Raw genomic sequence first — 111,948 nt, 5'->3', positions numbered from 1 at the left:
AAAGCATCCCGTCGCGCCCGGCACCCGCGCGGGCGACGTCGTCCGCAAACTGCGCAGCGACGACTTCGGCGAGGCCGGCGTGGCCGACTGGGACACCCGTGCCCTCCAGCAGCCGGCACCCACGACGGACGCACCTCCGGTGAAACCCGTGCTGCACCGCATCACCGGTGCGATCGGCGCCGTTGCGGTGGCATCGACGGCACTCGTCGTCGCCACCGAATGGGGCGCGCGCACGACCGGTCAGAAGCTGTTCGACGTCAGCCCGCTCGACCTCGGCGACAGCGCCGTCGTCGCGACGCTGGCCGTGCTCGGGTGGGACTTCATCTACTACTGAAACCACCGCTTCGACCACGAGGTGCGGTGGATGTGGGCGATGCACGAGGTGCATCACTCGAGCGAGCGCTACAACCTGTCGACCGCGCTACGGCAGCCTTGGGGCGAGACGATCACCCTCTAGGTGCCGTACAGCCTGCTCGCCCTGGTGGGCGTGCGCCCGAGCCACATCATGAACGCGCGCGCGATCAACCTGATCTACCAGTTCTGGATCCACACCGAGGCGGTGCGTTCGATCGGTCTGCTCGAACGGGTGCTCAACACCCCGTCGCACCACCGCGTGCACCACGGCACCAACAGCGAATACCTCGACCGCAACCACGGGAGCATCCTCATCGTCTGGGACAAGCTGTTCGGCACCTTCGAGGCCGAGAACGCGCAGCCCGTCTACGGACTCACCACCGACATCGACACCTTCAACCCGCTGCGCATCGCGAGCCACGAATGGGTCGAGATGTTCAAGGACGTCGCGAGCGCTGACACCTGGGGCGACCGTTGGTCGTACCTGCTGCGCGGGCCGGGCTGGGCCTACGACAAGCGCAAGGCGCGACTGGCTGCCTAGGTCACGAAGGTGGTTGCCTGCTGGTCGGATCCATCCGCAAGAGCTCAGGCCGCGGGGGTCTTCAGCAAGTCCTGCATCGTGCGGATCTCGGCGTTCTGAGCCTTGATGATCGAGTCGGCAAGGCTGCTGACCTCCGGGTTGTCGGTGGTCTTCTTGACGTCGGACGACATCGTGACCGCGCCTTGGTGGTGCTTGACCATCATCGTCAGCCACATCCGGTCGAACGCCGGGCCTGTCGCCTTGCCGAGCATGTCCATGTCCTGCTGCGACATCATTCCGGTCATGTCGCCCGTGCCGCTCATGCCGCTCATGCTGCTCATGTCGTGGCCCGAGTGATCGCCGCCGGTCGGCACGGTCGCGCCCCACGACTTCAGCCACCCGGTCATCGTGTTGATCTCGGGATCCTGTGCCTTCTTGATGGCGGCCGCGAGGCGGGTGACGTCGGCCGAGACGCCCTGCCGGTTGAGCGCCATGTCGGCCATCTGCACCGCCTGGCGGTGGTGCGGGATCATCTGCTGCGCGAACCTGATGTCACCTTGCCTGCCGGCTGCAGTCGCCGGTGACGCGGCCGAGGACATCATCGATCCGTGCCCCGCGGAGTGGCTGCTGTCGTCGCTTCCGCATGCTGTGAGCGTGAGTGCGAGCACGGCGGCGCCGGCGAGGGTGATCGTCGAAAGGTGTTTCATACCAACAAGACTCGTCCACCGATCTGACGTGCGGGTCGAGGTTCTATGGAGCTTTCATGGAGTTGGCAGGGTGATCCGAAAGCGTGCGCCCGTGCCGAACCCGTTGCTGTGCGCCGTGATCGACCCGCCGTGCGCGAGCACCACCGAACGACAGATCGCGAGGCCGATGCCCGCGCCTCCGTGGTCTCGGTCGCGCGCGGTGTCGGTGCGGTAGAACCGTTCGAAAACGTGCGCCAGGTGCTCCTCGCCGATGCCGTCGCCGTCGTCGGCCACCTCGATCGACACTGCCTGGGGCTCGGGTCGGACGGTGACCCGGATTCGTCCGCCGTCCGCTGTGTGTCGCTCCGCGTTGTCGAGCAGGTTCGTCAGCACCTGCTGCAGGCGTAGGCGATCGCCGCGTAGCGTCGTCCCGGACGGCGCGGACACGTCCAGCGTGAGGCCGCGCGCTCTGAGGTGGTCTTGGCGAGGGCCAGTGACCGAAGCGAGCAGCTCGGCGACGTCGATCGGGTTGCGTTCGAGGGTGATCGCGGATTCGTCCGCCCGCGAGATTGCGTTGATATCTCTCGTGAGCCGGTCGAGACGGGTCACCTGTTCGCGCAGCACGGCCGTGAGTTCGTGACCGCTCGTCACGTCGTCGTCGGCCGCGTCGAGGTAGACCTGAATCGTGGCGAGCGGTGTGCGTAACTCGTGGCCGAGATCGGAGAGCATCTGCTGGCGCACCTGCTCGGTGCTGGCGAGCTGGGCCGACATTCGATTGAACGCTGTGCCGACCGCAGCAAGCTCGCTCAGGCGGGTCGGCTTCGCGACCGTTGCCCCGTAGTGGCCGTCCGCGACACGCGTGGCGGCTGAGGCGAGGTCCTGCAGTGGGCCGGTCAGTCGTCGGCCGAGGACGACGGTGACCAGGCCGGCGGCAGCGATGGCTGCGAGGAGTGCGGCCCCCAAGGTGAGGAGCCCCGCGGACCGGAATGCCTCCTCGACGTGGTCGAAGGTGGACCCCGAGGTGTCGGATCCGGCGAGATGCAGATGTTCATGGAACAGGGGCGGGCCGATCACCGCGGCGGCCACCGTGGCGACGACCGCAGTGACACACAGGACAACGGCCTGAGCGATCAGCAGCCAGGTCACCAGGCTTCGAGATCGGCTGCCGACAGTCCTCATGATCCGCTGCCCGCTCGGTAACCGACGCCGCGCACCGTTTCGATGAAGCGTGGATTGGACGCGTCGTCGCCCAGCTTTCGACGCAGGTGCGCGATGTGGGTGTCGACGAGGTGCTCATCGCCCACCCAGTCCACGCCCCAGACGGCTTCGATGAGCGCTCGGCGGTCGAACGCACGTCGTGGTTGGCCCAAGAACGTTGCGAGCAAGTCAAATTCGGTGCGAGTGAGTTGGATCTGCGAGTCGGCGAGGCGTACCTCGCGCGCGTGAGTGTCGACGGTGAGGTCGCCCAGTCGCAGCGTTGCCGCGACTTGTGTGGATGCACCGCGCGGACGACGCAGGAGCACACCCACTCGTGCGACCAGTTCGCGGACGCTGAAAGGCTTGGTCATGTAGTCGTCGGCGCCCACCGAGAGGCCGATCAGGGTGTCGGTCTCGTCGTCCCGAGCGGTGACCATCAAGACCATGCAGTCCGAGAAGGTGCGCACCCGACGACATACCTCGACGCCGTCCAGGCCGGGCAGCCCGAGATCGAGAACGATGACATCGGGCACCCAGTCGCGCGCGGCCGAGACGGCGTCGGTGCCGGTGTGTTCCACGCGCACCCGATGCCCTGCGCGATCGAGGTAATTGGCGATCATGCCGGCCAGGGCCTTTTCGTCGTCAACGACGAGAACCCGCGTCCGGTGGTCATTCGGGGGCGCCTTCATCGGGCTAGTCTCGACCACGGTCGGGTCCGTGGGGGGAAGGACCGTGCCGAAGCGATCGACACGTCACACGATCTTCGTGAAATCTCCATGGTTCTCGGGAATAGTGTCGAGCGGTCGTTGGTTGCACGAGGCATGACCAAATACCCCCAGGGGGTATTATGCGAGAGGATGACATGAGTACGGAACCGCAGAACGCCGGCCATGAACACCACGGCGCCGTCAGTGCCGAGCAGTCGAGCCAAGAACACGCCGGTCACGCTGGGCATGCCGACCACGCTGGGCATGGCGGCCATGGCGGCCACGGCGGTCACGGCGGTCACGGCGGTCACGGCGGTCATGTCGCGATGTTCCGGAGGCTCTTCTGGGGCTCGCTCGTCGTTGCGATTCCCACCGTTCTCCTGTCGCGGATGTTCGCCGACCTCGTCGGCTACGACCTGCCGCACAACGTCCTGATCGACGCCGCCCCGCCGGTGCTCGGCACCGTCCTCTATGTGTGGTTCGGGCGGCCGTTCCTGACCGGTGCCGTCGGCGAGGTCAAGGCGCGTCAGCCCGGCATGATGCTGCTCGTCGCGCTGGCGATCACGGTCGCGTTCGTTGCGTCGTGGGGCGCGACTCTCGGGCTGCTGCCGCACCATCTCGACTTCTGGTGGGAGCTCGCGCTGCTGGTCGTGATCATGCTGCTGGGTCACTGGATCGAGATGCGGTCGCTGGCCCGCACGACGTCGGCTCTCGACTCGCTCGCGGCGTTGCTGCCCGACGAGGCCGAGCGTGTCGACGGCGACGAGATCTCCACCGTTTCGCCGTCCGACCTGCGGGCCGGCGACATCGTCGTCGTCCGCCCGGGCGGCAGCGTGCCGGCCGACGGACGCGTCGTGCAGGGTTCGGCGGCGATGGATGAAGCGATGATCACCGGTGAGTCGCGCACCGTGCGCCGCGAGGTCGGCGACGCGGTGGTGGCCGGCACGATCGCGACCGACTCCGGTCTGCGGGTCGAGGTGACGGCGACGGGCGACCAGACGACGCTCGCCGGCATCCAGAAGTTGGTGGCCGACGCGCAGGCGTCGGGTTCGCGCGCGCAGCGGCTGGCCGACACGGCTGCCGGATGGTTGTTCTGGTTCGCGCTCGGTTCGGCCCTGGTCACCTTCGTGGTGTGGGCCCTCGTCGGCCTGCCCGAAGACGGCGTCGTGCGCACGATCACCGTGCTCGTCATCGCCTGCCCGCACGCTCTCGGCCTGGCCATTCCGTTGGTGATCTCGATCGCCACCGAGCGCGCCGCGCGCGCCGGCGTGCTGGTGAAGGACCGCCTCGCGATGGAGTCGATGCGTTCGGTCGACACCGTCCTCTTCGACAAGACCGGCACGCTCACCAAGGGCCAGCCGACGGTCACCGCTGTGCAGCCCGCCGACTTGCAACCGCTCTCCGCCGACGACCTGTTGGCGCTGGCTGCGGCGGCCGAGGCCGACTCCGAACACCCACTCGCCCACGCGATCGTGCGGGCCGCCGAGCAGCACGAGCTCACCGTGCCGAAGGCCGACGGTTTCACCTCCCACCCCGCAGTCGGAGTGTCGGCGGACGTCGACGGACGCACCGTCCGCGTCGGTGGGCCGGCCCTGCTCGATCAGATCGGCGGCGACGAACTCGCCGTCGCGGACGACTGGCGCGAGGAGGGCGCGATCATCCTGCACGTCGTCGTCGACGGTGCGGTGGCCGGTGCGTTGCGCCTGGCCGACGAGATCCGCGAAGAGTCGCGCACCGCGGTGCAAGCGCTGCACGAGCGCAGTGTGCAGGTCGTCATGATCACCGGCGACGCCGAGGCGGTCGCGCACTCCGTGGGCGCCGAGCTCGGCATCGACCGAGTCTTCGCCGGCGTCCGCCCCGAGGACAAGGCGTCGAAGGTGGCCGAGTTGCAGGGCGAGGGACGGAAGGTCGCCATGGTCGGCGACGGCGTCAACGACGCGCCCGCACTGGCCACGGCCGACGTCGGCATCGCGATCGGTGCCGGCACCGACGTGGCGATCGGTTCGGCGGGCATCATCCTGGCGTCCGACGATCCGCGCTCGGTGCTGTCGGTGATCGAGCTGTCGCGTGCGACGTACCGCAAGAGCGTGCAGAACCTCGCGTGGGGCGCCGGTTACAACCTGGTCGCCGTGCCGCTCGCGGCCGGTGTGCTCGCGCCCATCGGTTTCGTGATGCCGATGTCGGTCGGGGCATTGCTGATGTCGGCCTCGACGGTCGTGGTCGCGCTCAACGCTCAGCTGCTGCGCAGGCTCGACCTGCGCCCCGGCTCGACGGCGCCCCAGAAGCACCAGCCGGAGGCGGCCGCGCGGCACTAGGTTGATCGGAGTCCGCACCCGCCCGGCTCGAGGAGTTCGCATGACCACCACCGCAGTCGTCACCGGAGCGTCGTCCGGGATGGGTCTGTTCGCCGCTGTCGAGTTGGCCAAGCGCGGCCTCGACGTCGTCGGCACGGTGCGTGACACCGCCCGCGCGAGCGCTCTGCTCGAGGCCGCCGACGAAGCCGGGGTGTCGGTGAGCATCGCCGAACTCGAGGTCACCGACCCCGCCGCGGGCGACCGCCTCGCGGCCATCGCCGCCGAACACGACGGCATCGACGTGCTGATCAACAACGCCGGACGCGGCTGCGTCGGCACCGCCGAAGACCTCACGATGGACGAGATCGAAGCCCAACTCGCGGTCAACTACCTCGGCCCGGTGCGCCTCACCAAGGCGGTGCTGCCCGCCATGCGCGAGCGCGGACAGGGGCGCATCCTCACCGTCACCAGCGTCGGCGGCGTGGTGGGTCAGCCGTTCGCCGACGCCTACTGCGGGGCGAAGTTCGCGGTCGAGGGCTTCATGCAGTCGCTCGCCGTCGTCGCCCGCGAGGTCGGCGTCTGGGTGAGCGTCGTCGAACCGGCCGCGGTCGCCAGCTCGTTCGTCGACAACGCCGCCCGCACCGCGAGCGAGGGGCCGTACGCCGCGCTGCTCGACGCCTACCTGGCCCGCACCAAGGTGTCGTTCGCCGCCGCACAGCAGGCCGCCGACGCCGGACGCGCCATCGCCGACGCCGCGACCTCCGACACCTACCGCTTCCGCTGGCAGACCTCCGAGGCCGCCGAACGGTTCGCCGGCATCTCGCTCGCCGACCTCGACGGCAGCCGCGTGCAGGGCGTGACCGCCGGGTGGATCGCACCGAGCGGCTCGGCCTGACACTCGGCACAAGCGATCAGCCCGCCAGCATTCCGCTGACCAGCGCCTGCCAGGTGAGGGTGCCGCACACGCCGTCCGCCGTGATGTTCGGGACGTCGGCGTGCACCGCCTGCTGGAAGGCCCGCACCGCGCTCTGCGTGAGTGGGCCGTACTGCCCGTCGACCGCGAGTTCGGTGGCCGGGTTGCCCGACAGGTTGCGGAAGTTGATCTCCACCTGCACTCCCTTGACGGCCGAGCCGCGGCTGCCCGACCGGCACGTGATGATCACGTGCGACCAGGTGATCGGGCCGACGATGCCGTCGACGGCGAGGCCGGCACCCTGCTGGAAGTGCCGCACCGCTGCGTCGGTCAGCGCACCGAACGAGCCGTCGGCGGTCAAGGTCGCACCGTGCGCGTTGAGCAGATGCTGCAGCGTCGGCACAGGATGACCGTTCGCGCCGCGGCGCAGCACGGGCCACGGCTGCAGGTTGCTCGCGACCACCGTCGTCGGCTGCCGCACCCACGCCTCGTGGGTGATGTTGACCATCGACGGGTGGTCGATGATGCCGATCGAGTTCTAGGTGAACAACGCGTACGCGGGTGCGTTCGGGTCGACACCTGCGGGCACGGCCACGTGCAACTGCGACGCGAGCCAACCGGTCGTGCCGTAGCCGAACAGCGACACGCAGTGGTCCTCGTTCGAGTCGGGCTGGAAGCCCGTGCCGAACCACCCGTTGCTGCCGCCGGTGGTCAGCCAGGCGGTGTCGAGCTGGTCGGCCGCGACACCGATCTTCACCGGGCCCTGGGTGATCGCGCCGCGCAGCGCTGACGCGTTCGTCCAGTCGACCGCGAGGTAAGCGCCGTCGTCGTAGACGGTGCTGCCGCGACGGAAACCGTCGTGCTGCATCCAGGTGAGTACGTCGGGCAGGTACGCACCCTCGAGCACACCGTGCGAGGTCGCCCAGCCGATCACCTCGGCGTCGGTGATGAAGATCTCCGGGTTGTGGCATGCCTTGGCGAACGCCTCCTCGGCGGTCACGCAGTCGCCGTGAACATCGTTGCCCCACATGGAAATCTGGGCCGGCACAGTGAGGAACTGCAGCGGCGCGGCCACCGGCGGCGCGAACGCCCGGGCGGCGGCGAGCACGTGCCGCGGGGTCGGGAGAGCACCGCGTCGGTGGGCGGGTGCGGCGGTCTGGTCGGACATCGTGAATCCCCTTTCGGTGCCTCGTGATCGAGGCACAACTGGCTCTTCGCCGTTGAGCGTGGGTGAGTAGGCGGCGCGCCGAGTGGGGTGCGGTGGGTGTGGGTCGAGGTCCTTGAGGATCAGAGGACTTCTACCTCCCTGACCGCAAGGACCTCGACATGGATGAGCCTACGTTCTGCTGCGGCGCTGCCGGCGGCTACTGCGACCGGTGTGACCTGCTCGTTGATCTGCCCGGGTTGCACGTGATCGGCGTTGAGCACGACACCGCCGGCCGGGTGGTCGTGACGGTCGAGTCAGCACCAGGACCGGTCGGGTTCCCGGCATGCGGGGTGGTCGCGATCGGGCACGGCCGGGACGTGGTGACCTTGGTCGACGCACCCTGTTTCGGGCGACCGGTCCGGGTGCGGTGGCGTAAGCGACGCTGGCGATGCCTGGAACCTTCCTGTCCCCGCACGGTGTTCGTCGAACAGGACGACCGGGTTGCGGCGCCACGGGCCAAGCTGACCACGCGTGCGTGTTGGTGGGCGATCGCTCAGATCCGACGTGAGCACGCCAGTGTCAACGGGATCCGCCGGCAGCTCGGCACCGGGTGGCGCACGGGGTGGCGCACCGTGTGGGAATCGATCCGGCCCCTGCTGCAAGCAGCTGCCGACGACCCGGCCCGATTCGACGGCGTCACGATCCTGGGTGTTGACGAGCATGTCTGGCACCACGTCAGCACCAAGCCAGTCGAGCACGGCGGCCGTGGCCCGAAAGAACTGACCGGGATGGTCGACCTGACCCCGGATGCCAACGGGCACAACCGAACTCGCCTGCTCGACCTCGTCCCGGGGCGGTCCGGGAAGGTGTACACCGACTGGCTCACCGACCGCGGCGAAGACTTTCGTGACCGAGTGCAGGTCGCGACGTTGGACCCGTTCCACGGGTACAAGAACGCGATCGATGATCGTCTCGAGGACGCCCGCGCGGTGCTGGACGCGTTCCACGTCGTCAAGCTCCCCACCCACATGGTCGATGAGGTCCGCCGCCGGGTTCAGCAGCAACTCCACGGGCACCGAGGCCGTCGTGACGACCCGTTGTACCGGATCCGGAACATCCTGCGCGCCGGGCAGGAGAACCTGACCGACCGGCAACGCGCACGTCTCGCCGCGGCGTTCACCGCGCACGAGGCGCACGTCGAGGTTGAACTCGCGTGGCAGTGCGCGCAGCAGGTCCGATCCGTGTACCACCAGCCCACGCACGCGGCCGGCCGCAAGATCGCCGAACAAGTACTGGACACCTTCACCACCTGCCCGATCGGTGAGGTCGCCCGCCTGGGCCGCACCCTCAAGCAGTGGCGTACCGAGTCCTCGGCTACTTCGACACCCATGGCGCGAGCAACGGCGGCACCGAAGCCATGAACGGGCTCATCGAACTCCACCGCCGTATCGCCCGCGGCTTCCGCAACCGGGACAACTACCGCCTGCGCATGCTCCTCATCGGCGGCGGGCTGAACCTATGACCCACGCTCAACGGCGAAGAGCCAGATTGGCTGGGCCGAGTGAGACGATGCAATTTGGTCAATCTTCAAGGCGTGTCATCGTCAGTCCTCGCTGCATCTCGACAGCTAAGAATGAAATTTTGGCCATTTCATTTCAGATTGCCCGGTTCGGGGCTCGATCTGCCCACGCCGGCTCGCTCGGGAGCGCGAGACCAGCGAGGCTGATCCGGTGTGCTTGACCCTCGGTCTCGATGACCAGCGGCTACCGCGGGATGCGCCTGCGCTTGGCTATTTCGTGCTGCGCAAGGTGGTGCTTGATGATCCGCAGGCAGCGCTGCTGATCGAAACCGACGGTTCTGATGGCCACTTCCACAACGCGCGCTTGCGGTGCCTGCAGGGCAACGCCGTTGAGTGACTTGAAGTCGTCATCTAGTTCGAAGTCCTGGACTGTGACCCGATACAGGCTCCCGCCACCCATCGGTGACTGCTCCGTCGGCCGCCACATCGAGGCGAAGGCCCACGCCCAGTCCCGCGTGGTCGTCAGGTATACGCGATCTGGCCGTTGTCCGATGCGCGTCATTCCGTCGCGGAGCGACTGTTGATGCAGCAGGCTCGGGATGCCTGTGACGGATGGCGGGAGGAGAAGGCCGCCGACGTCGCGTCCCGGTGCGCCCCCATGCCATAGGACTTGCCCACTCATCGGAAGATTGCGATCACGTTGACCGTGATCCCGGGCCCAGGAATCGTTGCGTCGTCCGTGCCGTCGGATGTCGCACGCTGCTCCTTGGCCATCTTGCGTCGTTCGGCCCGACTTAGCAGGTTGATGCCGGGGATGGTGATCATCGGATGGGATTCACCCTCCGGCCACTTCTTGATGACCTGGCCGACGACTACAGCGTCGCCCTCAAGTTCGTCGACAGCGACGCGAAGCTTGTCTGCATCCAGTTTGAAGACGAACGTCGCCTCGTTCTCATTCGTTTCACCCGTCGCGACCACGGATCCTCCGGCCCGTTCCGACAGAGCGCTCATCCCATCGAGGGCAGACCGTGTTTCGCCGTCGATCATGGTCCCGAAGGCGCTGGCTAGGTGAGCGATGCCGGCGAGTTCCCCAGCGTGCGCAATGGCACGCGCTGCACTCGGCACGTCCACGTAGCACTCCACCTCTACGAGGTCACGATTCGAAACGCTGCCGTAGGTCCCTCGGGTTTGAGAGTCAACCGTCTTCGCGGTCAGCTGCCCGATGAGGCGATTGAATCGCGATTCGGGTGTCTGCCGGCGTGTTCGGCTGATCTCCTCCGACGCTTCCCGCTTCCGAGACCCACCGGCTGTAGCTGGCCCGATCCGCACCCGTTACCGTCTTTGATGGGCCTTGAAGCAAGGCCCCTGGTCGCCGGCCCCGGCATGACTGATCACCCCTGTCGCTTGCATGATCCGGGAGGTGTTGTCACCGGGTGCTGGTGGCGCTGGTGGACCGCTGATAGGGACCGGGCCGCCCGAACGCCTGGGTAGGTCTCTTCGTAACGTGGATGTCGGCTTCCTGCGCCTGATCTGGTGACCAGCCGCTCGGACGCACGAGGAGGGGACCATGTCCCGACCTGACTACGCGGTGTACATCGGGCTCGATGTCGGCAAACAGGCGCACCACGCCTGCGCGCTGAACGTCGATGGCACACGGCTGCACGACAAACCGTTGCCCCAAGACGAGTCGTCGCTGCGTGGCCTGCTGACCGAACTCGGCACGCACGGTCGCCTGCTGGTCGTGGTCGATCAACCCGCAACGATCGGCGCGCTGCCCGTCGCGGTCGCCCGAGCCATGGGTATCGATGTGGCCTATCTGCCCGGGCTGGCGATGCGCCGTATCGCCGACCTGCACCCCGGCAACGCCAAGACCGACGCAAGGGACGCGTACGTCATCGCCGAAGCCGCCCGGTCGATGCCGCACGCCCTGCGACGGGTTGATGTCGGCGACGACACCCTGGCCGACCTGGAAGTCATCGTCGGCTTCGATGACGACCTGGCCGGGCAGGTCACCGCGCAAGCAAACCGGATCAGAGGCCTTCTGACACAAGTGAACCCAGCCCTCGAACGTGTCCTCGGCCCACGCATCCAACACCCGGCAGTCCTCGAACTCCTGACCCGCTTCGGTGGCCCGACCGGCCTGCGCGCGGCCGGCCGGCGACGTCTGCTCGCCGTCGCCAAACCCCGCGCGCCCCGCTCCTACCAACGCCTCGTCGACGACATCCAGACAGCGCTCACCGAGCAGACCGTCACCGTCCCTGGCACCCGAGCCGCCGAGCTGGTCCTGCCCAAACTCGCGACCGGACTGGCGCGCCTGCTGCACGACCGGGACGAGCTGGGAACCCAACTGGAGGACATGCTCGATGCCCACCCTCTTGCCGCGGTCCTGACCTCGATGCCCGGCATCGGCGTCAGGACCGGCGCACGGATCCTGCTCGAAGTCGGCGACGGTTCGAGCTTCCCCACCTCCGGCCACCTCGCCGCGTACGCCGGCCTCGCACCCGTCACCCGCCGATCCGGCACCTCGATCCGCGGTGAGCACCCCGCCCGAGGCGGCAACAAGCACCTCAAACGAGCGATGTTCCTCGCCGCGTTCGCCGCACTGCACGACCCGACCTCGCGGGCGTACTACGACCGCAAACGCGGCCAAGGCAAGAAGCACAACGCCGCCCTCATCTGCCTCGCCCGACGACGCTGCGACGTGCTGTACGCGATGCTTCGCGACGGAACCCTCTACCAACAGAAAACCCCAGCCGCCGCTTGACGAAGACCATAGGGACACCTCCCTCGGTGCCATGGATGCTCCCGCCGAGACTTCGTTCTTGCTCCTCGTCGTAGAGGCCGCCCTCGACCTGGGCGAGGTACTGGTCGACCAGTCGGCTGTCGAGGTATAGAAAGTCGCGCATCCCCATGGCTTTGTCCTCCGAGTCCTCCGGAGCCTCATTTCATCATGGCGAGCATGTATCCGCGGCGATCGTGATAGCGGGCTAGACCGCCGATGACGCTGTCGGTGCGGAGCCAGTACCACGGCTCCGCACCGTCGATGACCCCTGGCCCCAGCACGCGCGGGTGCTCCGGCAGGATGACCCCATAGTTCGGTTGTCTGGCACGAGGGGTCCCCGTTGAGCACGCTCGGAAGTTTCATTTGGTCGATCGCTGACCAGCTGCGGGGGCCGTATCGCCCGAACCAGTACGGCAACGTGATCCTTCCGCTGACGATCCTGCGGCGCCTCGACTGCATCCTCGAGCCGGACCGGGACACGGTGCGCGAGCTGGCGGCCAAGTTCGACAACCCGAACCGGCTCAAGATCGAGGTCAAGAAGGCCACCGGGCGATCGTTCTACAACACCTCGAACTACTCGTTCGCGAACCTGCTCAAGGATGCCGACGGCCTGGCGGACAACCTCAATGACTACATCGACCGGTTCTCCCCGGACGTCGACGTGTTCGAGTACTTCGACGTCAAGAAGGAGATCGTCGCGCTCGAGAAGGCGGAGCTGCTGCGCGAGGTCGTGAAGTCGTTCGCGGCGATCGACCTGCACCCGAGCTTGGTGTCCAACTCCGACATGGGTGACGCCTTCGAGTACATCATCCGCAAGTTCAACGAGGCCGCGAACGAGACCTCCGGAGACCACTACACGCCCCGCGACGCGATCAAGCTGCTCGTCGACCTGCTCTTCGCCGAGGAAGACGCCGGCCTGTCTGAGGCCGGTGCCGTGCGGACCCTCTACGACCCCACGGCGGGCACGGGCGGCATGCTCTCCCTGGCCCAGGAGCACCTGCTCCAGCAGAATCCCGACGCCCGGTTGAGCCTGTTCGGGCAGGAGTACAACCCGCAGTCGTACGCGATCTGCAAGTCGGACATGCTCGCCAAGGGCAACGACCCGAGCAACATCGCCTTCGGAAACACCCTCACCGACGATGCGTTCGTGAACCGTCAGTTCGACTTCTGCATGTCCAACCCGCCCTACGGCGTCGACTGGAAGCAGTACGCCAAGTCGATCAAGCAGGAGAAGGATTCCGCCGGACCGTACGGACGCTTCGCCCCGGGTCTGCCGGCGACCTCGGACGGGCAGATGCTCTTCCTGCTCCACCTTGCGCATAAGATGCGCGACCCGCAGGACGGCGGCGGTCGGGTCGGGATCGTCATGAACGGCTCCCCGCTGTTCAACGGCAGTGCAGGGTCGGGCCCGTCGGAGATCCGCCGGCACCTACTGGAGAACGACCTCGTCGAGGCGATCGTCGCGTTGCCGACCAACATGTTCTTCAACACGGGGATCGCGACGTACATCTGGATCCTCGACAACGCCAAGCAGCCGGAGCGTAAAGGCACCGTCCAGCTCATCGATGGCACGTCCTACTGGACGAAGATGCGCAAGAGCCTCGGCTCGAAGAATCGTGAGATCAGTGATGAGGATCGCGCCAAGGTCGTCAAGCTCTACGCCGACTTCGATGACGCGGACCCCGCCCAGTCGAAGGTGCTCCGCAATGACGAGTTCGGCTACTGGACCATCACCGTTGAGCGCCCCTTGTTGGACGACAATGGCGAGCCGGTCGTCGATCGCAAGGGCAAGCCGAAGCCCGATAGTAAGAAGCGCGACACCGAGAACGTGCCCTTCGCCTACGGCGGATCCACAGCGGGTCGCCTCGGCAAGAACGAAGTCATCCAAGTCTACTTTGACGCCGAGGTCGCACCGCACGTCCCCGACGCGTGGATCGACCACACCAAGACCAAGGTCGGCTACGAGATCCCCTTCACCCGCCACTTCTACAAGTACGTGCCGCCCCGGCCACTCGCCGAGATCGACGCCGACCTGGAGAAGCAAGTTGCCAAGATCCTCGGACTCCTGCGCGAGGTGGAGGCGTGATCCACCATCCATGGCAGCGAACCCGTTTGAAGTATGTCGTTGAAGTCAACGCGGCAGTGCTCCCAGAGTCCACTGACGAGGAGTTTGAGTTCGCGTACATAGACATCGGCAACGTGAGCCAAGGATCCATGAACCTCGAGGGGCGGCCCTTGTTGAAGTTCGGTGACGCTCCCACGCGTGCGCGCCGTCTTGCCAACGAGGTGGTCTTCGAGGCGGAGATCTGCGCGCACTTGGAGGCGAACGGGTGGTTGTACGCGAAGAACGATGCCGGCTACGACCGTGAGCGGGCGTTGTTCCCGGCCGACCTGTTCACCTGGCTGGAGGAGACGCAGCCGGTCGCCTACGCGAAGGCGTTGAAGGCTGCGGGGTCGCAGGCGAAGTTCCTCGATGTGCTCGTCGCGGCGTTGGACAAGCCGTTGGAGCACGGTGGCGGGATGTTGAACATCCTGCGCAGCGGGGTCCAGTACATCGGTGGTGGCCGGTTGAAGATGGCGCAGTTCCGTCCGGAGACTTCCCTGAACGCGACCACGGTCGAGCAGTACGCAGCGATGCGGGTGCGGGTGATGCGGCAGGTGCACTTCTCGACGGCCGACCAGCGCAGCATCGACTTGGTGTTCTTCGTCAACGGGCTGCCGGTCGCGACGGTGGAGCTGAAGACCGACTTCACGCAGTCGCTGGACGAGGCGGTCAACCAGTACAAGAAGAGCCGCAACCCGATGACCAACGGGCGGATGGAGCCGCTGCTGTCGTTCGGGCACCGAGCGTTGGTGCACTTCGCGGTCTCGAACGATCTGGCCGCGATGACAACGAAGCTCGAGGGCGACAAGACCCATTTCCTCCCGTTCAACGTCGGTTACGAGGAGGGCGCAGGCAACCCGCCCGCCGCGGATGGGAAGTCGGCGACGGCGTATCTGTGGGAGCGGGTGTGGGAGAAGCACGCCTGGTTGAACATCATCGGCCGGTTGATGATCGTGGAGACTAAGGAGGAGTGGGACGTCGCGACCGGAACCTCTATCCGTCGCACGTCGATGCTGTTCCCTCGCTTCCACCAGTGGGAGGCAGTCACCAACGTCACGGCCGCGATCGAGGAGGAGGGGGTCGGGCAGCGGTACCTCATCGAGCATTCGGCGGGTTCGGGCAAGACGAACACGATCGCGTGGACCGCGCACCGGTTGGCGCGGTTGCATGTCGACGATCAGAAGGTTTTCGACTCGGTCATCGTGGTGGTCGACCGCACGGTGCTGGACGGGCAGTTGCAGGATGCGATCCGGCAGATCGACGGTTCCGGGAAGATCGTGGCGACGATCAGCCCCGAGGACGTGCGCAAAGCGGGTGCGAAGTCGAAGTCGAGCCTGCTGGCCAAGGCACTGAAGAACGGCGAGTTGATCATCGCTGTCACAGTGCAGACCTTCCCGTTCGCCTTGGGTGAGATCCGTGCCGACTCGGCGTTGAAGGGCAAGAAGTTCGCGGTCATCGCTGACGAGGCGCACTCCTCCCAGTCCGGCCAGGTCTCCTCGAAGCTGAAGGCGGTGCTGACCGCGGAGGAGGTCAAGGACATCGAGGAGGGCGGGCAGGTCGACGTCGAGTCGGTGCTCGCCGCGGAGATGGGCGAACGGGCGGAGTCACCGAACATCTCCTACCTGGCGTTCACCGCCACCCCGAAGAACAAGACGCTCGAGTTGTTCGGGCGCAAGGGCGCCGACGGGAAACCGCACGAGTTCCACCTGTACTCGATGAAGCAGGCCATCGAGGAGGGGTACATCCTTGACGTGCTCAAGGGGTACCAGTCGTACGACACCGCCCTGCAGATCGCCGGCAACGCGACGTCCGGTGACAGCGAGGTCGAGGAAGGCGCGGCACGCAAGGGGCTGATGCGGTGGGTGCAGCTGCATCCGACGAACATCAGCCAGAAGGTGCAAATCATCGTCGAGCACTTCCACTCCAACGTGGCGCACCTGCTCGAGGGCAAAGCGAAGGCGATGGTCGTGACCGACTCGCGCAAGTCGGCGGTGAAGTACAAGAAGGCGATCGACGCCTTCATCGCCAAACGCGCCGCGCAGGACCCCTCGTACAACTACCGGACGTTGGTGGCGTTCTCCGGTGGGGTGACGATGGACGAGAACGAGGTGTGGACAGTCGAGTGGGGGCCGGCCCCGACCAAGGACGACGAGTTCACCGAGGCCAACATGAACCCCGGCGCCGGCACCGATCTGGCCGCGGCGTTCAAGGGCGACACCTACAAGATCATGACGGTCGCGAACAAGTTCCAGACCGGGTTCGATCAGCCGTTGTTGTCGGCGATGTACGTCGACAAACGTCTGGCCGGCGTGACCGCCGTCCAGACCCTGTCACGCCTGAACCGCACCCACCGGACGGCGGGCGGTGAGCAGAAACGCAAGACGTTCGTCATCGACGTCGTCAACAAGCCCGATGACATCCGGGAGTCGTTCGAGCCGTACTTCACGAACGCGACCCTGGAGACCGAGACCGACCCGTACGTCGTGGTGCACCTCGCGAACAAGCTGACGCACGCCGGGATCTACAGCGAGGACGAGGTCCGCAAGACGGCAGAACTGTGGGTGCTCCGCAAAGGCAACAACGCCTTGTCCGCTGCGATCGCGCCGGCGAAAACCGTGTTCGCGAAGCGGTACGAGAAGGCACTCGAAACCGACGACAAGGTGCTGCTCAACGAGCTCGACCTGTTCCGCAAGGACGTCTCCACCTACGTCCGGTTGTACGACTTCATGAGCCAGATCGTCGACTACGGCGACCCGTACATGGAGATGCTGTCCATCTACCTGCGCCTGCTCGAACGCGTCATCAAGGACGAGTCGTGGTCGGCCGAGGTCGACCTGTCCGACGTCGTGCTCGTCGGGGTCAAGCACACCAAGGGCCTGAAGGTGGACATCTCACTGACCGGCGACGGCGAACTGAAGGGCATTAGCGCGGCCGGCTCCGGAGCGAAGAAGGAACCGAAGTACGTCGCGCTCCAGGTCGTCATCGACCGGATGAACGACCTCTTCGGGGCCGAGTCGTTCGCCCAGTCGCAGATCGAGGAGTTCCTCCAGGGCCTGGTCAACCGCCTGCTCGATGACCCCGACCTCGTGCAGCAGACCCAGGTGAACTCCAAGAAGCAGTTCATCGAATCCCAGGACTTCCACGCGGCCGTCATCGAAGCCGTCGCCGACAACCAGGGCGCCCACAACAAGATGGCCGACTACTTCTTCAGCGACGGGCCCGGCATCGCCGGGGTTGTCCTGGCGTTGGCGGACGCGTTCTATGAGACAGCGATCGACGGGGCGAACGGAGCCTGAGGGTCGGGTTGTTGCCCAGCAGGTGTTGCGCGCGGGTCCAGCACCTGTCGGCTAGGTGTGCGTTGCTGACCGGGTTGCGTGGGCTGCGAGGTGCGCGATTCGCTGCCATGGGATGCGGCGGCGGACCGCGGCGCACTGGCTTGCGCCGCGTCCTGGGGAGTTCTTGACGTCGGTGATTGCGTCGATGATGACCTGTCGGTCCTCACCTAAGGCCTCTGCCAACCAGAGCAACCCGGGTGCGCATTGGAACCGGTTGTAGACGTCGGCAGCATCCGTACTGATGCCGGCTCTCCCGTAAGCACCGGGTCCGTCCGGACAGCCAGCCGATGAGGTGTTCCTGTTGATTGGTCCAGCTTCCGGACGAGCGCTGGGTGGAACCGAGTGGGCTGGTCGCTTCGTAGGCCTCGGTCAAGGGCTGATGCGGGCGCAAGCCGCGCACGATTGCGAGTAGTTCCGCAGGTGTCACTCTCCAACAGTATTGGGCCGCCCACCGCGTGCCTCGGTACGGTCGGCGGTCTTCAACAGTGGTTACGGCGTCGCCGGAGACTACGTGTAGCGTCCACGTCCTGCGGCAGCGGGTTGGGGTCGGCTTGCTGGCCAAGCGTCTGTGCGGATCCGGCCTCTTCGGCGTCGTCCAGATGAAGGCCGTCTCAGACCATGCGGACCGGGCATCGCTCATCGATGTGTGAGACGTAACAGTTTCGTTGCCAAGTCGACAGCGAGCGGCTCTATACGGCAAGATCATTCTTGCATCTATGACACGTGTGTCATCTGTGACTATTGATGGGAACCAACGTGCGCACGATCTCGGCATCGTCTGTCACCTCCGCTGACATGGCCGCACTGGACAGCATGATCGATCGGCTACCGGCCGGCAGTGAGCTTCGAGGTGCCATCGAGAGTGTCGCCGAAACGGTTCAGTCCGGACGTGACCTGGTCATTGCGTCGGAAGCCGACCTGGTTTCACCGGCCGCCGCAGCCAAGCTTGTTGGCGTGAGTCGGACCCACCTCTACAAGCTGATGGACGCTGGCGAGCTTCCGTTCGTGAACGTCGGGCGTGACAGGCGCGTGTCGCTGGGGGACTTGAAGGTCTTCCGTGATCGTCAGGATCGATTGCGTAAGCAGGTCGCAGAGCGCTTCGCTCACGCTGGCCGGACTCGTGCGGCCGCGCGCCGTAGCGTGACCATGAGGGGCCGGGCACAGGCCTGAGCCGTGTCTTGACATGGTGTTGTCAGTACCTCATTGAATACTGGTGCCATGACGACACCCGCGCGACCCACGCTGCGCTGCCTTCGCGAAGACCTGGATACGGACTGGGACTCAGTTGAAGATCAGCGGGCTGTGAGTCGGGTTGAGACGCTGGGGCGTCCGCTGGAGGATTTGCAACATCCAATCGTGCGCAAGGCTGCCGAGGACTTCCCGGTACCGGCCGTCGAGCGGCAGCGTGAAGGGATCTCTGGCCTTACTGACCCCATGTGGTGGAAGGTTCGGAGCGGCGCTCGCTGGCGCGGGGCTGTCTACGTGGATCAGAACGGCCAAGCATGGCTTTGTGCGGCGGGCTACCGAAGGATGGGCGAGAGTTCCGACTTCTACAAGCGCTTCATGGCGGAGGTAAAGGCTCGTGGAGCTGACCATTTCTTGCCCAGCGACGAGGATCACCTGCTCCTAGCGGCGATGCTCGACGCGGCATCGTTCGACCCTCACTACGACGCACGTTTTGATCAGTGGGAGGCCCAGCTCGTCGTATGGATCCAGACTCATGCGTCCGCCTCTCTCCGCTCAAGAGAAGTTCAAGAGTTCAATGCGGACGACGCGTTTGGGCAACCACTGGCTCGAGTTTCGGTGATGGCCGAAGCAGCGGGGTGCGACCAGTACGACGTGTACGTGGAGGTTGTGCCTATCAACTTCGCGGCATTGGATGAGCTGGAATGGGCTGAGCACGTGATGCTGTGTGCGCTCGACCCGACCGAACAGCAATGGGAGACGACCTACATGGGCAAGGGGCGGGCGTACTCGGCCACGATCAGTTCGACTGAGTCGTCCGCAGAGGGATCGCACACCGACGCGACCGCGCACCTGCCCGGTCAGTCTGTCCCTGGCGCGGTCGCGCATTACGCACATCGCGAGCGGTTGGTGGACTGCATGGTCGACGGAGATGCGCTTCGTTCTGTCTGCGGAAAATGGTTCGTACCAAGGCAGGATCCAGATTCGAGGGAGATTTGCCCAATGTGCGACCTAATCCTCGCGCACCTGTCTCCCAGTGACTAGGTCTCGCGGACCAGAGGCCATTCGAACCCTGCGGTCGGCCAGGCTTAGTTCTGGCACCGCGCGGTGGCCGCTTGGACCGTGTGAGGAGCCCGGCCAGGTCCCAGGTAGGCCGCAACGGGGTGCCGGGGGAACTGCTCGTGCGGCTCACACCCGATCGCGTCACCAGCGCGGCGGACGTTGCGGACTGACCCGAGCGGGCTTGCCTACCGTGGGGGCCATGCCGATCCCCGACTTCGTCGTCCAGTTGCGTGCCAAGATCGGGCACGACCCGTTGTGGCTGCCCGGTGTGACGGCGGTGATCCTCAAGGACGCCGAGGTGCTGCTCGTGCGGCGCTCGGACAACGGCAACTGGACGCCGGTGACGGGCATCGTCGACCCGGGCGAACATCCGGCCGAGGCCGCGGTGCGGGAAGCGTTGGAGGAGAAGGGTATTCGATGCTCCGTGGAGGCGCTGGTCTGGGTCGACGTCAGCGCACCGATCACCCACGTGAACGGCGACCACGCTCAGTACCTCGACCACGCCTTCCGCTGCACCTACCTGGACGGCGAGCCGTACGTCGCCGACGACGAGTCGCTCGAGGTGCGCTGGTTCCCGATCGACCGGTTGCCGCCGATGGCGCCGTTGTTCGTCGAGCGGATCGTGACCGCGGTGGAGCACGACGGCCCGACGCGCCTCACCTGACGACCGGGTGCTCGCCACGCGGCCCGAGCAAAATCGCATTGCCGCGCGGTGCGACTGCCGTCACGCTAGGGGTATGGAGATCTGGGCGCGGCCGCAGGAGACGGTGGACGGGGCGGCTGCAACCGACGGCTTCCACGGGCAGGTCGTGATCCGGGCCGGCGGGACCGACCGGGTGGTCGGGTCGTACGGGCTGGCCAACCGAACCCACGGCGTGCCGGTGACCCAGGAGACGAGATTCGGGGTCGCGTCGTTCTGCAAGATGTTCACGGCGGTCACGATCGCTTCGCTGGTTGCCGAGGGCCGACTGACGTTCGAGACACCGGTGCGGGAGGTGCTGCCCGCCGACGTCGACCTGCCGTGGTTGCGCGACGACGTCCGTCTCACCCATCTGCTGTCGCACACCTCGGGCATCCCCGACTACCTGCGCGAAGACGAGCACGAGGGCGAGGCCGACCTGTTCACCCCCGTGATGGGCGGCCGACCGATCTACGACCTTCGGACGACGCGTGACTTCCTCCCGCTGCTCGAGGCGCTCGCCGACCTCGCGCCGTTCCCGGCACCGCCCCGCGAATTCGCCTACAGCAGCACGGGATTCATCCTTGCTGGGCTGGTCGTCGAGGAGCTCACCGGACTCGCGTTCACAGCAGCGGTCGAGGAGCGCGTGCTGCGTCCGTTGGGTCTGCACGGGTCGGGTTACCCGGCGCTCGACGGCCTCGAGCCGCACCTCGCCGAGGGCTACCTACCCGCGTCCGGTGTAGTGGGCGAGCACTCAACAGGGCTGCGGCGCAACGTATTCTGCATTCCTCCGGTGGGCGGTCCGGACGGTGGGGCGTACATGACCGCGGCCGACATGGCGGTCTTCCTCGAGGCATACGACCGCGATCAGATCGCGCCCGGACTTCGAGCCGAACTGCTCGCGCCGCATGCCGAGGTCGAGGACGACGTCGCGTACGGCTACGGCGCGTGGGTCATCCACGACCGGCTCGGCTCGGGGCGGGCCGTCCTGCGGTTCGGGCACGGCGGGTTCGACCCGGGCTTCGAGTGTTGGGGCTTCCGCTGGCCGAACGCGGACATCACCGCCACGATCACGAGCAGCGTCAACGGGGTGCTCGACCCGATGCGCGACGTGGTCAAGGCGATCGCGGCCGAGGCGCTTGCTTCGCTGGCGGGAAGTTGAGCTGGGCGACGAGAGTGCGCGCCTCGCGTGCCGCAGTAGGGGAAGCGGATTCGGCACTGGGACACTTCCTGGCAGCTAGTCGAGCAGGCCGAGAACCGAACGCCTGGCCTTCATTGCGTGGATGACGAGTTGGTTGCCGCTGTCGAAAGTCACGATGGCGAGTTCAAGGATTCGGCCGTGACTGTCGAAGCCAAGAACGAATTGTTTCGCGGGGACGTCGTCGTCTGGTTCGCTCTCGTAAGCGCGGTGTGTTGCCGCGTGCAGGATGTCTTCGTCAGCGATTCCGTGCTTGCGTGCAGATTGATTGATCTTCACGCCACGTAGGCGCGCAGGGCTGCTCGGATGATTTCGGAGCGGCTCACGTGATCGTGCTCGGCGCGTTCATCGAGGGCGCTGAGCAGGCTGTCATCGAGCCGGACCGGGACCACTCTCGCCGCGCCATCACCCATAGGCTTGCGGCCGCGCTTGCGCAGCACCTCGACGTCGTACCCCGCTTCGGCTTCGTCAGCCCATGCTTGGAGCTGCTCGTCGGTGACCGGCTGTCCGTTGATCGTCTCCATCGATAAATCGTAATACGAAATGGGTGCGGGGGCCAGGGCGCAGCAAATCAACTCACGCCGGCGGTCCTAACGCGACTGCCCGGGTGTGGTCCCTTTCAATGGCGGATCGTCGTTGCTATAGCAACAGCAATCCACCTCTGGAGCGGGTGTCGATCAGCCGCGCGACCGATCGCGCCAACTGCGGGTTCTTGCCAGTGACGAGGCGGCCGTCGGTGGCGACGTGGGCGGTGAACACCTGGTTCCAAGGGGATCAGACGTGTGCCGGCTCGTACAGATCGACATCGGCGGGGGAGGTGGCCTTGTGGCGGGCCAGCGCCACCGAGAGCGCGGCGAGACCCAAGCCGGCGAGCGTCATGAGCGCTCTTACCCAGTTGACCGACGCGTAGCCGAACCCGGAACTGATGGCGAGGCCGCCGAGCCAGGCCGCGATCGCATTGCCGAGGTTGAAGGCGCCGATGTTGATCGCCGACGCCAGTGTCGGGGCAGTCGAAGCCCGTTCCAACACAACGGTTTGCAGCGGGGCACTGCTCGACGCCTACCTGGCCCGCACGCAGGTGTCGTTCGCCGCAGCGCAGCAAGCCGCCGACGCGGGCCGGGCGATCGCCGACGCGGCAACTTCCGACGACTACCGCTTCCGGTGGCAGACCTCCGAGGCGGCCGAGCGCTTCGCCGGAATCTCGCTCGCCGACCTCGACGGCAGCCGCGTGCACGGGGTTACCGCAGGGTGGATCGCGTCGTCCTGAGCGTGAGCGGGCACGGTTGGCCAGCCCAGAGGTGGATCGTCGTTGCTATGACAACGGCAATCCACCTCTGGAGCGTCGGCGCCGACGCGATAGGAACCCGAGCGACTGATCGCAGCGACGCGTAGCGTGCATCGCGTGACCGTGATCAAGATTCAGGACAAGACCCCGACCATCGACGACACCGCGTGGGTGGCGCCCGGCGCGACCGTCGTCGCAGCAGTGACGCTCGGCCCGCAGGTGGGCATTTGGTACGGCGCGGCGATTCGGGCCGACCTCGACAGCGTCGAGATCGGTGCGCGTTCGAACGTGCAGGACAACTGCAGCCTGCACGCCGACCCGGGCAGCCCGTTACGGCTCGGCGAAGGTGTCTCAGTCGGGCACAACGCGACGGTGCACGGGTGCACGATCGGCGACAACGTGCTCGTCGGGATGGGCGCTCGCGTGTTGAACGGCGCTGTCGTCGGGGCGAATTCGCTGATCGCCGCCGGCACCGTGGTGCCCGAAGGTGCCGAGATTCCCGAGGGTTCGTTGGTGGCCGGAGTGCCCGGCAAGGTGCGTCGCAGCCTGACCGACGACGAGCGCGCGGCCATCGCGCTGAACGCCGATGTGTACGTCGACCTGCTCGCCGTCCACTCGGCCGGCGAGGTCATCGACGGCTGAGGCGCGTGGACGGGTTGTCCGGTCCTTCGACACGTCGTAACGGTGGGACTGCGTTCATGGAGGCCGCAGCAACAAGATCGGGGTCGGAGACGCGTCCGCCACATGACTCGGGTACGAACACGGGGTGAGATTGCAAGCACCAGCCCGGTCGCGGGCACTCGGGTCGCGCACCAGGTCGAGGGGGAGCGAGCGCGGGCGTCCGGCGTTGCTCCTGCTGCAAGGTCAGGCCAACTCGCACCAGTGGTGGCGGCGGGTCAGACCGTTGCTCACCGGCGACTTCCGCACGATCACGTTCGACTACCGCGGCACCGGCGAGACCGCGCGTCGGCAGTCGTCGGTCGGCGTCGACCCGACGCCGTGGACCACTCGCTTGTTCGCCGACGACGCCGCCGCGGTGCTCGCCGCTTTGGGCGTTGACCGGGCGCTGGTCTACGGGACGTCGATGGGCGGACGCGTCGCGCAGGAACTCGCGATCAACCACCCGCGCCTGGTCGAGCGACTCGTGCTCTGCTGCACGTCACCCGGCGGAGCGCTCGCCCGCGAACGCAGCCACGAGGTGCGGAAGGCGCTCGCAGACCCGGACGCTGCCCGCCGGCACCGCTCGATGGTCGACCTGTTCAACACGCCGGAATGGGTTGCGGCACAAGGCGGGTACGACCACGCCCCGCGCCACCTGCTCGGCGACCGCACGATGACCCCGTCCGACGCCAACCGGCACCTGCGGATGAGCGGGGAGCACGACGCGTCCGACCGCCTTCACCTCGTCGAGGCGTCGACGCTGATCGTGCACGCCCAAGGCGACCGGATGGCGCCGGTGGCGAACGCGGCCGCCCTGCACGAGCGCCTTCGGGGAAGCGAACTGCACGTTCACCCCGAGGGACGGCACGGGTTCTTCGACGAGTTCGCGCAGCCGGTGACCGACCTTGTCGGAGCGTTCCTCAGCCGGCGAGCACTCCGCTGACCAGCGCCTGCCATGTCACCGCCCCACAGACACCGTCCGCGACGATGGTCGGTACGTGGGCCCGTCGGGCCGACGATGCCGTCGACCGTGAGCCCGTTGCTCTGTTGGAAGCGCCGCACGGCCGCGTCGGTCAGCGCGTCGGCCGCGACCCCGATCTTGACCGGTCCCTGAGCGATCGCCGCACGCAGAGCCGACGCGTTCGTCCAGTCGACCGCGAAATGCGCGCCGTCGTCGTAGAACGCGGCGCCGCGGCGGAACCCGACGTGCTGCCGGCAAGCGTCTGCAGGGATCGGAAGTCGGGTTCGGGGGTCGGGTTTGGGGCCTGGATGCCCCAGCCGACGAGTCGTGCAAGAGTGCTTGTCGGGCGAGCACATCGACCCGCCCGCACTTCGACGGTCAGGAGCTCTCATGGCAGGCACCACCCGCACCGCGACGAACCACTGGGAAGGCGACCTCCTCCACGGCAGTGGCCAGGTCACCCTCGAGTCATCGGGCGTCGGCACGTTCGACGTCAACTGGCCCTCGCGCGCCGAGAAGGCCAACGGCAAGACCAGCCCCGAGGAACTCATCGCGGCGGCCCACTCCTCCTGCTTCAACATGGCGTTCTCCAACGGTCTTGCCGGAGCCGGCACCCCGCCGACCTCGCTCGACACCACCGCTGAGGTGACCTTCGTGCCCGGGAGCGGCATCACCGGCATCGTGCTGAAGGTCGTCGGCTCCGTGCCCGGCATGTCGGCGGACGACTTCAAGGCCGCAGCCGAGGACGCCAAGGCGAATTGCCCTGTCTCGCAGGCGCTCAAGGCAGTGCCGATCAGCCTCGAGGCGAGCCTCGCGGAGTGATCGTCACCAGGCTCGGGCTCGCCCTCGTCAAGGGCACCCGACACCTCGACCACGAGGAACTCGAGTTCGACGCTCAGGGCCCGATCGGCGACCGCACCTTCTGCCTCGTCGACCGGGCCTGCGGGCGCGTGCTCAAGACCGTCGAGAACCCGCGGCTCGTCGGCGTCGAGGTGCGCGCAACCGGGGTCGGCCTTGTGGTGACGACTCCGGACGGGCGATCGCTCGAGGCGGCCACCCGCGATTCCTCGGACGGCGCTCAGGCGGGCGACTATTGGGGTCGTGGTGCACGAATCCACCTGCAGGACAGCGAACTCAGCGCCTTTTTCTCTGAATACCTCTCGCGCGACGTCGTATTCGCTCGCGCCGGCCGCGGTAATGTCGTCTACTACGACCCGGTCTCGCTCGTCACCACCGGCTCGCTGGCTCGTCTCGCGCGGGCGTCGGGGGATGCCGGACGCGATCTCGACGTCCGCTTCCGGGCCACCATGACCCTCGAACTCGACAGTGACCCCGCACCCGGTGCCCGGCTGTCCGTCGGCGCCCTCGAGATCGAGGTGACCAGGCCGATCTCTCGATGTGCGGTGATCGACCTCGACCCGGCGACCGGTGAGCGGACGAATACCCTCCTGCTGCAACGGATTCCGGCGGTGCGTGGCGAGATTCCGTTCGGGATGTGTGCGCGGGTGTTTCGGCCCGGCATCGTTCGGCGAGGGGACGCCGTCCGCGTGCTGTGAGCGCTGCGGAGCTGACTTGAAGCGACGGTACTCGTCGGCTGAGTGCCGGCCCGTAGCGCCTTCGCCGAAGTTCGTCAGCGGGTCGTCGCCACCACGACGAAGCCCTCGTCGAGCAGACGCGTGATCAGCCGCAGGTAGCGCCGGGACTTTTCGCGGGGCTGTGGATTCGTGGAGCGGTCTCTCTGGATGGCGGTGCTTGATCGAGCGACTGCGGACGGCTCCAGTGAAAGATCACTGCTGCTCTGACAACAGCGATCTTTCACTGGAGCGGGCCAAAAAGGTCGGGTCGCCGATGAAGCCGGAGCGGCCGCTCAGGCCGAAGGCTCGACGCCGAGGCTGTCGAGCAACACCCGAACCCGCGCCTTGATGTCGTCGCGGATCGGGCGGACGGCGTCGACGCCTTGGCCGGCGGGGTCGTCGAGTTCCCAGTTTTCGTAGCGCTTGCCCGGGTAGATCGGGCAGGTGTCGCCGCAGCCCATGGTGATGACGACGTCGGACGCCTGGACGGCCTCGGTGGTGAGGATCTTCGGCTTCTCGGCGGACAGGTCGATGCCTTCCTCGAGCATCGCTTCGTGCACGGCCGGATTGATCGAGTCGGCGGGTGCGGAGCCGGCCGAGCGCACCTCGACCCCGCCGCCGGAGAGGTGCTGGGTGTAGGCGGCCGCCATCTGCGAGCGTCCGGCGTTGTGCACACAGACGTAGAGCACCGAGGGTCGGGTTTCGTTGTCAGTCATCGTGATTCCTCAGTTCTGATTCGACTCAGCGGGTGGCCGGGCTCAACCCGAGGCTGATCGGCTGCGGCCCGGACGGCGCAGGCGCGCAGCAACCGCCGCCACCCTCCGCGCCGTCGAACAACCCAGCCCCGCCGCACACCCCGGTGTCGGGCAGCGACAACTGCACGCGGTTCGCCGACTCGAGATCGCCGGCCAGCGCGGCGGCGATCGAACGCACCTGCTCGAAGCCGGTCATGGCGAGGAAGGAGGGTGCCCGGCCGTACGACTTCATTCCGGCCAGGTAGAGGCCCGTCTCGGGTTGGGCGAGCACGTCGTGGCCGTGCGGCTGCACCGATCCGCAGGAATGCCAGTTGGGGTCGATCTCCGGCGCAAGCTTGCTCGGCGCTTGCAGACGCTGGTCGAGGTCGAGGCGCACCTCCGACAGAAACGACAACTCGGGGCGGAAGCCGGTGACGCACACGATCTGGTCGAGTTCGTCGACGCGCCGTCCGTCCGACGCGACGAGCGCCACGCGTCCGGCGCCGGCACTGTCGACCGCGACCGTGCGGAACCCGGTGACGATCTCGATGCGCCCTGCCTCGACCGCCTTGCGGACGCGGGTGCCCAGGGCGCCGCGGGCGGGCAATTCGTCGAGGTCGCCGCCGCCGTAGGAGTTGCCGACGACACCGCGTCGCAACACCCAGACCACCCGGGACCCGGGCGAGTACACGGCGTCGGAGGTGAGCGCGATCAGCGAAGTCAGCGCGGAGGCTCCCGAGCCGACGACCGCAACAGCCTTGCCGGCGCACGGGTTTCCCGCGACGTCCGGGTTCGGCATCCCGTAGTGGATCCGGTCGGCGTGGACTCGTTCCCCGGCCACCGGATATCCCTCCGAGCCGAGGGGATTGGGGCGGTCCAGAGTGCCGCTGGCATCGATGACCGCACGGGCCGGCACGCGTTCGACCGATCCGTCGGGGGCCTCGATGTGCAGCACGAACGGCTGCTCCTCCCGGCCGGAATCGACCAGCAGGTCGCGGTCGAGCCGGGCGACTCCGACCACCCGTGAGTTCAGCCGGACGCGGTCGCCGAGCGCGTCGGCCAGTGGTGCGAGATAGCCCTCGATCCAGTCGCTTCCGGTCGGGTACCGCTTGCGGTTCGGCGCCGTCCAACCGGTCCGCTCGAGCAGCGCGATTGCGGCGGGCGAGGTCAGCTCCGACCACGGCGAGAACAGTCGCACGTGGCCCCACGACCGCACCGCGGCCGCGGGCCGGTCGCCCTGCTCGAAGACGACGACCCGTTGCTCGCGTCCGGCCAGTTCGGCGGCGGCGGCCAACCCGATCGGGCCGGCTCCGATCACCGCGACCGGAAGCTCGCTGTGCGCAACGGAGACCATCAGTGACCACACCCTGTGATTAGACAACTGTCGATGCAGTCAGCCTTGCGCGTTACATCGATGATTGTCAATATGGGCAGGTGACCACGACGCAGACCTCGACCGCCGCCGCGAACACCACCGACGCGTGCGGCGAGGCCTGTGCCCCGGGCGCCGGGCTCGACGTGGCCGATGCCGAGCGCGCGGCGGCGGTCTTCAAGGCCCTGGCCGACCCCGTCCGGCTGCGGTTGTTCACCCGCATCGCCGGCTGCGAGGGGCAGACCTGCGTGTGCGACATCCAGGACGTCGGGGTGTCACAACCGACCGTGTCCCATCACCTGCGCAAACTGCGCGAGGCCGGCCTCATCGATTGTGAACGGCGCGGCACGTGGGTCTACTACTGGGCAGTGCCCGGTGGGCTCGAGGCGCTCGACGGCGTGTTTTCGGTCGGCCGGTAGGGAGCCCACCGCGGGTGTGCAGGGCGTACCGTCCGGGCTCGTGGACGGCGGCCTGCACACGTCCGCCGCGCAGCAGGCGTGGCAGCGACCAGGGCCGGCGAGGCCGAAGCAGATGGTGCATACGGCGGCGCGGGTCCATGGTCGCGCCCGCGCGGCGACCCGCGGGGCCCGGGCCCTTCATCGGTCAGCGCGCGGGCTCGACGGTCTTGACCATCACGCAGTTCTTCAGACCCTTCGGCCGGTCGTACGTGAATCCCAGCCGTTCGTAGAGCCGGCGAGTGCCGTTGTAGAGGAACGACGACGACATCTTCTTGGTCTGGTCGGTGAGGTCGTGCGGGTAGCTCTCGACGAGTCCGCCGCCGGCCCGGGCGATGAGGTCGAGCGCGCCGGTGATCGCGAGTTCGGTGATGCCCTGTCGGCGGTAGCGCTTGTCGACGAAGACACAGGTGATCCGGTAGTCGGGATCGTCGGTCTTGGTGGCGTCGTACTGCTTGCGGTGGTGCAGGGTCGGCAGTTCGGCGGGCGTGCCGAACTCCGCCCACGCGATCGCCTCGTCGCCGTCCATCACCAGCGCGGCATGCGCGGCGCCCTTGTCGACGTACGACTTCTTCAACGCCCGGTTGGCCTCGGCGCCCTGGCCGCGCTCGGGTCCGTCGGGGTGGAACCAGATGCACCAGCAGCCGCCGAAGATGCCGTTGTGGCGCTGCACCATCGCGTCGAACGCGGGCCAGGTGTCCGGGCTCAGCGATTCGATCCTGTACGCCGACTGGGTGGCCATGCGCCCAACCGTAAGCCCGGCGGGGTGTATCGGTCACTGCTTGGGGCAACCGTGCCCAACCAGCGCACCGAAACCTGGTCGCCCCGGCGATCGCGCCACGCGACGAACTGAGGATCTACGCGTAGTAGCGGTCGTCAGCGGTTGATCAGGCGCTGCATGTGGTCGGGGTAGCGCTTCGGGTCGACCTGGAACCGCGCCGAGGTCTCGTCGAGCAGGCGGACGTCGTCGGCGGTGAGTTCGACCTCAGCCGCCTTCGCGTTCTCGGTCGCCCGCTCCGGACGGCTGGTGCCGGGGATCGGGCACGCGTACGGACGCGTGGTGATGATTCAGGCGAGTGCGACCTGGCCGGGCGTGCAGTCGTGCGCCTTCGCGATGGTCGTGTGGTGCGGGGCCCTTCGGCCGTACGACCGCCGGCTCAGTCGCACTCAGTCGCCCTCGGGCGGTGTCGCCGCCACGCAGAGCACCCCGCGGTTGCCGACCTGGTCGGCGATCACCGTGACGCCCGGCGACTCGCTGTCGTCGACCACGGTGCCGCCCGCGGCGACGGCCGCCGCGATCCGTTGCGCGGCCACCTCCGGCGCGACGTAGACCTCCAGGTGGAACCGGTGCTGCTCGTCGGTGCCGTCGCCGAACCACAGGTTGGGGACGCGTCCGCCGGCGTCCCTGATCTCGTCGCTGGGCGTTCCGCGCCCTCGGGAGCTCGGGTCACCGGTCAGCAGCGCGGCCCAGACGGGTGCGATCTTCGCGGAATCCGTTGTGTCGAGACCGAGTTCGACGTGGCTGACCGCGGACGGGTCGGCTACCAGACCGTGCTCGGCAGCGACTTCCGCGATACGGCGAGCAAGGTCGACGTCCTGCTGGGTGACCCATTCGACGGTGTACTCCGTGCCGTCGTCGGAACGGTAGATCGCGTCGTCGCTGACGAGCTTCAGGTCGACGTAGCCCGGCCCGATCGACACTCGCGGGTAGTGCGTGGCTTCGTCGCAGACCGCGCCGACCGCGGCCGTGAACCTCGCGCCGGCAGCGAAGTCGTGGGCGAGATACCGGGCGTGCAGCCCCTGACCGAGTTTGCGCCAGTCGGCGAGTGCGGCGTCGGCGATCTGTCGGCGGCTGAGCATGTCCTTGGACGTCATGGCGAAGTCCTCCCTCGATGTAGGTGCACCGATCCGACCACGGCTTGCGGACGAGCACCGTCCGCAATGTGCGCGATGATCGGACCAAGCCCACCGACCACCGGAAGGACCGCCGACATGACCCGCGTGCGCGTCGATCTGAACATCGATATCGCCGAGTGCGGCACGATCCACGTCACCTTCACCCGCCGTGCGCAGGGGTGAGCGATGGCCGACCACCCGGTGCTCCTGCACACCGCGATCGACACCCGCGACTGCCGCGGGCTCGCGGAGTTCTACCGGCAACTGCTCGGCGTGCGTTACCGCGAGGGTGATGAACCGCCGACCGACGGCCCCGATGACGCCGACTGGCTGGTGCTGGTCGACGATGCCGGCAACCGGGTCATGGCCATCCAACAGAAGGCGGACACGACCGCGCCGACCTGGCCGTCGGAGCAGGTGCCGATGCAGCTGCACCAGGACTTCGCGGTGACCTCGGTGGAGGAGCTCGAAAGGCACCGCGCCCGAGCCGAGCAGCTCGGTGCGAAGGTGCTGCACGACCGGTCGCAGGACGGTGAGGAGCCGCTCTACGTGATCGCCGACCCGGCCGGCCACCCGTTCTGCCTGCTCGTGCGGTAATCCTGGGAGGGTTGGTTCCTCGACCTGCCGCGGGCAGGACAACGGCTGCGAAGGAGCGTTCATGGGTGACGAGCACGACCACCACGACGAGCACCACCCCGGCCACATGCCGGAGCATCAGCAGGCGCATCCCGCAACGGAATCCGCCCACCACTCGCACTCCGGATCGAGCAACACCGACCCCGACGCGTCCGAGTGGACCTGCCCGATGCACCCGGAGATCCGGCGGCCGGGTCCGGGATCGTGCCCCATCTGCGGGATGGCGCTCGAGCCGGTGCTGGTGACCGCCGACAGCGGTCCCAGCCCCGAACTGCTCGACATGACAAGGCGATTCAAGGTCGCGACCGCCCTAACGATCCCGGTGTTCGTGATCGAGATGGGCCGCCACTTCATCCCTGGCGGTACACGACCGCATCCCGGCGAAGGTGTCGATCTGGGTGCAACTCGTGCTCGCCACACCGGTGGTGCTGTGGGCCGGGTGGCCGTTCTTCGTGCGGGGCTGGCAGTCGGTGCGCAACCGGAGCCTGAACATGTTCACGTTGATCGCGATGGGCACCGGCATCGCGTGGCTGTTCAGCATGGTGGCTGCGCTGGCCCCGGGCGTGTTCCCCGCATCGTTCCGTGGCGACGACGGCACCGTCGACGTCTACTTCGAGGCGGCCGCGGTGATCACCACCCTGGTGCTGCTCGGCCAGGTGCTCGAACTGCGAGCCCGAGAGCAGACGTCCGGTGCGATCAAGGCCCTGCTCGACCTCACCCCGAAGACGGCCCTTCGCATCCGGGCGGACGGTTCCGACGAGGAGGTCCCGTTGGAGCAGGTGCGCATCGGCGACCGGTTGCGGGTGCGGCCGGGCGAGGCGGTGCCGGTCGACGGGACGGTTGACGACGGACGGTCGTCGGTCGACGAGTCGTTGGTGACCGGCGAGTCGATGCCGGTGACCAAGACGTCGGGCGACGTCGTCGTCGGCGGCACTGTCAACGGCAGCGGCGCGCTGGTGATAGGGGCCGAGAAGGTCGGTCGCGACACGATGCTGTCGCGCATCGTGACCATGGTCGCCGATGCGCAACGCTCCCGTGCACCCATCCAGCGCACGGCCGACAAGGTGGCCGGCGTCTTCGTGCCGATCGTCATCGGGATCGCCGTCGTCACGTTTGCGGTCTGGGCGGCCGTCGGCCCGCAGCCACGGTTCGCCCACGCTCTCATCGCTGCCGTGGCCGTGCTGATCATCGCCTGCCCGTGCGCGCTCGGGCTGGCCACGCCGATGTCGATCATGGTGGGTGTCGGACGCGGCGCCGGGCTGGGCGTGCTCATCAAGAACGCCGAGGCGCTCGAGCGGTTGGAGAAGGTCGACACGCTCGTCGTGGACAAGACCGGAACACTCACCCAGGGACACCCGTCCGTCATCGCGGTTGTGACGCGGGAGGGCTACTCCGACGACGAGTTGTCGGGGCTTGCCGCCGGCGTCGAGCGCGCCTCGGAGCATCCGCTCGCCCTGGCGATCGTCGACCATGCCCTCGAACGCGGCCTGAGGATTGCGGAGGTGAGCGACTTCGACTCACCCGTCGGACGCGGCGTGTCGGGCACGGTCGACGGACACCGAGTGGTGCTCGGCAGCAGCACCTACCTCGCCTCCGAGGGCATCGACACCTCCGCGCTCGCAGCTCGCGCCGAGGAGTTCGGCACGCAGGGCGCGACCGCGATCCACGTCGGCGTCGACGGGCGGGCGGCCGGGCTGTTGGCGATCGCCGACCCGGTGAAGGAGACCACCCCGCAGGCGCTGACGGCGTTGCGCGACAACGGCATCGAGATCGTCATGCTCACCGGCGACAACCGGGCGACGGCGCAGGCGGTGGCCGAACGGCTCGGTATCGATCGGGTCGAGGCCGAGGTGCTGCCCGACGACAAGAGCGACATCGTGCGCACCCTGCGTGAGGAGGGGCGGGTGGTGGCGATGGCCGGCGACGGGGTCAACGACGCACCCGCGTTGGCCGCCGCCGATGTCGGCATCGCCATGGGTTCGGGCACCGACGTCGCGATGGATAGCGCCGGGGTCACGCTGCTCGAAGGCGACCTGACCGGCATCGTCCGGGCGCGTCGCCTGTCGCAGATGACGATGTCGAACATCCGGCAGAACCTCTTCTTCGCCTTCGTCTACAACGCCCTCGGCATCCCGCTCGCCGCCGGCGCGCTGTACCCGACCTTCGGCATCTTGTTGTCGCCGGTCATCGCCGCGGCCGCCATGGCGTTGTCGAGCGTCAGTGTCATCACCAATGCGCTGCGCCTGCGGCGCCAACCGCTGTGACGGCGTCCGAACGTGGGAATCCCGCACCCACGTGAGACGGTCGGCCACCCGTTCTGCCTGCTCGTGCGGTAACGCCCGCCGAGAGGGCTAGGTGTACTGACCCGCCAGGTTGGGTACGCGGTCTGCAGGTGTGGCGCCTTTGAGTGCGGTGCGGCTGCGCGGCTACGGTCGGGGGACGGCATCGAACCGCCCGACTTCGCAAAGGTGCTCCGCCCATGACCGAGTTCGCTTCGTCCGACATTTCTGCGCTCGTCGCCCGGTTGACGCTCGAGGAGAAGGCGTCGCTGTGTTCGGGCTCCGACTTCTGGCACACCCAAGGCATCGATCGTCTCGGCATTCCGGCGATCATGCTGACCGACGGCCCGCACGGGTTGCGCAAGCAGGCGGGGGAGTCCGACCACCTCGGGCTCAACGACTCGGTGCCGGCCACCTGCTTTCCGTCGGCGGCGGGCCTCGGGTCGACCTGGGACCGCGACCTGTTGCGCCGGGTGGGCGAGGCACTCGGCGCCGAGGCGCAGGCCAACGACGTCGCGGTGGTGCTCGGTCCTGGCATCAACATGAAGCGAAGTCCGTTGTGCGGGCGCAATTTCGAGTACTTCGCCGAAGACCCCTACCTCGCGGGTGAGCTTGCCGCGCCGATGGTGGAGGGTGTGCAGTCGCGCGGCGTCGGCACCTCGCTGAAGCACTTCGCCGTCAACAACCAGGAGACCGATCGGATGCGGGTCGACGCTGTGGTCGACGAGCGGACGCTGCGCGAGATCTACCTGCCGGCGTTCGAGAAGGTCGTCACCCGGGCTAAGCCGTGGACGGTGATGTGCTCGTACAACCGGATCAACGGCACGTACGCCTCGCAGCACCGCTGGCTGCTCACCGAACTGCTGCGCGACGAATGGGGTTACGACGGGTTGGTCGTCTCCGACTGGGGCGCGGTCGACGATCGGGTCGCCGGCGTGGCCGCCGGGCTCGACCTGGAGATGCCGTCGTCGGGTGGCATCAACGACGCACGCATCGTCGACGCGGTGCGCTCGGGTGATCTGGCCGAAGCCGATCTCGACCGGGCAGTGACGCGGGTGCTCGAGTTGGTGGCGAAAGCCGTTGCCGCACAGTCTGATCAGTCGTTCGACGCCGACGCCGACCACGCGCTGGCCCGGGAGGTTGCCACCCGCACGGCAGTGCTGTTGAAGAACGACGGCGGTGTGTTGCCGCTCGATGCTGCCGCTGCTGCAGACGTCGTCGTCGTGGGCGAGATGGCGCGCACGCCCCGCTACCAGGGCGCCGGGTCGTCGCAGGTCAACCCGACGCGGTTGGTCAGTGCGCTCGATGCGCTGACCGAGCGGGGGCTCGACCTGCCGTTCGCACCGGGTTATCGCCTTGCCGGCGCCCCGCAGGAGCAGCCCGACGACGAACTTCGCTCCCAGGCAGTCGAGTTGGTCCGCGGGCGAACCGCTGTGTTGTTCCTCGGGCTTCCCGGCGAAGACGAATCCGAGGGCTACGACCGCCGCCACCTCGACCTGCCCGAGAGCCACACCGCACTGCTGCGTGCCGTTGCCGAGGTCGCCGACCGGGTCGTGGTGCTGCTCTCGAACGGCTCGTCGGTAGAGGTCTCGGCGCTCGAGCGCGATGCCGACGCCATCCTCGAACTCTGGCTCGGCGGGCAGGCCGGCGGCAGTGCCGCCGTCGACCTGCTCTTCGGTGAGGTCTCGCCGTCCGGAAGATTGGCGGAGTCGATCCCGCTGCGGCTCAGTGATTCCGGCCCAGCTCAACTTCCCCGGAGAGCAGGGTTCGGTGCACTACGGCGAGCGGCTGAACATCGGCTACCGCGGGCTCGACGCGATGGACGCCGAGGTCGCCTACCCGTTCGGGCACGGCCTGACCTACACGACCTTCGCCTTCACCGACCTTTCGGTTACGGCCGAGCCGATCACGGCGTCCACGGACGCCGATGATGTCGCAGTCCGTGCCTCGGTGGTCGTGACGAACACCGGCGATCGCGACGGCGTCGCCGTGCCACAGCTCTACCTTGGCCGACCCTCGTCCGTGGTGGCCCGGCCGCCCCGGGAGTTGCGCGGCTTCGAGCGGGTCGAGCTGGCCGCCGGGCAGTCGCGGACCGTCGACTTCGCGCTGACTTGCCGCGAGCTGAGTCACTGGGATGTGCGCGTGCACGGGTGGGTCGTCGAGCCCGGCCCGCTCGTCGTGTCGGTCGGTGCGTCGTCGCGCGACCTCCCGTTGACGACCACCGTCGAACTCGACGCGCCGCCGCTGCATGCCCCGCTCACTGCCCACTCGACGATCAGCGAATGGGTCGGACACCCCGAGGCCGGTCCGGTGGTGCGTGCGGCGATGGGTGAGTTCGGTGCGCTGCTCGACGGCGAGGACGGTGACCAGATGATGGCGTCGTTCCTCGGGTCGCTGCCGCTGGTGAAGGTGCCGGTGATGGGGATGAGCGACGCCATCTCGTTGGATGACATCGACGCGTTGGTGGCGCGCTTCGGCGGGTGAGGCGGCCGGTGCGTGTTTGGATGAGCCATGCCTTCCGTGTCGCGACCCGCCGTCAGGCGCCGTGCGCTGGCCGGGCTGATCGGTGGCGGTCTTCTCGTGGCGTGTAGTGTGCCGCGCCGACGTGAGAAGGCACCCGCGTCCGTCACGCAAACCCCGCAGGCGACCGTGACCGGAGCAACCGGTTCTTCGACCCAAGGAGCAATCGCAATGCCAGGAGCCCCGGCGCGGATCACGATCAGGCCCGACGACTACCACGTGCCCTATGCCGGCACCGCCGGCGACGGTCGCAAGTTCTTCCTCAGCGACGAACTGTTCGTGCCAGACGGCGCCGCTTTCGTGGGACTGTTCCTCTGGAATGCAGATGGATCCTTTGCCGAGGTGAAGGCTGATCGGGCGGACCACCCCACTGATGTTCCCCCTGGACAGGCCGCACCGGCCGGTGCTGACCAGGTGAAGTCGCGGCTGCGTGAGCTCGGTGATTACAAACTCGAACCCATCACCGTCGCGCCGTTCCTGACCGAGGTGGACGGCGTCATCTTCGGCTGGCGGTTCAATTCGTTCGACGGTGTCGACTCGATCAACATCGAGCCCGGCGACTTCATTTGCTACTACGAACCGTGGGACGGATACGAGTACGACACCTGAGGCGACACTCGCGTTGCACCATCGACGCGTTGGTGGCGCGCTTCGGCGGGTGAGCCCGTGGCCGGCTAGCTCGCGCCGGCGCTCAGCACCCACAGGTGGTAGCCGTGGCCGGTGATCGCGATCCGACGATGGTCGACCGGGGGAAGACGTTCAGGTCGCCGCCCGTCGGGCAGTCGGGGCGCGCTGCTGGGATCGGTGAACCGGATGTCGGCGGTGGCATCACCGGTTTGCGAACGGTGCGCCCTCGGTCGTCGACACGGGTGTCGGTGCCGCGTCCGTCGTCGGCCACCGTCCGACCCTATGACTCCCGGGCGTACGAAATCGGCGCGGCAAGTGGTCACCTGCCGCGCCGATCCTTCGTGAATTTGGGTGTCGCTTAGGCGACCTGGAGCGACCTGATCGAGTTGCCGAACACCATCCGGTCGATCGTGGTGGTGGCCTGCGTGGGGTCGCCGGCGCCGAGGGTCAGCAGCAGCGGCACGAAGTGGTCGGCGGTAGGGTGCGCGATGTGCGCCCCTGGCGCCTTGTTGACGTAGTCGACGAGGGTGTCGACGTCGCCGCGCTTGACGGCGTCGGCGGCCCAGGTGTCGAACGCACTCAGATGACCCTTGAGTTCGGGGCGGCGGAACACCTCGAAGCTGTGCGTCATGAAGCCCGAGCCGATCACGAGCACCCCTTCTTCACGCAACGAACGCAGCCGGGTGCCGAGCTTCAGCAGGGCCTCCGGGTCGAGGCTCGGCATGCTCAACTGAACCACCGGCACATCGGCCGCCGGGTACATCGCCATCAGCGGGATGAACGCGCCGTGGTCGAGCCCGCGGTTCGTGTACTGGTGCAGCGGCGTCGTGTCGGCGAGGGTGCCGGCGACCTGGTGGGCGAGCGCGGTGGCGTCCGGGGTGCGGTACTGCAGCGTGTAGTAACGCGGGTGGAAGCCGCCGAAGTCGTAGTAGAGCGGCGCGCCCGCGTCGGAGGCCGAGATCGCCAGCGGAGCGTTCTCCCAGTGGGCCGACACCACGACGATCGCGCGCGGCTTCGGCATCGTCTGCGCCCACACGAACAGGTCGTCCAGCCACTGCGGGTCGTCGAGCGTCGGCGGCGCGCCGTGGCTGACGAACAGCGCGGGCAGCGGTCCGTCGGACGGCTCCCAGTCGCGCTGCGCCTTCGCCTGCGGCAGCACTCGGGCGAGCAGGTCGTCATACGCGCCGGCCGGACGGGTCGGGTTGAACGGGTCGGTCATGGGGTTCGTCCTCTCGCGAGAAGTCGGATGTGGCCCGGCTCAGAAAGCCTGCGGGCCGAAGCGCATCACCGCGACGAACGCGGCGAGCACCAGCAGCACGACGTTGACGCCGATGAGCTGCTGCTCCTTGCGGCGGGCGTGCACGACGGCGGCGAGCAGCATCACGATCGCGAGGCCCGTGGCGGCCAGCGGGGTGAGCACGGTCGCGACGCCGGTCGCGGCCGGAAGCACCAGGCCGATCGCGCCGAGGATCTCGACGGCGCCGATGAGCTTGACTGCGTTCGGCGACCAGTCCTCGACCCAGCCCATCTTCTCGGCGAGCTTCTCCTTGGGCTGGCTCACCTTGGCCAGGCCGGCCATCAGGAAGACGACGGCGAGCACGATGGCGATGATCCACAGAGTGACGTTCACGGAGTTTCCTCTTCGGGTAGCAACTTGAGCTTTCAAGTAAGTCTGATGTGTTGAACTTGATGTGTCAAGTACCGAGTGGCTACCCTTGTTCCATGGCACAGGAATCAGGGGACGTTCCGTGGCTGTCGCCGGACGAGCGAGCGGCCTGGCTGGCCACCGCCGCGCTCATCGTGAAGCTGCCGAACGCGCTCGACGCGCAACTGCAGGCGGACGAGGGGCTCAGCCTTTTCGAGTACATGGCGCTCGCCGTGCTGTCCGAACAGGACGACCGGTCGATGCAGATGAGCGACCTGGCGGCCGCCACCTCGGCGTCGCTGTCGCGGCTGTCGCACGGTGTGAAACGGCTTGAACGACAGGGCTATCTGACGCGCGAGCGGGTGCCCGGCGCCGGTCGTCGCACCCGTGCCATCCTGACCGACGAGGGCTACTCCAAGGTGGTCGGCGCCGCGCCGAACCACGTCCGCCGGGTGCGGGAACTGCTCATCGACGCGGTGTCGGACCAGCAGCTGTGCCAGTTGCGGGAGATCGGCGAGACGGTGTTGGCGCAGGTCGATGACGTGCCGCCGGGCGCCGGCTGGGGAGTCTGAGCACCCGGGCGTCGTGCCCAAGAGGTGGGCGCCGTCGCCCGGGGTCGTTCGCCGACCCCGCCTGGACGTCTGGCGGCGTGAAACGCAGGGGACCGCAGAAGGCTCGGCGAGCCGTGCCCCCTCAGTTGGTCCAGCGGGTTTCGCCGTCGACGACGACGAGCGTCGCGACCATCCCCAGGGCGGCCGCGATGCGCTGGGAGGCGATGTGGTCGGGGTGGATGTGTGCGACGACGTCGGTGACCCCACGGTCGGCGAGCTGCTCGATCAGCAACCGGGCCGCCTGCCGGGCGTACCCGCGGTCTTGGAACGGAGCGCCGATGACCCACGCGATCTCGGTGGCGCCGTCCGCCGGAATGGTCGCTTGCACGTAACCGACGGCGCGCCCGTCGACTTCGACGATCTCGTTCACCCACTGCTCACTGCCGTCGGCCGAACGGCCGCGGGTCTGCACCGCGTACCGCCGCTCCAGGTCGGCCACGCTCGGCGGCTCGCCACCGGTGAACTCGTACAACGACGGATCGGCGAGCACCTCCGCCATTTCGGCGGCATCGTCGACCCGCAGCGGGCGCAGCCCGAGGTCGGTCACTCCGGACGCCGCCCGGTGGCGATGAACATCGGGAACTGCGCGGGCGCGCCGTCCGCGCCCTCCTTGTCGACCACGCCGGCGTCGGCGGTGGCGACGTCGACCAACCCGGCGGAGTCGAACCACCCCGCGACGTGCTCACGTCGGAAACCGTTGTGCCCGTCGAAATCGTGCACGTGCGCGTGGAAGGCGCCGTCGGCGTCGTGGTCGAGATCGATCAGCGCGAGGTGGCCGCCGGGTGCGAGCAGGCGTCCGCACCGGTCGATGACGGCCGCGACGTCACCCATGTGATGCAGCGCCAGCAGCGCGAGCACCAGGTCGTACCGTTCGGCCGGCAACTCGTCGTGCTCGACGTCGAACAACCGCGCCGACCAGCCCGCATAACGCGGGTCGTCGAGCACCGATGTCGCAACCTCGACCATGCCCGGAGCGACGTCGGTGACGACCGCGGTGCCGATTTCGTCGGCCAGTGCACGCGCCAAAAGCCCTGTGCCGCCACCGATCTCGAGCACGCTCATGTCGGGTCGCAGCGGCACCGCCGACCGGACGACGCCGGCCACCGAACGGGCGCGATCGGCATGCCCGGGCTTCTCGTCCCAGCCGGCTGCCTCGTCGCTGAAGCGGTCCATCACGCGTCCTTTCGATCGGTCGAGCTGTCGCGATTTCGTCGGGTTCTCGCCCTCGCAGGCTATGCCACCGAAAAAACTTTCGGATCGATGTATCAGGGGGACGGGTGGGTGCTCTTTCCCGGTGAGACAACCGAACGGTGGAACGGCCCGGCAGGGGGGCAGGCCGTTTCACCGTTCGGTTGGTCGCATCTCGGCCGCCCTCTGTTGCGGGCGGTCGCGACAGGGGCAAACTGCACATGAGGAGTGCATCTGCCGATCTGGAATGCAGGTTCGCCGTGGATTCGCCGTGGATGAGGAGACCCCATGAACGTGGAAGAGCCCGTCACGCCGCGAGCGACGACGAACGGATCGGTGGTCGACCCGTTCAAGGTGGCCGTGCTCGACCCGGGCGCCCGCCGGCGTGCAGGCGACGTGCTGCCCACGGCCTACGTGCGTGACCGGATGCTCCTGCGTGGCGGAGCGCCGAAGGAACTCCACGCCGAGCTGGGCAAGGCGCTCGCCCCGCTCGGACTCAACGTGGCCGCTGCCAGCTCGCGCGTGAGCCTGCCCGCGTCCGCTCGCGCGACCGACGCACGATACGAAGACGCCGCCGCTGCCGTGGCCGCGGTGCTCGACGATCACTGGGTCGACGCGATGGCGATCTCGTCCGCCGACCCGGCGCACGTGGTCGACGCCGACGCGGCGATGGTCGCGGTGCACGACAGCTCGCCCGAAATCGCCAGTCAGCTCTGGCTCAACCACGTCTTCCTTCCCGCCGGCGGGCAGTTCGGCGGGATCGGTGGGCAGTTCGGGGGGATCGGTGGGCAGTTCGGTGGCATTGGTGGGCAGTTCGGTGGCATTGGTGGGCAGTTCGGTGGCATCGGTGGCCAGTTCGGCGGGATCGGCGGCCAGTTCGGTGGCATCGGCACCCCGTCCGAATTCGGTATTCCCGGACGCGGCGGACGTATGCCGGTGCACGTCGGCCTGCGTAACCCGTCCGAGCACGTGCCGGAGCCCGCCCGCCGTCCGGTGGTCGCGATCGTCGACTCGGGTCTGGGGCGCCACCCGTGGTTCGACCGTGACCCGAATGTGCGAGTGGGTGCGCAGTTTCACGGCATCCCGATCGGCGGCCCGAACGCCGACCTCGGCGACGGCATCATCGACCGGATGACCGGGCAGCTGGCGCCGCTCGCCGGACACGGCACCTTCATCGCCGGCATCATCCGTCAGGCCTGCCCGACCGCACGATTGCTCTGCATTCCGGTGTTCTCCGTGTTCGGTCTGGCCGACGAGGGCTTCGTGCACCAGACCCTGACCCTGTTGCTCGCGCGCCACATCGAAGCGCTCACGCTGGGCCGTGCGGAGGGTGTGATCGACGTGCTGTCGTTGTCGATGGGCTACTACCACGAGCAGTCCGACGACCCGGCCGCCGCTCCCGCGCTACGCCGCCTGTGCGAAGCCTTCCGCGACGCGGGCGTGATCGTCGTGGCCGGCGCCGGCAACGACGCGGGCACCCGCCCGTTCTTCCCGGCCGCGTTCGGCGGCGATGCGGCGAGCGACCCGTCCGTTCTCAGCGTCGGCGCGCTCAACCCCGACGGCACGACCGTCTCGCTCTTCTCCAACGGCGGCGACTGGGTGCGCTACCACCGGCCGGGGGCCGCGGTGGTGAGCACGATGCCGATCAGCGTCAACGCCGGCGGTGGCGCGACGGTGGAGTCGGGTCGGCGCTCGACGATCGACCCCGACGACTACGCCTCCGGTTTCGGGGTGTGGAGCGGCACCTCCTTCGCCGCCCCCACGCTCGCGGCCGAGGCGGCGCAGGCGCTGGCCGAGATGGGATCGACCGAAGCCACCATCGACCTCGACACCCAGTTGCGCCGAGCCGCGAACGCGCGGGCCAGGCTGGGTGCGTCGTGAACGCGCCCGCGCCACCGGGCAGCCTCACCGCCCGGGCCGGCGCGATCCACGCCGCCTACCTGGCGGGTGACGAGCAGCGGCTCGGCGACCTCGTCGACCTGTTGACGCCGGTGCTCTGGCACACCGCTCGCGCGCAGGGCGCCGGTGCGGCGACGGCCGAGGACGCCGTGCAGACCGCCTGGCTGCGACTGGTCGAATACGGCACGAAGATGAACGAACCCGCCGCCGTGCTCGGCTGGATGGTCACCACCGTCAAGCGCGAATGCTGGCGTCAGGTGCGCCGCGAGCGGCGCACCACCGGGCTCGACACCGCACCCGAACCGCGCGACTGCGTCGCGGCTGCCGACGCCGAGGTGATCCTCGCCGAGAAGCAGCGCGTGCTGTGGCAACACGTCCAGGAACTCACCCCACGATGCCGCGAACTCCTTCGCGTCATCGCCTTCAGCGACCGCGCCGACTACACCCAGTTGGCGCAGGCGCTCGGCATGCCCGTCGGCAGCATCGGACCCACCCGGGGACGCTGTCTGGGCAAGCTGCGCACGTCCCTGACCGCCGACCCGAGATGGGAGCAATGATGAATACGACCTTCGAGGACGGACCCCTCGATGCCGGCGATGTCGCCGTGTTGACCCAGCTGGCCGACAGCTATCGGCGGCTCGATCCGGTGCCCGCAGGCATGCCCGAACGCATCAAGTTCGCGATCACCGTGCGGTCGTTGGAGGCCGAGGTCGCGCAGTTGGTGCAGGAACGGCCGCTGGTCGTGCGCGGCACCGACACCCACCGGGTCGAGTCGGTCACCTTCTCGGCCGGCAAGGTCAGCCTGATGGTCAGCACCACGCCGTCCGGGGAGTTGGTGCGCATCGACGGGTGGGTGACGGTGGCCGGCGCACAGGTGGAGGCGAGCTTCGCCGAGCGTTCGTTCAGCGCCACCGCCGACGAGAACGGCCGGTTCGTGATCGACGGTGCGCCGCATGGCAGTGTCATCTTCGTGATCCGTCTCGACCCGAACGATCCCGACGAGACGCCGGTCGTGACCCCGCGGATCGAGGTCTGAGAGGCACCATCGGCGATCTGCTCGAACGCGCGGAGACGTGGCGCCGCGCGGCCGTCCAACACAACCACGTCGGCGAGCCCCGACGCGCGCGGCTCGCCCTTCAGCGTGCCCGCGCGGCGCTCGATCGCGCCGACGCGCGTGGGGTGTCGCAGCAGAGCCGATGGATCCGGTTCAACGCCCGGCTGACCGGCGCGCTCACCGAGTTCCTGCTCGACGGACTCGCCTCGGCACACACGGAATTCGCGCTCGCGGTCGAGGAAGCCCGCGACCTCGACCCCGCTCGGTGGCGCCCGCGGTGGCACTTCCAGCGGGCGGGAGTGCTGGGCCGGTCGGGCGACCTCGCGGCGGCGCTGGAGGACATGTCGACGGCGCTCGCCGGGCTCGACAGTTTCACCGAGCTCGAGCAGTGCTCGGTGCTCGTCACCGACGGCCTGTTGCGTGCGATGGTGGGCTCGCAGCGGGCGGCGGCGCGCTCCTTCGGCCGGGCCAGACAGATCGCGGACGCGTTGGGGCACGACGGCATGGCCGCGACCGCGATCCACGACGAGGGCTACTCCGAATACCTCGCCGGCAACCTGCCGCGCGCCCTCGAACTCGTCTCCGCCGGCGACGTCGACGACGGCTACGTCACTCCGGCGATCCTGCTGCTCGACCGGGGGATCGTGCTGCTCGAATGCGGCCTCGTCGACGACGCGCGGACGGTGCTGACCACGGCGACGGAGCACGTGCGCCCGCGCAAACCCGACCACACGGCGGCCGAGATCCAGTTGGAGCTCGCCCGCGCCGAGCGGCTGCTCGGCAACCCGGACGCCGCGTCGCGGCACGCCGGCCGCGCCGAGCAGTTGTACGCACGGATCGGTGCGACGGCGTGGCAGGAGCGCGCCCACCTGCTGCAGCTGGCCGTTTCGCTCGATGCCGGACGAGCGGTTGCCCGTTGCCTCCACGACTGCGGCACGCTGTGGGCGTCTGCCCGGGCACGCGGTGACAGCGAGCTGGCCGATCACGTGGCGGCCACCGCGGCCCAGGCAGCGATCCGATTGCAGCAGTGGGATATTGCACAGTCGTGGCTCGAGCGAAGCTCGGGCCGGACGGCGCCCTCCAGCGCCGCCGGACTGCACCGCACCTGGGTGCGTGCCGGGGTGAGCGCGGGACAGCAGCGGCCCGGCGCGGCCAGGCGGATGCTGGCCGACGCGGCCCGCCAACTCGGTCGCAGCCGCGCCGAGAGCGCGAGTCTCGACCTGCGTACGGCGGCCGCGGTGCACGGCGTCCAGTTGGCCCGGCTTGACCTGCGACTCGCGCTCGACCACGGGCCGGGTGCGGTGCTCGCCTCGCTCGACCGGTGGCGGTCGGCGACCGATCGGCTGCCCACCGTGCGGCCGCCGGCCGATCCCGAACTCATGCAGCTCACCGAGCAGTTGCGCACCCTCGTCGACCGCACCCGAGAGGAGTCGGATGCGCGCGAGCTCGCCGACCTCGCCCGCCGACAGGACGTGCTCCATCGGCGGGCTCGAGCCCGCAGCTGGGCGCTCACCAACGAAGGACTCGCGCCAAGCCCGCCGCGCACCGACCTGGCGCGGGCCCGATCACTGCTCGCCGAACACGACCGCGACCTGCTCTGGTTCGTCCGTCACGACGACCGCCTGCTCGGTCTGGGAGTCACGCGCGGCCGGGCCCGCATCGTCGACCTCGGGTCGGCCGACGAGATCGCCGAGCTCGCCCGCAGGGTGCGCGCCGACCTGCAGATGGCGGCGACGGTGCATCTGGGGGCCATGCGCTCCTCGGTGCTCGGATCGCTGAAGTCAGGTGCGGAGCAGCTTGATCGGCTGCTGCTGTCGCCCTGGCGGCTCGACGCGGGCGGGCTGGTGGTGATTGCCGGAGCCGAGCTTGCCGGCCTGCCATGGTCGCTCCTGCCCCGGATGAGCGGTCGCCCGGTGAACGTTGCGCGCTCGCTCACCGGTTGGGCCGCCCGCGCCACCGAGGTCACCGCCGCGCCGCGGGTGACCGTGTGCACCGGGCCGCGGCTCCCACGCGCCGGCGACGAAGCAAGGGCGGTGCAACACGCCTGGCGCACAATCGAACTCATGGAGGCGAGCACCGGTGACGACCTGGTGCGTGCCGTGACGGACGCCGACCTGGTGCACGTCGCGGCGCACGGCACGCACCGTCCGGACAGCCCGCTGTTCTCGTCCGTCGAACTCGCCGGCGGCGCCGTGTTCGCGCACGAGTTCCAGCCGGCCGGGGTCACCGCCAAACACATCGTGCTCTCCGCATGTGAGGTCGGTGCTGCCACGGTGCGCCCCGGGGACGAAACCCTCGGGCTGGCGTCGTCGCTGTGGTCGCTCGGCGCGGTCAGCGTCGTCGCCGCGCCGCGTCCGGTGCCCGACGAGGTTGCCGCGAGCGTCATGTCGGCCCACCACCGGCACCTCGCGGCCGGGCGGCCGGTGGACGAGGCGTTGGCCCTCGCACTCGCCGGCGCCGATCCGTCGGCCGCGAGCTTCCTCGCGCTGGGTTCGACGACCCGTTTCCGGCCGGTCGATGAGGCTGGGCGTCCAGCCGGAGTGCAGTGACTTGGCGGCAGATCCGCTGCCTGCGGCTATGTTGCAACACGGGCAGGCGGCAGTAGCGTGAACTGCACGGTCTTACTCCTGTTCCCGGAAGGCCACCCATCATGAGCAGCGCACAAGACAGCTCGACGTCTTCCGCGGCTGACCGTCCGGGGTAGCGTCATCGGCGTTCCCGTCCGCAGTTCAACAGTTCGATACGGAGGCCACCCATGGGCCAGGTCGTGGATTTCGTGAACGTGTCGACCGAGGGCCTCGAGTCGTCACCGATGGCCGAGGCGCTGGCCGGGCTGCGCGCAAACGAAGCTCGCTACTTCAAGAACAAGTACGACCACGAGTTCACGGTCGAAGCGGCCGAGGGTTTCGCCGAGGCCGCGGCCGAGGTCGAGCGGGTCGCGAAGGTGCTGAAGGACGAGCGCGACATCGTCATCGAGTCGAAGCCGCTGCAGGTTGCGGTGGCGGACGTCGACGGCATCAACTGGGTGCACGTCTTCTACGAGTCGGGGCTCGCCGTCAATGTGCTCTACACGGTGGCCGACGGTGGCAAGCGCGCCGTCGGGTTCAAGCTGTCCGAGGGCATGGAGCCGCCGGCCGAACTCGACGCGTTCAAGTGGGCCCGCCAGAAGTCGAAGCTGGCCGGCACGATCCGCGGCTCCTACTTCGTGATCAAGGGCGAACACCCGCCGATCGACTGACCACACACCCCGCAAACGCTGCGGTTGCCCGCACACGCTGCGCCTCGCGAAAGTTTGCGGGACACGCGACGCAAGCGCACAACCGCGCCAACATTCGCGGAGGGCGGGTCGGTCAGGCGTAGTCCGCGTACAGCCTGCGCGCAGCGCCGTCGACGGTCACCTGACCGCCGTACGGCACCACCCATTGCGGACGCGTGTGGCCGAACGGCGGGCCGACCACGACGACCGCGTCCGGGTTGTAGCCAGTGACCACGTCGATGGCCGTGTCGCGCTGCTCGTCGCGCTTGGCGCGGCGTTCGGCAGCGCTGGGTCGCACCTCGAAGTCGGACGTCGGCGGCCGCGCGACCACCACGGCATCGACAGCGGCCAGCAACCCGCGCTCGCCGATCGACCGCAGGATCCATCCGAACTCCCGTGCCGGGATGAGCTCCTCCGAGGTCTCCAGCAGCAGCACGCCACCGTCGAGCACCGCCGGGTCGGTGGGGAAGCGTCCGGCGGTCAGCACCCACTGGATGATCTCGATGCACCCACCCCAGGTGCGCCCGGTCACCGCGCGCGCCGGTCCGGCCCAGGTCCACGGCTCGGTGGTCTCGCGTTCGCCGAATTCGGTTAGCGCGCGGGGGTCTTGCCAGTCGACGCCGATGTCCTCAGACTCGCCCGGGTCGATCACCTCGAGCCGCTCACCGCTCAGCAGCGCCGCGCGCAGCGACTGCTCGTGCACCGGGTCGACGTGTGGCCCGGGCCCGAGGTGCACCTGGCTCGACCCACCGTAGAAGCCGGGAATCCCGTTGGTCCACAACCAATTCAGGATGTTCGTGTTGTCGCTGTAGCCGAGGAACGGCTTCGGGTCGGCGTGCGCGAGCTCGGCGTCGAGGTGAGGAACGACGGTGATCTGATCTTCAACGCCGATCGTGGCGAGCACGGCCCGCACGCTCCGATCGCCGAACGCCGCGTTGAGGTCGGCCGCACGATCGGTCGCCGACGCACCGAGCCTGCGAGTCGTCGGATACTCCACGACCTCGAGCCCGGTGATCGCGGTGAGCCGCCGCATCGCTTGTTCGTGAATCGCCGCGGCGACCGCGGGCGCGGCGAAGGACGGCGACAGCACCGCGATCTTGTCGCCGGGGCGGGCCTTGGGCACCTCGAGGAAGCTCATGGTGACGACCCTACGGACGTCACCCCAGCCCCGAAAGTTTGCGCGACACGCAACGTAAGCGCGCAAACTTTGGCGGGGGTCAGGTGGCCGGGTTCTGCGGAGGGGCGGGCGGAGCCTCAGCCCAGGCGCGGTGGTCGTCGCCGCGCGGGTCGTCGACCGTCTCGGGGCCGTCCGTCGCGAACCGCCGGGTCGTGCGGGTGTCGGTGTTGTACGCCGCCCAGCCCGGGTCGCCCGACTTTGCGAAGGCGACCCACGCGGCGTGCATCGCGGTGGCGATCTCCTGCGGCGCGGTGGGTCCGGCGAGCACCGACGACGCGTCGCCGAGGGTGTCGAACACGAACGGCAACTCGAGGGCGTGACACGCCCCGATGCCCTGCGTCGGTGAGGCCCAATGGAATTCGTAGACGAACGTCGGCGCGGAACCGGTGCGGGCCTGTGCGATGCGCAGCGTCGGTTCGCGGAAGAGCAGGTCGGTGATCACGTCGGAGAACACTTCGCCCGCCGACTTACCCGGACGGCGCGCGACGTAACCGTCGACGATCTGCGGCGGGATGCCGTACCGGCCGAGCGACTCGGCCAGGTTGTCGTCGGTCACCGCGGCGGCCATGTTGAGGCCGATGGCCCACAGGTTGAACTCCTGGCGGGTGGTGCCGGTGAGCAGCGGCACGTCGCTGCTCGCGCCGTCGGCGATGAGCGCTTCCGGCACACCGGGCAGCAGGTCACCGTCGACGGCCGGGAACACCGGCATGATGCCGAAGCCGCCGCGGATCGTGCTCGCACCCCAGCGTTCCGGGCGCGGGTCGAGGACGAGGTCGAGGCTGACTGCGTTCTGCGCCGCGAGCAGGTCGTCGGCGCTCACGGCACCGAGCCCCTCGGCGGTCGCGTCGACGCCGAGCTTCTCGGCGACGGCCCGCGTGATCGAGCCGAGTTCGTCGGGCAGACCGGCCGACACACCGCCGCCGCTCTCGATGATCGCCTGCTTGAACAAGCCCTTCGCCGCCGGCATCGCCATGAGGGTCGCCACGCTCATCCCGCCGGCCGACTCGCCCATGATCGTCACATTGGCCGGGTCGCCGCCGAACGCCGCGACGTTGACCTGCACCCAGCGCAGCGCGAGCAACTGGTCGCGCAGGGCGAGGTTCGTCGCAGCGTCGGGCAGCACCGGGAAGCCGGGCACACCGAGTCGGTAGTTGATGCCGACGAGCACCACGCCGTCGCGCGCAAACGCGGCACCGTCGTACGTCGGCACGCTGTTGGCGCCACGCACGAACGCGCCGCCGTGGATCCACACGATCACCGGCAGTCCGGACGCCGCAGGGTCGAGCGTCCACACCGACAGGTTCAGGTAGTCGTCGCCGGGCGAGACGCTGCTCGGCAGCAGCGCGTCCATCGGCGGCGGGTAGGGGCCCTGCAGCGACGTCGGGCCGTGCGCGCTCGCGTCGAGCACGTCGTCCCAGGCCGCGCGCGGCTTCGGTTCAGCGAATCGGGCTGTGCCGGTGGCGGGTTCGGCATAGGGGATGCCCAAGAAGGCGGCCGTGCCGTTGCTCGTCGTGATGCCCCGGACGAGGCCGGCGGACGTTCTCACCTCAGGTGCGCTCATGTCCGCATCCTGCCAGCGGGGCTGGGCGAAGTCAGCAGGTCGCGGCGATCGTCTCAGGACAGAGCGAATCGGTCGCCCGGCCGGGCGTGAGCGGTGCAGATATGGTCGGTTCGAGGTCGGCAACGGCGCCGACCAGACCCGGAGGAGCCAGCATGAGCAACCACGTGCCGTCGACCCGCGGGCAGTGCGTCGAGGCCGACGCGAGCGACCCGCTGGGCGCCTTCCGCGACCGCTTCCAACTGCCCGAGGGTGTGATCTACCTCGACGGCAACTCGCTCGGTGCGCTACCGAAGAACACCCTCGCCCGGGTCGGCCGCACGATCACCGACGAGTGGGGCCTTGGTCTGATCCGCAGCTGGAACGACGCGTCGTGGTTCACCAAGCCGACCGACGTCGGCGACCGGATCGCGCCGCTGGTCGGGGCGGCGTCCGGTGAGGTGGTGGTGGCCGACTCGACCTCGGCGAGCTTGTTCCAGGTATTGGTGAGCGCGCTGCGGATGCGCCCCGATCGGTCGGTGGTCGTGTCGGAGCGGGACAACTTCCCGACCGACCTCTACATGATCCAAGGCACCCAGGAGTTGCTCGCCGGAGCCGACCGCGACCTCGACCGGCGGCTGATCCACGACGACGGCCCGAGCCTCGACGAGGTGCTGGCCGACGACGTCTCGGCCGTGGTGCTCACGCACGTCAACTACCGGACCGGTCGGATGTACGACATGGCTGCGGTGGCCGAAAAGGTGCACGCCGCAGGCGCATTGGTGATCTGGGACCTCTGCCACAGCGTCGGTGCGGTGCCGGTCGACCTGAACGCCGCGGATGCCGACTTCGCGATCGGCTGCACCTATAAGTACCTCAACGGCGGCCCGGGTTCGCCGTCCTTCCTGTGGGTGCCGGCGAGGCACCAGGACGCCGCCCGGCCGGCGCTCACCGGCTGGCAGGGACACGCGAAGCCGTTCGACTTCACCGTCGACTACGAGCCCGCGCCCGGCATCACCCGCTTCCGCGTCGGCACCCCGCAACTGCTCTCGCTCGCCGGACTCGAGGCCAGCCTCGACGTCTGGGCCGACGTCGACATGCAGGCGGTGCGCACCAAGAGCCTGGCGCTCACCGACCTGTTCATCGCGCTCGTCGAGACCCGACTGGCCGCGTACGACCTCGAGATCGTCACCCCGCGCGACCACGACCGACGTGGCAGCCAGGTGTCGCTGCGCATCGACGGCGGCTACCAGATCATGCAGGCGCTGATCGCGCGCGGAGTCATCGGCGACTTCCGTGCGCCCGACCTGATGCGCTTCGGTTTCACCCCGCTGTACCTCGGCTACGCCGATGTGTGGGACGCGGTGAGCGTGCTGGAGGAGATCCTCACCTCGGGGGTCTGGCAGGACGAGCGGTTCGCGCGGCGCGGGGCGGTCAGCTGAGGCGTCGGGCGCGTCTGGTCGGGCAGATCGGTGTCGCACCAACTCGCGTCAGGCGCGCCTTACTCGGGCGTATCGCGCCGAACCGCGGAGTAACTCGCGTCTGGCGCGACTTCGTGCTTGGTCACCTCAACTCGTCGCGCCGCCGCGACAGGTACGCCCGCTCGGCCGGGTTGCCGGCGAGCTCGATCGCCCGGTCGTACGCCGTCCGCGCCTCCTCGCTGCGGTGCAGTCGTCGCAGTAGGTCGGCCCGCGTCACATGGAACGCGTGGTAGCCCTCGAGCCATTCGCCGAGCCGGTCGACCTGCGCCAATGCGACTGCGGGGCCGTCGAGTTCGGCGATCGCCACTGCGCGGTTCAGCCGGACGACGGGCGACGGGTCGATCGCGACCAGCCGGTCGTAGAGCGCGACGATCTGCGACCAGTCGGTGTCGCGGGCGTCGGGCGCCGCGGTGTGGACGGCGTTCATCGCCGCCTGTAACTGGAAGCGTCCGGGGGCCGGGCCACCGGCGGCGACGGCCGAGAGCCGTTCGCGCACCAGGGCGTGTCCTTCCGCGATCAGCGAGCGGTTCCAGGCACCGCGGTCTTGATCGGCGAGGGTCACCAATTCGCCGGTGCGCGACACCCGCGCCGCGCGACGGGCGTCGGTCAGCAGCATCAGCGCGAGCAGTCCGGTCACCTCGCCGTCGTCCGGCAGGAGGTTGCGTAACAACCGGCCGAGCCGGATCGCCTCGTCGGACAGATCGACCCGCAGCGCGTCATCTCCCTCGCCGGCGAGGTAACCCTCGTCGAAGATCAGGTAGACGACCGCGAGCACCGCCGTGACCCGCTCCTGGATGTCGGCCGTCGAGGGCACCCGGTAGGGGATGTGCGCGGCCCTGATCTTGGCCTTCGCGCGGGTGATTCGCTGCGCCATCGTGGTTTCCTGCACCAGGAAGGCGTGCGCGATCTGGGCGACAGTGAGACCGCCGATCATTCTGAGCGTCAACGCGATTCGTGCCTCGGGAGCGAGCGCCGGGTGGCAGCAGGTGAACACCAGGCGGAGCCGGTCGTCGTCGATCGGGCCGTTCGCGACATGCGGGGTGTCGTCGGAGATCATCAGAGCCGCCTGGTGCTTGGTGTCGCGCTGCGCTTCGCGGCGGATGCGGTCGAGGGCCTTGCGGGTGGCGGTCGTGGTGAGCCAACCGCCCGGGTTGGGTGGCACACCGTCGGCGGGCCAGCGCTCGACCGCGGTCGCGAACGCCTCGGCCGCTGCGTCTTCGGCGATGTCGAGATCGCCGAACCGGCGGGTCAGTCCGGCGACCACCCGCGCCCATTCCTGCTGGTGGACTCGGGTGATCGCGGCGGTGAGGTCAGTCGCCATTCAACATCGCGTCGAACGACTCCTCGGTGTGGAACGGCCGCACCTCGACGGTGTTGCCACAGGCTTTCGACCCCTGTGCCGCGAGTGCGAGCGCGACGTCGAGATCGGGCGCCTCGATCACCCAGAAGCCGCCGAGGTGTTCCTTCGCCTCCAGGTAGGGGCCGTCGGTGATCACCGGTTTGTCACCGCGTCCGTCGACGGTGGTGGCGGTGGTCGCCGGCTCGAGGCCGTTGGCGAACACGAAGTAGCCCTCGCGTTGGAGCTTGTCGTTGAAGGCGCCGGTGTCGGCGAACGACTGCAGCACCTCCTCCTTGGAGTCGTAGGGGCCGAATTCGGCGGGTTCGGTCGGTCCGAAGACGGACATCAGGTAGCGGGCCATCACAGTTCTCCTGGTTCGTTCGTGGTGGGTGGTGGGTCAGGCGCGTTGGCCGAGGGCGTCGGTGGGGCCCACCGTGGTGGCGCCCATGCCGGGGCCACGGAAGCGGTGCACCTCCTGCGGCCAGTCGAGCACCTCGGCCAGGCGCCCGGCCCAGTAGCGGGCGGTGTCGTCGTCGGGCACGTCGATCGCGCAGAACCCGCCGAGGTGTTCCTTGGTCTCGATGTACGGTCCGTCGGTGATGACGGCTTTGCCGTCGACCTTCGTCGCGCTGCAGACGGCGGTCGACTCGTCGAGTCCGCCGTTGCTGTAGAGCAGCACGCCGGCCTCCTGCATCTCGCGCACGAGCGCCTTCGAGGAGACGCCCTTGGTGGCGAGTTCATCAGCGGTGTGCTCCTGCACCCACTCGTCGTTGAAGGTGATGAGGTACTCGGGCATTTCGTTGCTCCTGTCGTGCTGACTCGGTTGTTGTCCAGGGTGCTCGGTGCGAGCGCCCTCACCCATGCCACGAACGGCGGTCGGCCGATACGACAGCCGGCCGAAACTTCTTCGACGAGGTCGCGCAAGGTCCGTCCGGACGGCATCGCTCGGCCTGAATCAACCACCCTCCCACTTCCGCCCGACCGCCCACGAACCCCTGCGCGCACTCCTCGACCGCATCCGCCACCTGCGAAGGTTTGCAGGGCACGCGATGTAGGTGCAGGAATCGGCAAACTTTCGCCGCTGCGAATTGAGGTCGGAAAGTGGCCGGAAGAGTGCCTAGCGTTGGAAAAGGCGGCTGGGACCGTCCCGGCCGGAAGGAGCCAGCGACATGACCGAGCACGACGATCTGATCCAGACCCTCGACCTGCACCGTCAGTTCCTGCTGCGCACCGCCGAAGGCCTCACCGAGGAGCAGGCCCGCAGCAACAGCACCGTGAGCGCACTGACGATCGCCTCACTGCTCAAGCACGTCGCCGACAACGAGGCGGGCTGGGTCGCGTTCGCCGAGGAGGGCGCGAGCGCGATGGGCGGCGACTACGACCCCGACGCCGCAGCCGAGGGCGACTCCGAGGGCGAGGCCGGCGACACCCGTTTCCTGCTCACCGACAACGACACCCTCGAGTTCCTGCGCGGACGCCTGGAGCAGGTGGGGCGCGACACCACCGACTACCTGCGGACGGCCGACCTCGACGCATCGCAGGAGTTGCCGAAAGCGCCGTGGTTCGAACCGGGTGCCCGGTGGACGGTGCGCCGCATCGCGCTGCACCTCATCGCCGAGATGAGCCAGCACGCCGGCCACGCCGACATCATCCGGGAGTCGATCGACGGCCAGAAGACGATGGGCTGACACCCGCCCCGAAAGTTTGTACGACACGCGACGCACGTGCGTGGATCTGCAAACTTTCGGGGTCCGCGGTCAGCGCCGCCCGACCTCGGTGCGGGCGTGCATGTCGGCCTGGTCGGCGGCCTGTCGCCCGTGTCGCCACCCCTCGGGGTCGTAGCTCATCCGGGTGCGTTTGTGGACGACCTCGGGGAACAACCGCGTGGTGGCATCGGCGACGTCCTGTTCGCGTTCGATGAGCGCCGGCAACCGGGCGCCGGGTGTGGATCCGGCGAATTCGGCTGCGGCAGCGCGCTCCTCGACGTCGACCGCTTCCTGTAGGCGTTCGCCGATGCGTTGCGCGAACGACCCGAGGAACGACGACCGGAACGATCGCGACCGCTTGTGCGCGCCCTCGACCGAGCGCTTGCCGGCGGCGGTCATCGCGTTGGTGGCCTGTAGCAGCAGCGAGGTGTAGAGCAGTTCGACGCCGGCGAGGTCGGACGGGAATCCGACGACGGTGGCGAAGCCGAACGCACTGGCCCAGACCACCTGGCAGGAGTTGGCCTCGGCGACCTTCACCAGCAGCAGCACCTTGGGTTGTTCGTACGGGTTGTCGACGCCGATCCGGATGGCGGCCGTGCCGTCCTTGGGTTGATCGGTGCGACTGGCCGCGAGCATCGCCTCGCTGATGCGGTGGCGCGCGATGAGCGACTCCGCGCCGGCGGTGAAGGTCTCGGCCTCCGCCTCGTAGGGCGTCGACTCGGCCTTCGCCAACAACATACGGACGCGGTTCAGAATGCGTTCGTCGACGTCCGACTCTGCCTCGTCAACCGGACGCGTCCACTCGCCCGGGCGAGGGCCGATCGACTCGATCGGCGGCAGGATGCGCAACACGTACAGCGCGCGGGCGGCGGTGTCGACAAGTGTCAGCCAACTCATTCCGTCGGCCCGCGCACCCGTGATCGGGTCGGTGGTCGGTGCCGAGCCGTCGCGCAGTTCGGCCAGCTGCGCGTGCCACGACGGATGGACGGTGTCGCGGGCATAGCAGCGCAACTGATGGTGCATCAGCCGCAGCAGGAAGGCGGCCACCGTCTTGGTGGAGCGCCGCACGGCCATGCGATGGACGTCGGCGGGTTGCCAGCCTCCCTCCCACGCGCGCCGCAGCTCGCTGTCGAGGGTCTGTTGCATCTCGGTGGTGACGAAGGCGCGGGTGACCGGGTGGTCGCAACGAGCGGTCAACCACGCGGTGTAGTCGTCGAAGCGTCGCAGGTCGTCGACCTGGAGAGCGAGTGCCGACTCACCGAACACCACCTTCACCTCATGCCTGGCCTGCCGGGCAAGTTCCTCATCGGAGAGTTCGGACGGTCCGGGCGCGACCGTGCGGCCGAACGCCGTCCCGGCCGGCGTCGACTGCGCGCGGCCGAACGCGTCCCCGGGCGCACCGCGGCGTGGCTTCTGCTTCTTGTGGTTTTTGCTCACCTGGATGTCCTCTCGTCGGCACCGATTGTCACCCGGCCCACCGACACCGACCCGAAGTTGTCCACAGGGGACCGGAAACGCCGAGGCGGGTCCGGGGGAACCCCGGACCCGCCTCGGTTGAAAAACTCGAGATGCAGTGACGACTCAGTGCATCAACACCGGCGGCACGCCGTCGGCGTCGTCGTCGGCGAAGTGCGACTCCTCGTGCTTGCGCGGCATCATCAGCGCCGGGATCAGCGTGAGCGCCACCAGGATCGCCGCCACCCAGAAGGTGTTGCCGAAGACCTTGCCCATCGCCTGGGAGACCGCGTCCATCAGCTTGGCCTGCGCCGTCGTCGGGGTCGCCGTCGCGAGGATCTGCGCGACCTCCGGGAACTTCGGCAGCACGCCCTGGATCTGGGCCGGGTCGGTCATGCCCTTGGTGGCTTCGTGGAAGCCCTGGGCCTGGGAGACGAGCTTGTCGTTCTTCAGCCCGTTGGTCAGCACGACCGACATGATCGCGACACCGATCGACGATGCGACCTGCTGGGTGATGTTGAGCAGGGTCGAACCGCGCGCCACCTGGTGGTGGGTGAGCGTCTTGATGGCCGAGGTCATGATCGGCATCATCGTGGCGCCCATGCCCAGACCCATCACGAACAGCACCGGGATGATGTAGCCCCAGTAGGAGGTCGAGCCGTCGACCTGGGTCATCGCGAACATGCCGCCGATGATCAGGATCAGGCCGAACGGCACGATGCGTCCGACCGGGATCTTGTCGGCGAGCGCGCCGGCGATCGGCATGGTCAGCATCGCGCCGATGCCCTGCGGGGCCACCAGCAGACCGGCGTCGAGCGGGCTCTCACCGCGCACCTGCTGGAAGTAGGTCGGCACCAGCAGCAGACCACCGAAGAACGCCGCGGCGAAGATGAACATCGTGATCGTCGCGACGGTGAGCTGACGGTTGGAGAACAGGCGCAGGTCGAGCAGCGGGTGCTTCGGCTTGAAGCTGTAGATCACGAACGCGATCAGCAACAGCAGACCGACGGTGCCGAAGCCGATGACCTTCGCGGAGAAGAAGGTGCCTTCCTCCGGGATGGAGGAGATGCCGTACAGGAACAGCGCGAGGCCGGGGCTCATCATCAGCATGCCGACGAAGTCGAACGACTCGGTGGGCTCGGGGCTGTCGGACGGCAGTGCCCAGGCGGCGTAGGCGAGCGCGATGAGGCCGAGCGGCAGGTTGATCAGGAAGATCCAGTGCCAGCTGTAGTGGTCGATCAGCCAGCCACCGATGATCGGGCCGAGGATCGGGCCGAGCAGCATCGGCACACCGAGGATGGCCATCAGGCGACCCATCCGCTTCGGGCCGGCGGCTCGGGTCATGATCGTCATGCCGAGCGGCATCAGCAGACCACCGCCGAGGCCCTGCAACACACGGAACAGGATCAACATGTTGATGCTGTTCGCGGCCGCGCACAGCACCGAACCGGCGGTGAACAGGCCGACGGCCAGCATGTAGAGACGCTTGGTGCCGAACCGGTCGGCAGCCCAGCCGGTCAGCGGGATGACGGTGGCCAGGGCCAGGGTATAGGCCGTGACCGTCCACGCCACCGTGGAGTAGGGCAGCGGGTCGTCCGCGCCGGTGAAGGTCGTCTGGAGGTCGGGCAGTGCCACGTTGACGACGGTGATGTCGAGAATCGACATGATGGCGCCGATGACGACGACACCCGCGATCTTCAGGACAGCGCCGTCGATCTTGTCCGGATATTCCGGAGCGGCTGAGGCGGTAGACATGAGGAGTCCTCGTGGGTGTGGGTGCGGAAGAGGCGCACGCACGATCACCACGGCGCCCGGAAGGATGGTACTGGCGTGCCAACCAGGCGCTCAATTCGTTTATGCCCGGGCTGCCGCCGCCCCGCCCCGGCCTCCGAGGCGCGTGGGGGCGGCAGTCCGTCGCCGCGTCAGGGTGTGGTGGCGCTTCCTCCGTTGACATTGAGCGTCTCACCGACCACGTAGCTCGACTCCGGCGAGGCGAGGAAGACGTAGACCGCGGCGACCTCGGTGGGTTGACCCGCACGACCGAGCGCCGTGTCGTGGCCGAACTCCGGAAGGTCCTCGGTCAGCTGACCGCCGGAGGGCTGCAACGGCGTCCAGATCGGGCCGGGTGCCACCGCGTTCACCCGGATCCCCTTCGGCGCCAGCGACTGCGCGAGACCCTTGGTGAAGTTGTTGATCGCAGCCTTCGTGGAGGCGTAGTCGAGCAGCGTCGGCGACGGGTCGTAAGCCTGCACCGAGGTGGTGTTGATGATCGTGGCGCCCGGTTCGAGGTGCGGCAACGCCGCCCGCACCAACCGGAACATCGCGAGGATGTTGATGTCGAACGTGGCTTCGAGCTGCTCGTCGTCGATGTCGGCGAGCTCGTTCTGGGCCACCTGCTTGCCACCGTTGTTCACCAGGATGTCGAGGCCACCCAGCTCGTCGACCACCTTCTCGACGAGCGTCTTGGCGAACTCACGATCGCGCAGATCGCCGGGCACGGCGACGGCCCGACGCCCGGCCGCCTCGACGAGCGAGACGACCTTGTCGGCGTCCTCCTGCTCCTGCTCGAGGTAGGTGATCGCCACGTCGGCGCCCTCGCGGGCGAAGGCGATCGCAGTGGCCGCTCCGATGCCGGAGTCACCGCCGGTGATGAGGGCGCGGCGCCCCTCGATACGGCCGGTGCCGCGGTAGGACTTCTCGCCGAGGTCTGCCTTCGGGGTGAGGTCGGCGTCGGAGCCGGTGCCCGGCTGTTTCTCCGCCGGCGGCGAGATCTTCGGGTAGCGGGTCACCGGGTTCTGCAGGACGAGCTGGTCGGTCTCGGTGGTGTCAGGAGACTTGTCGTTCATCGGTTTCCTTCTGTGCGGGACTTCTCGTGCGGGGGCGTCGGCGTCGCAGGTGGTCGCCCGCGACGCCGACGAGGGTGAGCTGCAGGTCACGCGGTGACGTCGCGCTCCCAGAACCGCAGCGCCGCGAGCTTCGCCACGAAGGCGTCGGCGTCGGTGGCGCTGAGATCGACGAAGCCGTCGTCGACCGCGTCGACACCGGCAGCGGCGAGCAGGGGTGCCGCCGCGGGCAGGTGGCCGATGAACTTCTGGTGGGCGTACGCGTCGCTCACGAAGTTGTTCGCGCTCGCCTTGCGGGCCAGGTCGTCGGCGCAGTCGTCGCCGGGCAGAAGGGCAACCGCGTCGTAGAGCACCGACGGTCCGCCCTCGACCCGCTGCTGGGCCGGTAGGTGCGATCCGTCGCTCAGGGTGACCCCGCCGACGGTCGGTGCGATCACCTCGACCGTGCCGCCGGCGTCGGTGACGGCCTGCTGCACGGCGTTCAGCAAATCGGCGTCGGCGCCGTCGCAGGTGAGGATGCCGAGCTTGCGGCCGGCGAAGCTCGACGGGCCGTTCTTCAGGATCGACAGCGCGTCGGAGGCCGGAAGATCGGTGCGCGGTGCGACCGCCGCCTCGAACGGTTCGGGCAGGTCGAGGCCGAGGCCGTCCGCGACATCGGCCGCGAGCTGCTCGTCGACGTGGCGCAGGTGGGACACGATGCGCGCCCGCACCGACTCCTTCTCGCACTTGCTGAGCTCGAAGACGTAAGCCGCGACGATGTGCTCCTGCTCGACCGGGGTCTGGCTGATCCAGAAGACCCGCGCCTGGCTGTAGTGGTCGGCGAAGGTGGCGGAGCGGTGTCGCACCTTCGGTCCTTGCTCGGCCGCCTCGTAGGAGCGATAGCCCTTGGTGGCATCCGCACGGGGGCCGCGCTCGTCGCCGGTCCAGCTGTTGGGCTCGTAGTTGGCCCGGCCGGTCGGCACGGTCGGCTGCATGGCGCCGTCGCGCTGGAAGTGCGCGACCGGGCAGCGCGGTGCGTTGACCGGAAGGTGGGTGAAGTTGGTGCTGCCCAGCCGGGACAGCTGCGTGTCGAGGTAGGAGAAGTTGCGCCCCTGCAGCAGGGGGTCGTTGCTGACGTCGATGCCCGGCGGGATGTTCTGGGTGTGGAACGCCACCTGCTCGGTCTGGGCGAAGTCGTTGTCGACCGCCGTGTCGAGGGTGAGCCGGCCGACGATGCGCACCGGCACCTGCTCCTCGGGGACGAGCTTGGTGGGGTCGAGCACGTCGAACTCGAACTCCTCGGCGAACTTGTCGTCGAACACCTGGATGCCGAGGTCCCACGACGGCGGGTTGCCCGAGTTGATGGCGTCCCAGAGGTCACGCCGGTGGAAGTCGGGGTCGGCACCGTTGATCTTCACCGCCTCGTTCCACACCACCGACTGCAAGCCGCCGGTCGGCTTCCAGTGGAACTTCACGAAGTGGCTGTCGCCCTCCGCATTCACCAGTCGGAAGGTGTGCACCCCGAAGCCCTCCATGAACCGGAAGGAGCGCGGGATGGCGCGGTCGGACATCTGCCACAGCGTCATGTGGATCGACTCGGGCGTAAGCCCTGCGAAGTCCCAGAAGTTGTCGTGCGCCGACTGGGCCTGCGGGAAGGCGCGGTCGGGAGCTTCCTTCACCGAGTGCACCAGGTCGGGGAACTTGATCGCGTCCTGGATGAAGAAGACCGGGATGTTGTTGCCGACGAGGTCCCAGTTGCCTTCGCGGGTGTAGAACTTCACCGCGAACCCGCGGACGTCGCGAGCCAGGTCGAACGACCCCTTGTTGCCCGCCACCGTGGAGAAACGCACGAAGGTCTCGGTCTTGCGCCCCTTGGTGAAGACGTCGGCGCGGGTGAGGTCGCGAAGGTCCTCGGTGCACTCGAAGTGGCCGCGGGCTCCGTAGCCGCGCGCGTGCACCACCCGCTCCGGGATGCGCTCGTGGTCGAAGTGGAAGATCTTCTCCCGGGCGAGGAAGTCCTCCATCAGGGTGGGACCGCGGTCGCCGACCCGTAGCGAATTCTGGTCGTCGCTGAGCGGAATGCCCTGGGCACTGGTCATGAGCTCGTCGTTCTCGACCGGCTGATGGATCTCGCCCCCGAGACCGCGCGGTTGGGTGGGATCTGTCATTGGCTCTCCCTCGTCGGCGGCCGCCGACGATCGCCCACGGCCGCTCGTGCAGTGATGTCCAGACGTTAGACGTTCGACGGCTGCGGGGAAACACCCGAAGAGGTGGCCCCTGCGGTGTGCGGCCCTCAGTGCTGGATGTCGAACCCGTTGCGCATGGCCCAGGCGACCGCCTGGGCCCGGGTGGAGACGCCGATCTTGCGGTAGGTCGACCGGATGTAGGTCTTGACCGTGTTGATCGACAGATAGCAGACGGCGGTGATCTGCTCGTTGGACAACCCCTGGGTGATGAGGGCCAGCAGTTCCGACTCCCGGGCGCTCAGCCCGGCGCTCTCTCCTGGCCAGGCGGCCAGAAGGTGCGGCTGATTGTTGCCCAGCAGCACCACCTGCTCGCCGTGGTGCACCCGCTCGATGGCGTCGACGAACTCGGGGGCCGTCACAGCCTTGGAGAAGTAGCCCGCAACACCCTGGTCGAGCATGCGTCGGACGGTCTGCGGACTCTCGTCGAAGGAGTAGGCGACCACCTTGTTCTGGCCCGTGCGGGTGAGCTTCTCCAGCACCCCGTCAGCCTTGTCACCCAGCGTGGCGAAGGTGTCGAACATGACGACGTCGACATGTTCGCTGGGCATCTCGCGCACATCGAGCTCCACCACCTCGACCCGGGTGCTGAACGGGGTCAGCAGGCGGGCGAGACCGGCGACGACCAACTCGTAGTCGTTGACCAGCGCGATGCGAACCGGTGACGGCATGTATGCCTCCGAAGTCATTGTCGGACGAATGAATATTCGCTCGGCCTGTCGATGGTAGCCGTGCGGGTGTAGCGCGATGGCCTCCGACGAAGGCGGACGCGGCCGTTGCGTGCCTGTCAGGAGTGACCGGACAACTGCGCCATCCGCTTCTCGAGCGTGGTGAGCAACTGGGCGAGGTCCTTGTCGCCCTTGCCCGCTGCGGTGCTCACGGGCAGCACGTCGACCGACAGCCGGGCGCCGCCGGCCAGGGAACGCAACTCCTCCAACTTGGCGGCGAAGGGCGAACCGCTGCCGGGGGAGTAGTAGCGGACGGCCTCGTCGATGTCGTCGGCGAACAGGTCGGCCTTGGTCACCACGATGACCAGCCAGACCGGCTTGTCACGGCGCACGCACATCGCGGCGATGCGGTGCGCGGTGATCGACCAGTCCTCGAGCTCGGCGGCGAGTTGCTGCTCGCGGGAGGCTTCTGCCGCACCGCTGACCCCTGCCGTACGGCGCGGGGTGGCGTGGCCGTAGGCCACCACGTGCAGGACGCCGTCGACCGGGTCGTCGTGGAACACCTCGTCGAGCGCACCGAGGCGAGTCGCGGCGTTGTCGCCGGGCACAACGCGCAGACGGAAGCCGTGCAGGCGGCTGGTGCGCCGACTGCGGCGTTCCATCGTGGCCGAGCCCGACTCCAGACTCGCCTCCGAACTCGCCTGCTTGGCGAGGCGGTCGGCCAGGCGGGTCTTGCCCACACCGGTCATGCCGGTGACGGCGACGGTCGGGAACCGGCGACGGAACACATGGCTGACCTGCCCCGGTGCGCCGGACAGGGCGGTGATGGCGCTGCCGGCCAGCCCGGTGCCAAGCGCCGCCTTGCCGGAGCCGGCTAGTGCGACCTTGCCGAGACGTGCTGCGTTCATGACTTCCTGTTCCTGGTTCGTGCAGGTGGCGTCGAGCCCGGTGGTGTCCGGACGACAGGCGTTACCGTTCACACCTAACCCGGCCGACGGGGTTCATTGTTCCCGCTGCCGGCAACCACCCCGACGGACGGTGCTCAGCCACCCCCGCCGAGCGAACCGACGGCCCTCGCAACCACCAGCAACGAGATGAACAGCGCCGCCGTGGCCTGCAGTCCCATCAGGCACTTCGCGCGGGCCGACAGCGGCATGGTGTCGGTCGGACTGAAGGCACTGGAGTTGGTCAACGACATGTAGGCGTAGTCGAGGAAGGTCGGCACCCAACCGCTGGTCGTGCTCGCCGAGCGCTTCACCTCGATGACGGTGTCGTCGTTCTCGTCCTGGGAGAACCGCCAGTCGGCCGGAGGCAACTGCGAACGCGGCTTGGTGCGCCTGGCCACCGGGCCGCCCCGGTCGAGTTCCCAGTAGAGCAGGGCGAAGCCGATGACGCCGGTGAGCCACACCTGGACGGCGCCGAGCAGCAGTGCCGGGGCCGAAGCCTCCTCGTCCGACAACGAAGCGACCAGCATCCCGAGGCCGACGAGGTTCGCCACGATGATCAGGCAGGCCAGCATGGTCGACGCGATCCGCGACCACCGACTCTCCTTGTTCATCCGCACCGGATTGGTCACCACGACGGCCGTGAGCAGCAGCAGCGAGAGCACCGGCATGACGAGCCGAGGACCGAACTGCAGCTCGCTCGGCAGCAGCCCGTAGGCCAAGGCGGCGACGACGACCGCTATGGCCGGCGGCAGTCGGTTCTCGCCCGCGGCCTGTCGGCGCCGCTCGCCGTCCTCTCGCGCGTTGTTGTCGAGGTCGTTCTCGACCATCCATCCTCCTCCGGGAGCGGGGCCCCCGCACGGCGGTCGTCCTGCACCGACCGTACTGTCGGACGCCCGGCTGCGTCGTCACTTCCGTCGAGGCTCGCCGATTCAGTCCTCAAGGGTGTGGCCGGGGGTCGCGCGACTGCCTAGCGTCAGGACCATGTCCCAGGATCCCGCGCACGTCCGTGTTGCGTCCGTGCCGGCCGATCACGTCTACGTGCGTCATCTCGATCCCGACGCGGGGCAGGCCACGGTGGTGCGGTTGCCGGATCCACCCACCGGGCAAGCGGGCCGGTGGTGGCCGCCGGGCATGTTGGAGCCGCAGTGGGTGCGCGCCAATGTCGACCGGTTCGATCTGATGCACATTCACTTCGGTTTCGACGCCCGATCACCGGAACAGCTGCAGGAATTGGTCGATGCACTGGACGAGGCGGGGCGCCCGCTGGTGTTCACCGTGCACGATCTGCGCAATCCCCACCACCAGGAAAGCGACCTGCACGATGCGCAACTCGACGTGCTGGTGCCCGCGGCGGCGGAGCTGATCACGCTCACCCCCGGTGCCGCCCAGCAGATCCGCGCCCGATGGGGCCGCGAAGCACGCGTCCTGCCCCACCCCCATGTCTTCGACCTGGACGACGTCGGAGCGCCGCGACAGGAGCGGGAGGACGGGCAGGAGTTCCGTATCGGCTTGCACTGCAAGAGTCTTCGCGCCTGCATGGACCCCGAGCCGATCATTCGCACGATCGTCGGCACATTGCCGTCGCTGCCCGGCGCCGTCCTTCAGGTCGACGCCCACTGCGACATCATGGATCCGCACAGCAGCAACTACGCACGCAGCCTCGCGACCTATCTGCGAGAGCTCGAGGAGGTCGGCGCGATCGACCTGCGGGTGCACGACTACTTCACCCACGAGCAGCTGCGCGACTACCTGCGCTCGCTCGACCTGTCGGTGTTGCCGTACCGCTTCGGAACGCACTCCGGGTGGGCCGAAGGCTGCCACGACCTCGGCACCGGTGTTCTGGCCCCGGCGGTGGGGTTCTACAGCGACCAACTCGACTGCTTCGTCTATCGCTGGAGCGAGTTCGGCGGGATCGATCGGGGCAGCCTGCGCATGGCCCTGCGCAACGCCTACGACTCGCGCGGTCGGCATGCGATCATCAGCTCGGCCGAACGCCGCCTGCAGCGCGACCGGATCGCGCGCGCCCACGACCTGATCTACCGCGAGGTGCTGTCGGCAGCTCGCGGACACGAAACCCACAGCGCCGCCAAGGAGCTCGCGCTCGACTCGGAAGGAGCAGCACGATGAAGGCACTCACCTGGCAAGGGGTTGAGGACGTACGGGTCGAAGAGGTGCCCGACCCCGTGCTGCAGGAACCCACGGACGCGATCGTGCGCGTCACCTCCACCGCGATCTGCGGCTCCGACCTGCACCTGTACGGCGTGCTCGCCGCCTACCTGACTCCGGGTGACGTCCTGGGCCACGAGTTCATGGGCGTGGTCGAGGAGGTCGGGTCGGGCGTGAGCCGGCTGAAGGTCGGCGACCGGGTGGTGGTGCCGTTCACCATCGCCTGCGGCCATTGCTGGATGTGCGAGCGCGGTCTGTTCGCGCAGTGCGAGACGACCCAGAACAAGGAACACGGAACGGGCGCGAGCCTGTTCGGCTACACCAGCCTGTACGGGCAGGTGCCTGGCGGGCAGGCCGAGCGGGTGCGGGTGCCGCACGCCGACTTCGGCCCGGTGAAGATCACGTCCGACCACCCGGACGAGCGCTTCCTCTACCTGTCCGACATCCTGCCGACCGCCTGGCAGGGCGTGAAGTGGGCCGGTGTCCCCGAAGGCGGCAGCCTGTGCGTGCTCGGGCTCGGCCCGGTCGGGCAGCTCGCCGTGCGCTCGGCACGCCACATGGGCATCGAACGTGTCATCGCCGTCGACCGGGTGCCCGAGCGGCTCGCCACCGCGCAGCAGTGGGGCGCGCAGGTGATCGATCTCGACGAGGTCGACGACGTCGCGGACGCGGTGCGCGACCTCACCGACGGCCGTGGCGCCGACGGTGTGCTCGACGCGGTCGGCATGGAGGCGCACGGCGCGCCGGTGGCCGAGCTGCTCGTCAAGGCAGTGGCCCGCCTGCCCAAGGCCCTTGGCCGGCCGGCCATCGAGCATTTCGGCATCGATCGACTGGCTGCATTGCACACCGCCATCGACGCCGCGCGGCGCGGCGGCACGGTGTCGATCAGCGGCGTCTACGGCGGCGCCGTCGACCCGATGCCCATGCTCACCATGTTCGACAAGGGGCTCACCTTCCGGATGGGGCAGTGCCACGTGCGGCAGTGGACCGACGAGTTGTACGACCTGGTGTCCCAGGACGAGGACGTGTTCGGGTTGGAGTCGCTGGCGACCCATCACGTGCCGTTGGTCGACGCCCCGCAGATGTACCGCACCTTCCGCGACAAGCAGGACGGCTGCCTGAAGGTGGTTCTGAAGCCGTGACCGGTCATCCGGTGGCGATCGTCCTCGGTGCCTCGCGCGGTCTCGGCATGTTGTGCGCCGGCGAACTCGCGTGCCGCGGGCACGAGGTGGCCCTGGCCTCCCGGTCACGGCAGCGGTGCGACGAGGCCCGCGAGCGCCTCGCGCAGCTCGGCGTGCCGGCCGACCACTTGCATTCCTACGAGTGCGATGCCCGCGATCCCGATCAGGTCGCGGCGCTCGTCGAGCAGGTCGAGGTCGATCTCGGGCCGGTGGAGGTCGGCCTGCACGTGGCCGGGATCATCCAGGTGGGCCCGTGGTCGCAGTGGGAGCGAGCGCAGTTCGAGGATGCGATCGACACCATGCTGTGGGGGCCGATCAACTTCTGCCTGCCCCTCGCGCGGCGGATGGCCGAACGCGGGTCGGGGCGACTGGGCGTCGTGTCGTCGGTCGGGGGTCTGGTGAGCGCTCCGCACCTGCTGCCCTACAGCACAGCGAAATTCGGAGCGTTCGGTTTCAGTCAGGGCCTCGGCGCGGAGCTTGCGGGCACCGGCGTGAGCGTCACCTCCATCGCCCCGGGACTGATGCGGATCGGTTCGCATCGTGCAGCTCAGTTCACCGGCGACCGCGCCGCCGAGTACGGCTGGTTCGCAGCCGGTGCCAGTGCGCCGTTGCTCGCCATCGACGCCGACCGGGCAGCGCGCAGGGTGGTCGGCGGACTGCTCGCCGGACGTCCGTTCGTCACCTTCACCCCGCTCGCCCAGGTGGGCGCTCGCGTGCACGGCGTGGCCCCGGGACTCACTCGCCGGGTGCTCGGCGCGGTGTCGCAGCTGCTTCCAGCCACGTCCGAGGAGAACGCCGGGTTGGAACCGGGTCATCGGGTGGAGGGCGAGCTGTCCGCGAAGCGCAGGGCCGCGCTCCAGCGGATCACGACGCTCGGACGTCGTGCGGCCGACCGCAACCTCGAGCCGTCCGTCGACGGTCAGCAGCCCGGGACGTCGTCCGGGACGGGGAGTCGATGACACGAGTCGTGCTCATCGCCAACGCGCGGGAGCCGATCGCAGAACCGTTCCCCGGGGGCCTGGAATCGATGTGTTGGAACCTCGCCAAGGGGCTGCGCCGGCACGGGATCGAGGTCGAGTTGTACGCCGGTCCGGGGTCGGATCCCGCGCTGGACGTGCACATCCTGCCGGTGCGCGAGCACGTGCTGAGCCGGGCCGCCCGCGGCGACGTCTCGATGCCGCCCGAGGACTTCGTGATCGAGCACTTCGCCTACCAGGACCTCATGGTGTCGCTGCGCGGTCGCACCGACATCGACGTGGTGCACAACAACAGCCTTCACTACCTGCCGCTCGCGATGGCCCCCTCCATCGGGACGCCGATGGTGACCACGCTGCACACTCCGCCGACGCCCTGGCTCGAGCCGACGATCCGCCACCTGTCCGACCCACGGGCGAGGTTCGTCGCAGTGAGCCGGCGCACCGCCACGGTGTGGCGGGAGGTGGTGCGCTCGTCGACGATCTACAACGGGGTCGACACCGAGCGGTGGGCGGCAGGGCCCGGTGGCAACGCCCTGGTGTGGTTCGGACGCATGGTGCCGGAGAAGGCGCCGCACCGGGCCATCGAGATCGCCCGCGCCGCCGGACGCGAGCTCGTGCTGGCCGGTCCACGCAGCGACCGGCGCTACTTCGACGAGCATGTGCGACCGCACTTGGGAGGCTCGGTCAGTTACGCCGGCCACCTGTCGACGTACGAGTTGAGCGGGTTGGTCGGTCGATCGGTTGCCTGCCTGGTCACCTCCCAGTGGGACGAACCGTTCGGGCTGGTCGTGGCCGAAGCGATGTCGTGCGGCACCCCGGTCGTCGTGTTCGACCGCGGCGGCATGGCCGAGATCGTCCGCGAGGGCGGCGGCGAGGTCGTGGCCGACGACGACCGGGCGGCCGCTGCCGCCGTCGATCGGGTGGTCGGGACGGACCGGGCCACGGTGCGCGAGATCGCGGTGCGTAGGTTCTCGATCGACCGGATGGTGCGCGACTACGTCGACGTCTACACCGCGATGAGCGGCGGCGGCCGATGATCGGTTGGTACGTGCACCACCACGGGGGAGGGCACCTGCGCAGACTGCAGGCGATCCGCCCGCACCTGCGCCACCACGACGTAACCGTGCTGAGTTCGCTGCGCAGGCCCGACGACTGGCAGGGCGACTGGGTGCACCTGCCGATGGACCTCGGCGCCGACGCCGACCCCACGGCGCACGGCGCGCTGCACTGGGCGCCCACCGGTGTGCCCGGCTATCGGGAGCGCATGCGTCTGATCGCGGCATGGGTGGCGCAGCACGACCCCGCGTTGTTCATGGTCGACGTGTCGGTGGAGGTCACCGCGCTGGTGCGGCTGCTCGGGGTGCGCACCGCCACCGTGGTGATGCCCGGCGACCGTTCCGACCGGCCGCATCGCACCGGCTACGACCTGGCCGACCTGCTCATCGGACCCTGGCCGGCGGGAGCCCATCGGTTGCCGGCCGGACCGGCGGAGCGTGTCGTGGCGGTCGGTGCGATCAGCATGTTCGACGGGGGCCGGCGGCCGCCGCTGGAGCCCGTGCCCGGACGTGTGCTCGTGCTCAACGGCTTGGGCGACGGACCGAGCCTGGCGGACATCGACAAGATCCGGCAGCGCGTCGGCGGCGAGTGGATCGTGCGCGGCGGACGAGGTGAGCGCAGCACCGATCTGTGGGCCGACCTGACGTCGGCCGAGGTGGTGGTCACGCATGCCGGGCAGAACGCCGTGGCCGATGTCGCTGCAGCGCGCCGCCCCGCAGTGGTCGTCGCCGCCGAGCGGCCGCACGAGGAGCAGGTGGCGACGGTGCGTGCGCTACGCCGAGCCGGTCTCGGCGTGCCGTTGGAGTCGTGGCCCGACCTCGACCGCTGGCCGGATCTCCTCGAGCAGGCCCGGCGCCGCGGTGCCGAGGGCTGGGATCGGTGGAACCCCGGCAACGGGGCGCAGCGAGCCGCCGACGCCATCGAGGACGCCGCCCGATGACGAAGGTGGCGGTGCTCACGATCGTGCACGGCCGACACGATCACCTCGCCGCGATGCTCGACGGGTGCGCGCGGTCGCTGTGCGCACCCGACCTCGTGGTCGTCGTGGCGATGGACGACCCCGCGGTCGAGACCCAGGTGCGTCACGCACCGCTGCCGACCCGCGTCCGACGGATCGAGCGCGCGCCGGGCGGGCTGCCGCTGGCGGCGGCCCGCAACCTGGCGGCGCGCACCGCGCTGGAGCAGGGCAGCGACGTGTTGGTCTTCCTCGACGTCGACTGCATCCCCGGTCCGTCGCTGATCGGTCGCTACCGCGACGTCGTCGAGGCCGAGACGGCGCAGCAGCCGGTGGTGGTCGCCGGCGAGGTCGGCTATCTGCCGCCCACCACGTGGGGGTACCGGCCCGAGGAGCTGGCGCAGCTGGGTCGACCGCACCCCGCACGACCGGTGCTCACCGTCGACGAAGTGCGGGTGGCCGACGACCTCGATCTGTTCTGGTCGCTCTCGTTCGCGATGAGCGCGCGGTCGTGGCGCACCGTCGGCGGCTTCGACGAGCAGTACGTCGGCTATGGCGGCGAGGACACCGATTTCGCGATGCGGATCGGCGCAGCCGGCGGCTCGATGGTGTGGGCCGGTGGCGCGACCGCCTACCACCAACACCACCCGTCCGAGAATCCGCCGGTCGGTCACCTGCACGACATCGTGCGCAACGCCCACATCTTCCGGCGCAGTTGGGGCCGCTGGCCGATGGTGGGCTGGCTGGAGGAGTTCGCGCGGCGCGGCCTGGTGCGTTTCGACGGCGACACCCTCGAGGAGCTCCGGGTCACCCAGCCAGGCGCAGCGGCAACGGGCAACCGCGAGCCGTGAGCCGGCCGACGCACGAGGCCGGACGGACGGGTCGGATCACCCGGACTGCTGCCCCTGGGGCCACGGAACTGCGCCGCGCTGCTTGAGCATGTCTGTCATCAGGTTGATCTCACCGGTCTGACCCTGCACCATGCTGCGGGCCAAGCGCACGACCTCGGGTCGGTCGGCCGCGCCGACGGCCGCCTGCGCCATCTCCACACCGGCGCGGTGGTGCACGATCATCAGTTGGAGGTACAGGATCTCAGCGTTTTTGCCGGTGGCCGCCGAAAGCCGCTGCAACTGGGCGCTGGAGGCCATGCCCGGCATGCGTCCGTCGGCCAGCAGCATCTGCCCCTGCGGCAGGCCGGTGTGGTGATGGCCGGTCTTCTTCATCCAGTCCATCCGCTGACCGTTGACCGCGAGCGGCAGACCCCAGGTCTGCAACCAGGCCATCATCTGACCGCGCTGGTTCTCCTGCGTGGTGACGACGTCGTAGGCGAGGGTGCGCACGTCGGTCGACGTCGACTTGCTGCGGATGGTCAGCGACATGTCGACCGCCTGCGCGTGGTGGGCGGTCATGTCGCGGGCGAACCCGGCGTCGACGCTGTCGTCGGCGGGGTAGTGCGGCTTGCCGAGCGAGTAACCGCTCAGCACCGCGAGCACCAGGGCGGCGATCGCGGCGACCGTGATCAGGAACGGTCGCCGCGCCTCGTGCCAGCTCAGGGGTTTGCGCTCGGCGCGCTCCGGCCCGTGGGCCTCGTCCCCGTCCGGTTGCCCGTCGTCGTTGCCGACGTACTCGTCGTCGAGGTCGTCGAGGTCGACGTTCGGCTCGACACGCGGATCGGGCACGGTCACATGCCGCCGCCGATCTTGCCGGTGTTCGGGTCGTAGGCGCCGGTGCAGGACGCACCGGGCTCGGGGGTCTGCTGGCCCTGCAGGTAGGTCTTCACGAACTCCTGCACGCGCGGGTCGCCGGCGGAGTTGACGCGCAACTGCACACCCCACGCGCTGAGCGTGATCGGCGAAGCCTGCGACGGGATCTTCGACATCAGCATGTAGTCCTGGCCGGCGATCTTCTTCAGCGCGGCGACGTCGGACGCGGACGCCTTGTCGTTGGTGGTGATCCACACGGCGCCGTGCTCGAGGGTGTGCACGGCGTACTGGTTCGGGATGACCTTGTCGTAGATGCCGCAGTTGGCCCACGCCGCGTTGTGGTCGCCACCGACCGGCGGGTTCATCGGGTAGGTGGCGGCGGTGGTGATGTGGTTGCGACCGAGGCCGGTCCACTCGTAGAGGCCCCTGATCGGGGTGTTGACCTGCTTCGCACCGGCCAGCCCGTCGCCGGTCGCCGCCTGTTTGCTGGAGTTCTCGCTGGCGATCAGTGCCCAGCCGCCGCCACCGATCGCGGCCAGCACCACCACGACAGCGGCGATGATGCCGATCTTGCGGTTGCGTTCGCCGCGCGCCTGGCGGGCACGTTCCTCGGCGAGGCGCTCCCGACCGGTCTTCGTGGTCGTCTCGGGTCTGGGCACGTTCTGCTCCCTGCTCGGTGGATCGGGCGACGCCCGTCGACGCGCGCCATCGTAGTTCGCCGACCTTTGGGTGATCGCCGCGCGCCATCGGCACGCGGCGATCACGAGGTCGCCACAGCAGAAACGTCAGCGGGTCGTTTTGCGTTCCGGTCGAAAGCCGTGACGCAACGCCCACGCGACCGCCTGGGCCCGGGTGGCCACGCCGGCTTTGCGATAGGCGGCCCGGATGTACGTCTTGACGGTGTTGATCGACAGGTAGCAGGTGCGCGCGATCTCGTCGTTCGACAAGCCCTGGGCGATGAAGCCCAGAATCTCCGACTCGCGCTCGGTGAGGCCGAACTGCTGGCCCGGCCACGCCGGCATCAGGGGCTCGCCCGCCGGCGCCTTCGCGAGTTCGACCACGCGCTCGCCGGCGGCGATGCGTTCCAGTGCGGCGACGAACCGGTCGGTCGGCACCGCCTTGGAGATGTAGCCGTCGGCGCCGGCCGCGATGTAGTCGCCGACGGCCTGCTCGTCGTCGATGAACGAGTACGCGACCAGGTGGGTGACCTGGTCGGTCGCGAACAGGCCGCGCAGGTCGGCGGCCGTCGCCGTCGCGGCGAAGGTGTCGTAGACGGCGACGTCGACCGGCTGGGTGGGCTCGGAGTTGAGGTCGAGTTCCACCACCTCGACCCGGTCGGCGTACGACTCGAGCAGCGAGGCGATGCCGGCTACGACGACCTCGTAGTCGTTGACCAACGCGATCCGCAGCGGCCGCGTGACCGTGGGGGCCGCTCCGGTCGAGGTGGCGGTGGGGAGCAGCTTGGAGACGGGGAGTCCGCCGGTCGCGGTCACGGTGAGATTTGATCCTTCGTGCTGGTGCCTGCCGGACGGGCCGGCGCGGGCCGAGAGGTTTCGGGCCCGAATTCAGGATAGATAACCGGTGTCGGCCGGCGCGCCGACCCTGCCCACCCTTGCGGGTGTTTACCCGAGCCCGGCGTCGGCACTCACCTCGTCGGCCTCGTCGGCGATCAACTGCGCGAGCGCCTCGGGCGCGGTGAACATCGGCCAGTGGCCCGAGTCGAGGTCGAGCAGGTCGAGGTGCTTGGCGTCGGCGAGTTCGGGCAGGTCGCCGGCCTCGATCCACTCGTCGGCCTGTGCGGGCGAGAACTCCGGGCAGATCAGGAAGACCGGCACGTCGTGGCGGCGTTCGTCGCGGTAGGCGACCACGGCCTCGGCGACCCCGCCGGGCACCGGGTGGGCGGACCCGGCGACCCGGCTCTTGAGGTCGTCGGACATGTCCGCGGTGTCGGCTCCGGCGAACGGTTCCCAACCCGGGAACGCCATGACGCCGCCCTCGAGGGGGAAGAACGCCGCGTACTGCTCGCCGGCGGTCGACGGGAAGCCGCCGATGAGGCCCACCCGGGCGATCGCGTCGGGACGCGCGTCGGCGGCCAACCAGGCGAGGGTGCACGCCGCGCTGTGACCGACGACCACAGGACGCTCGGCGGAGTCGGTCGCGTCGATTGCGTCGATCGCCTCCAGCACGGCGTCGAGTTGGTCCTGCAGGGTGGCGTCGGCGTTGCCGTCGCCCTGGCCGGGCAGCGCGACCGGGATGCCCCGGTGACCCTTCGCAGCGAGCGCGGGCACCACGTCGTCCCAGGCGGTGGTGTCGAGCCAGAGCCCGGCGATGAGCAGAACGTCCACGATGTGTGTCCCTTCGAGTTCGGTTGCGACAGAACCTAGGTGCGATCCCGGACGTTCGCCGTCCGGATGTGCGCGGGGTCAGAGGAGGGCTCAGATCTGCGGCAGGAACTGCGGCGCCGGCAACGGCCCGTTGTCGGCGTCCCGCGCGGCCTCGTAGGCCCGTCCGATCGCCAACAGGTCGGCCTCGCTGTGCGCACCGCCCCAGAACGTGACGGCCACGGGCAGTCCGGCGGCGAGGCCGCTCGGCACGGTCAGCAGCGGGTAACCGGCCTGCGCCGCGGGCGAGGTCGCCGATCCGGCGGCATGCTCTGGGTTGACGTGGTCGATCAGGAAGGCCGGTGGGTAGGCCGGTGAGACGAGCGCGTCGAGTTCGTGCTCGGCGAGCACCTTGTCGATGCCATCAGCCCGGCTCGCGCGCCGGCACCGGTCGAGCGCCGCGAGATATTCGGGCGAGCCGACCTCGGGGCCGGCGAGCGCCTGCTCGAACAGCGACTGACCGAAGTGCGGCAACTCGCGGTCGGCGTGCTCCCGGTTGAACTCGACGATGTCGGCGAGGCCCCGCGGCCCCGACCCGGGACGGGTGGCGAGGTATTCGGCCAGCCCGGCCCGAAGCTCGGCGAGCATGACCAGCAGTTCGTCGTCCCACCCGATCGGCGGCAGGTCGGTGTTGTCGACGACCGTCGCACCGGCCGCCGACAGCAGCTCCAGTGCCCGCTCGGCGGGGTCGTCGGCGTGCGCGCTGTAACCCCAGTAGTCCTTGCGAGGCACCCCGATTCTCTTGCCCTGCAACGGTTTCGACTCGGCGGCGGGCAGGTCGTAGGAGGTGCCGGTGAGCACCGACAACAGCGCGGCCGCTTCGTCGACCGTCGCGGTGAGCGGTCCGGGGGAGTCCTGCGACGACGAGATCGGCACGATCCCGTCGCGCGGCACGAGGTCGACCGTCGGCTTGAGTCCGACACACCCGTTGAACGCCGCCGGGCAGGTGATCGAACCGTCCGTCTCGGTGCCGATCGCGAAGCGGGTGATCCCGGCGCCGACCGCGGCCCCGCTCCCCGAACTCGACCCGCCGGCGGACCGGTTCAGGGCGTACGGGTTGCGGGTCAGCCCGCCGTACGCGCTCCACCCGCTCACCGAGTTGTCGTCGCGGATGTTCGCCCATTCGCTGAGATTCGTCTTGCCGAGCAGCACCATCCCGGCCTCGCGCAGCCGGCGCACCAGCGTCGCGTCGGCGGACGGGTGCGGCACGTCGGCCAGCGCCAGCGACCCCGCCGTCGTCGGCAGGTCGGCGGTGTCGATGTTGTCCTTCACCAGCACCGGCACCCCGTGCAACGGCCCGCGCGGCTGTTCGGCGTCGCGGGCGGCCGCCTGATCGCGGGCGTCGGGCGCCGGCGTGCAGATCGAGTTGATCAGCGGCTCGACCTCCGCCATCCGGGCCAGGGCCCGTTCGACCTGTTCGACGCTGCTGGTGGAGTTGCTCGAGCCCATGGCGTGATGCTCCCACGCCGGCGGCCGACCGGTCCGAGTGACGCCCGCAGTCCGTGCGCCGGAGGTTCGTAGGTTGGGTGCGTGCGCACGCCCACCGTCGTCACCCTGCCCGCCCGCCCCGACCGAGCCAACGAGGACGCCGTCGCGCTCGGCGACGGCATCGCCGTCGTGGTCGACGGGGCCGGACTGCCGAAGGAACTACGACAGGGGTGCGATCACGAGGTCGCGTGGTTCTCCCGGGCGATCGCCGACGCGTTCCGCGACCGGCTCGCCGCCGGGATGTCGATGAAGGCGGCGCTCGCCGCGACGACCTGGTGCGGATCGTCGCGGCCAGCGACGGCGGCACCCGCGGGTTTCAACTGTTGCACGCGCAGTCGCTGGACGAATTCGGCCGGGCCGCAGCCGATCCCGCGACGGTTACCGCTGTCGTGCGAGCGGCGGAGAGCGCCCGGCGGGAGGTGTCGGAGCGCGACGGCACCAAGGTGCACGACGACCTCACGCTCGTCGTGCAGGAGTTCGGCTGAGGTCAGCGGGCGCGGTTGCGCACGTGGAAGGGCTCGGGGCCGCCGTCGCGCGCGATGACGTCGAGCACCTCCTGCGGCGGGGTGGTGCCGCGCTGCTCGTGCGCGGCCTTCACCCGCTGGGCCCGCTCGAGGCGAAGGCGTGATTTCGGGTCGCCCTGAGTGGTGACCTGCGCCGGACCGAAGACCGTGAGCCCGGCGTACTCCAGACGCCACAGCATGCGGTATCCGAGTCCCAGTCCGGTCTTGTCCTTCATCCCTCGTCCTCTCCGAAACGCTTTGTCGACCAAAGCTAATCCTACATTGTGTCGTAGTTCGGGTCGGCGCCGTCGACGGCGGCGCGAGGACTAGCCTGGCGGCTGCGCCGAATGCGGGTCAGCGGCGGCGAGTCAATGAAGTCCGAGTCAACGAAGACCAGGAGTTTCCAGCAATGGGCCAAGGCACCACCATCCGGGAGTTCGCGACCGAGCAGAACTTCACCCTCGACTCCGACGGGATCCTCGCCCGGCTGCCCTGGCGCCGCGCCGCCGAGCGGCCGCTGCACACCAGCTTCGAGCGGTTCGAGAACGGACAGTGGCTCCCGGTGACAGCCGAGCGTCACCTCGCCGAGGTGAAGGCCGCCGCGAAGGGGTTCATCGCGGCCGGCATCGAGCCCGGCGACCGGGTGGCGATCATGGCCTGCACCCGCTACGAGTGGATCCTGCTCGACGCCGCGATCTGGGCCGCCGGTGGCGTCACCGTGCCGATCTACCCCTCGTCCGCACCGGCTCAGGTCGAGTGGATCGTGCAGAACTCCGCCGCGAAGCTGCTGATCGTCGAGGACGAGGTGGCCCAGGACAACCTGGCGAACGCCGACATCGCGGGCGCCGAGGTGCTCGTGATCGACGCCGGCGCCGTGGGTGCACTGCGTCGGCGCGGCATCGACGCAGGGGTCGACGACAATGCCGTCGAGGCGCGTCTCGACATCCTGACGCTCGACTCACCCGCCTCCCTCATCTACACCTCCGGCACCACCGGGCGGCCGAAGGGTTGCGTGCTCACCCACGCCAACCTGCTCGCCGAGGCGCAAGCCGTGCTCGCCATGCCGATCGGGCAGCAGGCCGCGCAGTTCGGCAAACGGACGCTGATGTTCCTGCCGCTCGCCCACGTGCTGGCCCGGGCCATTACCTACGCGGCGTACGAGGGCGGCGCGACCGTCGGTTTCTGGGCCGACTTCAAGACCATCGTCGACAAGTTCGCCTCGTTCAAGCCCAACATGATCCTGTGCGTGCCGCGGGTGCTGGAGAAGGTGCACGCCGGGGTGCGGGCGCAGGCGCTCGCCGGTGGCCCGGCGAAGGCGAAGATCTTCCGGCGGGCCGAGCAGGTCGCGATCGAGTGGAGCAAGGCGCAGGGCGGCGACGGTCTGGGAGACGCCACCAAGCCGGGCCTGCGGTTGCAGGCCGAACACCGGCTGTTCGACAAGCTGGTCTACGGCAAGGTGCGCGCCGCGATGGGCGGCCGCTGCACGATGGCGATCAGCGGGGGCGGCGCGCTCGGCGCAACCCTCGGGCACTTCTTCCGCGGCATCGGCCTGCCGACGTACGAGGGGTACGGCCTCACCGAGACCACCTCGGCGATCACCGTCAACTCGCCTGGCGCACAACGCATCGGCACAGTCGGTCGGCCGATCCCGGGCAACGCCGTCCGCATCGCCGACAACGGTGAGATCGAGCTCAAGGGCGCGGTGGTCTTCGCCGGCTACTGGCAGAACGAGCAGGCCACGAGCGAGGCCTTCGACGACGGATGGTTCCGCACCGGCGACCTCGGCGCCCTCGATGCCGACGGCTACCTGACGATCACCGGCCGGGCCAAGGAGATCCTGGTGACCGCCGGCGGCAAGAACGTCGCGCCCGGCCCCATGGAGGAGCAGTTGCGCGCCCACGAGGTCATCGGCAACGCGGTCGTCGTCGGCGAGGGGCGGCCCTTCGTCGGCGCGCTCATCACCCTCGACCCCGAGGGCGCGGCCGACTGGGCCAAGGCCAACAACCGTCCGGTCGACGGGCTCGCCACCGACGAGCAGCTGCGGGCCGAGATCCAGGTGGCCGTCGACGAAGCCAGCGCGCAGGTCTCGCACGCCGAGGGCATCAAGAAATTCGTGGTGCTGCCCGACGACTTCACCGAGGAGACCGGCGAACTCACCCCGACCCTGAAGGTGAAGCGGCACGTGGTCAACGAGAAGTACGCCGACCAGATCGACTCGATCTACCGCAAGTAGTTCTCCGAACGAATGAGTCGAGCTCGCCCCGGGGTCGGGGCGAGCTCGACGTGTTTCACGCGCTCTCGACGCCGCGCGGGAACAGGCTCGGCAGGATGTCGGTGAGCGTGACGACCCCCGCGAAGTGGGCGCCGTGCCGCACGACCGCCAGCTGGGTGCTGGTCTCGCGCATGGTGGCGATCGCCTCGTGCAGGGGAGTGTCGCGCTGCAACTCCACCACCGGACGCAGCAGCGTGCCGGCGAAGTCGTCGGGCGCCATGCCGACGAGGGTGTCGCGCACGTGCACGAACCCGCGCACCTGGTCACCGTCGCGCAGGAGCACCCGCAGGTGGCCGCTGCGACGGGTCGCCTCCTGCACGTCGTGCACCGTCGCCGACCCGGCCACCGCGGTCACCGGGGCGCCCGGACGCAGCAGGTCGCCGACCGTGATCTCCTCCAGCACCAGCGCCCGGGTGATCGAGGCGCGGTAACCGAGTTCGAGCGCGCCGACATTGGCCGAGTGTTCGACCAGGGCGCGCAGCGCCTGCGGATCACCGGCCACGGTGAGTTCGTCGACCGGCTCGACGCCGCTGCGCCGCACCAGACGGTTGGCGGCCTCGTTGAGCAGGCGCAGGATCGGGCGGGTCAGGAACATGAACCCGCGCATCGGCAGCGCCAACATGATGGCCGAGGTCTCGGGGTGGGCGATCGCCCACGACTTCGGGGCCATCTCGCCGATCACGAGGTGCAGGAAGGTCACCACGATCAGGGCGAGCACGAACGCGACCACGTCGGCCGCGGTCTGCGGCAGGCCGGCGTGCTCCAGCGGCGCCATCAGCCAGTGGTGCACGGCGGGCTTGGTGATCGCACCGAGCGCCAGTGTGCACATCGTGATGCCGAGCTGCGACCCGGCCAGCAGCAGGGTCAGCTCGCCCGAACTACGCAGGGCGGCGCGGGCCGAACGCGACTCACCGGCGCGCTCCTCCAGCCGGTGCCGGCGGGCGGCCATGAGCGAGAACTCGATCGCGACGAAGAACGCCGACAGCACGATGATCGCGATGGTGGCGACGATGACGACGGGGGTGCTCATCGGCGGTCCTCCTGGTCATCGGCGGCGACATCCTCATCGGGGGGCGTGTCTTCGTGTGCCGCTTCCTGCTCGGGCAGCGTGAGCCGCACCCGGCTCGGCACGTAGTGCTCGACCTCGAGCACCTCGGCCCGCAGGATCTGCGGCTCGACCGGTTCGTCGGCGACCAGGTCGGCGCCCTCGGCCGGGAGTTCGATCTCGACCACGTCGCCCTGCTCGGGCAGCGAGCCGTGCGCGTCGATGATCAGCCCGGCGACCGTTTCGAAGTCGCCCTCGGGCAGGTCGACGTGCAGAGCCCGTTCCACCTCGTCCACGTGCACCTCGCCGCTCATCACCCAGATGCCGTCGTCCGGTGTCGGTTGGTAGAACTCGTCGGCCGGGTCGTGCTCGTCGGTCAGCTCGCCGACGATCTCCTCGGCGAGGTCCTCGACGGTGAGGATGCCGGCGAAGCCGCCGTACTCGTCGACGATGCACGCGAGCACCTCACGCTGGTCGTCCATCTGCTCCAGCGCGGCCGGGAGGTCCATCAGCGCCGACAGCACCAGCGGCGGCCGGGCGATCGCGGTGACCGGCAGGGCGAAGTCGGTGACGTCGAGCACGTCGACCAGGTGCACGACGCCGAGGATGTACTCCTCGTCGTTCAGCACCGGGTAGCGGGTGTGCCCGGTGGCCATCAGCTCGCGCACCTCGCCCACGGTGGCGGTGTCGCGGACGACGTCGACATGAGCGCGCGGTCGCATCGCGTGCTCGACGTTCTGACGGGGGAAGTCGAGGATGCGGTCGAGCACCCGCGCCTGCTCCGAGGTCAGCTCGCCGCGCTCCCGCGATTCCTCGACGACATGTTCGAGGTCGATCGCGGTGGCCGAGTGTTCGACATCGTGCACGGGTTCGATGCGCAGCATCCGCAGGAAGAGTTCGGCCGCCTTGTCGAAGACCCAGATGACCGGGCCGAACACCTTGAGATAGATGCTGGTCGACCGGGACAGCTTCGCGGCGACCTGGTCGGCACGGGCGATGGAGTAGTTCTTCGGGTAGAGCTCGCCGAACAGCATCTGCACGAACGTCGAGAACAGCAGCGCGAGGATGCTGCCGAGCGCGAGCGCAATACCGGTGGAGACGAGCTTGCCGCCGACGATGTCGCCGATGGCCTCACCGATGAGCGGCTCGGCGACGTAACCCACGAGCAGACCGGTCACGGTGATGCCGAGTTGGGCGCCGGACAGCAGGAACGAGGTGCGTCGGGTGATCGACAAGGTGCGCTCGGCGCCGGCGTCACCGGCTGCCGCGCGGGCAGACAACCGGGATCGGTCGACCGCCATGTACGCGAATTCCTGCGCGACGAAGTAGGCGGTGGCGGCGGTGATCAGCAGCACCACGACGACGCCGATGCCGAGGGAGAGCCAGCTGTTCATCGGGTGTCACACCGCTCGGGGCGCGGCGTGATCGTCAGTGTCAGTGACGGGGTCAGCGACGGTGTCGACGAGGTGGGGGCGGTGACGGTATGCGGAGGTTGATCGTCCATCTGTCTTCGCGAGTGGGTGACGGGGAAAATGCATCGCAGGCGATACGACATTGTCCCGAACGAGCGCACCCGCGCGGGTGTTCCCGGCGGGTGATTCGAGCCGGTCGCGTGTCCGCGTTCAGCTGCCCTGAGCGTAGGTGGCCGACGCGACCCGCACGACGGTGGGCGCGACGTTGCCGTTCTGCGGCACCGACTCGGCGGTCCAGACCGGGTTGCTCTTGTCGAAGTAGCCGCTGGTGGTGCCGTCGCCCTTGGCGAGCAGCATGCGGCCGTTCGTGCAGTAGAGCCAGCCGTTGCGTCCCTGCCAGTGGTTCGCCGAGTCGTGGCCGACCGTCGAGCAGGTGGTGCCGTCGGTCAACTCGACCGCCAGCGGCGCCGGGTTCGGTTCGGCCGCACCGGTGTAGCGGATGTCGGAGGCGAAGGTGACCAGCTTGCGGCCGAGCTGCTCGGTGCCCTGGATGCACCCGACCTTGCCCGCCGGGAAGGTCCAGCACGCCAGCAGGCTCGCGGCGTTCGGTCCGCAGGTGAACACGCCGTTGCCCTTGGCGAACGGGCTCGCCTCGGCGGTGGTGACGCCTACGCAGGGGTTCTCGGTCGGGGTGGCGGTCCAGCCGGCGGCCACTGATCCGTCGGCGGCCTTGGGGTTCAACGAGATTGTGCGGGTGGCCGCGCCGCTCGACGAATCGCTCGGTGAGGCGGTCGAGGAGACGGGCGTGTCGGGGTCGGTCGCGCTGCTCGTCGCGCTGTCGGACGACGTGGGCGAGGTCGACGTCGCGGCGCTTCCGGTGCTGCTGGTGGTGCTGGTGGTGCCGGTGCTTGCGGCGGCGATGTCGCTGGTCTGCTCGGACGTGCCCGACGCGCTGGTGCTCGTCGACGTCTCGGTCGAGGTGTTGGTGCCGGTGGTCGCGGTTTCTTGGGTGCCACAGGCGGCAAGGGCGAGCAACAGGACGCTTCCGGCGGCGATGCGGTGCAAACGCGATGACATAGTCCGCAGCGTAGGGGCACGGTCTGCCGAAATCGACGGAATCCGGGCGTCGTGACCGTTTCGCTGCATGGGCACATCTCCCCATGCATTCATCCCGGTGGCGTCCGGTGACCGGCGCTGCTCAGAGGCCGAGGTCGGGCGCTGACAGACCGCGGTCGGCGAGCAGGGTGCGCGCGGCGTGCCAGCCGGCCATGCCGTGCACGCTCGGGCCGGGTGTCGTGGCGCCGGAGCCGAGGTAGACGCCCTTCACAGGGGTGCGCCAGGGCGTCGGCGAGACCACCGGACGCTTGAGCATCTGGGCCATCGTCACGGCGCCGCTGGAGAAGTCGCCGCCGGCGAAGTTGGCGCTGACCGTGTGTTCGAAGTCGACCGCGCGGGTGGCGGTGCTCGCCAGGACGAGGTCGCGGAAGCCGGGTGCATGCTGCTCGATCATCGTGATCGCGGTCTGCGTGATGTGGACGTCGCTGCCGTAGGGCACGTGGCCGTAGGCCCACAGCACGTGCTTACCGTCGGGGGCGCGCGACGCGTCGGCCACGCTCGGCTGCACGACGAGTAGATACGGACGTTCGGGGATGCGTCCGCGCGACACCTCGCGCTCGGCGGCGGCGATCTGTTCGCGGGTGCCGCCGAGGTGCAGGGTCGGCGCCTCGCGCAGCACCGGGTCGGTCCACGGGATCGGTCCGTCGAGCGCCATGTCGACCTTCGACACGCCGTTGCCGTGCTTGAAGCGGCGCAACGCCGCCGCGTACTTGTCGGGCAAGCGGTCGCCGCCCAGGCGCAGCAGCGCCGGCGCCGACACGTCGAGCAGGGTCGCGTCGTAGCCGTCGAGTTCGGCGAGCGAGGTCACCTCCACCCCGGTGCGGACGCGTCCGCCGTGGCCTTCGAGGTCGGCGACCAATGCGTCGGCGATGGCCTGCGACCCGCCGACCGGCACCGGCCACCCGGCGGCGTGGGCCGTCGCGCTGAGCATCAGACCGGCGCCCGCCATCGACAGCCGGGGGTGGCGTCCGATGGTGTGTGCGGCACACCCAATGAGCATCGCCGGCGCGATCTCCTCGCGAAAACGTATGCCCCACAACGGTGTTCCGAGTTCCAGGGCGCGTTCGCCGTAGATCGCAGTGCCGATCGGGTGCTTCGGCACCCGCAGCAGCGTGTCGACCGTGAACTCGCCGATGGCATCGATGCGGTCGACCACGGGTTTCAACAGCGACCGGTAGGCCTTGCCGTCGCGTCCGATGGCGTCTGCGGCGCGGTCGAGATCGCGATAGCCGTGCCCGCTGCGTCCGCCGGGCAGTGGGTGCCCGAACGACACCTGCGGCACCACGAGGTCGATGCGCCGGGAGAGCTCGAACGCCTGGAAGAACGGGCTGGCGAGCGCCATCGGGTGCACCGCGCTGGCGAGGTCGTGCTTGAACCCGGGCAGCGTGATCTCCCGGGTGGCGGCGCCACCACCGACCCAGTCGTTGCGTTCGAGCACCTCGACCTGCAGGCCGGCCCGGGCGAGCGTGACGGCTGCTGCCAGGCCGTTGGGTCCGCTGCCGACGACGGCGACGCGGTCGCTCACGACAGCAGTCCGTTGGTGGGGTCGGAGGTGAGGTCGGGCACCAGGTCGGCGGGCTCGGCCGGCGGCGGGCCGACGATCGAGGCGATGTGCACCACCGCGTCGCCGGAGTTGACCAGCGGTGCCTCGGTGTGGCCGATGATCACGCCGTCGCGGTCGGCGTAGACCGCACGCAGGGTCTTGCCGAACGAGTCGTAGAGCGCGCCGAGCCGTTCGCCGCGCACGACCTGTTGGCCGAGGTGGGCGTCGAGGCGCAGGATGCCGGTGCGGCGGGCTCGCACCCAGCCGCTGCCGCGGCACTCGACGGCGGGGGTCGGCGGCTCCTTCTCGAACGGGTCGATCATGTCGAGCGCGGCCAGCACCCGGCGTACGCCGGCGACGCACGGGTCGATCGCCCAGTCGTCGAAGCGCAGCGGGGCACCTGATTCGACGAGCAGCACCCGCGCTCCGCGTTCGCCGGCGATGTGCCGCAGCGAGCCGTCGCGGATCTCCGAGTGCAGCATCACAGGGGGCGCGAAAGCGCTCGCGAGTTCGCGGGTGCGGGGGTCGTCGAGGTCGGCGCGCACCTGCGGCAGGTTGGTGCGCCGGTCGGCGGCAGTGTGCAGGTCGATGCCGACCTCGCACTTGGCGACCACCTCGCGCAGGAACAGGTGGGCGATGCGTCCGGCAAGTGACCCGCGGGCCGAGCCGGGGAAGCTGCGGTTGAGGTCGCGCCGGTCGGGCAGGTAACGGTCGCCGGCCAGGAATCCGTGCACGTTGACGATCGGCACCGCGATCAACGTGCCGCGAAACTCCTTGGGCGACAACGAAGCCAGCACCTCGCGGATCACCTCGACGCCGACCACCTCGTCACCGTGGATGGCCGCGTTGACCCAGACGGTCGGGCCGTCCTGCTTGCCGTGCACGACCCGGATCGGCAGCGAGATCTCGGCGCCGGTGACCAACCGGGTGATCGGCAACTCGGTGGCCTTGCTGCTGCCGGGGCGCACCCTGATCGACCCGATCGCGAACGATTCGCGTTTGGTGTGGTGCTTGCTCATGCACGGCCCCGGTTGCGGCGGCGGGTGGCGGCGCCGGGGCGTCCGCCGTAGTAGGAGCGGCCGGAGTCGACGAGGAAGCCCTGGCGCAACGCCTCGCGACCGACGAGCATGCGGAAGCCCATCGCGTCGCGGTCGGTGAGCGTGAACTCGGTGGGGATGCGGTGGCCGGCGATCGACAAGGTGGTGCGCACGACGATGCGGTGCTGCAACTGGCCGTTGGAGCTGCGGATGTCGCGCCGGTCGTGCACCGGCAACTCGGTGACCACGATGTCTTCGGTCGACTTCTGCCACGGTCGCACGGCGAACCGCACCCAGGCGACGCCGTCGCGCTCGAACTCCTGCACGTCGTACGCGTGCACCGAGGAGGTGCGTGCGCCGGTGTCGAGTTTGGCCTTCATCCAGCCCACTCCCAGGTCGGGCAAGGAGATCCACTCCCGCCAGCCGACAACGGTGGACTCACTTGCTTCAGGCACCCGCACAGTGTGGCAGGGTGCTCGCGTGAAACTCGCGATCCTGTCCCGTGCGCCGCGTGCCTACTCCACTCAGCGCCTGCGCACCGCAGCCCTCGAACGCGGTCACGACGTGAAGGTGTTGAACACCCTCCGCTTCGGTATCGACCTGTCCGAGGACGAACCCGACCTGCAGTTCCGCGGACGCCAATTGTCCACGTACGACGCGGTATTGCCTCGTATCGGTGCGTCGATCACCTACTTCGGCACCGCCGTCGTGCGCCAGTTCGAGCAGATGGACGTCTACACGCCCAACACCGCCAACGGCATCAGCAACAGTCGCGACAAGCTGCGCGCCACCCAGATCCTGTCGCGCCACAACATCGGCATGCCGGCCACCTTCTTCGTGCGCAACCGGGCCGACGTGAAGCAGGCCATCCAGCAGGTCGGCGGTGCGCCCGTCGTCATCAAGCTGCTCGAGGGCACCCAGGGAATCGGCGTCATCCTCGCCCCCGAGGTGAAGGTGGCCGAGGCGATCATCGAGACGCTCCAGTCGACCTCGCAGAACGTGCTCATCCAGGCGTTCGTGAAGGAAAGCAAGGGACGCGACATCCGGGCGCTGGTCGTCGGTGACCGGGTCGTCGCGGCGATGCGCCGGACGGCGCAGGGCGACGAGTTCCGCTCGAACGTGCACCGTGGTGGTTCGGTCGAAGCCGTCGACCTCGACCCGGAGTACGAGGCGACCGCTGTTCGTGCGGCGCAGATCATGGGTCTGCGCGTCGCCGGCGTCGACATGCTCGAAGGCAACGACGGGCCGCTGGTGATGGAGGTCAACTCCTCGCCCGGTCTGCAGGGCATCGAGACCGCCACCCGACTCGACGTCGCCGGCGCGATCGTCGACTACATCGCCGACCAGGTCGACTTCCCGCAGGTCGACGTGCGCCAGCGGCTGGCGGTCTCGACCGGTTACGGCGTCGCCGAACTGCAGGTGCACGCCGGCTCCGAGATGGTCGGCAAGTCGTTGCGCGACTCGGGGCTGCCCGACCGGGACATCACCGTGCTCACCCTGCACCGCGGCACGTCCGTGACGCCGTCTCCGCGTCCGGGCAAGGTGCTCGAGGCCGAGGACCGCCTGCTGTGCTTCGGCAAGCTTGAGGAGATGCGCTCGATGATCCCGGAGCGCCCCAAGCGACGCCGCAAGGTCAAGAAGCTCGCCCGCACGGCGATCACCGCCGCCGAGAATCCGCCTGCCTGACAAGGCGATTCGATGAGCTTCCGGGTGCGCGACGCAACCGCGGCCGACGCCGCGGCGTGTGCCGCGATCTACGCGCCGTACGTGCGGGACACCAGCATCTCGTTCGAGAGCGAGCCGCCCGACGAGGCCGAGATCGCGCGCCGGATCGACGACTACGCGCGCAGCCACGCCTGGCTGGTCGCGCTGAAGGACGACGTCGTGGTCGGTTACGCGTACGCATCGCCGCACCGCGCCCGGGAGGCCTACCGGTACTCCGCGGAGGTGTCGGTCTACCTCGACCCGTCCGTGCAGGGCGGTGGCGTAGCCACCGCGCTCTACCGGACGCTGTTCGAGCGGCTCGGTGCGCGCGGGTACCGCCGGGCATTCGCCGGAATCACGCTGCCCAACGAACCCAGCGAACGCTTCCACCGCAGGTTCGGCTTCGAGACGGTCGGCACCTTCCGCGGCGTCGGCTGGAAGCAGGGCCAGTGGCGTGACGTGCTGTGGTTGCAGCGCGACATCGGTGACCCGGGCGCCCCGGCGGGAGGCCTGCGTTAGAAGTTCGGCGTGCATCCGCCGGACCAGTACTCGATGCGCGGCGCAGCAGCGAAGACGACCTGTGCACCTGTGGCGGAGCGGATACGGTCGGCGTGCACGTGATGCTCGCACACGCGTCCGCTCGCACCCGCACAGTCGCACCACTCGCCTCGAGGAGAACACATGACGTCCGAACTCACCGACACGACCGGCGCAGCGGTCACCGTCACCCGGAACGACGCGAAGGGCGCCTACGAGATCGCGGACGCCGAAGGCGCAGTGGCCGGCCGTGCCTACTTCTACGACCACGACGGCGACCGCATCTTCTTCCACACCGAGGTCGACGACGCGTACGCCGGACGCGGCCTGGCCGCCGTGCTCGTGCGCACAGCGCTCGACGAGACCCGCGCCGACGGACTCACCGCCGTGCCGGTCTGCCCCTACGTCGCCGGTTTCCTGAAGAAGAACGAGCAGGAGTACGACGGTGCGTTCCGCGCGGTGCGCCCGGCCGACCTGGAACACGTGCAGGAGCGGCAGCGCTCGTAAGCGACGAGCCGCTCTACCTCGACAAGACGAACCCCCGATGTCCAGCGTCCGCTGTTGGAGGCGGTCACCCTCTCCCGCCGCGCCGGCAGCGCGGCCGGGTTGGGACGCGACCTGCTCGTACTGCTGCGGTGCTGATCAACACCTTCAACCACATCTCGATCGCCGGCGGACACCCGGCCAGGCGGTACTGACCCGTCCGCGCCTCAGGCGACGCGAGTAGCCTGCCCGACGTGAACCGGCCGACCGATCCTGCAACCAGGGTGTGGCATCGCGAGCGTCTGGTGCTGCTCGGTCTCGTGTTCGTCGGAGGGGTGTGCGGCACCTGGGTGCGCGCGGAGTTGAGCAACCGTTTCCCGGTCGCCGCCGACGCGTGGCCCTGGACCACCTTCTGGATCAACGTCAGCGGAGCCTTCGTGCTCGGGGTACTGCTCGGCCTGCTCGCGCGGCTCGGCGACGACAGCGGGTGGCGGCGGCGCGTGCGGCTGGGTCTCGGCACCGGGGTGCTCGGCGGGTACACGACCTACAGCACCTTCGCCGTCGAAGTCGTGGAACGGCAACGGGATTCGCTGCTCCTGCTGTCGACCGGCTATGCGCTGGCGAGCCTGGTGTGCGGGGTGCTCGCGGCCGCGATCGGGCTGCGGGTGACCGCCCGATGATGCTCTGGATCGCGCTCGCCGGCGGAGTCGGTGCGGCGACGCGGTTCCTGCTCGACTCCTGGATCGTCACCCGGGTGCGGCACCGCGTGCCGCTCGGCACGATCGTGATCAACCTGGTCGGTTCGTTCGTGCTCGGCCTGCTCGTCGGCCACTTCGGCCACGCGTCCGAGCTCACCAAGGTGGTGGGCACGGGAGCGATGGGCGGGTTCACGACCTTCAGCACCGCGTGCGTGGAGTCGGCGCGGTTGCTGCTCGACCCCAAGGCCCCTCGCAACGGGCATCTGGTGGGGGTGCTGCACGGCGTCGGGATGCTCGTGGGCGCGGTGTTGCTCGCGGCCCTCGGGTACGCCGTCGGCGCCTGACCTCTCCCACGCCGTCCGACCCGCAAACGCTGCGGTTGCGTGCACACGCTGCTGCAGCCGCACCGGTTGCAGGTGGGGCGGTGGGTGCTGAGGCGTTGGGTGTGGGGGCAGGGTGGGCGGCGGTCGGTTCAGAGGTCGTCGGTGGGGTCGTAGCGGCCGAGCAGCATCCGCGTCACGACGGCCAGCACGCTGCCGAGCACGAGCACCATCGCCGCGGCGAACACGGCCGTCGGCATCGCGCCGTCCGGACGGTGGGCGGCGATGCCGATCGTCACGTTCATCAGCGCGCTCAGCCCGAGCAGGGAGGCCGCGATCAGCAGCATGTCCTCGCGCAACAGTCGCTCGAATCGCACCAGCCGACGCGGTTCGGCCAGCCACCACTGCTTGTGCGGCACGTTGATGCTCTCGGGCCAAGCGGTGGCCAGACGCGAGAGTTGCGAGATGCCCAGCGCGACGCCAGGGAGCAGCAGTCCGCAGATCGCCAGGGCAGCCGGTTTCGACGACCAGCCGTCCGGGGTCTCACCCGACCAGTGGGTGGGCACGCGGTCAGGGGCGGTGAGCGCCAACCAGATCCACGTCGCGGCGCTCGCGAAGAGGCCGAGCAGCACCGTGAGGCGGTAGGCGCGTCCGCTGGGCTCCCGGGGCGTGTCACTCACCGGTCCAACCTACGTCGCCGCACACGCTGCACGTCCCTGCGCGAACGCTGCAGTTGCGTGCGCACGCTGGTGCTGCAACCGCAGCGACTGCCGGGTAACGCAGCGTTTGCGGGTGGGTCAGAAGTCGCCGGCGTCCGAGCGCATCCGGCCGATCACGTCGACCAGTGCTTCGAGGTCGGTGGGGGTGAGCCCCGGGGCGGCGAAGACCTGCGCGTTGAGGGCGTCGGTGGCCCGCGCGGCCAGGTCGCGGCCCTGGTCGGTGATGCCCACGATGAACGCGCGTCGGTCGTCGGGGTGGGTGCTGCGGGTCACCAGGCCGGCGGCCTCCAGCCGATCGACCGCATTGGTGACGGACGTCGGGTGCACCTGCAGCCGGGAACCGATGAGCTTCATCGGCAGCGTGCCCTTGCGGCTGAAGGTGAGCAGCATCAGCAACTCGTACCGAGCGAAGGTCACGCCGAACGGCTTGAGCGCGGCATCGACCCGCGCGGCGACGATCTGCTGCGCGCGCATCAGCGAAGTGACTGCGGCCATGCCGGGTGCGGCGTCGGCCCAGCCGCGACGCTCCCATTCGTCGCGGGCGACCGCGATCGGGTCGGCGGCGAGGCGGGACGGTGCTTCGGTCATGAGCACGATCTTAAACGGAACTCGCGTTGACGTCCATTATTAGGAAGTCCTAGTATTTCGAGTGAGCGAGGTCACCGAATTCCTGGAGGAGCCATGAGCGACGCCGAGCCCGAGCTGCACAAGCCCGAGAACCACGTCCGAATCGTCACTGCGGCAAGCCTTTTCGACGGTCACGACGCGTCGATCAACATCATGCGGCGCATCATGCAGACGCAGGGCGCCGAGGTGATCCACCTCGGTCACAACCGCTCGGTGCAGGAGGTCATCGACGCCGCGCTCGAGGAAGACGCCCAGGGCATCGCGGTCAGCTCCTACCAGGGTGGGCACGTCGAATACTTCGAGTACCTCACCGACCTGCTCAAGCAGGCCGGCGCCGAGCACATCAAGGTCGTCGGCGGCGGTGGAGGCGTCATCGTCCACGACGAGATCGACCGGCTGCGCAAGGCCGGCGTCACGATCTTCTCGCCCGAGGACGGCCAGCGCATGGGCCTGGTCGGCATGATCAACTCGGTGATCCTCGACTGCGACTACGACCTCTGGCAGCTCGGCCGGACCAGCGTCGACGCGGTGGTCTCCGGCGACCGCGCCGCCGTCGCGCGGGCCATCACCGGCGCGCAGCAGTCGATGCTCGACGCCGACTTCGTGGCCGCCATCGACGAAGCCGCCGGCAAGCGCGCCGTGCCCGTGCTCGGCATCACCGGCACCGGTGGTTCGGGCAAGTCGTCGCTCACCGACGAGTTGATCCGCCGGATGCGCCTCGACCAGCAGGACAAGCTGCGCGTCGCCGTGCTGGCGATCGACCCGACCCGCTCCCGTGGCGGCGGCGCCTTGCTCGGTGACCGCATCCGGATGAGCTCGCTCGACGGCGACCGCATCTTCTTCCGCTCGCTGGCCACCCGCGGCGGCAGCCAGGTGCCCGAACATCTCGACCAGATCATCGCGATCACCAAGGCCGCCGGCTTCGACCTGATCATTCTCGAGACCCCCGGTGTGGGACAGGGCGATTCGGCGATCATCGACTACTCCGACGTGTCGATGTACGTGATGACGCCGGAGTTCGGTGCCTCCAGTCAGCTGGAGAAGATCGACATGCTCGACCTCGCCGATGTCGTCGCGATCAACAAGTTCGAGCGCCGCGGCGCCGAGGACGCATTGCGCGACGTCGGCCGCCAGATGGTGCGCAACCGCGAGGCATTCGGCAAGAAGCCCGAGGACATGCCGGTCTTCGGCACTTCGGCCGCCACCTTCAACGACGACGGCGTCACCGCGCTCTACCAGGAACTGCGAACCCTTCTGTCCGACAAGGGAATGCATGTCGAAGAGGGCACTCTGCCCCACGTCGACACCAAGCGGTCGACGCGCATCGCCACCATCGTGCCGGCGGCCCGTGTGCGCTACCTGTCGGAGATCGCCGACACCGTGCGCGACTACCACGCCGACACCGAGACCTTCGCGGCCGCGGCCGCTCGTGCCCAGCGCTTCGAGCTCGTCGCGGGCGAACTCGCCGAGGTGCCGGACAGCGTCGACGAACTGCTCCAGCAGGCCAAGAAGGACGTGCCGGACGAGGTCGCGAGCGCGCTGGTGAAGTGGCCGTCGGTGCTCGAGTCGTACTCCGGCGACGAGCAGGTCGTGAAGATCCGCGACAAGGAGATCGTCAACAAGCTCACCCGGGAATCGTTGTCGGGCAACAAGATTCCGCGAGTCGCGCTGCCCCGGTTCAGCGACCACGGCGAGCTGGTGAAGTTCCTGCGCCGCGAGAACCTCCCCGGTTACTACCCGTTCACCGCCGGTGTCTTCCCCTTCAAGCGGGAGGGTGAAGACCCGGCACGCATGTTCGCCGGCGAGGGTGACCCGTTCCGCACCAACCGCCGGTTCAAGCTGCTGTCCGAAGGTCAGCCGGCCACCCGACTGTCGACCGCGTTCGACTCGGTGACCCTCTACGGTCGCGACCCCGACGAGCGCCCCGACGTCTACGGCAAGGTCGGCACCTCGGGTGTCTCGGTGGCGACGCTCGACGACATGAAGGTGCTGTACGGCGGCTTCGACCTGGTCTCGCCCTCGACCAGCGTTTCGATGACGATCAACGGCCCGGCCCCGACCATCCTGGCGTTCTTCCTCAACACCGCCATCGACCAGCAGGTCGACGCGTTCATTGAGCGAGAGGGCCGCGAGCCGAACGAGCAGGAGCGGGCGGAGCTGACCGCGTACGCCCTGGCGAACGTGCGTGGCACCGTGCAGGCCGACATTCTCAAGGAAGACCAGGGCCAGAACACCTGCATCTTCTCCACCGAGTTCAGCCTCAAGATGATGGCTGACATCCAGGAGTGGTTCATCCAGCACCAGGTGCGCAACTTCTACTCGGTGAGCGTCTCCGGCTACCACATCGCCGAGGCCGGGGCCAACCCGATCAGCCAGCTCGCGTTCACCCTCGCCAACGGGTTCACTTACGTCGAGAGCTACCTCGCGCGCGGCATGAAGATCGACGACTTCGCGCCCAACCTGTCGTTCTTCTTCAGTAACGGCATGGACCCGGAGTACTCCGTCATCGGCCGCGTCGCACGCCGCATCTGGGCGGTCGCGATGAAGGAGAAGTACGGCGCCAACGAACGCAGCCAGAAGCTGAAGTACCACGTGCAGACGTCCGGCCGCTCGCTGCACGCGCAGGAGATGGACTTCAACGACATCCGCACCACGCTGCAGGCGCTCATCGCGATCTACGACAACGCGAACTCGTTGCACACCAACGCTTTCGACGAGGCCGTCACCACCCCGACCACCGAGTCGGTGCGCCGCGCGCTGGCGATCCAGCTGATCATCAACCGCGAGTGGGGCCTGGCGATGAACGAAAACCCGCTGCAGGGTTCGTTCGTCATCGACGAGCTCACCGACCTGGTCGAGGCCGCGGTGCTCAAGGAGTTCGACCGCATCACCGAGCGCGGCGGTGTGCTCGGCGCGATGGAGACCGGCTATCAGCGCGGCCGCATCCAGGACGAGTCGATGCTCTACGAACACCGCAAGCACGACGGGTCGCTGCCGATCATCGGCGTCAACACCTTCCGCAACCCGAACGCCGACGACGACGGCACGCCCAAGCACATCGAACTCGCCCGCGGCACCGAGCAGGAGAAGCAGGGCCAGCTCACCCGCGTCCGTGACTTCCAGCAGCGGCACCAGACCGAGGCGAAGGCGGCGCTCGACGAGCTGCGGACGGCCGCGGTCAACGGCGACAACGTGTTCGACGTGCTGATGCGCGCCGCGCGGGTGTGCTCGCTGCAGCAGGTGACCGAGGCCTTCTTCGAGGTCGGCGGTCAGTACCGCCGCAACGTCTGAGCCGACGATGAGGCCAGTGGGCCGCGGAAGCCCAGACCGGCCAGCCGCAGGCGTTACGCGGTCTGCAGACCAAAGGTTCGGATCACTCCGGCGAGGCCATCGAAGAAGCCCTGGCCGATGGCTCGGAACTTCCACTCGCTGTCTCGACGGTAGACCTCGCACAGAAGCATGGCAGTTTCTTGCGTGGCCGCCTCTGCGGCGTCAAATCCAAGAAGTGGGCGGCCGTCATCTGTGCAGTGAACTGTCGTGATCAAGTGTCCAACGTCGCTAAATGTGATCGGGCGCCGGACGGGGTCGATAGAGGCAATGATCAGAATCTTTGCGACCGATAACGGCACGCGGTCAAGGCTGACCTCGACACTAGCGTCACCAGCACCCGCCACTTTCACGGCTAGGGCGCCCTCCGGTGACCTCGGGTTGCCGTAGAAGACGAAGTGCGATTCAGAGACAGCCCGTTGCTGCGAGTCCACCGCCAGCGCCGATACGTCGATACCGGAATCAGGCGGGGTCAGCCATGTTGTCCGCAACACGATGCGATTGTCCGCGGAAGTGGGTAAGGGCCGGTTCGCCCCTTGGGCTACGACCGTCTCCGCCGCGCTGAGATCGCGGATCTGGCCCGAGCTCAGCCCCGTCGTGGGCTGCTGGTGAGGCGTCGGCAGGTCGGCTACCCCGCTGGTAGGAGTGGCGGCCACGACGGGTAGGGCGCGATCGGTGTTGGGCTCAGGTTCTGGCAGCGCGGTGGCCGGTGGTGAGGATGGCCCAGACGGCGTCGGCTGAGGGTCGGATCCTGCAAGCGTCAGAGACGGGTCGGCTGCACGCAGTTCCGACACCATTGCCTGCACTTGTTGTCTACCCTTCGAGAGCGAAAAGGTGTTACGTGCACCGCCCATGGCGCGCGTAAAGCCACCGTCACCAACCGCGACCAGGTCGATGAGGCAACCGTCTGTAAGGGCGTAGATGTAGACCTGGATTGCCCAGAGGTTCAGTTTGCCCGCTCTGGACCCGACCACTGCCACATCCGGCTGGACCATGCCGATGCTGTCCAGCGGATTACCGCTGGCTTGCACCGGGGCTACGCTGTCGGCCTTCATGCGGCGGAACGAATCGTTGATCAGTTGCGCGCAGCGCGTGAGGTCCAGCCGGGTGTGCAGTTCGACCGAATCGGTCTTCATGATGATTCGTCAACGACGTCCGTGGTGGCCATCGTGTTCAGAACAGAGGAGCCCTGTGGAGTTGCACCTGGAACACGTCAGCTTGCCGCCGATGCCAGAGGCGCGGCCGCCGTTGCATGAGGGACAGTCGTGGAGGGGGCGGTGGCACTTGGTGCAGTCCATGATGGAGCGCCTTTCTCGTTGTGAGGATCTGACACGGCCAACTATCCGAGTAGTCGCGGACCAATTGCGAGTCCGGAATTTGCGGGACAGGACCAATCCCTCCACGAGGCATTACTTTGCTCAGCCGGCGACCTGCATCACGTCGTCGGCGAGCCGCACCCCGGACGGCGCCGCGCCGGCAACCACCGTCTCGCCGTCGATCAGCCACACCTCGTGTCCGTCGAGGCCGATCCGACGCAGCAGTTCCAGCAGCATCCGGCGGGCGGTGGCGTCGATCGAGGTCATGTTCTGCAGGTCGACCACGACGGTGTGCTCCTGGGGCGGTGACTCCTCGACCAGCCGGATCGCCTGCTCGACGCTGGAGAAACGCAACGGACCCTGCAACTCGTACAGGTAGGCCGGCGTGCCCGAGCGCAGCGCGATGCGGCGGTGGCGGCGGATCACCGAACGAGTCAGCGGGGGCACCGTCATCAGGTGCATGCCCATCTCGTGGCTGAGCCGTTCGAAGGCGGCAACCCCGCGCACGCTGTTGCCGTGTTCGTCCAGCGGCGGGGAGAAGGTGGCCACCCCGAACTGCCCCGGCAGCGCGCCGAGGATGCCGCCGCCGACACCGCTCTTGGCCGGGATGCCGACGGTGGTGATCCAGTCGCCGGCGGAGTCGTACATGCCGCAGGTGAGCATCACCGACAGCGTCTGCTGCACCACCTCGGGTGTCACCACCTGCCGTCCGGTGATCGGGTTGGTGCCGCCGTTGGCGAGCGTCGCGGCCATTACCGACAGGTCACGCGTGGTCACGCGGACGGCGCACTGCCGGGTGTAGCCGCCGACGACGGCTTCGGGGTCGGCGGTCAACATGTCGTAGCTGCGCAGCATGTGCGCGATCGCCAGGTTGCGGTGCGCATGCTGCATCTCCGAGGCGAACACCCGTTGGTCGACGTCGAGCTCCCGGCCGGCGAATTCCGACAACCCCTCCAGGATCAGCTCGACCCATCGCTCCGGCGGGTCGTTCGGTGCACCGACGAGCGAGTGCGCGGTGAGCGCGCCGGCGTTGATCATCGGGTTCAGCGGACGCTTGGAGTTGCGCTCCAGCGACAGCTCGTTGAAGGCCTCACCCGAGGGTTCGACGTCGATCCGTTCCAGCACTTCGGGCAGCCCGCGGTCGCGGATCGCCATCGCGTAGACGAACGCCTTCGAGATCGACTGGATCGTGAAGAGGGTGTCGGCGTCGCCGGAGGTGTAGGTGCGTCCGTCGGCCGTGGTCAGCGCGATGCCGAAGAGTGCGCGGTCGACGCGGGCGAGCTCGGGGATGTAGTCGGCGGGGGCGCCGCCGGTGACGTCGGAGCACTCCTGCATGAGCTCGGCGAGATAGTCGGGCACGATCGACCGCATCAGGCATCCTTCGGGGGTTCGGGCATCGGGCAACGTCCCCACCGTAGGAAACATCACCGGTGCGGACGGCGCCGGCGACTACGGCGTACGCCGCTAGATTTGTGGGCGACCCTCGCAAACCCGGAGTGTGACCCGTGACCGAGACCGACGAACGGCGCTCGCGGCTGGCCCGCCGCGTGTTCCCCGACGGCACCGAACCCGACCCGCGGTTCACCCTCGCCAACGAGCGCACCTTCCTGGCCTGGATGCGGACGGCATTGGCGTTCATCGCGGGCGGCGTTGCGCTGGAAGCGTTCTCGGACGCATCGTTCAGTTCCTCCACGCGGAAGGTGCTTGCCGTCTGCGTCGTGTGCGTGGGGCTGGTCATCGGTCTGGCGGCCGCCTTCCGGTGGGTGTCGGTCGAGCGCAGCATGCGCGAACGCCGTCCGTTGCCCTTCCCGGTGCTCGTGCCCTTGCTCAGCCTTGGCGCCGCGGTCGCCGCGGTCACCTCGATCCTGTTGGTGCTGAGCCGATGACGGCGCAGCGACCGCACCTCGACGAGGGGTTGCAGCCCGAGCGCACCTCCCTGGCCTGGAGCCGGACGGCGTGGTCGCTGGCGGTCACCAGCGCGATCTTCATCCACTGGTCGCCCCGGCTCGGTCCGTCACTGCTGGTGATGGTGGCGGTCGCGCTGCTCGCGGCGCTGGTCATCGGGGGCACCCGCCGCCGTCGCTACGACCGATGGGTGCGGGGCATCGTGCGAGAACGGGTCGAACCGCAGATCTGGGCGGTGTTGCTGCTCACCGCGACCAGCACGCTGCTCGGTGTCATCGGCCTCGTGGTGATCCTGGGGGACGTCTGATGGCCCGGTCGGTGGTCGACGACCTCGGCGAGGCGGTCGAGGTGCCCGACGAGGTGACCCGTGTGGTGAGCCTGGTGCCGTCGCTCACCGAGGCGATCGTGGCCACCCGAGCGCACGCGCTGGTGGGCGCGACCGACTGGTGCACCCACCCGGCCGATCTCGACGTGCCGCGGGTGCGCGGCACGAAGAACCCGAACCTCGACGCGATCGCGGCGCTCGATCCGCAGCTCGTGGTCGCCAACAAGGAGGAGAACCGCGAACTCGACGTGCAACGGCTGCGCGATCGAGGAATCGCGGTGTGGGTCACCGATATCGAGGACGTGCCGCAAGCGCTCGCCGCGATGCGGCGGCTGTTCGTCGAGGCGCTCGGGTGGGACGCGCCGTCTTGGCTCGACGACGCCGACGCGGCCTGGGCGACGCCGCGTCCGCTCACGCGCCGCGCGGTGGTGCCGATCTGGCGCGACCCGTGGATGGTGGTCGGCCACCCGACGTACACCGCCGACCTGCTCGCGCGGCTCGGGGTGGAGGTCGTCGTGCCGTCGGGAGCCGAGGGGCGCTACCCGCACGCCGAGCTGTCCGACCTCGACGACCCCGACCTCGCCGACGTCGTGCTGCTGCCCGACGAGCCGTACGTCTTCACCGACTCCGACGGCCCCGAAGCGTTCGCGAGCGTGCCGACGCACCTGGTGAGCGGGCGGCTGATCACGTGGTACGGCCCGGCGATGCTCGAGGCGGCGACCCTGTGGATGAACCGGCCGGGGTCGCGCGCCGGTCGTCCATACTAAGGGTTCCGCCCCTCGCCCGGAAGGTGCCGACCGACCGCGATGTCCGTCAACCCGTTGCCCCAGATCCGCGCCGTGCAGTTGTTCACGCCGAACGCGCTGACGACGGTGATCGGGGTGCACTTCGTGGGCACGGCGCAGCCCGACTTCTTCGGATTCACCGCACTCACCCCGGCCAAGCGCAGGCTGCTCGCGCTGGGGCAGCGTCCGACACCGATGCTGACGGTCAGCATCGGCGCCCACCAGATGCTGCGGCAACTGTCCGCCGGGTTCGCCGGCATTCTGTCGACCGAGTCGGGGCATCGCGTCGTGCGCGACTTCCTGTGGGCGCTCGCCCGACTCGACGGACCGCAGGTGATGCGGATCGCCCACTACCTCGGCCGTTCCGCGGCCGGGCGGACGCGGCCCAACCCGGCGCCCGCGCCGTCCGCGCAGTCCGCGCCCGCGAAGCGGCCGGTGAGCGACCGGGAACGCGCCGTCGCGTTCCTCACCGCCGACTCGCGCGCCGAGGATGCGGGCCTCGTCGACGACGTGTGCTCCCGCTTCGCGCGGTTGTCGGCGCGCGAACAGGTCGCGGTCGGGCAGGCGATCCGGGCGATCATCGACGCCTACTCGGTGCTCGGCCGGCTGACCCCGCAGCGCCGCACGCGGCCCGGGCCCGACGGGCTGAGTCCCGCCGACGATGCCGCGGCCGCCGTCGACGCCGCGCTGACCCGGCTGGCCGCCGCGCTGCACGAGGCGCAGGAGAGCGACACCAGCAGTCTGCGGGCGCTGCGGCTGTACGCCGGGCAGTGGGCCGAGCGTCCGGACGACCCGCTGAACCTCGGCTGACCCGACACCAAGTCGCGTCAGGCGCGACTTGCTCGGGCGTAGTCGTCGATACCGCGCAGCAAGTCGCGTCGGGCGCGAGTTCGCCCGGACGGCGCCCGCCCCTCGGGCGCGAGTTCGTCCGGACGGCGCCCCAGCGTGACGCACGTCTCGTCCGTTCCGTGAACACCCTGTCTCACCTACCAGCCGGTCACGCCCATACTTGGCGCCATGATCGATCAGCCTGCGCCGATGGTCTCCGAAGCGAGCGAGGAAGGCCGCGCGGCAACCGAACCGCTGCGCGACGACATCCGCCTGCTCGGCGGCATCCTCGGCGACGTCGTCCGTGAGCAGGAGGGCGAGCGCGTCTTCGAACTCGTCGAGCAGGCCCGCAAGAAGGCGTTCGCCGTGCGCCGGCAGGAGGTCGACCGGGAGGGGTTCGCCGAACTCTTCCACGAAACCTCGACCCGCGACGCGCTGCACGTGATCCGCGCGTTCAGCCTGTTCGCGCTGCTGGCCAACCTCGCCGAAGACCTCCACCGGGAGCGCCGCCGGGCCGTGCACACCGGCGCGGGGGAGCCGCCGATCGACGGGTCGCTCGCCGCCACCTTCCCCAAGCTGCAGGCCGCGGGTCTCGCACCGTCCGAGGTCGAGGACGCGTTGCGCGACGCGACCGTCGTGCCGGTGATCACCGCACACCCGACCGAGACGCGCCGCCGCACCGTCTTCGAGGCACAGAGCCGCATCAAGCGCACGATGCGCACCCGCGAACGCATGACCCTCACCGAACAGGAGGAGCGGGATGCGTTGCGCGACATCAAGATCCAGATCATCACGCTCTGGCAGACCGCGCTCATCCGGTTGAAGCGGGTGCAGATCGAGGACGAGATCGAGGTGGGTCTGCGCTGGTTCGAGGCGTCGCTGTTCGAGGTGATGCCGCGGATCAACGCGCAGGTGCGACGCGAACTGAACCAGCTCTACCCGGGCGCCGACCTGTTGCCGGAGCCGATGTTGCGTGCCGGGTCGTGGATCGGCGGCGACCGCGACGGCAACCCCAATGTCACCGAGTCGGTCGTGGCGACCGCGTCACGCCGCGCGTCGGAGACCGCGATCACGCACTACCTGCGTGAGCTCGACCGCCTCGAGGTGAGCCTGTCGCTGTCGCGGCGGCTCGCCGCCACCGACGACGACCTGCTCGAACTCGCCGACCTCAACACGGAGGACGAACGCGACGACGAGCCCTACCGGCGCGCCCTCCGCTGGATCCGCGGCCGGCTGGAGGAGACCTACGTCGCCTTCTTCGGACGTCGCGCCGACGCCAGCATCGAGGTGGCCGGCGCCACCGCCTACCTGGAGCCCGACGAACTGCTCGCCGACCTCGACGTCGTCGACAACTCGCTGCGCTCGGGGCACGACAGCCTGCTCGCCGACGCCGAACTCGCCGGCCTGCGCGAGGCGGTGCGCACCTTCGGGTTCCACCTGTACGGCCTCGACCTGCGGCAGAACTCCGATGTGCACGAGGAGACCGTGGCCGAGGTGTTCGCCTGGGCCGGCGTGCACCCCGACTACGCCTCGCTGGGCGAGCAGGAGAAGGTCGACCTGCTGGTCGCCGAACTCGGCTCACGGCGTCCGTTGGTCGGTCGCGGCGCGGAGTTCTCCGACCAGACCCGCAGCGAACTCGCGATCGTCGCGGCCGCCGCCGACGCCGTCCGCACCTTCGGACCCGAGGCGATCCCGAACTACGTGATCTCCATGTGCACCAGCGTCTCCGACATCCTCGAGTGCGCGGTGCTGCTGAAGGAAGCCGGGCTGTACGTGCCCGACGACGAGGGCGGCGCCACCTGCTCGGTCAACATCGTGCCGCTGTTCGAGACCATCGAAGACCTCCAGGTCTCGGCCACGACGCTTCGTTCGGCGCTCGCGCTGCCGGCCTACCGCACGCTCGTCGACTCCAAGGGCGGCCTGCAGGAGGTCATGCTCGGTTACAGCGACTCCAACAAGGACGGCGGTTATCTCGCCGCCAACTGGGCGCTCTACCGCGCCGAACTCGACCTGGTCGACGTCGCCACCGAGTTCGCGATCCGGCTGAGGCTGTTCCACGGACGCGGCGGCACGGTCGGCCGTGGCGGCGGTCCCAGCTACGACGCGATCCTCGCGCAGCCGCCGGGCGCCGTCCGTGGGTCGCTGCGGCTCACCGAGCAGGGCGAGATCATCGCGGCGAAGTACGCCGAGCCGGCGCTCGCCTACCGCAATCTCGAAGCGATCGTCTCCGCCACCTTGGAGTCGTCGCTGCTCGACATCGAGGGGCTGGACGACACCGACCAGGCCTACCGCGACCTCGACGAACTCGCTGCGCTCGCGCGGGAGGCGTACAGCGACCTGGTGCACCGCACCGACGGCTTCGTCGAGTACTTCAAGACGTCGACCCCCGTCGCCGAGATCGGCGCCCTGAACATCGGCTCGCGTCCGGCCTCCCGCAAACCGACCGAGAAGATCTCCGACCTGCGGGCGATCCCGTGGGTGATGAGCTGGTCGCTGGCCCGCATCATGCTGCCCGGCTGGTACGGCACCGGCACCGCGGTGCAGAAGTGGATCGACGAGGACGAGTCGCGGCTGGAGAAGCTGCAGCACTACTACCGTGACTGGCCGTTCTTCCGCAGTGTCATGTCGAACCTCGCGCAGGTCATGGCGAAGTCGGATCTCGGTATCGCCGAACGGTATTCGCACCTCGTCGAGGACGAGGAACTGCGCGCCCGGGTGTTCGGACGGATCGTCGACGAGCACGCTCGCACGGTCAAGGTGTTCGGCCAGATCACCGGCCACGACGACCTGCTGTGGGACAACACGGCACTGAAGCGCTCGGTGTTCAACCGCTTCCCCTACCTGGAACCGCTCAACCACCTGCAGGTGGAGTTGCTCAAGCGCTACCGCGCCGGTGACGAGGACGAGCAGGTGCGCCGTGGCATCCTGCTCACGATGAACGGTCTGGCCACGGCTCTGCGAAATTCAGGGTGAGTATGTCCTTGGTGCGTCGGGCGATTCAGCTGCCGATCGGCTGCATCGTGCTCGGGCTCGGCGTGTGTCTGCTGTTGCAGGCGGAGCTCGGTTCGGACGGCTACTCCACCTTGATGAGCGGGCTCAGCAAGGCGACGGGGCTCGACTTCGCGATCGTCAGCTGGGTGGCGGCGGCCATCCTGGTGGGACTGGCCTGGCTGCGTGGCCAGAAGCCCGGCCCCGGCACGATCAGCCAGTTGGTGCTCGTCGGGCTGACGGTGAGCCTGGTGATGCGGGTGATGCCCTCGGTCGGTCACCTCGGCGCGCGCATCGCCTGTTTCGTCGCGGGCTATGTGGTGCTCTGCATCGGGGTGGCCGCCTACCTGGCGACCGACCTCGGCGCCGGCCCGGCGGAGGCGGCCGCGCTCGCCTTCGACCCGCCGCTGCGGTTCGGCGTGAGCTACACGATCTTCCAGTTGTGCGGCGTGGTCGTCGGTTGGTGGTGCGGCGCCGCGGTCGGCGTCGGCACGATCATCCTGGCGGCCGGCATCGGCTGGTCGATCGACCGGTTGATGCCGTTGCTCGGTCATCAGCCCCGCCCAGAGCCCAACTGACTGGTAACTTCCGGCGATGACTTCCCAGGCGCTGCCCGACGACTTCGCGCCGATGCCGCTGACGGTGCAGGACCAGCTGTGGCTGGACATGGACCGTCCGAACAACCTCATGGTGATCGACTCGCTCATCTGGTTGGCGCAGTCGCCCGACTGGGACGCGATCCGCGCCACCATCCAGGAGCGGATGGTCGACCGGTACCCGGTCTTCCGGTGCCGTCCCGAGCACATCCGCGGACGCACCCACTGGGCCCGCGACCCGCAATTCCGGCTGTCGCGGCACGTGCGCAAGGCCGGGTTGCGCGGCCCGGTCGATGAGGAACGGGTGCGTGAGTACGTCTCCGGCGAACGCAGCAAGCCCTTCGCGTCCGCGACCTGCGTGACCCCCTCGGCGCCCCGGGCCGGGCCGCCGCCCAGATGGGCGAACTCGCCGCCGGCGCCGTCACCGAGGTGGCCACCATCGCCGGCGACCCGTAGCGTGCCGTCGACGTCATGACCTACGTCGCCGGCATCACCCCGGGCAGGCGCAACGCCGCCAACACCACGGTGGAGACCCTCGCGCTGTTGCGGCAACGCAACCCCGAGACGGTGTGGACGGGCACCCCGGGCGTCGACAAGAACGTCGTCTGGGCCACCCCGGTGCCGTTGGCGACGGTCGTCGCGACAGCCCGCGCGACCGGCTGCACGGTCAACGACGTGCTGCTCACCGCCGTCGCCGGGATGCTGATGACCTACCTCGCCGAGCGCGACGAACGGCTCGACGAGGTGGCCTGGCTGCTCCCGGTCAGCCTGCAACCGTTCGGTCAGGGGCTGCCGGACGCACTCGGCAATCACTTCGCGCTGGTCAACTTCCGGATGCCGCTCGACATCGACGACCCCGCCGAACGGGTGCGCGAGATCCACCGGCGCACGATGCGGATCAAGAACTCGCAGGAAACCCTCATCACCTTCGGGGTGCAGCGTGCGATCGCGCAGTCACCGCAGGCGATGAGCGTGGCTCTGACCAACTTGTTCGCCAACCTGACCGTCGGCGTGCTCACCAACGTGCCCGGCCCGCGCGGACCCGTCGCCCTGGCCGGCACCCCGGTCGACGCCATCCTCGGGTGGGCGCCCTCGTCGGGCGACCAACCGATGACGATCTGCATCTACAGCTACGCCGGGCAGGTCTACCTCTCGCTCGGCGTCGACGCCACGCTGATCCCCGACGCCGACCGGATGACCGACCTGCTCGAAGAAGAGGTCGACCGGTTGCACCGCGAACTCGTCGGCACCCACTGACCCTCCGATCGCTGTGCGACCGCTGTCCGACCCAATTCGATAAGAAGACCTGCGAGGGCTAAGCTTCGGGCGCCAAGTCCAGCGCCAGCGCGACCCAGGTCTGGGTCACCTTCATGCCGACCTTCTCGTAGAGCCCGAGCGCGCCGGTGCGTGAGTCGGTCGACAGACCGAACCGGGCGGCGCCACGTTCACGACCCTGCGCGAAGGCGTCGGCCATCAGCGAACGGGCCAACCCCTTGCCCCGTTGATCGCTGCGCACCGCGAGCTGGTCGATGTAGGCCTCGCCGGCCGAGTCGAGAATCGTGCACGCCGCCCCGACCACCCGGTCGTCGCCGTCGACGGCCACCCGGATCTGCCACGGCTCGAACCCGCGCCGACCCATCAACCGCGGATACCAGTCCTCGAAGGTCGACGGGGTGCGGTCGGGCCACTCGTTGAACGCATCCTCGATCACCTGGAAGACGTCGCGGTCCTCGGCGCCGGCGACAGCCTCCCGGATCGTGTAACCCGGCGGCAGCGGTTGGGCCATGACCGGCCGGTCGGCCGGCAGCTCCAGCACCCAGGAGGTCCACGCGTCGTCGTACCCGCGCGCCCGCAGCAGTTGCTCGCCGCCCGACCCGCGGAAACAGGTCTGGCCGACCTTCGCGCCCCCGTCGCGGCGTGCGACCTGCTCGGTCCACTCGGCGAGCCAGACCCCGATGCCGCGTCCGCGGTGGTCGGGCAGCACGGCGGCCTCGGCGCGACGGGCCTTGAAGACCTCGGCGGCGCCGACCAGGTGCTCGCCCTCGAACACCCCGACGCTCTGCGTCGAGATGTCGAAACTGGCTCTGTCCCAGTCGGATTCGATGTCCTCGGGTTCGATCATCAGAGTGCCGACGTCGGCGATCTCGGCCTGCGAGTAGACCTCGAAGGCCGCCCGCAGGTCGTCCGTGGTGAGCGGACGCGTGGTGAGGCCGGACGGGAGCGCGGCGGTGATTTCCATGCGCACCAGCGTGCCGCGTTGCGCCCGTGCGGCGCACTCGATTTACCCGAACCCGCCCCCGATTACCCCGCCCACCTGCCCCGTCGCCCCCGAATCCCCGCAAACGCTGCAGTTGCCGCCAGAGGCTGCAGCTGCAGCGTGTGCAGGCAGGCGCAGCGTTTGCGGGGGAGTCGGCGGGCGTGTGGGACGGTTGTCGCATGCGAGCAGGCGAGACCAACAGCATCCTCGACGTGGCGGGCGTGCGCGTCGGGCACGCCACCCGGCGCGGCGGCGGCAGCCTCACCGGCACCACCGTCGTCCGGCTGCCCGATGCGGGGGCCGTCGGCGGGGTCGATGTGCGCGGCGGCGGCCCGGGCACCCGCGAGACCGACCTGCTCGACCCGCGCAACATGGTGCAGCGGGTGCACGCGGTGGTGCTCACCGGCGGCAGCGCGTTCGGTCTCGCGGCTGCGGACGGCGTCATGCGGGCGCTCGCGACCGAAGGTGTCGGCCTGCCGGTCGAGGCGGCCGGGCAGCAGGTGCCGGTGCCGATCGTGCCGGCGGCGGTGATCTTCGACCTCGGCCGCGGCGGTGACCCGATGGCGCCGCCCGACGCGGCACTGGGCGCGGAAGCCATTGCGGCAGTGGCCGATTCGTCAGCCGGAGCGCTGGAGCAGGGCGCCGTCGGGGCGGGCACCGGGGCGAAGGCGGGCGGGCTGAAGGGCGGCATCGGTTCGGCCAGCGCGGTGCTCGACGACGGCACCGTGGTTGCCGCACTGGTCGTCGTCAACGCCGTGGGCAGTACCGTCGATCCGGTCACCGGGCAACTGCTCGCGGCGCGGCACGGCCTCCCGGACGAGTTCCCGACCGACACCGTGCACCCCGCCGAGGTGCCGACGGACAAGCCCGCCATCGGCACCGCCACGACGCTGGCGGTGGTGGCGACCGACCGCGCACTCACCAAGGCGCAGTGCCAGAAGCTGGCCGGCATCGGACACGACGGCATGGCGCGGGCGATCAACCCGGTGCACACGATGTTCGACGGCGACACCGTGTTTGCGCTGGCCACCTGCGACGGCGATGCACCCGACCCGATGGGCTTCCACCTGCTGCTCGCGGCGGCCGCCGACTGCGTCACCCGGGCGATCGGGCACGCCATGTGGCGGGCCGACTCCGAAGCGGGCATGCCCAGCTACCGCGACCACCACGGCGTCGCACCACAGGAGTAGTAACGGGAAGTGGTCGCTACAGCGACCACTTCTCTTTACTACTCGTTCTGCGGGAAGCCGAGGTGGAGCCCACCGTGGCTCGGGTCGAGCCAGCGCGAGGTGACCGCCTTGGTGCGGGTGAAGAAGTGCACGCCCTCCATGCCGTGGGCGTGGCTGTCACCGAACAGTGACGACTTCCAGCCGCCGAAGGAGTAGTAGGCCATCGGCACCGGGATCGGCACGTTGATGCCGACCATGCCGACCTCGACCTCGTTCTGGAAGCGCCGGGCGGCACCGCCGTCGTTGGTGAAGATCGCTGTGCCGTTGCCGTATTCGGAGGCGTTGATGAGGTCGAGGCCCTCGTCGTAGGAGCCGACACGCACCACCGACAGCACCGGTCCGAAGATCTCGTCGGTGTAGATCGACATGTCGGTGGCGACATTGTCGAAGAGGGTCGGGCCGACGAAGAAGCCCTCGTCGGGTCCGTGGAACTCGGTCTCACGGCCGTCGACCACGAGCGTCGCGCCGGCCTGCTGCCCGGCCTCGATGTAGCCGGAAATGCGCTTCTTCGCCTGGGCGGTGACGACCGGGCCCATGTCGCAACCGGTCGACCCGTCTCCGGTCTTCAGCCCGGCCATGCGGGTCTTGATCTGTTCGATGAGGTCGTCGGCGATGCTGTCGACGGCCACCACCACCGAGATCGCCATGCAGCGTTCACCGGCCGAGCCGAAGCCGGCGTTGACGGCGGCGTCGGCGGCGAGGTCGAGGTCGGCGTCGGGCAGCACCAGCATGTGGTTCTTCGCGCCGCCGAGGGCCTGCACCCGCTTGCCGGCGGCGACACCGCGCTCGTACACGTACTTCGCGATCGGGGTCGATCCGACGAACGACACCGCCTTGACGTCACGGTGGTCGAGCAGCGCGTCGACCGCCTCCTTGTCGCCGTGCACGACGTTCATCACGCCGTCCGGAAGCCCCGCCTCCTGCCACAGCTTCGCCACCTCGAGCGTGGCGCTCGGGTCTTTCTCCGACGGCTTGATCACGACGGCGTTGCCGCAGGCGACGGCGATCGGCACGAACCACAGCGGCACCATCGCCGGGAAGTTGAACGGGCTGATCACGGCCACCACGCCGAGCGGCTGCAGGATCGAGTAGGCGTCGACCCCGGTCGAAACATTCTCCGAGTAGCCGCCCTTGAGCAATTGCGGGATGCCACAGGCGAATTCGGCCACCTCCAGGCCTCGGGTCACCTCGCCGAGCGCGTCGGACGTGACCTTGCCGTGTTCGGCGGTGATCAACGCCGCGATGCGTTCCTTGTTCTCGTCGAGCAACTGCCGGAACTTGAACAGCACCGGGGTGCGCTTGGCGAGCGAGGTGGCGCCCCACTCCTTCGCGGCCGCCGATGCGTGCTTGACGACCTCGTCGACGACGGACGCCGACGCCAGGTCGAGCGCGCCGGTCACCTGACCGGTGGCCGGGTTGTAGACCTCGCTGGTGCGGTCGGCGGTGCCGTAGTAGTCGCGGTGGCCGATCAGGTGGGTGATGCGGGTGGGGGTGCTCATCGTGCTTCCTCCGGGTCGTTCGTGGTGTCGTCGGTGCGATCCTTGCGCGGGCGGTCGCGCGCCGTGAAGGGGAGTCGGGGATCCAGCTGTTGATCGGGCCAGGTGTCACGCACCCAGCCGTGCGCGGGGTCGTCGCAGATACGCCACGCACGTTCGGGTCCGGGGCCGGCCATCACGTTGAGGTAGTAGAGGTCGTAGCCCGGCGGAGCCATCGACGGCCCATGCCAACCGTGCGGCACGAGCACGACGTCGCCGCTGACCACGCGCGCGTTGACGTCGATCGGGCGCTCCGGTGTGCCGTGCACCGCCTGATAGCCGTGCGGTTGGGCCGACGCCGGCCCGCCCGGCTCGGTGCGGGCCTCGAAGTAGTAGATCTCTTCGAGCTCGGTCTCGACGCCGGGGCGTTCCTCGTCGTGCTTGTGCGGAGGGTAGGAACTCCAGTTGCCGCCGGGGGTGAGCACCTCGCAGCAGATGATCGAATCAGCTTGCAGCACAGCCGGAGTCGCGAAGTTGTGCACCTGGCGCGAGGCATTGCCGGCGCCGCGGAGTTCGACCGGCACGCGGTCGAGGGTGACGACCGCCAAGCGTTGATCCGATCCGGCGACCGCCGAGCAGAACGCCACCCGGGAGGGTTCGGACGCGGTCACGGTGAGCGTGCGGCCGCGCGGCACGTACGCCACATCGGTCGGCCCGGCGAAGACGTCCGTTCGCCCGACGAGTTCGACCTCGTCGGGTTCGCTCGACACCTGCACCCGGCGTCCGGCGAGGGGCACGATCACGAACTCCTGGTCGCCGGTCTCGATCGCGCGTGATTCACCGGCGGCGAGGTTGGCGACGCGTAGCCCGGTGTGCACCCAGTCGGGGTCGCCGGGGGAGACGACCACGTCGTAGTCGGCACTGCTGATCGACCCGGCGGGCTTGTGCCAGTTCACGATTCGTCTCCCGCGGCGGGCTTGTCGGCCGGTCCGTGCACCAGGCCGGCGGCCGTCTCGACGGCTGCCGCGACGTCGTCGTCGCCGGGGTACAGCAGCGCGCGTCCGATCACCAGACCGATCGCCGACGGCGCGGTGAGCGCGTCGGCCCACGAGGCGTACGTCGTCTCGGGCGCGGTGGCCGGATCGCCACCCAACAGCAGCGTCGGCAGCGTCGTCGACTCCAGCACCCGGTGCATCTGCGGCACCACCGGCACCTTCAGCCAGGTGTAGGCGCTGGTCGAGCCCAGCCCGGCGGCCACCTGCATCGAGCGGATGGTGGCGTCGGCGGTGAGGATGTTCCGGGCGCGTCCGTCGGCGCCGAACTCCGACCAGAACGGCTCGATCATCGTGATGCGGTCGTGGGCGGCGAGCGCGTCGACCGCCCGGGCGGTGGCTTCGAGGGTGGCGACGGTGCCGGCGTCCTGCAGGCACACCCGGGTGAGCGTCTTGCCGCCGTCGAGCCCGGCGGCGACGATGCGCTCGGCGGTGTAACCGGTGAACCGGTCGTCGAACTCGAAGCCGGCGCCCTGCAGCCCGCCGCGGTTCATCGACCCGAACACCAACTTGTCGTCGAGCAGTCCGAGCAGCAGTAGGTCTTCCAGCACGTCGGCGCTGCCGAGCACCCCGTCGACCCGGGGGTTGGCGAGAGCCGTGGCCAGCCGACGCAGCAGGTCGGCGCGCGAGGCCATGGCCATCGGGTCGGAGCGCACGCCGAGCGCGCCGCGCGCGGGATGATCGGCGGCCACCACCAGCAATCGCTCGCGGCCGCCGGTGTGCGGACGCCGCGCCGCCCACGCGCGGTCGACCGCGCCGGGGTCGGTGCATCGCAACCGGGTCAGCTCGGTCAGATCAATGGGATGACGGACGGCGTCGCCGCCCAGCGGTTCGCTCATCGTTCCTCCTTGGCCACGGCACCGGCGGCGACGGCCGCCTCGACCTCCTGGGTCGTCGGCATCGCCGATGAACATTCCAACCGTCCGGCGACGATCGCGCCGGCGGCGTTGGCGAAGCGCAACACCCGCTCGAGGTTCCACCCGGCGAGCAGCCCGTGTACGAGTGCGCCGCCGAAGGCATCGCCGGCACCGAGCCCGTTGACGACGTCGACCGGCAGCGGTGGCACCTCGACCGACTCCTCGGCGGTCATCGCCAGCACACCTCGCGGTCCCTGCTTCACGATGGCCAATTCGACGCCCCGGTCGAGCAGCGCGCGGGCGGCCCGGGTCGGTTCGGTCTCGCCGACCGCGACCTCGCACTCCTCCCGGTTGCCGACCGCAACCGTGACGTGCCGCAAGGCGTCGGCGATCACCGCGCCGGCCTCCTGCGGGGAGGGCCAGAACATCGGCCGCCAGTCGAGGTCGAGCACGGTGAGCGGGGTGCGTCCGCGCAATGCCCAGGCGTGGAAGTGGGCCGCGCGGGAGGGCTCGCGCGACAGCCCGGTGACCGTCGACCAGTACACCCGCGCATCGACCACGGACGCCGGGACGTGCTCGGGCGTGAGGGTCAGGTCGGGCGCGATCGGCTCCCGATAGAAGTACAGTGGGAAGTCGTCGGGCGGGAAGATCTCGCAGAACGTGATGGGCGTCTTCAGTTCCGGGTTCGGCGTCACCGCCGCCGGGTCGACCCCGAACCGGGTGAGCTCGCGGCGCAGGTAGGCGCCGAACGGGTCGTCACCGGTGCGCGAGACGAGCGCGACCGCGCGTCCGTGTCGGGCTGCGGCGACCGCGACATTGGCCGCGCTGCCGCCCAGGAACTTGCCGAAGGTGTCGACGTCGGCCAGGCCGACACCACTGGTCAGCGGGTAGAGGTCGACCCCAAGCCGCCCGATCGCGACGAGATCGAGGATGCCGTCGAGGGTGCCGTCGGGGGTGCTGTCGGGAGCTGCGGTGTTCACGTGCGGTGCCTGTTCGACGGGGCGCTGGAAGCCTGACCATAATGTAATGACATTTTTACTTCCGGTTGACCTTCCCTGTCTATGATGGGCCTATGGCTGAGACGGTCCCGGTGGTGATCGATCGGACGAGTCCGATTCCGCTCTACTACCAACTTGCGCAGCAGCTGACCGCTGCCATCGAGGGCGGCAAGCTCAAGCCGGGCGATCCCTTCGAGAACGAACTCGCGATGGCCGAGCGTCTCGACCTGTCGCGGCCGACCGTGCGCCGTGCGATCGCCGAGTTGGTGCAGCGGGGGCTGGTGACCCGGCGCCGCGGCATCGGCACCACCGTGGCCAGCGAGGTGATCCACCGGCGCGACGAGCTGACCAGCCTCTACGAAGACCTCGTGCGTTCGGGCAAGGAGCCGCGCACCGAACTGCTCGACTTCGATCGGGCCGCGCACTCGCCGGTGGCGGCGGAGTTCTTCGAGGTGCCGAAGAACACCGACTTGGTGTTCGTGCGCCGGCTGCGCTACGCCGGCGACCAGCCGCTGTCGATCCTGTGCAACTGGCTGCTGCCGCAGGCGGCCCGCTTCGACGGGTCGCAATTGGTCGAGCGCGGGCTGTACGCCTTGCTGCGCGAGGTGGGCGTGCGGCCGGTGGTGGCCAAGCAGCGCATCGGTGCGCGGCGTCCGACCCCTGCCGAACGCTCGATGCTGCACACCGCCAAGGGCGAGCCGCTGCTGACGATGACCCGTCGGGCGTTCGACGAGGCGGGGCAGCCGGTCGAGTACGGCGACCACGTCTACCGCGCCGACCAGTACGCCATCGACATCACCGTGCACGAGAACTGACTCCCTACAGGTGGTGTCGCTGGGCACGCTTGCCCTGCTCGTAGGCGGCGCGGGCGGCCTGCGTCGACTCCAGCGCTGAGACCTCGGCAACGGGCACGTCCCACCACGACGAACCCGGCGGGTTGGGGCCGAGCAGGTCGGTCTCGATGTAGAGCACGACGGCCTCGTCGCCGTCGAGTGCGGTGCGCAGGTGGCTGCGGAAGTCGGCGATTCCGTTGCAGCGCAACACCTTCAGCCCCCACGACTCGGCGTTGGCCGCGAGGTCGAGCGGCACCTGAGCACCGTCGAGGCGCCCGGTGGAGTCGTTGCGCATGCGGTACTTCGTGCCGAACCGTTGTGAGCCCACCGACTCCGACAGCGCCCCGATCGAGGCGAATCCGTGGTTCTGCAGCAGCACGACGATGACCTTCAGGCCCTCGGCGGCGATGGTCGCCAGCTCCATCGGCAGCATCTGGTACGACCCGTCGCCGACCACCGTGACGACGTTGCGGTCGTCGTCCGGCCCCATCGCCAGGCGCACCCCGAGCGCCGCGGGAATCTCGTAACCCATTGTGGAATAGGCGTATTCGAGGTGGTACTGGTCGGGCGACGACGCCCGCCAGAGGCACTGCAGGTCGCCCGGCATCGAACCGGCCGCGTTGATGATGACGTCGCGCTCGGCCAGCGCTTCGTTGAGCGCCCCGAACACCTCGGTCTGGGCCGGCAGGGGGGAGTGGTCGCGGTGGTAGCACTGCTCGACGACGGCGTCCCACTCCTGCCGCAGCCGGGCGACCTCGGCGCGGTAGCCGTCGTCGGTGCGCCACCCCGCGAGGCCCGCACGCAGCGCATCGAGGGTGTCGCGGGCGTCGCCGACGACCATCGTCGCCGACAGCTTCGCGGCGTCGAAGGCCTGCACGTTGACGTTGACGAAACGCACGTCGGGTCGCGCGAAGGCGGTGTGCGAAGCGGTCGTGAAGTCGGCGTATCTGGTGCCCACCCCGATGATCAGATCGGCTTGGGCGGCAAGGCGATTGGCTGCCGAATTGCCGGTGGCTCCGACGCCCCCGACGGAGCTTTCGTGGTCGAAGTTGATCGCGCCCTTGCCCGACTGGGTGTCGGCCACCGGGATGCCGGTGGCGGTGGCGAACTCACGCAGCACCTGCGCGCCGTCGGCATAGATCACCCCGCCGCCGGCGATCAGCAGGGGCCGCCGCGCCGTCCGGATCGCCTCGACCGCCCGGGCCAGGGCTGCCGGGTCGGCCTGCGGCCGGCCGATGTGCCAGACCCGCTTGTCGAAGAACTCCACCGGCCAGTCGTACGCCTCCGCCTGCACGTCCTGGGGCAGGCAGATCGTCACCGCCCCGGTCTCGGCCGGATCGGTCAGCACCCGCATCGCGTTCAGCAGGCTCGGGACGAGTTGCTCGGGGCGGTTGATGCGGTCCCAGAACCGCGACACCGGCTTGAACGCGTCGTTGACCGACACGTCGAGGCTGCGCGGGTCTTCCAGTTGCTGCAGCACCGGGTCGGGGTAGCGGGTGGCGAACTGGTCGGACGGCAGCAGCAGCACCGGCAACCGGTTGGTGGTGGCGAGGGCCGCACCGGTGACCATGTTGGTGGCGCCCGGGCCGATCGACGTGGTCACAGCGAGCGTCTGGCGGCGGCGGGTCTCCTTGGCGAAGCCCGACGCGGCGTGCACGCCGCCCTGTTCGTTGCGCATCAACCAGTACGGCATCGCCGCGACCTCGGGGTCGGCCTCGGCGGCCACCGCGTTCTCCAGCAGCGCCTGCCCGATGCCGGCAACGTTGCCGTGGCCGAAGATGCCGAACATTCCGGCGATCAGGCGGCGCTCGTCACCGTCGCGTTCGGAGTGTTGTGCCGTGAGGAAACGCACCACCGCTTGACCCACCGTGAGTCGGACGGTGGTGGCCGGGGCGTACGGGTAGGCAGAACTCATCGCGTCCTCATCGCTTTCGCTGCCGGCACCCTGAGCCGGCGTCGTCGTCAGGCTATCGGTAAATGTTCTGACATTTGCACACGCCCCCTGCGGGTGGGCCGGGCGAGCGCTGCCCGGCCAGGCCTGCGTGCCACAGTGGTGCCATGGAGAGTCACTCGTTCACCACCCACCTGTCGACCGACCGCACGACGGTATGGAACTGGATGTCGCGCCCCGGCGCGATGACCCGGCTCTCTGCGCCGTGGGGTCCGTTGCAGCCGTTGCGCGAGGCCGACAACCTGCGCGACGGCGAGGCGGTGCTGCGGCCGGTCGTCGCCACCGTGGGGGTGCCCCGCGCGCAGTGGGTGGCGCAGCACCGTCCGGAGCTGTTCGTCGACGGCTTCCAGTTCGCCGATCGCGCTGTCTCGCAACCGTTCGCGGCGCTCACCCGGTGGCAGCACGTGCACCGTTTCGAGGATCGGCCGGACGGCTGCACGATGCTCGACCAGGTGTCGACGCGGGTGCCGAAGCGCATGCTCGAGCCGATCTTCCGTTACCGACGGCGCCAACTCGTCGACGACCTCTGCGCCCATGAGCGCGCCGAGACGCAGTGGGGCGCCCGGCCGATCACCGTCGCCGTCACGGGCGGAAGCGGTCTGGTCGGTAGTGCCCTGAGCGCGTTCCTCGGCACCGGCGGCCACCGGGTGATCCACCTCGTGCGGCACGCCCCCGACCCCGCCGCTCGCTTCGAGCAACGTCGGTGGAACCCCGACGCTCCGGTGCACTCCATGCTCGACGACGTCGACGCGGTGGTGCACCTCGCCGGCGAGCCGATCGGCTCCAGGTTCACCGGCAGCCACATGGCGGCCGTGCGTGACAGCCGGGTCGGACCCACGCAGCGGCTCGCCGCCGCGATCGTCGAACACGGCGGCCCGCGGATCTTCGTCTGTGCGTCCGCGATCGGTTTCTACGGCAGCGAGCACGGCGACGAACTGCTCGACGAGACCGCCCCGGCCGGGGACGACTTCCTGTCCGCGGTGGTGCGCGACTGGGAGCACGCCACGCGGCCGGCGGCGCAGGCCGGGGTCCGCACGGTCAACGTCCGCACCGGCATCGTGCAGTCGGCCCGCGGCGGCACGCTCGCGCTGCTGCGCCCGATGTACGAAGCCTTCCTCGGCGGACGGCTCGGCGACGGCAAGCAGTGGATGTCGTGGATCGGGCTCGACGACCTGGTCGAGATCTACCACCGCGCACTGTTCGACGCCGCGCTGCACGGACCGGTCAACGCGGTGGCACCCGAGGCGGTGCGCAACAGCGAGTACAGCGACGAGCTAGCGGCTACCTTGCACCGGCCGAGCCTGGTGCCCGTGCCGGAGTTCGGTCCGCGGCTGCTGCTCGGCGGACGCGGCGCGCGCGAGTTGGCGTTCGCCAGCCAGCGGGTCGTGCCGCGGGTGCTCGTCGAGTCGGGCCATCAGTTCCGCCTGCCGCTGCTGGGTGCGGCGCTGCGGCACGAACTGGGTAAAGACACGGACAAGTCGTCCTGAGCCGGCGGGCGACGCGCCGTACCTGTACGCGCGCCGAGTGCTTGCGCGCGGCCGCCGGCCCTAGGATTGGCGCTCATGGATTTCAAGAACATCATCGCCAAGGCCAA

At 69.0% G+C, this 111,948-nt stretch carries 110 protein-coding genes and 3 pseudogenes (2 of these 113 running past the window's edge); 60 read left to right on the top strand and 53 right to left on the bottom strand.

Going from position 1 to position 111,948, the window contains the following annotated elements:
- On the top strand, positions 1-334 hold the 3' portion of the coding sequence (locus DFJ65_RS17650) for a hypothetical protein (RefSeq protein ID WP_211308338.1). It extends 74 nt beyond the left edge of the window; 334 of the gene's 408 nt are visible here — the last part of the coding sequence; the start codon falls outside the window, past its left edge; it ends in the stop codon at positions 332-334.
- A gap of 15 nt (positions 335-349) precedes the next feature.
- A pseudogene (locus tag DFJ65_RS17640) lies at positions 350-895 on the top strand (sterol desaturase family protein); the annotation flags it as partial.
- Positions 896-939: 44 nt separating this feature from the next.
- On the opposite strand, the gene DFJ65_RS01590 reads toward DFJ65_RS17640, so the two are convergent.
- The 3 genes from DFJ65_RS01590 to DFJ65_RS01580 are packed head-to-tail and all read right to left on the bottom strand — an operon-like array spanning position 940 to position 3,446.
- Positions 940-1,581: a DUF305 domain-containing protein gene (locus tag DFJ65_RS01590; RefSeq protein ID WP_115921506.1), complete on the bottom strand. Its 642-nt coding sequence runs from the start codon at positions 1,579-1,581 to the stop codon at positions 940-942.
- A gap of 54 nt (positions 1,582-1,635) precedes the next feature.
- The gene (locus tag DFJ65_RS01585) at positions 1,636-2,706 is read right to left on the bottom strand and encodes a HAMP domain-containing sensor histidine kinase (RefSeq protein ID WP_170143953.1); all 1,071 of its coding nucleotides are present in this window, start codon (positions 2,704-2,706) and stop codon (positions 1,636-1,638) included.
- Positions 2,707-2,735: 29 nt separating this feature from the next.
- Positions 2,736-3,446 (bottom strand): response regulator transcription factor, encoded by a 711-nt coding sequence (locus DFJ65_RS01580; RefSeq protein ID WP_115921504.1) that lies wholly within the window; start codon positions 3,444-3,446, stop codon positions 2,736-2,738.
- 173 nt (positions 3,447-3,619) lie between these two features.
- Between DFJ65_RS01580 and DFJ65_RS01575 the strand changes: the two genes are divergently transcribed.
- Both DFJ65_RS01575 and DFJ65_RS01570 read left to right on the top strand, forming a co-directional pair.
- Positions 3,620-5,779, top strand: coding sequence for a heavy metal translocating P-type ATPase (locus DFJ65_RS01575; protein WP_115921503.1), 2,160 nt, complete (start codon positions 3,620-3,622; stop codon positions 5,777-5,779).
- Between the two features lie 40 nt (positions 5,780-5,819).
- Positions 5,820-6,653 carry an SDR family NAD(P)-dependent oxidoreductase gene (locus DFJ65_RS01570; protein WP_115921502.1) on the top strand — a complete coding sequence of 278 codons (834 nt, stop codon included), beginning with the start codon at positions 5,820-5,822 and terminating at the stop codon, positions 6,651-6,653.
- Between the two features lie 16 nt (positions 6,654-6,669).
- On the opposite strand, the gene DFJ65_RS01565 is transcribed toward DFJ65_RS01570, so the two are convergent.
- Both DFJ65_RS01565 and DFJ65_RS01560 read right to left on the bottom strand, forming a co-directional pair.
- Positions 6,670-7,179, bottom strand: a complete 510-nt coding sequence (locus DFJ65_RS01565; RefSeq protein WP_115921501.1) for a peptidoglycan-binding domain-containing protein — start codon at positions 7,177-7,179, stop codon at positions 6,670-6,672.
- A gap of 30 nt (positions 7,180-7,209) precedes the next feature.
- Positions 7,210-7,839: a hypothetical protein gene (locus tag DFJ65_RS01560; protein WP_115921500.1), complete on the bottom strand. Its 630-nt coding sequence runs from the start codon at positions 7,837-7,839 to the stop codon at positions 7,210-7,212.
- Positions 7,840-7,997: 158 nt separating this feature from the next.
- Here DFJ65_RS01560 and DFJ65_RS01555 point away from each other — a divergent pair.
- Positions 7,998-9,340, top strand: a pseudogene (locus DFJ65_RS01555) (ISL3 family transposase).
- A gap of 214 nt (positions 9,341-9,554) precedes the next feature.
- On the top strand, positions 9,555-9,734 hold the full coding sequence (locus DFJ65_RS17115) for a hypothetical protein (protein WP_211308335.1): 180 nt from the start codon (positions 9,555-9,557) through the stop codon (positions 9,732-9,734).
- Between the two features lie 281 nt (positions 9,735-10,015).
- Here the strand turns inward: DFJ65_RS17115 and DFJ65_RS01545 are convergent, their stop codons facing one another.
- Positions 10,016-10,666 (bottom strand): DUF6414 family protein, encoded by a 651-nt coding sequence (locus DFJ65_RS01545; RefSeq protein WP_425452942.1) that lies wholly within the window; start codon positions 10,664-10,666, stop codon positions 10,016-10,018.
- Positions 10,667-10,904: 238 nt separating this feature from the next.
- Here DFJ65_RS01545 and DFJ65_RS01540 point away from each other — a divergent pair, with 238 nt between their 5' ends.
- Complete coding sequence (locus DFJ65_RS01540; RefSeq protein WP_115921497.1) at positions 10,905-12,101, top strand: IS110 family RNA-guided transposase; 1,197 nt, start codon at positions 10,905-10,907, stop codon at positions 12,099-12,101.
- On the opposite strand, the gene DFJ65_RS18400 is transcribed toward DFJ65_RS01540, so the two are convergent.
- Positions 12,010-12,243 (bottom strand): DUF6414 family protein, encoded by a 234-nt coding sequence (locus tag DFJ65_RS18400; protein ID WP_425453010.1) that lies wholly within the window; start codon positions 12,241-12,243, stop codon positions 12,010-12,012. The two genes, DFJ65_RS01540 and DFJ65_RS18400, sit on opposite strands and share 92 nt — an antisense overlap.
- Positions 12,244-12,459: 216 nt before the next feature.
- Here DFJ65_RS18400 and DFJ65_RS01535 point away from each other — a divergent pair, with 216 nt between their 5' ends.
- From DFJ65_RS01535 to DFJ65_RS01505, 6 genes are all read left to right on the top strand, one after another.
- Entirely contained in the window at positions 12,460-14,205 is a 1,746-nt protein-coding gene (locus DFJ65_RS01535; protein ID WP_115921496.1) for an N-6 DNA methylase, read from the top strand.
- A 113-nt stretch (positions 14,206-14,318) separates the two neighbouring features.
- Positions 14,319-17,519, top strand: a complete 3,201-nt coding sequence (locus DFJ65_RS01530) for a type I restriction endonuclease subunit R (protein WP_211308334.1) — start codon at positions 14,319-14,321, stop codon at positions 17,517-17,519.
- Between the two features lie 795 nt (positions 17,520-18,314).
- Positions 18,315-18,728: a helix-turn-helix domain-containing protein gene (locus DFJ65_RS01525; RefSeq protein WP_170143952.1), complete on the top strand. Its 414-nt coding sequence runs from the start codon at positions 18,315-18,317 to the stop codon at positions 18,726-18,728.
- Positions 18,729-18,776: 48 nt separating this feature from the next.
- Entirely contained in the window at positions 18,777-19,787 is a 1,011-nt protein-coding gene (locus tag DFJ65_RS01520) for a DUF3039 domain-containing protein (RefSeq protein WP_115921493.1), read from the top strand.
- Between the two features lie 217 nt (positions 19,788-20,004).
- Entirely contained in the window at positions 20,005-20,469 is a 465-nt protein-coding gene (locus tag DFJ65_RS01510; RefSeq protein WP_115921492.1) for an NUDIX hydrolase, read from the top strand.
- Between the two features lie 73 nt (positions 20,470-20,542).
- Positions 20,543-21,646, top strand: coding sequence for a serine hydrolase domain-containing protein (locus DFJ65_RS01505; RefSeq protein ID WP_115921491.1), 1,104 nt, complete (start codon positions 20,543-20,545; stop codon positions 21,644-21,646).
- A 75-nt stretch (positions 21,647-21,721) separates the two neighbouring features.
- Here DFJ65_RS01505 and DFJ65_RS01500 read toward each other — a convergent pair whose 3' ends face one another.
- The 3 genes from DFJ65_RS01500 to DFJ65_RS01490 form a co-directional block, all read right to left on the bottom strand.
- Positions 21,722-21,961 (bottom strand): toxin, encoded by a 240-nt coding sequence (locus DFJ65_RS01500; protein WP_115921490.1) that lies wholly within the window; start codon positions 21,959-21,961, stop codon positions 21,722-21,724.
- Positions 21,958-22,206 carry a ribbon-helix-helix domain-containing protein gene (locus DFJ65_RS01495; protein WP_115921489.1) on the bottom strand — a complete coding sequence of 83 codons (249 nt, stop codon included), beginning with the start codon at positions 22,204-22,206 and terminating at the stop codon, positions 21,958-21,960. Before DFJ65_RS01495 ends, DFJ65_RS01500 begins: the two co-directional genes overlap by 4 nt.
- A 250-nt stretch (positions 22,207-22,456) precedes the next feature.
- A complete protein-coding gene (locus DFJ65_RS01490; protein WP_147301270.1) occupies positions 22,457-22,708 on the bottom strand; it encodes an MFS transporter in 252 nt (83 codons plus the stop codon).
- Between the two features lie 52 nt (positions 22,709-22,760).
- On the opposite strand from DFJ65_RS01490, the gene DFJ65_RS01485 reads away from it, so the two are divergent.
- From DFJ65_RS01485 to DFJ65_RS01475, 3 genes are all read left to right on the top strand, one after another.
- The gene (locus DFJ65_RS01485) at positions 22,761-22,949 is read left to right on the top strand and encodes a hypothetical protein (RefSeq protein WP_115921487.1); all 189 of its coding nucleotides are present in this window, start codon (positions 22,761-22,763) and stop codon (positions 22,947-22,949) included.
- 135 nt (positions 22,950-23,084) lie between these two features.
- The gene (locus tag DFJ65_RS01480; RefSeq protein WP_115921486.1) at positions 23,085-23,609 is read left to right on the top strand and encodes a gamma carbonic anhydrase family protein; all 525 of its coding nucleotides are present in this window, start codon (positions 23,085-23,087) and stop codon (positions 23,607-23,609) included.
- A gap of 205 nt (positions 23,610-23,814) precedes the next feature.
- Positions 23,815-24,570: an alpha/beta fold hydrolase gene (locus DFJ65_RS01475; protein ID WP_245949913.1), complete on the top strand. Its 756-nt coding sequence runs from the start codon at positions 23,815-23,817 to the stop codon at positions 24,568-24,570.
- Here the strand turns inward: DFJ65_RS01475 and DFJ65_RS18395 are convergent.
- Positions 24,477-24,944: a peptidoglycan-binding domain-containing protein gene (locus tag DFJ65_RS18395; protein ID WP_425453009.1), complete on the bottom strand. Its 468-nt coding sequence runs from the start codon at positions 24,942-24,944 to the stop codon at positions 24,477-24,479. The two genes, DFJ65_RS01475 and DFJ65_RS18395, sit on opposite strands and share 94 nt — an antisense overlap.
- A 34-nt stretch (positions 24,945-24,978) precedes the next feature.
- Between DFJ65_RS18395 and DFJ65_RS01465 the strand changes: the two genes are divergently transcribed.
- Both DFJ65_RS01465 and DFJ65_RS01460 read left to right on the top strand, forming a co-directional pair.
- Positions 24,979-25,410, top strand: a complete 432-nt coding sequence (locus tag DFJ65_RS01465; RefSeq protein ID WP_115921483.1) for an OsmC family protein — start codon at positions 24,979-24,981, stop codon at positions 25,408-25,410.
- Positions 25,407-26,144, top strand: coding sequence for an MOSC domain-containing protein (locus DFJ65_RS01460; protein ID WP_170143951.1), 738 nt, complete (start codon positions 25,407-25,409; stop codon positions 26,142-26,144). Before DFJ65_RS01465 ends, DFJ65_RS01460 begins: the two co-directional genes overlap by 4 nt.
- Positions 26,145-26,455: 311 nt before the next feature.
- Here the strand turns inward: DFJ65_RS01460 and DFJ65_RS01450 are convergent, their stop codons facing one another.
- Positions 26,456-26,878, bottom strand: coding sequence for an arsenate reductase ArsC (locus tag DFJ65_RS01450; RefSeq protein WP_115921480.1), 423 nt, complete (start codon positions 26,876-26,878; stop codon positions 26,456-26,458).
- Positions 26,879-26,903: 25 nt separating this feature from the next.
- Positions 26,904-28,250, bottom strand: coding sequence for an FAD-dependent oxidoreductase (locus tag DFJ65_RS01445; protein ID WP_115921479.1), 1,347 nt, complete (start codon positions 28,248-28,250; stop codon positions 26,904-26,906).
- 80 nt (positions 28,251-28,330) lie between these two features.
- On the opposite strand from DFJ65_RS01445, the gene DFJ65_RS01440 reads away from it, so the two are divergent.
- Positions 28,331-28,687 (top strand): ArsR/SmtB family transcription factor, encoded by a 357-nt coding sequence (locus tag DFJ65_RS01440; RefSeq protein WP_115921478.1) that lies wholly within the window; start codon positions 28,331-28,333, stop codon positions 28,685-28,687.
- Between the two features lie 184 nt (positions 28,688-28,871).
- On the opposite strand, the gene DFJ65_RS01435 is transcribed toward DFJ65_RS01440, so the two are convergent.
- Both DFJ65_RS01435 and DFJ65_RS01430 read right to left on the bottom strand, forming a co-directional pair.
- Positions 28,872-29,465 carry a GNAT family N-acetyltransferase gene (locus DFJ65_RS01435; RefSeq protein ID WP_115921477.1) on the bottom strand — a complete coding sequence of 198 codons (594 nt, stop codon included), beginning with the start codon at positions 29,463-29,465 and terminating at the stop codon, positions 28,872-28,874.
- Positions 29,466-29,890: 425 nt separating this feature from the next.
- Positions 29,891-30,598: a 4a-hydroxytetrahydrobiopterin dehydratase gene (locus DFJ65_RS01430; protein WP_245949911.1), complete on the bottom strand. Its 708-nt coding sequence runs from the start codon at positions 30,596-30,598 to the stop codon at positions 29,891-29,893.
- Positions 30,599-30,673: 75 nt separating this feature from the next.
- Here DFJ65_RS01430 and DFJ65_RS18215 point away from each other — a divergent pair, with 75 nt between their 5' ends.
- The 7 genes and pseudogenes from DFJ65_RS18215 to DFJ65_RS01410 all read left to right on the top strand — a co-directional run bounded on the left by DFJ65_RS18215 (position 30,674) and on the right by DFJ65_RS01410 (position 36,663).
- Positions 30,674-30,802: a hypothetical protein gene (locus DFJ65_RS18215; RefSeq protein ID WP_281269832.1), complete on the top strand. Its 129-nt coding sequence runs from the start codon at positions 30,674-30,676 to the stop codon at positions 30,800-30,802.
- A gap of 3 nt (positions 30,803-30,805) precedes the next feature.
- Entirely contained in the window at positions 30,806-31,216 is a 411-nt protein-coding gene (locus DFJ65_RS01425; RefSeq protein ID WP_115921476.1) for a VOC family protein, read from the top strand.
- Between the two features lie 61 nt (positions 31,217-31,277).
- Positions 31,278-31,457 (top strand): annotated as a pseudogene (locus tag DFJ65_RS18390) (hypothetical protein); the annotation flags it as partial.
- Between the two features lie 184 nt (positions 31,458-31,641).
- Positions 31,642-33,519: a copper-translocating P-type ATPase gene (locus DFJ65_RS01420; protein ID WP_281269831.1), complete on the top strand. Its 1,878-nt coding sequence runs from the start codon at positions 31,642-31,644 to the stop codon at positions 33,517-33,519.
- A gap of 215 nt (positions 33,520-33,734) precedes the next feature.
- The gene (locus DFJ65_RS01415; RefSeq protein WP_342767485.1) at positions 33,735-35,465 is read left to right on the top strand and encodes a glycoside hydrolase family 3 N-terminal domain-containing protein; all 1,731 of its coding nucleotides are present in this window, start codon (positions 33,735-33,737) and stop codon (positions 35,463-35,465) included.
- Entirely contained in the window at positions 35,353-36,018 is a 666-nt protein-coding gene (locus tag DFJ65_RS18305; RefSeq protein ID WP_342767484.1) for a fibronectin type III-like domain-contianing protein, read from the top strand. Before DFJ65_RS01415 ends, DFJ65_RS18305 begins: the two co-directional genes overlap by 113 nt.
- A 207-nt stretch (positions 36,019-36,225) precedes the next feature.
- Positions 36,226-36,663, top strand: a complete 438-nt coding sequence (locus tag DFJ65_RS01410; protein ID WP_115921475.1) for a hypothetical protein — start codon at positions 36,226-36,228, stop codon at positions 36,661-36,663.
- 376 nt (positions 36,664-37,039) lie between these two features.
- On the opposite strand, the gene DFJ65_RS01400 is transcribed toward DFJ65_RS01410, so the two are convergent.
- Positions 37,040-37,900 carry a DODA-type extradiol aromatic ring-opening family dioxygenase gene (locus DFJ65_RS01400; RefSeq protein WP_115921474.1) on the bottom strand — a complete coding sequence of 287 codons (861 nt, stop codon included), beginning with the start codon at positions 37,898-37,900 and terminating at the stop codon, positions 37,040-37,042.
- A gap of 39 nt (positions 37,901-37,939) precedes the next feature.
- On the bottom strand, positions 37,940-38,311 hold the full coding sequence (locus DFJ65_RS01395) for a DoxX family protein (RefSeq protein ID WP_115921473.1): 372 nt from the start codon (positions 38,309-38,311) through the stop codon (positions 37,940-37,942).
- A gap of 92 nt (positions 38,312-38,403) precedes the next feature.
- On the opposite strand from DFJ65_RS01395, the gene DFJ65_RS01390 reads away from it, so the two are divergent.
- Positions 38,404-38,898 (top strand): MarR family winged helix-turn-helix transcriptional regulator, encoded by a 495-nt coding sequence (locus DFJ65_RS01390; RefSeq protein ID WP_211308332.1) that lies wholly within the window; start codon positions 38,404-38,406, stop codon positions 38,896-38,898.
- A gap of 121 nt (positions 38,899-39,019) precedes the next feature.
- Here DFJ65_RS01390 and DFJ65_RS01385 read toward each other — a convergent pair whose 3' ends face one another.
- Both DFJ65_RS01385 and DFJ65_RS01380 read right to left on the bottom strand, forming a co-directional pair.
- Positions 39,020-39,484 carry a GNAT family N-acetyltransferase gene (locus DFJ65_RS01385; protein WP_245949909.1) on the bottom strand — a complete coding sequence of 155 codons (465 nt, stop codon included), beginning with the start codon at positions 39,482-39,484 and terminating at the stop codon, positions 39,020-39,022.
- Complete coding sequence (locus tag DFJ65_RS01380; protein ID WP_115921471.1) at positions 39,481-40,110, bottom strand: class I SAM-dependent methyltransferase; 630 nt, start codon at positions 40,108-40,110, stop codon at positions 39,481-39,483. Before DFJ65_RS01380 ends, DFJ65_RS01385 begins: the two co-directional genes overlap by 4 nt.
- Before the next feature lie 303 nt (positions 40,111-40,413).
- Here DFJ65_RS01380 and DFJ65_RS01375 point away from each other — a divergent pair, with 303 nt between their 5' ends.
- The 5 genes from DFJ65_RS01375 to DFJ65_RS01355 all read left to right on the top strand — a co-directional run bounded on the left by DFJ65_RS01375 (position 40,414) and on the right by DFJ65_RS01355 (position 46,316).
- A complete protein-coding gene (locus tag DFJ65_RS01375; RefSeq protein WP_115921470.1) occupies positions 40,414-42,006 on the top strand; it encodes a S8/S53 family peptidase in 1,593 nt (530 codons plus the stop codon).
- Entirely contained in the window at positions 42,003-42,581 is a 579-nt protein-coding gene (locus tag DFJ65_RS01370) for an RNA polymerase sigma factor (RefSeq protein WP_115921469.1), read from the top strand. The genes DFJ65_RS01375 and DFJ65_RS01370 overlap by 4 nt, the downstream gene beginning before the upstream one ends.
- Entirely contained in the window at positions 42,578-43,060 is a 483-nt protein-coding gene (locus DFJ65_RS01365; protein WP_147301269.1) for a carboxypeptidase regulatory-like domain-containing protein, read from the top strand. Before DFJ65_RS01370 ends, DFJ65_RS01365 begins: the two co-directional genes overlap by 4 nt.
- Before the next feature lie 143 nt (positions 43,061-43,203).
- On the top strand, positions 43,204-45,627 hold the full coding sequence (locus DFJ65_RS01360) for a CHAT domain-containing protein (RefSeq protein WP_115921467.1): 2,424 nt from the start codon (positions 43,204-43,206) through the stop codon (positions 45,625-45,627).
- A gap of 206 nt (positions 45,628-45,833) precedes the next feature.
- On the top strand, positions 45,834-46,316 hold the full coding sequence (locus DFJ65_RS01355) for a phage tail protein (RefSeq protein WP_115921466.1): 483 nt from the start codon (positions 45,834-45,836) through the stop codon (positions 46,314-46,316).
- A 112-nt stretch (positions 46,317-46,428) separates the two neighbouring features.
- Here DFJ65_RS01355 and DFJ65_RS01350 read toward each other — a convergent pair whose 3' ends face one another.
- Positions 46,429-47,472 carry an LD-carboxypeptidase gene (locus DFJ65_RS01350; protein ID WP_115921465.1) on the bottom strand — a complete coding sequence of 348 codons (1,044 nt, stop codon included), beginning with the start codon at positions 47,470-47,472 and terminating at the stop codon, positions 46,429-46,431.
- A 79-nt stretch (positions 47,473-47,551) separates the two neighbouring features.
- Complete coding sequence (locus tag DFJ65_RS01345) at positions 47,552-49,072, bottom strand: carboxylesterase/lipase family protein (RefSeq protein ID WP_115921464.1); 1,521 nt, start codon at positions 49,070-49,072, stop codon at positions 47,552-47,554.
- Between the two features lie 152 nt (positions 49,073-49,224).
- On the opposite strand from DFJ65_RS01345, the gene kynU reads away from it, so the two are divergent.
- Positions 49,225-50,490, top strand: coding sequence for a kynureninase (gene kynU, locus DFJ65_RS01340; RefSeq protein WP_115921463.1), 1,266 nt, complete (start codon positions 49,225-49,227; stop codon positions 50,488-50,490).
- Positions 50,491-50,611: 121 nt separating this feature from the next.
- Here the strand turns inward: kynU and DFJ65_RS01335 are convergent, their stop codons facing one another.
- From DFJ65_RS01335 to DFJ65_RS01325, 3 genes are read right to left on the bottom strand one after another with little or no spacing between them, the layout of a single operon-like run.
- Positions 50,612-51,850, bottom strand: coding sequence for an RNA polymerase sigma factor (locus DFJ65_RS01335; protein WP_115921462.1), 1,239 nt, complete (start codon positions 51,848-51,850; stop codon positions 50,612-50,614).
- The gene (locus tag DFJ65_RS01330) at positions 51,840-52,229 is read right to left on the bottom strand and encodes a YciI family protein (protein WP_115921461.1); all 390 of its coding nucleotides are present in this window, start codon (positions 52,227-52,229) and stop codon (positions 51,840-51,842) included. The genes DFJ65_RS01335 and DFJ65_RS01330 overlap by 11 nt, the downstream gene beginning before the upstream one ends.
- A 36-nt stretch (positions 52,230-52,265) precedes the next feature.
- Complete coding sequence (locus DFJ65_RS01325; RefSeq protein ID WP_115921460.1) at positions 52,266-52,664, bottom strand: YciI family protein; 399 nt, start codon at positions 52,662-52,664, stop codon at positions 52,266-52,268.
- 373 nt (positions 52,665-53,037) lie between these two features.
- On the opposite strand from DFJ65_RS01325, the gene DFJ65_RS01320 reads away from it, so the two are divergent.
- A complete protein-coding gene (locus DFJ65_RS01320; protein ID WP_115921459.1) occupies positions 53,038-53,556 on the top strand; it encodes a DinB family protein in 519 nt (172 codons plus the stop codon).
- 69 nt (positions 53,557-53,625) lie between these two features.
- On the opposite strand, the gene DFJ65_RS01315 is transcribed toward DFJ65_RS01320, so the two are convergent.
- The 7 genes from DFJ65_RS01315 to DFJ65_RS01285 form a co-directional block, all read right to left on the bottom strand.
- The gene (locus tag DFJ65_RS01315) at positions 53,626-55,011 is read right to left on the bottom strand and encodes a DUF2786 domain-containing protein (protein WP_115921458.1); all 1,386 of its coding nucleotides are present in this window, start codon (positions 55,009-55,011) and stop codon (positions 53,626-53,628) included.
- A 144-nt stretch (positions 55,012-55,155) separates the two neighbouring features.
- Positions 55,156-56,784 (bottom strand): DHA2 family efflux MFS transporter permease subunit, encoded by a 1,629-nt coding sequence (locus DFJ65_RS01310; RefSeq protein ID WP_115921457.1) that lies wholly within the window; start codon positions 56,782-56,784, stop codon positions 55,156-55,158.
- Positions 56,785-56,951: 167 nt separating this feature from the next.
- Positions 56,952-57,875: a glucose 1-dehydrogenase gene (locus DFJ65_RS01305; RefSeq protein ID WP_115921456.1), complete on the bottom strand. Its 924-nt coding sequence runs from the start codon at positions 57,873-57,875 to the stop codon at positions 56,952-56,954.
- An 86-nt stretch (positions 57,876-57,961) separates the two neighbouring features.
- Positions 57,962-60,019, bottom strand: a complete 2,058-nt coding sequence (locus DFJ65_RS01300; protein WP_115921455.1) for a catalase — start codon at positions 60,017-60,019, stop codon at positions 57,962-57,964.
- A 125-nt stretch (positions 60,020-60,144) separates the two neighbouring features.
- The gene (locus tag DFJ65_RS01295; RefSeq protein ID WP_115924039.1) at positions 60,145-60,765 is read right to left on the bottom strand and encodes a response regulator transcription factor; all 621 of its coding nucleotides are present in this window, start codon (positions 60,763-60,765) and stop codon (positions 60,145-60,147) included.
- 116 nt (positions 60,766-60,881) lie between these two features.
- Positions 60,882-61,670 (bottom strand): GTPase domain-containing protein, encoded by a 789-nt coding sequence (locus tag DFJ65_RS01290; protein ID WP_115924038.1) that lies wholly within the window; start codon positions 61,668-61,670, stop codon positions 60,882-60,884.
- Between the two features lie 134 nt (positions 61,671-61,804).
- Positions 61,805-62,536 carry a hypothetical protein gene (locus DFJ65_RS01285; protein WP_115921454.1) on the bottom strand — a complete coding sequence of 244 codons (732 nt, stop codon included), beginning with the start codon at positions 62,534-62,536 and terminating at the stop codon, positions 61,805-61,807.
- Between the two features lie 154 nt (positions 62,537-62,690).
- On the opposite strand from DFJ65_RS01285, the gene DFJ65_RS01280 reads away from it, so the two are divergent.
- Genes DFJ65_RS01280 through DFJ65_RS01255 form a run of 6 tightly spaced genes read left to right on the top strand, consistent with a single transcriptional unit; the run spans position 62,691 to position 68,895 of the window.
- On the top strand, positions 62,691-63,836 hold the full coding sequence (locus DFJ65_RS01280) for a glycosyltransferase family protein (RefSeq protein ID WP_147301268.1): 1,146 nt from the start codon (positions 62,691-62,693) through the stop codon (positions 63,834-63,836).
- On the top strand, positions 63,833-65,017 hold the full coding sequence (locus DFJ65_RS01275; RefSeq protein WP_115921452.1) for a zinc-dependent alcohol dehydrogenase: 1,185 nt from the start codon (positions 63,833-63,835) through the stop codon (positions 65,015-65,017). Before DFJ65_RS01280 ends, DFJ65_RS01275 begins: the two co-directional genes overlap by 4 nt.
- The gene (locus tag DFJ65_RS01270) at positions 65,014-66,015 is read left to right on the top strand and encodes an SDR family NAD(P)-dependent oxidoreductase (RefSeq protein WP_115921451.1); all 1,002 of its coding nucleotides are present in this window, start codon (positions 65,014-65,016) and stop codon (positions 66,013-66,015) included. Before DFJ65_RS01275 ends, DFJ65_RS01270 begins: the two co-directional genes overlap by 4 nt.
- The gene (locus DFJ65_RS01265) at positions 66,012-67,070 is read left to right on the top strand and encodes a glycosyltransferase (protein ID WP_115921450.1); all 1,059 of its coding nucleotides are present in this window, start codon (positions 66,012-66,014) and stop codon (positions 67,068-67,070) included. Before DFJ65_RS01270 ends, DFJ65_RS01265 begins: the two co-directional genes overlap by 4 nt.
- Positions 67,067-68,029: a glycosyltransferase gene (locus DFJ65_RS01260; protein ID WP_115921449.1), complete on the top strand. Its 963-nt coding sequence runs from the start codon at positions 67,067-67,069 to the stop codon at positions 68,027-68,029. The genes DFJ65_RS01265 and DFJ65_RS01260 overlap by 4 nt, the downstream gene beginning before the upstream one ends.
- Positions 68,026-68,895, top strand: coding sequence for a glycosyltransferase family 2 protein (locus tag DFJ65_RS01255; RefSeq protein WP_115921448.1), 870 nt, complete (start codon positions 68,026-68,028; stop codon positions 68,893-68,895). Before DFJ65_RS01260 ends, DFJ65_RS01255 begins: the two co-directional genes overlap by 4 nt.
- Positions 68,896-68,931: 36 nt before the next feature.
- Here DFJ65_RS01255 and DFJ65_RS01250 read toward each other — a convergent pair whose 3' ends face one another.
- The 5 genes from DFJ65_RS01250 to DFJ65_RS01230 form a co-directional block, all read right to left on the bottom strand.
- On the bottom strand, positions 68,932-69,723 hold the full coding sequence (locus DFJ65_RS01250; protein ID WP_211308331.1) for a DUF305 domain-containing protein: 792 nt from the start codon (positions 69,721-69,723) through the stop codon (positions 68,932-68,934).
- 2 nt (positions 69,724-69,725) lie between these two features.
- Positions 69,726-70,406 carry a thioredoxin-like domain-containing protein gene (locus DFJ65_RS01245; RefSeq protein WP_115921447.1) on the bottom strand — a complete coding sequence of 227 codons (681 nt, stop codon included), beginning with the start codon at positions 70,404-70,406 and terminating at the stop codon, positions 69,726-69,728.
- 126 nt (positions 70,407-70,532) lie between these two features.
- Positions 70,533-71,240, bottom strand: coding sequence for a response regulator transcription factor (locus tag DFJ65_RS01240; RefSeq protein ID WP_211308330.1), 708 nt, complete (start codon positions 71,238-71,240; stop codon positions 70,533-70,535).
- Positions 71,241-71,369: 129 nt separating this feature from the next.
- The gene (locus DFJ65_RS01235) at positions 71,370-72,092 is read right to left on the bottom strand and encodes an alpha/beta fold hydrolase (RefSeq protein ID WP_115921446.1); all 723 of its coding nucleotides are present in this window, start codon (positions 72,090-72,092) and stop codon (positions 71,370-71,372) included.
- A 90-nt stretch (positions 72,093-72,182) separates the two neighbouring features.
- Positions 72,183-73,577: an amidase family protein gene (locus tag DFJ65_RS01230; RefSeq protein WP_115921445.1), complete on the bottom strand. Its 1,395-nt coding sequence runs from the start codon at positions 73,575-73,577 to the stop codon at positions 72,183-72,185.
- A gap of 227 nt (positions 73,578-73,804) precedes the next feature.
- Between DFJ65_RS01230 and DFJ65_RS01225 the strand changes: the two genes are divergently transcribed.
- A complete protein-coding gene (locus DFJ65_RS01225; protein WP_147301267.1) occupies positions 73,805-74,101 on the top strand; it encodes a hypothetical protein in 297 nt (98 codons plus the stop codon).
- Between the two features lie 2 nt (positions 74,102-74,103).
- On the opposite strand, the gene DFJ65_RS01220 is transcribed toward DFJ65_RS01225, so the two are convergent.
- Positions 74,104-74,355, bottom strand: a complete 252-nt coding sequence (locus DFJ65_RS01220) for a hypothetical protein (protein ID WP_115921443.1) — start codon at positions 74,353-74,355, stop codon at positions 74,104-74,106.
- Positions 74,356-74,528: 173 nt separating this feature from the next.
- Between DFJ65_RS01220 and DFJ65_RS01215 the strand changes: the two genes are divergently transcribed.
- On the top strand, positions 74,529-76,352 hold the full coding sequence (locus DFJ65_RS01215) for an AMP-dependent synthetase/ligase (protein ID WP_115921442.1): 1,824 nt from the start codon (positions 74,529-74,531) through the stop codon (positions 76,350-76,352).
- Positions 76,353-76,407: 55 nt separating this feature from the next.
- On the opposite strand, the gene DFJ65_RS01210 is transcribed toward DFJ65_RS01215, so the two are convergent.
- The 6 genes from DFJ65_RS01210 to DFJ65_RS01180 all read right to left on the bottom strand — a co-directional run bounded on the left by DFJ65_RS01210 (position 76,408) and on the right by DFJ65_RS01180 (position 82,999).
- On the bottom strand, positions 76,408-77,421 hold the full coding sequence (locus tag DFJ65_RS01210) for a hemolysin family protein (protein ID WP_115921441.1): 1,014 nt from the start codon (positions 77,419-77,421) through the stop codon (positions 76,408-76,410).
- Positions 77,418-78,830 (bottom strand): hemolysin family protein, encoded by a 1,413-nt coding sequence (locus tag DFJ65_RS01205; protein WP_115921440.1) that lies wholly within the window; start codon positions 78,828-78,830, stop codon positions 77,418-77,420. Before DFJ65_RS01205 ends, DFJ65_RS01210 begins: the two co-directional genes overlap by 4 nt.
- A 228-nt stretch (positions 78,831-79,058) precedes the next feature.
- The gene (locus DFJ65_RS17110) at positions 79,059-79,925 is read right to left on the bottom strand and encodes a hypothetical protein (protein ID WP_147301266.1); all 867 of its coding nucleotides are present in this window, start codon (positions 79,923-79,925) and stop codon (positions 79,059-79,061) included.
- A gap of 121 nt (positions 79,926-80,046) precedes the next feature.
- Positions 80,047-81,489, bottom strand: coding sequence for a phytoene desaturase family protein (locus DFJ65_RS01190; protein WP_115921437.1), 1,443 nt, complete (start codon positions 81,487-81,489; stop codon positions 80,047-80,049).
- On the bottom strand, positions 81,486-82,526 hold the full coding sequence (locus tag DFJ65_RS01185) for a succinylglutamate desuccinylase/aspartoacylase family protein (RefSeq protein WP_115921436.1): 1,041 nt from the start codon (positions 82,524-82,526) through the stop codon (positions 81,486-81,488). The genes DFJ65_RS01190 and DFJ65_RS01185 overlap by 4 nt, the downstream gene beginning before the upstream one ends.
- The gene (locus tag DFJ65_RS01180) at positions 82,523-82,999 is read right to left on the bottom strand and encodes an ATP-dependent zinc protease family protein (protein ID WP_211308329.1); all 477 of its coding nucleotides are present in this window, start codon (positions 82,997-82,999) and stop codon (positions 82,523-82,525) included. Before DFJ65_RS01180 ends, DFJ65_RS01185 begins: the two co-directional genes overlap by 4 nt.
- A gap of 25 nt (positions 83,000-83,024) precedes the next feature.
- On the opposite strand from DFJ65_RS01180, the gene DFJ65_RS01175 reads away from it, so the two are divergent.
- From DFJ65_RS01175 to DFJ65_RS01155, 5 genes are all read left to right on the top strand, one after another.
- Entirely contained in the window at positions 83,025-84,230 is a 1,206-nt protein-coding gene (locus tag DFJ65_RS01175) for a RimK family alpha-L-glutamate ligase (RefSeq protein WP_115924035.1), read from the top strand.
- Positions 84,231-84,242: 12 nt separating this feature from the next.
- A complete protein-coding gene (locus DFJ65_RS01170; RefSeq protein WP_115921434.1) occupies positions 84,243-84,767 on the top strand; it encodes a GNAT family N-acetyltransferase in 525 nt (174 codons plus the stop codon).
- 162 nt (positions 84,768-84,929) lie between these two features.
- Positions 84,930-85,292: a GNAT family N-acetyltransferase gene (locus DFJ65_RS01165; RefSeq protein WP_115921433.1), complete on the top strand. Its 363-nt coding sequence runs from the start codon at positions 84,930-84,932 to the stop codon at positions 85,290-85,292.
- Between the two features lie 230 nt (positions 85,293-85,522).
- Positions 85,523-85,948 carry a fluoride efflux transporter FluC gene (locus tag DFJ65_RS01160; RefSeq protein ID WP_245949906.1) on the top strand — a complete coding sequence of 142 codons (426 nt, stop codon included), beginning with the start codon at positions 85,523-85,525 and terminating at the stop codon, positions 85,946-85,948.
- Positions 85,945-86,310 carry a fluoride efflux transporter FluC gene (locus DFJ65_RS01155; protein WP_211308328.1) on the top strand — a complete coding sequence of 122 codons (366 nt, stop codon included), beginning with the start codon at positions 85,945-85,947 and terminating at the stop codon, positions 86,308-86,310. Before DFJ65_RS01160 ends, DFJ65_RS01155 begins: the two co-directional genes overlap by 4 nt.
- 128 nt (positions 86,311-86,438) lie before the next feature.
- On the opposite strand, the gene DFJ65_RS01150 is transcribed toward DFJ65_RS01155, so the two are convergent.
- The gene (locus DFJ65_RS01150; protein ID WP_115921430.1) at positions 86,439-86,966 is read right to left on the bottom strand and encodes a DUF1648 domain-containing protein; all 528 of its coding nucleotides are present in this window, start codon (positions 86,964-86,966) and stop codon (positions 86,439-86,441) included.
- Positions 86,967-87,083: 117 nt separating this feature from the next.
- Positions 87,084-87,593, bottom strand: a complete 510-nt coding sequence (locus tag DFJ65_RS01145; protein WP_115921429.1) for a MarR family winged helix-turn-helix transcriptional regulator — start codon at positions 87,591-87,593, stop codon at positions 87,084-87,086.
- 93 nt (positions 87,594-87,686) lie between these two features.
- On the opposite strand from DFJ65_RS01145, the gene icmF reads away from it, so the two are divergent.
- On the top strand, positions 87,687-90,923 hold the full coding sequence (icmF, locus tag DFJ65_RS01140) for a fused isobutyryl-CoA mutase/GTPase IcmF (protein ID WP_115921428.1): 3,237 nt from the start codon (positions 87,687-87,689) through the stop codon (positions 90,921-90,923).
- Between the two features lie 53 nt (positions 90,924-90,976).
- On the opposite strand, the gene DFJ65_RS01135 is transcribed toward icmF, so the two are convergent.
- Positions 90,977-92,095 carry a TerD family protein gene (locus tag DFJ65_RS01135; protein ID WP_115921427.1) on the bottom strand — a complete coding sequence of 373 codons (1,119 nt, stop codon included), beginning with the start codon at positions 92,093-92,095 and terminating at the stop codon, positions 90,977-90,979.
- Positions 92,096-92,377: 282 nt separating this feature from the next.
- Positions 92,378-93,646 carry a glutaminase gene (locus DFJ65_RS01130; protein WP_115921426.1) on the bottom strand — a complete coding sequence of 423 codons (1,269 nt, stop codon included), beginning with the start codon at positions 93,644-93,646 and terminating at the stop codon, positions 92,378-92,380.
- 134 nt (positions 93,647-93,780) lie between these two features.
- Between DFJ65_RS01130 and DFJ65_RS01125 the strand changes: the two genes are divergently transcribed.
- The 8 genes from DFJ65_RS01125 to DFJ65_RS01090 all read left to right on the top strand — a co-directional run bounded on the left by DFJ65_RS01125 (position 93,781) and on the right by DFJ65_RS01090 (position 100,959).
- The gene (locus DFJ65_RS01125) at positions 93,781-94,161 is read left to right on the top strand and encodes a YidH family protein (RefSeq protein ID WP_115921425.1); all 381 of its coding nucleotides are present in this window, start codon (positions 93,781-93,783) and stop codon (positions 94,159-94,161) included.
- Positions 94,158-94,487, top strand: a complete 330-nt coding sequence (locus DFJ65_RS01120; protein WP_115921424.1) for a DUF202 domain-containing protein — start codon at positions 94,158-94,160, stop codon at positions 94,485-94,487. The genes DFJ65_RS01125 and DFJ65_RS01120 overlap by 4 nt, the downstream gene beginning before the upstream one ends.
- Entirely contained in the window at positions 94,487-95,272 is a 786-nt protein-coding gene (locus DFJ65_RS01115; RefSeq protein WP_115921423.1) for a helical backbone metal receptor, read from the top strand. Before DFJ65_RS01120 ends, DFJ65_RS01115 begins: the two co-directional genes overlap by 1 nt.
- A gap of 39 nt (positions 95,273-95,311) precedes the next feature.
- Positions 95,312-96,100: a hypothetical protein gene (locus tag DFJ65_RS01110; RefSeq protein ID WP_115921422.1), complete on the top strand. Its 789-nt coding sequence runs from the start codon at positions 95,312-95,314 to the stop codon at positions 96,098-96,100.
- Positions 96,101-96,307: 207 nt separating this feature from the next.
- Positions 96,308-99,091, top strand: a complete 2,784-nt coding sequence (gene ppc, locus DFJ65_RS01105; RefSeq protein WP_115921421.1) for a phosphoenolpyruvate carboxylase — start codon at positions 96,308-96,310, stop codon at positions 99,089-99,091.
- A gap of 11 nt (positions 99,092-99,102) precedes the next feature.
- Positions 99,103-99,684, top strand: coding sequence for a DUF6198 family protein (locus DFJ65_RS01100; RefSeq protein ID WP_147301265.1), 582 nt, complete (start codon positions 99,103-99,105; stop codon positions 99,682-99,684).
- Positions 99,685-99,700: 16 nt separating this feature from the next.
- A complete protein-coding gene (locus DFJ65_RS01095; protein WP_115921419.1) occupies positions 99,701-100,177 on the top strand; it encodes a wax ester/triacylglycerol synthase domain-containing protein in 477 nt (158 codons plus the stop codon).
- On the top strand, positions 100,174-100,959 hold the full coding sequence (locus DFJ65_RS01090; protein ID WP_115921418.1) for a WS/DGAT domain-containing protein: 786 nt from the start codon (positions 100,174-100,176) through the stop codon (positions 100,957-100,959). The genes DFJ65_RS01095 and DFJ65_RS01090 overlap by 4 nt, the downstream gene beginning before the upstream one ends.
- 58 nt (positions 100,960-101,017) lie before the next feature.
- Here the strand turns inward: DFJ65_RS01090 and DFJ65_RS01085 are convergent, their stop codons facing one another.
- A complete protein-coding gene (locus DFJ65_RS01085; RefSeq protein WP_147301264.1) occupies positions 101,018-101,941 on the bottom strand; it encodes a GNAT family N-acetyltransferase in 924 nt (307 codons plus the stop codon).
- A gap of 197 nt (positions 101,942-102,138) precedes the next feature.
- On the opposite strand from DFJ65_RS01085, the gene DFJ65_RS01080 reads away from it, so the two are divergent.
- Positions 102,139-103,149: a P1 family peptidase gene (locus tag DFJ65_RS01080; RefSeq protein WP_115921416.1), complete on the top strand. Its 1,011-nt coding sequence runs from the start codon at positions 102,139-102,141 to the stop codon at positions 103,147-103,149.
- A gap of 38 nt (positions 103,150-103,187) precedes the next feature.
- Here the strand turns inward: DFJ65_RS01080 and DFJ65_RS01075 are convergent, their stop codons facing one another.
- Genes DFJ65_RS01075 through iolC form a run of 4 tightly spaced genes read right to left on the bottom strand, consistent with a single transcriptional unit; the run spans position 103,188 to position 107,552 of the window.
- Positions 103,188-104,687, bottom strand: coding sequence for a CoA-acylating methylmalonate-semialdehyde dehydrogenase (locus tag DFJ65_RS01075; protein WP_115921415.1), 1,500 nt, complete (start codon positions 104,685-104,687; stop codon positions 103,188-103,190).
- Positions 104,684-105,622 carry a 5-deoxy-glucuronate isomerase gene (iolB, locus tag DFJ65_RS01070; protein WP_115924034.1) on the bottom strand — a complete coding sequence of 313 codons (939 nt, stop codon included), beginning with the start codon at positions 105,620-105,622 and terminating at the stop codon, positions 104,684-104,686. The genes DFJ65_RS01075 and iolB overlap by 4 nt, the downstream gene beginning before the upstream one ends.
- Positions 105,616-106,554 carry a Cgl0159 family (beta/alpha)8-fold protein gene (locus tag DFJ65_RS01065; RefSeq protein WP_115921414.1) on the bottom strand — a complete coding sequence of 313 codons (939 nt, stop codon included), beginning with the start codon at positions 106,552-106,554 and terminating at the stop codon, positions 105,616-105,618. Before DFJ65_RS01065 ends, iolB begins: the two co-directional genes overlap by 7 nt.
- Complete coding sequence (gene iolC, locus DFJ65_RS01060) at positions 106,551-107,552, bottom strand: 5-dehydro-2-deoxygluconokinase (protein ID WP_425452941.1); 1,002 nt, start codon at positions 107,550-107,552, stop codon at positions 106,551-106,553. Before iolC ends, DFJ65_RS01065 begins: the two co-directional genes overlap by 4 nt.
- A 92-nt stretch (positions 107,553-107,644) precedes the next feature.
- On the opposite strand from iolC, the gene DFJ65_RS01055 reads away from it, so the two are divergent.
- Complete coding sequence (locus DFJ65_RS01055) at positions 107,645-108,385, top strand: GntR family transcriptional regulator (RefSeq protein WP_115921413.1); 741 nt, start codon at positions 107,645-107,647, stop codon at positions 108,383-108,385.
- A 4-nt stretch (positions 108,386-108,389) separates the two neighbouring features.
- Here the strand turns inward: DFJ65_RS01055 and iolD are convergent, their stop codons facing one another.
- Entirely contained in the window at positions 108,390-110,318 is a 1,929-nt protein-coding gene (gene iolD, locus DFJ65_RS01050; protein ID WP_115921412.1) for a 3D-(3,5/4)-trihydroxycyclohexane-1,2-dione acylhydrolase (decyclizing), read from the bottom strand.
- 143 nt (positions 110,319-110,461) lie between these two features.
- Between iolD and DFJ65_RS01045 the strand changes: the two genes are divergently transcribed.
- A complete protein-coding gene (locus tag DFJ65_RS01045; RefSeq protein ID WP_115921411.1) occupies positions 110,462-111,841 on the top strand; it encodes a TIGR01777 family oxidoreductase in 1,380 nt (459 codons plus the stop codon).
- Between the two features lie 75 nt (positions 111,842-111,916).
- Positions 111,917-111,948: the 5' portion of an antitoxin gene (locus DFJ65_RS01040; RefSeq protein ID WP_211308327.1), read on the top strand. The gene runs 232 nt beyond the window's last position; 32 of the gene's 264 nt are visible here — the first part of the coding sequence; its start codon is at positions 111,917-111,919; its stop codon lies off the right edge, out of view.

The organism is Calidifontibacter indicus (genome assembly GCF_003386865.1).
GTDB classification, from domain to species: Bacteria; Actinomycetota; Actinomycetes; order Actinomycetales; family Dermatophilaceae; genus Yimella; species Yimella indica.
The sequence above is the reverse complement of the archived record's forward strand: the minus strand, read 5'-3'. Positions and strand labels throughout refer to the sequence as shown.

Bases quoted from the DNA above. Each gene is read 5' to 3' on its own strand.
- DFJ65_RS01155 (WP_211308328.1), top strand. From the start codon at position 85,945: ATGATGCTCTGGATCGCGCTCGCCGGCGGAGTCGGTGCGGCGACGCGG.
- DFJ65_RS01185 (WP_115921436.1), bottom strand. From the start codon at position 82,526: ATGAGCAAGCACCACACCAAACGCGAATCGTTCGCGATCGGGTCGATC.
- kynU (WP_115921463.1), top strand. From the start codon at position 49,225: ATGAGCAACCACGTGCCGTCGACCCGCGGGCAGTGCGTCGAGGCCGAC.
- DFJ65_RS01210 (WP_115921441.1), bottom strand. From the start codon at position 77,421: ATGAGCACCCCCGTCGTCATCGTCGCCACCATCGCGATCATCGTGCTG.
- DFJ65_RS01400 (WP_115921474.1), bottom strand. From the start codon at position 37,900: ATGACCGACCCGTTCAACCCGACCCGTCCGGCCGGCGCGTATGACGAC.
- DFJ65_RS01170 (WP_115921434.1), top strand. From the start codon at position 84,243: ATGAGCTTCCGGGTGCGCGACGCAACCGCGGCCGACGCCGCGGCGTGT.
- DFJ65_RS01375 (WP_115921470.1), top strand. From the start codon at position 40,414: ATGAACGTGGAAGAGCCCGTCACGCCGCGAGCGACGACGAACGGATCG.
- DFJ65_RS01295 (WP_115924039.1), bottom strand. From the start codon at position 60,765: ATGCCGTCACCGGTTCGCATCGCGCTGGTCAACGACTACGAGTTGGTC.
- DFJ65_RS01465 (WP_115921483.1), top strand. From the start codon at position 24,979: ATGGCAGGCACCACCCGCACCGCGACGAACCACTGGGAAGGCGACCTC.
- DFJ65_RS01075 (WP_115921415.1), bottom strand. From the start codon at position 104,687: ATGAGCACCCCCACCCGCATCACCCACCTGATCGGCCACCGCGACTAC.
- DFJ65_RS01520 (WP_115921493.1), top strand. From the start codon at position 18,777: ATGACGACACCCGCGCGACCCACGCTGCGCTGCCTTCGCGAAGACCTG.
- DFJ65_RS01570 (WP_115921502.1), top strand. From the start codon at position 5,820: ATGACCACCACCGCAGTCGTCACCGGAGCGTCGTCCGGGATGGGTCTG.
- DFJ65_RS01260 (WP_115921449.1), top strand. From the start codon at position 67,067: ATGATCGGTTGGTACGTGCACCACCACGGGGGAGGGCACCTGCGCAGA.
- DFJ65_RS01145 (WP_115921429.1), bottom strand. From the start codon at position 87,593: ATGACCGAAGCACCGTCCCGCCTCGCCGCCGACCCGATCGCGGTCGCC.
- DFJ65_RS01450 (WP_115921480.1), bottom strand. From the start codon at position 26,878: ATGACTGACAACGAAACCCGACCCTCGGTGCTCTACGTCTGTGTGCAC.
- DFJ65_RS01565 (WP_115921501.1), bottom strand. From the start codon at position 7,179: ATGGTCAACATCACCCACGAGGCGTGGGTGCGGCAGCCGACGACGGTG.
- DFJ65_RS01390 (WP_211308332.1), top strand. From the start codon at position 38,404: ATGGCACAGGAATCAGGGGACGTTCCGTGGCTGTCGCCGGACGAGCGA.
- DFJ65_RS01325 (WP_115921460.1), bottom strand. From the start codon at position 52,664: ATGCCCGAGTACCTCATCACCTTCAACGACGAGTGGGTGCAGGAGCAC.
- DFJ65_RS01320 (WP_115921459.1), top strand. From the start codon at position 53,038: ATGACCGAGCACGACGATCTGATCCAGACCCTCGACCTGCACCGTCAG.
- DFJ65_RS01435 (WP_115921477.1), bottom strand. From the start codon at position 29,465: ATGGCCACCCAGTCGGCGTACAGGATCGAATCGCTGAGCCCGGACACC.
- DFJ65_RS01415 (WP_342767485.1), top strand. From the start codon at position 33,735: ATGACCGAGTTCGCTTCGTCCGACATTTCTGCGCTCGTCGCCCGGTTG.
- DFJ65_RS18215 (WP_281269832.1), top strand. From the start codon at position 30,674: ATGATCGGACCAAGCCCACCGACCACCGGAAGGACCGCCGACATGACC.
- DFJ65_RS18305 (WP_342767484.1), top strand. From the start codon at position 35,353: ATGGACGCCGAGGTCGCCTACCCGTTCGGGCACGGCCTGACCTACACG.
- DFJ65_RS01230 (WP_115921445.1), bottom strand. From the start codon at position 73,577: ATGGGCTCGAGCAACTCCACCAGCAGCGTCGAACAGGTCGAACGGGCC.
- DFJ65_RS01255 (WP_115921448.1), top strand. From the start codon at position 68,026: ATGACGAAGGTGGCGGTGCTCACGATCGTGCACGGCCGACACGATCAC.
- DFJ65_RS01130 (WP_115921426.1), bottom strand. From the start codon at position 93,646: ATGCGGTCGATCGTGCCCGACTATCTCGCCGAGCTCATGCAGGAGTGC.
- DFJ65_RS17110 (WP_147301266.1), bottom strand. From the start codon at position 79,925: ATGTCATCGCGTTTGCACCGCATCGCCGCCGGAAGCGTCCTGTTGCTC.
- DFJ65_RS01380 (WP_115921471.1), bottom strand. From the start codon at position 40,110: ATGGACCGCTTCAGCGACGAGGCAGCCGGCTGGGACGAGAAGCCCGGG.
- DFJ65_RS01310 (WP_115921457.1), bottom strand. From the start codon at position 56,784: ATGTCTACCGCCTCAGCCGCTCCGGAATATCCGGACAAGATCGACGGC.
- DFJ65_RS01590 (WP_115921506.1), bottom strand. From the start codon at position 1,581: ATGAAACACCTTTCGACGATCACCCTCGCCGGCGCCGCCGTGCTCGCA.
- DFJ65_RS01350 (WP_115921465.1), bottom strand. From the start codon at position 47,472: ATGAGCTTCCTCGAGGTGCCCAAGGCCCGCCCCGGCGACAAGATCGCG.
- DFJ65_RS01055 (WP_115921413.1), top strand. From the start codon at position 107,645: ATGGCTGAGACGGTCCCGGTGGTGATCGATCGGACGAGTCCGATTCCG.
- DFJ65_RS01115 (WP_115921423.1), top strand. From the start codon at position 94,487: ATGGCCCGGTCGGTGGTCGACGACCTCGGCGAGGCGGTCGAGGTGCCC.
- DFJ65_RS01080 (WP_115921416.1), top strand. From the start codon at position 102,139: ATGCGAGCAGGCGAGACCAACAGCATCCTCGACGTGGCGGGCGTGCGC.
- DFJ65_RS01290 (WP_115924038.1), bottom strand. From the start codon at position 61,670: ATGAACGCAGCACGTCTCGGCAAGGTCGCACTAGCCGGCTCCGGCAAG.
- DFJ65_RS01425 (WP_115921476.1), top strand. From the start codon at position 30,806: ATGGCCGACCACCCGGTGCTCCTGCACACCGCGATCGACACCCGCGAC.
- DFJ65_RS01275 (WP_115921452.1), top strand. From the start codon at position 63,833: ATGAAGGCACTCACCTGGCAAGGGGTTGAGGACGTACGGGTCGAAGAG.
- DFJ65_RS01305 (WP_115921456.1), bottom strand. From the start codon at position 57,875: ATGAACGACAAGTCTCCTGACACCACCGAGACCGACCAGCTCGTCCTG.
- DFJ65_RS01085 (WP_147301264.1), bottom strand. From the start codon at position 101,941: ATGGAAATCACCGCCGCGCTCCCGTCCGGCCTCACCACGCGTCCGCTC.
- DFJ65_RS01330 (WP_115921461.1), bottom strand. From the start codon at position 52,229: ATGGCCCGCTACCTGATGTCCGTCTTCGGACCGACCGAACCCGCCGAA.
- DFJ65_RS01580 (WP_115921504.1), bottom strand. From the start codon at position 3,446: ATGAAGGCGCCCCCGAATGACCACCGGACGCGGGTTCTCGTCGTTGAC.
- DFJ65_RS01110 (WP_115921422.1), top strand. From the start codon at position 95,312: ATGTCCGTCAACCCGTTGCCCCAGATCCGCGCCGTGCAGTTGTTCACG.
- DFJ65_RS01120 (WP_115921424.1), top strand. From the start codon at position 94,158: ATGACGGCGCAGCGACCGCACCTCGACGAGGGGTTGCAGCCCGAGCGC.
- DFJ65_RS01135 (WP_115921427.1), bottom strand. From the start codon at position 92,095: ATGAAGACCGATTCGGTCGAACTGCACACCCGGCTGGACCTCACGCGC.
- DFJ65_RS01560 (WP_115921500.1), bottom strand. From the start codon at position 7,839: ATGTCCGACCAGACCGCCGCACCCGCCCACCGACGCGGTGCTCTCCCG.
- DFJ65_RS01345 (WP_115921464.1), bottom strand. From the start codon at position 49,072: ATGAGCGCACCTGAGGTGAGAACGTCCGCCGGCCTCGTCCGGGGCATC.
- DFJ65_RS18400 (WP_425453010.1), bottom strand. From the start codon at position 12,243: ATGCGCGACTTTCTATACCTCGACAGCCGACTGGTCGACCAGTACCTC.
- DFJ65_RS01495 (WP_115921489.1), bottom strand. From the start codon at position 22,206: ATGGAGACGATCAACGGACAGCCGGTCACCGACGAGCAGCTCCAAGCA.
- DFJ65_RS01265 (WP_115921450.1), top strand. From the start codon at position 66,012: ATGACACGAGTCGTGCTCATCGCCAACGCGCGGGAGCCGATCGCAGAA.
- DFJ65_RS01065 (WP_115921414.1), bottom strand. From the start codon at position 106,554: ATGAGCGAACCGCTGGGCGGCGACGCCGTCCGTCATCCCATTGATCTG.
- DFJ65_RS01410 (WP_115921475.1), top strand. From the start codon at position 36,226: ATGCCAGGAGCCCCGGCGCGGATCACGATCAGGCCCGACGACTACCAC.
- DFJ65_RS01335 (WP_115921462.1), bottom strand. From the start codon at position 51,850: ATGGCGACTGACCTCACCGCCGCGATCACCCGAGTCCACCAGCAGGAA.
- DFJ65_RS01095 (WP_115921419.1), top strand. From the start codon at position 99,701: ATGACTTCCCAGGCGCTGCCCGACGACTTCGCGCCGATGCCGCTGACG.
- icmF (WP_115921428.1), top strand. From the start codon at position 87,687: ATGAGCGACGCCGAGCCCGAGCTGCACAAGCCCGAGAACCACGTCCGA.
- ppc (WP_115921421.1), top strand. From the start codon at position 96,308: ATGATCGATCAGCCTGCGCCGATGGTCTCCGAAGCGAGCGAGGAAGGC.
- DFJ65_RS01300 (WP_115921455.1), bottom strand. From the start codon at position 60,019: ATGACAGATCCCACCCAACCGCGCGGTCTCGGGGGCGAGATCCATCAG.
- DFJ65_RS01445 (WP_115921479.1), bottom strand. From the start codon at position 28,250: ATGGTCTCCGTTGCGCACAGCGAGCTTCCGGTCGCGGTGATCGGAGCC.
- DFJ65_RS01280 (WP_147301268.1), top strand. From the start codon at position 62,691: ATGTCCCAGGATCCCGCGCACGTCCGTGTTGCGTCCGTGCCGGCCGAT.
- DFJ65_RS18395 (WP_425453009.1), bottom strand. From the start codon at position 24,944: ATGTGCTCGCCCGACAAGCACTCTTGCACGACTCGTCGGCTGGGGCAT.
- DFJ65_RS01510 (WP_115921492.1), top strand. From the start codon at position 20,005: ATGCCGATCCCCGACTTCGTCGTCCAGTTGCGTGCCAAGATCGGGCAC.
- DFJ65_RS01355 (WP_115921466.1), top strand. From the start codon at position 45,834: ATGGGCCAGGTCGTGGATTTCGTGAACGTGTCGACCGAGGGCCTCGAG.
- DFJ65_RS01575 (WP_115921503.1), top strand. From the start codon at position 3,620: ATGAGTACGGAACCGCAGAACGCCGGCCATGAACACCACGGCGCCGTC.
- DFJ65_RS01285 (WP_115921454.1), bottom strand. From the start codon at position 62,536: ATGGTCGAGAACGACCTCGACAACAACGCGCGAGAGGACGGCGAGCGG.
- DFJ65_RS01215 (WP_115921442.1), top strand. From the start codon at position 74,529: ATGGGCCAAGGCACCACCATCCGGGAGTTCGCGACCGAGCAGAACTTC.
- DFJ65_RS01205 (WP_115921440.1), bottom strand. From the start codon at position 78,830: ATGAACAGCTGGCTCTCCCTCGGCATCGGCGTCGTCGTGGTGCTGCTG.
- DFJ65_RS01165 (WP_115921433.1), top strand. From the start codon at position 84,930: ATGACGTCCGAACTCACCGACACGACCGGCGCAGCGGTCACCGTCACC.
- DFJ65_RS01090 (WP_115921418.1), top strand. From the start codon at position 100,174: ATGACCTACGTCGCCGGCATCACCCCGGGCAGGCGCAACGCCGCCAAC.
- DFJ65_RS01365 (WP_147301269.1), top strand. From the start codon at position 42,578: ATGATGAATACGACCTTCGAGGACGGACCCCTCGATGCCGGCGATGTC.
- DFJ65_RS01045 (WP_115921411.1), top strand. From the start codon at position 110,462: ATGGAGAGTCACTCGTTCACCACCCACCTGTCGACCGACCGCACGACG.
- iolD (WP_115921412.1), bottom strand. From the start codon at position 110,318: ATGAGTTCTGCCTACCCGTACGCCCCGGCCACCACCGTCCGACTCACG.
- DFJ65_RS01540 (WP_115921497.1), top strand. From the start codon at position 10,905: ATGTCCCGACCTGACTACGCGGTGTACATCGGGCTCGATGTCGGCAAA.
- DFJ65_RS01220 (WP_115921443.1), bottom strand. From the start codon at position 74,355: ATGAAGGACAAGACCGGACTGGGACTCGGATACCGCATGCTGTGGCGT.
- DFJ65_RS01505 (WP_115921491.1), top strand. From the start codon at position 20,543: ATGGAGATCTGGGCGCGGCCGCAGGAGACGGTGGACGGGGCGGCTGCA.
- DFJ65_RS01430 (WP_245949911.1), bottom strand. From the start codon at position 30,598: ATGACGTCCAAGGACATGCTCAGCCGCCGACAGATCGCCGACGCCGCA.